This window comes from Chitinophaga filiformis, assembly GCF_021646545.1.
Lineage (GTDB): Bacteria > Bacteroidota > Bacteroidia > Chitinophagales > Chitinophagaceae > Chitinophaga > Chitinophaga filiformis_A.
Genome location: NZ_JAKIRP010000002.1, coordinates 173,015 through 288,357, shown reverse-complemented (window position 1 = coordinate 288,357; position 115,343 = coordinate 173,015). Strand labels below are relative to the sequence as shown.

80 protein-coding genes (2 of these 80 running past the window's edge) are annotated in these 115,343 nt (G+C 46.8%); 21 read left to right on the top strand and 59 right to left on the bottom strand.

What is annotated here, in order from left to right; genetic code table 11:
* The 3 genes in view from L3C95_RS07495 to L3C95_RS07485 are tightly spaced (at most 53 nt apart) and all read right to left on the bottom strand, a layout consistent with a single transcriptional unit that may run on beyond the window.
* Positions 1 to 1,368: the 5' portion of a DUF5458 family protein gene (locus L3C95_RS07495; protein WP_236386302.1), read on the bottom strand. 9 nt of this gene lie to the left of the window's left edge; only the first 1,368 of its 1,377 coding nucleotides appear in the window; its start codon is at positions 1,366 to 1,368; its stop codon lies off the left edge, out of view.
* A gap of 23 nt (positions 1,369 to 1,391) precedes the next feature.
* On the bottom strand, positions 1,392 to 1,838 hold the full coding sequence (locus L3C95_RS07490; RefSeq protein WP_236386300.1) for a hypothetical protein: 447 nt from the start codon (positions 1,836 to 1,838) through the stop codon (positions 1,392 to 1,394).
* Between the two features lie 53 nt (positions 1,839 to 1,891).
* Positions 1,892 to 4,345: an AAA family ATPase gene (locus L3C95_RS07485; protein WP_236386298.1), complete on the bottom strand. Its 2,454-nt coding sequence runs from the start codon at positions 4,343 to 4,345 to the stop codon at positions 1,892 to 1,894.
* A 1,101-nt stretch (positions 4,346 to 5,446) separates the two neighbouring features.
* On the opposite strand from L3C95_RS07485, the gene tssD reads away from it, so the two are divergent.
* The 7 genes from tssD (at position 5,447) to L3C95_RS07450 (ending at position 15,828) form a co-directional block, all read left to right on the top strand.
* Positions 5,447 to 5,839: a type VI secretion system tube protein TssD gene (gene tssD, locus L3C95_RS07480; protein WP_236386296.1), complete on the top strand. Its 393-nt coding sequence runs from the start codon at positions 5,447 to 5,449 to the stop codon at positions 5,837 to 5,839.
* A gap of 85 nt (positions 5,840 to 5,924) precedes the next feature.
* A complete protein-coding gene (locus tag L3C95_RS07475) occupies positions 5,925 to 6,422 on the top strand; it encodes a type VI secretion system amidase effector protein Tae4 (protein WP_236386293.1) in 498 nt (165 codons plus the stop codon).
* Positions 6,423 to 6,429: 7 nt separating this feature from the next.
* Positions 6,430 to 7,236, top strand: a complete 807-nt coding sequence (locus tag L3C95_RS07470; RefSeq protein ID WP_236386291.1) for a hypothetical protein — start codon at positions 6,430 to 6,432, stop codon at positions 7,234 to 7,236.
* 73 nt (positions 7,237 to 7,309) lie between these two features.
* Complete coding sequence (locus L3C95_RS07465; RefSeq protein ID WP_236386289.1) at positions 7,310 to 9,163, top strand: type VI secretion system Vgr family protein; 1,854 nt, start codon at positions 7,310 to 7,312, stop codon at positions 9,161 to 9,163.
* Positions 9,164 to 9,172: 9 nt separating this feature from the next.
* Positions 9,173 to 10,555, top strand: a complete 1,383-nt coding sequence (locus tag L3C95_RS07460) for a hypothetical protein (RefSeq protein WP_236386287.1) — start codon at positions 9,173 to 9,175, stop codon at positions 10,553 to 10,555.
* A gap of 5 nt (positions 10,556 to 10,560) precedes the next feature.
* Entirely contained in the window at positions 10,561 to 14,688 is a 4,128-nt protein-coding gene (locus L3C95_RS07455) for a DUF6531 domain-containing protein (RefSeq protein WP_236386285.1), read from the top strand.
* Between the two features lie 12 nt (positions 14,689 to 14,700).
* Entirely contained in the window at positions 14,701 to 15,828 is a 1,128-nt protein-coding gene (locus L3C95_RS07450) for a hypothetical protein (protein WP_236386283.1), read from the top strand.
* Between the two features lie 114 nt (positions 15,829 to 15,942).
* On the opposite strand, the gene L3C95_RS07445 is transcribed toward L3C95_RS07450, so the two are convergent.
* Complete coding sequence (locus tag L3C95_RS07445) at positions 15,943 to 16,800, bottom strand: DUF1266 domain-containing protein (protein ID WP_236386281.1); 858 nt, start codon at positions 16,798 to 16,800, stop codon at positions 15,943 to 15,945.
* Between the two features lie 346 nt (positions 16,801 to 17,146).
* On the opposite strand from L3C95_RS07445, the gene L3C95_RS07440 reads away from it, so the two are divergent.
* Both L3C95_RS07440 and L3C95_RS07435 read left to right on the top strand, forming a co-directional pair.
* The gene (locus tag L3C95_RS07440; protein ID WP_236386279.1) at positions 17,147 to 17,785 is read left to right on the top strand and encodes a redoxin domain-containing protein; all 639 of its coding nucleotides are present in this window, start codon (positions 17,147 to 17,149) and stop codon (positions 17,783 to 17,785) included.
* Between the two features lie 78 nt (positions 17,786 to 17,863).
* Positions 17,864 to 18,157, top strand: coding sequence for a hypothetical protein (locus L3C95_RS07435; RefSeq protein ID WP_236386277.1), 294 nt, complete (start codon positions 17,864 to 17,866; stop codon positions 18,155 to 18,157).
* Here the strand turns inward: L3C95_RS07435 and L3C95_RS07430 are convergent.
* From L3C95_RS07430 to dnaK, 3 genes are all read right to left on the bottom strand, one after another.
* Complete coding sequence (locus L3C95_RS07430) at positions 18,129 to 19,442, bottom strand: PmoA family protein (RefSeq protein ID WP_236386275.1); 1,314 nt, start codon at positions 19,440 to 19,442, stop codon at positions 18,129 to 18,131. The two genes, L3C95_RS07435 and L3C95_RS07430, sit on opposite strands and share 29 nt — an antisense overlap.
* 27 nt (positions 19,443 to 19,469) lie before the next feature.
* Positions 19,470 to 20,480: a mandelate racemase/muconate lactonizing enzyme family protein gene (locus L3C95_RS07425; RefSeq protein WP_236386273.1), complete on the bottom strand. Its 1,011-nt coding sequence runs from the start codon at positions 20,478 to 20,480 to the stop codon at positions 19,470 to 19,472.
* Positions 20,481 to 20,565: 85 nt separating this feature from the next.
* Positions 20,566 to 22,470: a molecular chaperone DnaK gene (gene dnaK / locus L3C95_RS07420; protein WP_236386271.1), complete on the bottom strand. Its 1,905-nt coding sequence runs from the start codon at positions 22,468 to 22,470 to the stop codon at positions 20,566 to 20,568.
* 276 nt (positions 22,471 to 22,746) lie between these two features.
* Here dnaK and L3C95_RS07415 point away from each other — a divergent pair, with 276 nt between their 5' ends.
* Together L3C95_RS07415 and L3C95_RS07410 are read left to right on the top strand one after the other, a co-directional pair.
* Positions 22,747 to 24,090 (top strand): OmpA family protein, encoded by a 1,344-nt coding sequence (locus tag L3C95_RS07415; protein WP_236386269.1) that lies wholly within the window; start codon positions 22,747 to 22,749, stop codon positions 24,088 to 24,090.
* Between the two features lie 143 nt (positions 24,091 to 24,233).
* On the top strand, positions 24,234 to 26,162 hold the full coding sequence (locus L3C95_RS07410) for an arginine--tRNA ligase (RefSeq protein ID WP_236386267.1): 1,929 nt from the start codon (positions 24,234 to 24,236) through the stop codon (positions 26,160 to 26,162).
* Positions 26,163 to 26,234: 72 nt separating this feature from the next.
* Here the strand turns inward: L3C95_RS07410 and L3C95_RS07405 are convergent, their stop codons facing one another.
* The 5 genes from L3C95_RS07405 to L3C95_RS07385 all read right to left on the bottom strand — a co-directional run bounded on the left by L3C95_RS07405 (position 26,235) and on the right by L3C95_RS07385 (position 30,804).
* Positions 26,235 to 26,867 carry a tetratricopeptide repeat protein gene (locus tag L3C95_RS07405; protein ID WP_236386265.1) on the bottom strand — a complete coding sequence of 211 codons (633 nt, stop codon included), beginning with the start codon at positions 26,865 to 26,867 and terminating at the stop codon, positions 26,235 to 26,237.
* Between the two features lie 93 nt (positions 26,868 to 26,960).
* A complete protein-coding gene (gene cdd / locus L3C95_RS07400) occupies positions 26,961 to 27,446 on the bottom strand; it encodes a cytidine deaminase (RefSeq protein ID WP_236386263.1) in 486 nt (161 codons plus the stop codon).
* Positions 27,447 to 27,568: 122 nt separating this feature from the next.
* Positions 27,569 to 28,747 carry a signal peptidase I gene (gene lepB, locus L3C95_RS07395; RefSeq protein ID WP_236386261.1) on the bottom strand — a complete coding sequence of 393 codons (1,179 nt, stop codon included), beginning with the start codon at positions 28,745 to 28,747 and terminating at the stop codon, positions 27,569 to 27,571.
* A gap of 156 nt (positions 28,748 to 28,903) precedes the next feature.
* A complete protein-coding gene (locus tag L3C95_RS07390; protein WP_236386258.1) occupies positions 28,904 to 29,560 on the bottom strand; it encodes an alpha/beta fold hydrolase in 657 nt (218 codons plus the stop codon).
* 59 nt (positions 29,561 to 29,619) lie between these two features.
* On the bottom strand, positions 29,620 to 30,804 hold the full coding sequence (locus L3C95_RS07385; protein WP_236386255.1) for a sigma-54-dependent transcriptional regulator: 1,185 nt from the start codon (positions 30,802 to 30,804) through the stop codon (positions 29,620 to 29,622).
* Between the two features lie 190 nt (positions 30,805 to 30,994).
* On the opposite strand from L3C95_RS07385, the gene L3C95_RS07380 reads away from it, so the two are divergent.
* A complete protein-coding gene (locus tag L3C95_RS07380; protein ID WP_236386253.1) occupies positions 30,995 to 31,810 on the top strand; it encodes a serine O-acetyltransferase in 816 nt (271 codons plus the stop codon).
* Positions 31,811 to 32,695: a cysteine synthase CysM gene (gene cysM / locus L3C95_RS07375; protein WP_236386251.1), complete on the top strand. Its 885-nt coding sequence runs from the start codon at positions 31,811 to 31,813 to the stop codon at positions 32,693 to 32,695.
* A gap of 176 nt (positions 32,696 to 32,871) precedes the next feature.
* Here the strand turns inward: cysM and L3C95_RS07370 are convergent, their stop codons facing one another.
* Positions 32,872 to 33,855, bottom strand: a complete 984-nt coding sequence (locus L3C95_RS07370; RefSeq protein ID WP_236386249.1) for a pyruvate dehydrogenase complex E1 component subunit beta — start codon at positions 33,853 to 33,855, stop codon at positions 32,872 to 32,874.
* Between the two features lie 185 nt (positions 33,856 to 34,040).
* Here L3C95_RS07370 and L3C95_RS07365 point away from each other — a divergent pair, with 185 nt between their 5' ends.
* Complete coding sequence (locus tag L3C95_RS07365) at positions 34,041 to 34,679, top strand: hypothetical protein (RefSeq protein WP_236386248.1); 639 nt, start codon at positions 34,041 to 34,043, stop codon at positions 34,677 to 34,679.
* A gap of 66 nt (positions 34,680 to 34,745) precedes the next feature.
* Here L3C95_RS07365 and L3C95_RS07360 read toward each other — a convergent pair whose 3' ends face one another.
* From L3C95_RS07360 to L3C95_RS07330, 7 genes are all read right to left on the bottom strand, one after another.
* The gene (locus L3C95_RS07360) at positions 34,746 to 35,921 is read right to left on the bottom strand and encodes an acetyl-CoA C-acyltransferase (RefSeq protein WP_236386246.1); all 1,176 of its coding nucleotides are present in this window, start codon (positions 35,919 to 35,921) and stop codon (positions 34,746 to 34,748) included.
* A 99-nt stretch (positions 35,922 to 36,020) separates the two neighbouring features.
* The gene (locus L3C95_RS07355) at positions 36,021 to 36,710 is read right to left on the bottom strand and encodes a DUF3575 domain-containing protein (RefSeq protein WP_236386244.1); all 690 of its coding nucleotides are present in this window, start codon (positions 36,708 to 36,710) and stop codon (positions 36,021 to 36,023) included.
* A complete protein-coding gene (locus L3C95_RS07350; RefSeq protein ID WP_236386242.1) occupies positions 36,710 to 37,906 on the bottom strand; it encodes a hypothetical protein in 1,197 nt (398 codons plus the stop codon). The genes L3C95_RS07355 and L3C95_RS07350 overlap by 1 nt, the downstream gene beginning before the upstream one ends.
* 193 nt (positions 37,907 to 38,099) lie before the next feature.
* The gene (locus tag L3C95_RS07345; protein ID WP_236386239.1) at positions 38,100 to 39,680 is read right to left on the bottom strand and encodes a RagB/SusD family nutrient uptake outer membrane protein; all 1,581 of its coding nucleotides are present in this window, start codon (positions 39,678 to 39,680) and stop codon (positions 38,100 to 38,102) included.
* A gap of 11 nt (positions 39,681 to 39,691) precedes the next feature.
* The gene (locus L3C95_RS07340) at positions 39,692 to 43,102 is read right to left on the bottom strand and encodes a SusC/RagA family TonB-linked outer membrane protein (protein WP_236386237.1); all 3,411 of its coding nucleotides are present in this window, start codon (positions 43,100 to 43,102) and stop codon (positions 39,692 to 39,694) included.
* Positions 43,103 to 43,183: 81 nt separating this feature from the next.
* Positions 43,184 to 44,170: a FecR family protein gene (locus tag L3C95_RS07335; RefSeq protein WP_236386235.1), complete on the bottom strand. Its 987-nt coding sequence runs from the start codon at positions 44,168 to 44,170 to the stop codon at positions 43,184 to 43,186.
* A 99-nt stretch (positions 44,171 to 44,269) separates the two neighbouring features.
* Positions 44,270 to 44,860, bottom strand: a complete 591-nt coding sequence (locus L3C95_RS07330; RefSeq protein ID WP_236386232.1) for an RNA polymerase sigma factor — start codon at positions 44,858 to 44,860, stop codon at positions 44,270 to 44,272.
* 403 nt (positions 44,861 to 45,263) lie between these two features.
* On the opposite strand from L3C95_RS07330, the gene dnaG reads away from it, so the two are divergent.
* On the top strand, positions 45,264 to 47,243 hold the full coding sequence (gene dnaG, locus L3C95_RS07325) for a DNA primase (protein WP_236386230.1): 1,980 nt from the start codon (positions 45,264 to 45,266) through the stop codon (positions 47,241 to 47,243).
* A gap of 169 nt (positions 47,244 to 47,412) precedes the next feature.
* On the opposite strand, the gene L3C95_RS07320 is transcribed toward dnaG, so the two are convergent.
* The 5 genes from L3C95_RS07320 to L3C95_RS07300 all read right to left on the bottom strand — a co-directional run bounded on the left by L3C95_RS07320 (position 47,413) and on the right by L3C95_RS07300 (position 55,963).
* Positions 47,413 to 52,179 carry a PKD domain-containing protein gene (locus L3C95_RS07320; protein ID WP_236386228.1) on the bottom strand — a complete coding sequence of 1,589 codons (4,767 nt, stop codon included), beginning with the start codon at positions 52,177 to 52,179 and terminating at the stop codon, positions 47,413 to 47,415.
* A gap of 146 nt (positions 52,180 to 52,325) precedes the next feature.
* Positions 52,326 to 53,243: a T9SS type A sorting domain-containing protein gene (locus tag L3C95_RS07315; protein ID WP_236386226.1), complete on the bottom strand. Its 918-nt coding sequence runs from the start codon at positions 53,241 to 53,243 to the stop codon at positions 52,326 to 52,328.
* A 106-nt stretch (positions 53,244 to 53,349) separates the two neighbouring features.
* A complete protein-coding gene (locus L3C95_RS07310; RefSeq protein WP_236386224.1) occupies positions 53,350 to 53,844 on the bottom strand; it encodes a dihydrofolate reductase in 495 nt (164 codons plus the stop codon).
* A 37-nt stretch (positions 53,845 to 53,881) separates the two neighbouring features.
* Positions 53,882 to 54,676 (bottom strand): thymidylate synthase, encoded by a 795-nt coding sequence (locus L3C95_RS07305; protein ID WP_236386222.1) that lies wholly within the window; start codon positions 54,674 to 54,676, stop codon positions 53,882 to 53,884.
* A gap of 108 nt (positions 54,677 to 54,784) precedes the next feature.
* Positions 54,785 to 55,963, bottom strand: coding sequence for a proline dehydrogenase family protein (locus tag L3C95_RS07300; protein WP_236386220.1), 1,179 nt, complete (start codon positions 55,961 to 55,963; stop codon positions 54,785 to 54,787).
* Between the two features lie 209 nt (positions 55,964 to 56,172).
* Here L3C95_RS07300 and L3C95_RS07295 point away from each other — a divergent pair, with 209 nt between their 5' ends.
* Positions 56,173 to 56,961, top strand: coding sequence for a FecR family protein (locus tag L3C95_RS07295; protein WP_236386218.1), 789 nt, complete (start codon positions 56,173 to 56,175; stop codon positions 56,959 to 56,961).
* A gap of 1 nt (position 56,962) precedes the next feature.
* On the opposite strand, the gene L3C95_RS07290 is transcribed toward L3C95_RS07295, so the two are convergent.
* The 12 genes from L3C95_RS07290 to L3C95_RS07235 all read right to left on the bottom strand — a co-directional run bounded on the left by L3C95_RS07290 (position 56,963) and on the right by L3C95_RS07235 (position 72,891).
* The gene (locus tag L3C95_RS07290; protein ID WP_236386216.1) at positions 56,963 to 58,168 is read right to left on the bottom strand and encodes an NAD(P)/FAD-dependent oxidoreductase; all 1,206 of its coding nucleotides are present in this window, start codon (positions 58,166 to 58,168) and stop codon (positions 56,963 to 56,965) included.
* A 159-nt stretch (positions 58,169 to 58,327) separates the two neighbouring features.
* The gene (locus L3C95_RS07285) at positions 58,328 to 59,359 is read right to left on the bottom strand and encodes a sugar phosphate isomerase/epimerase family protein (RefSeq protein ID WP_236386213.1); all 1,032 of its coding nucleotides are present in this window, start codon (positions 59,357 to 59,359) and stop codon (positions 58,328 to 58,330) included.
* Positions 59,360 to 59,569: 210 nt separating this feature from the next.
* Positions 59,570 to 60,619 (bottom strand): bile acid:sodium symporter family protein, encoded by a 1,050-nt coding sequence (locus tag L3C95_RS07280; RefSeq protein WP_236386211.1) that lies wholly within the window; start codon positions 60,617 to 60,619, stop codon positions 59,570 to 59,572.
* A 31-nt stretch (positions 60,620 to 60,650) separates the two neighbouring features.
* Entirely contained in the window at positions 60,651 to 61,565 is a 915-nt protein-coding gene (locus L3C95_RS07275) for an RraA family protein (protein ID WP_236386209.1), read from the bottom strand.
* Positions 61,566 to 61,614: 49 nt separating this feature from the next.
* A complete protein-coding gene (locus tag L3C95_RS07270; protein ID WP_236386207.1) occupies positions 61,615 to 62,850 on the bottom strand; it encodes an amidohydrolase/deacetylase family metallohydrolase in 1,236 nt (411 codons plus the stop codon).
* Positions 62,851 to 63,104: 254 nt separating this feature from the next.
* A complete protein-coding gene (locus L3C95_RS07265; protein WP_236386206.1) occupies positions 63,105 to 64,352 on the bottom strand; it encodes an aminotransferase class V-fold PLP-dependent enzyme in 1,248 nt (415 codons plus the stop codon).
* A gap of 122 nt (positions 64,353 to 64,474) precedes the next feature.
* Complete coding sequence (locus L3C95_RS07260) at positions 64,475 to 64,936, bottom strand: RidA family protein (protein WP_236386204.1); 462 nt, start codon at positions 64,934 to 64,936, stop codon at positions 64,475 to 64,477.
* A 29-nt stretch (positions 64,937 to 64,965) separates the two neighbouring features.
* Positions 64,966 to 66,498 carry a SusD/RagB family nutrient-binding outer membrane lipoprotein gene (locus tag L3C95_RS07255; RefSeq protein ID WP_236386203.1) on the bottom strand — a complete coding sequence of 511 codons (1,533 nt, stop codon included), beginning with the start codon at positions 66,496 to 66,498 and terminating at the stop codon, positions 64,966 to 64,968.
* An 18-nt stretch (positions 66,499 to 66,516) separates the two neighbouring features.
* Positions 66,517 to 69,960: a SusC/RagA family TonB-linked outer membrane protein gene (locus tag L3C95_RS07250; RefSeq protein WP_236386200.1), complete on the bottom strand. Its 3,444-nt coding sequence runs from the start codon at positions 69,958 to 69,960 to the stop codon at positions 66,517 to 66,519.
* Positions 69,961 to 70,019: 59 nt separating this feature from the next.
* Positions 70,020 to 71,072, bottom strand: a complete 1,053-nt coding sequence (locus L3C95_RS07245; RefSeq protein ID WP_236387241.1) for a FecR family protein — start codon at positions 71,070 to 71,072, stop codon at positions 70,020 to 70,022.
* Between the two features lie 45 nt (positions 71,073 to 71,117).
* The gene (locus tag L3C95_RS07240; RefSeq protein ID WP_236386198.1) at positions 71,118 to 71,738 is read right to left on the bottom strand and encodes an RNA polymerase sigma factor; all 621 of its coding nucleotides are present in this window, start codon (positions 71,736 to 71,738) and stop codon (positions 71,118 to 71,120) included.
* Positions 71,739 to 71,814: 76 nt separating this feature from the next.
* Positions 71,815 to 72,891, bottom strand: a complete 1,077-nt coding sequence (locus L3C95_RS07235) for an acyltransferase family protein (protein WP_236386197.1) — start codon at positions 72,889 to 72,891, stop codon at positions 71,815 to 71,817.
* 136 nt (positions 72,892 to 73,027) lie between these two features.
* Between L3C95_RS07235 and L3C95_RS07230 the strand changes: the two genes are divergently transcribed.
* Positions 73,028 to 77,092, top strand: coding sequence for a DUF6531 domain-containing protein (locus L3C95_RS07230; protein ID WP_236386195.1), 4,065 nt, complete (start codon positions 73,028 to 73,030; stop codon positions 77,090 to 77,092).
* 7 nt (positions 77,093 to 77,099) lie between these two features.
* Positions 77,100 to 77,561 carry a hypothetical protein gene (locus tag L3C95_RS07225; RefSeq protein ID WP_236386193.1) on the top strand — a complete coding sequence of 154 codons (462 nt, stop codon included), beginning with the start codon at positions 77,100 to 77,102 and terminating at the stop codon, positions 77,559 to 77,561.
* Here L3C95_RS07225 and nfi read toward each other — a convergent pair.
* A complete protein-coding gene (nfi, locus tag L3C95_RS07220; protein WP_236386191.1) occupies positions 77,542 to 78,237 on the bottom strand; it encodes a deoxyribonuclease V in 696 nt (231 codons plus the stop codon). The two genes, L3C95_RS07225 and nfi, sit on opposite strands and share 20 nt — an antisense overlap.
* Before the next feature lie 139 nt (positions 78,238 to 78,376).
* Here nfi and L3C95_RS07215 point away from each other — a divergent pair, with 139 nt between their 5' ends.
* Positions 78,377 to 78,688, top strand: a complete 312-nt coding sequence (locus L3C95_RS07215) for a hypothetical protein (protein WP_236386189.1) — start codon at positions 78,377 to 78,379, stop codon at positions 78,686 to 78,688.
* An 8-nt stretch (positions 78,689 to 78,696) separates the two neighbouring features.
* On the opposite strand, the gene L3C95_RS07210 is transcribed toward L3C95_RS07215, so the two are convergent.
* From L3C95_RS07210 to L3C95_RS07190, 5 genes are all read right to left on the bottom strand, one after another.
* Positions 78,697 to 79,152 carry an SMI1/KNR4 family protein gene (locus tag L3C95_RS07210; protein WP_236386186.1) on the bottom strand — a complete coding sequence of 152 codons (456 nt, stop codon included), beginning with the start codon at positions 79,150 to 79,152 and terminating at the stop codon, positions 78,697 to 78,699.
* A 139-nt stretch (positions 79,153 to 79,291) separates the two neighbouring features.
* Positions 79,292 to 79,750, bottom strand: a complete 459-nt coding sequence (locus tag L3C95_RS07205) for a hypothetical protein (RefSeq protein ID WP_236386185.1) — start codon at positions 79,748 to 79,750, stop codon at positions 79,292 to 79,294.
* Between the two features lie 7 nt (positions 79,751 to 79,757).
* Complete coding sequence (locus tag L3C95_RS07200; protein WP_236386183.1) at positions 79,758 to 83,501, bottom strand: Hint domain-containing protein; 3,744 nt, start codon at positions 83,499 to 83,501, stop codon at positions 79,758 to 79,760.
* A gap of 9 nt (positions 83,502 to 83,510) precedes the next feature.
* On the bottom strand, positions 83,511 to 85,811 hold the full coding sequence (locus L3C95_RS07195; RefSeq protein WP_236386181.1) for a fibronectin type III domain-containing protein: 2,301 nt from the start codon (positions 85,809 to 85,811) through the stop codon (positions 83,511 to 83,513).
* 94 nt (positions 85,812 to 85,905) lie between these two features.
* On the bottom strand, positions 85,906 to 86,127 hold the full coding sequence (locus L3C95_RS07190) for a hypothetical protein (protein ID WP_236386179.1): 222 nt from the start codon (positions 86,125 to 86,127) through the stop codon (positions 85,906 to 85,908).
* Between the two features lie 538 nt (positions 86,128 to 86,665).
* On the opposite strand from L3C95_RS07190, the gene L3C95_RS07185 reads away from it, so the two are divergent.
* Entirely contained in the window at positions 86,666 to 87,163 is a 498-nt protein-coding gene (locus tag L3C95_RS07185) for a hypothetical protein (RefSeq protein ID WP_236386177.1), read from the top strand.
* A gap of 86 nt (positions 87,164 to 87,249) precedes the next feature.
* On the opposite strand, the gene L3C95_RS07180 is transcribed toward L3C95_RS07185, so the two are convergent.
* The 7 genes from L3C95_RS07180 to L3C95_RS07150 all read right to left on the bottom strand — a co-directional run bounded on the left by L3C95_RS07180 (position 87,250) and on the right by L3C95_RS07150 (position 104,183).
* Entirely contained in the window at positions 87,250 to 88,974 is a 1,725-nt protein-coding gene (locus L3C95_RS07180; protein WP_236386175.1) for a hypothetical protein, read from the bottom strand.
* A complete protein-coding gene (locus tag L3C95_RS07175; protein ID WP_236386173.1) occupies positions 88,967 to 90,310 on the bottom strand; it encodes a PKD domain-containing protein in 1,344 nt (447 codons plus the stop codon). Before L3C95_RS07175 ends, L3C95_RS07180 begins: the two co-directional genes overlap by 8 nt.
* Before the next feature lie 98 nt (positions 90,311 to 90,408).
* Positions 90,409 to 94,752 carry a hypothetical protein gene (locus L3C95_RS07170; RefSeq protein ID WP_236386171.1) on the bottom strand — a complete coding sequence of 1,448 codons (4,344 nt, stop codon included), beginning with the start codon at positions 94,750 to 94,752 and terminating at the stop codon, positions 90,409 to 90,411.
* A gap of 245 nt (positions 94,753 to 94,997) precedes the next feature.
* A complete protein-coding gene (locus tag L3C95_RS07165) occupies positions 94,998 to 95,540 on the bottom strand; it encodes a hypothetical protein (protein WP_236386169.1) in 543 nt (180 codons plus the stop codon).
* A gap of 20 nt (positions 95,541 to 95,560) precedes the next feature.
* Positions 95,561 to 97,651 (bottom strand): fibronectin type III domain-containing protein, encoded by a 2,091-nt coding sequence (locus tag L3C95_RS07160; RefSeq protein WP_236386166.1) that lies wholly within the window; start codon positions 97,649 to 97,651, stop codon positions 95,561 to 95,563.
* A gap of 8 nt (positions 97,652 to 97,659) precedes the next feature.
* On the bottom strand, positions 97,660 to 102,327 hold the full coding sequence (locus L3C95_RS07155; protein WP_236386164.1) for a hypothetical protein: 4,668 nt from the start codon (positions 102,325 to 102,327) through the stop codon (positions 97,660 to 97,662).
* Positions 102,328 to 102,779: 452 nt separating this feature from the next.
* Positions 102,780 to 104,183: an alpha-L-fucosidase gene (locus tag L3C95_RS07150; RefSeq protein ID WP_236386163.1), complete on the bottom strand. Its 1,404-nt coding sequence runs from the start codon at positions 104,181 to 104,183 to the stop codon at positions 102,780 to 102,782.
* Between the two features lie 263 nt (positions 104,184 to 104,446).
* Between L3C95_RS07150 and L3C95_RS07145 the strand changes: the two genes are divergently transcribed.
* A complete protein-coding gene (locus L3C95_RS07145) occupies positions 104,447 to 105,304 on the top strand; it encodes a flagellar motor protein MotB (protein WP_236386161.1) in 858 nt (285 codons plus the stop codon).
* A 238-nt stretch (positions 105,305 to 105,542) separates the two neighbouring features.
* Here L3C95_RS07145 and L3C95_RS07140 read toward each other — a convergent pair whose 3' ends face one another.
* From L3C95_RS07140 to L3C95_RS07100, 9 genes are all read right to left on the bottom strand, one after another.
* Positions 105,543 to 106,271, bottom strand: coding sequence for a carbon-nitrogen hydrolase family protein (locus L3C95_RS07140; protein ID WP_236386159.1), 729 nt, complete (start codon positions 106,269 to 106,271; stop codon positions 105,543 to 105,545).
* Between the two features lie 130 nt (positions 106,272 to 106,401).
* Positions 106,402 to 107,385 (bottom strand): cyanophycinase, encoded by a 984-nt coding sequence (locus tag L3C95_RS07135; RefSeq protein ID WP_236386157.1) that lies wholly within the window; start codon positions 107,383 to 107,385, stop codon positions 106,402 to 106,404.
* An 89-nt stretch (positions 107,386 to 107,474) separates the two neighbouring features.
* Positions 107,475 to 108,821 (bottom strand): RagB/SusD family nutrient uptake outer membrane protein, encoded by a 1,347-nt coding sequence (locus tag L3C95_RS07130; RefSeq protein ID WP_236386156.1) that lies wholly within the window; start codon positions 108,819 to 108,821, stop codon positions 107,475 to 107,477.
* A 10-nt stretch (positions 108,822 to 108,831) separates the two neighbouring features.
* Positions 108,832 to 111,645 carry a SusC/RagA family TonB-linked outer membrane protein gene (locus tag L3C95_RS07125; protein WP_236386154.1) on the bottom strand — a complete coding sequence of 938 codons (2,814 nt, stop codon included), beginning with the start codon at positions 111,643 to 111,645 and terminating at the stop codon, positions 108,832 to 108,834.
* A 218-nt stretch (positions 111,646 to 111,863) separates the two neighbouring features.
* Entirely contained in the window at positions 111,864 to 112,358 is a 495-nt protein-coding gene (locus L3C95_RS07120) for a hypothetical protein (RefSeq protein ID WP_236386152.1), read from the bottom strand.
* A gap of 142 nt (positions 112,359 to 112,500) precedes the next feature.
* Positions 112,501 to 113,058, bottom strand: coding sequence for a hypothetical protein (locus tag L3C95_RS07115; protein ID WP_236386150.1), 558 nt, complete (start codon positions 113,056 to 113,058; stop codon positions 112,501 to 112,503).
* A 120-nt stretch (positions 113,059 to 113,178) separates the two neighbouring features.
* On the bottom strand, positions 113,179 to 113,604 hold the full coding sequence (locus L3C95_RS07110; RefSeq protein WP_236386148.1) for a LytR/AlgR family response regulator transcription factor: 426 nt from the start codon (positions 113,602 to 113,604) through the stop codon (positions 113,179 to 113,181).
* A gap of 956 nt (positions 113,605 to 114,560) precedes the next feature.
* Entirely contained in the window at positions 114,561 to 114,851 is a 291-nt protein-coding gene (locus L3C95_RS07105; protein ID WP_236386146.1) for a hypothetical protein, read from the bottom strand.
* A gap of 422 nt (positions 114,852 to 115,273) precedes the next feature.
* Positions 115,274 to 115,343, bottom strand: partial view of a TIGR03118 family protein gene (locus tag L3C95_RS07100; RefSeq protein WP_236386145.1) — the 3' end only. 959 nt of this gene lie beyond the right edge of the window; the window shows 70 of its 1,029 coding nt (coding positions 960–1,029); its start codon lies beyond the right edge, outside the window — the gene reads right to left on this strand; it ends in the stop codon at positions 115,274 to 115,276.

Genomic DNA, 115,343 nt, shown 5'->3' with positions numbered 1-115,343 from the left:
ATCCTGTTCATATTCAGTGTCCCATTCTGTTGCATCTTCCCCTTTATGACCTTCCATTTTGATCATGAAGTTCTTGGCAGGGAAGTATGGTTTCAGATGTATATTGAGGTGAATACGATCTTTCTGAATAGGGTCCTGCTCAAACTTACGGACGTTAAAGTCTTCGATCAGTTTTTCAGGTCCGGTAATGCTGTCGAGGAAACGAATGATCTGTTTCATCAGGTCTTTACGGGTATTCGCATTGAAGTTCTCGAAAGCCCGGCGGTTCAGGAAGTCCATCAGTACTTTGGTCACATAGTCAAATACACGCACTACTGAGTAGGTCTGCAAACCAATATTGTCACCATTGAACAATGTCTTGGCACTGAAGGCCATTACCTTGCCGTATTCCTTTACCATGGGTATCAGTCCCATTTTTTCCAGGCTGGCTATTTCACTCTTCTTCAGTTCAAACCTTACACCATCCACTTCGTTCATCCCGCCAAATTTCTTACCAGCGGTTACCTGCGACATCAGGGTTCTGTAAACCTTACCAGCCAGTGCGCCGGACGGAGGAACATAGAGGTTATCCTGTTCATTGATCTCATCAAACTTACCACGGCCTACCAGCCAGTTACAGGTCATCATGACGTTCGAGCGATGTATTTCACCACCAGTCAGGTTCGCAATTTCAAACATCTCCATCACATCATCAGGTGCATCAAGATGAGAGAAGTCCGTCACCAGCATCACCTTATTTTCATAAGCGATCTTTGCCCATTTCTCCAGCACCTTATTTGAACCGAGATATCCTGGAATTACCAGCAGGCTGTAGTTATCGCGTAGATCGAGACGATCGTAATTGCTTACCAGTTCCTGGTGAATGGCGTCAATAAAGCGGGTATTGTCCAGGTCTTTTAACTGGTCGAGTTCTACGTTGATGAAGGCAACGTTTTTCACTTTGTCCGATTCCGTATTCTTGAAGAACAAGGCAACGTTGCGGTAAGATTGTTCGAGTTCACGGGTTGCCTCAACCGCTTCAGCCAGGTTGTTGTTCAGTATCCTTTCCGCCTGTTCCGAGTGTTCGGTACAGTAGCTGACCATATCGGGCAGGTCATCTGCTTCGGTCAGTACTTTCTCCCAGAGCTCAAGGGTTTTCTTCAGTTTATCTCTTTCTCCTTTTTTGGAGCTTTCTGTTAAGAAGATATTACGGCGTGCCTTACGCTCGGGGCTGAGGTTCTGCACACCTTCAATGGTGCCTTCCAGCAGGTCAAAGCCACCGTATTTGGTGAGTATATCTAAATTTTCCTGCAGGGATGCGGGTTGCTGCCTGGCCGCTGCTGTTTGTGGCACTTCCTGCTGCTCCTGCTGTTTTTCTAATTCTGCCATAAGAACAAGTTGTCAGTTGTCAATTATTTTGTTTTCAAGTCTGCTACCAGAGCCCGGATAGTTTCCAGTAATGCCTGTCTCGCAGCCGGATCAGCCAAAGCTGCCTTCAACACTTTGTTTGTCTTCAGATGTTTCATGATTTTGAGGTACTGTTCCTTTTCAGTAGCGAGATTATCCAGGAAATCACTCTGGGCAGTAATACCCTTCACACCGAAGTCGCCCAGGTTGTGGAACTCCAGATTTTCAGGGATCGTACGGCCTTCCGCGTCATGGAACAGCATATTCACAGCAGGCTTGTAATGCTCGAATACCGCTTCTACATTAGTTAATCCCTGCACGATTTCCGGTTTAACAGGTGTTTGCTGGGTTAACTTTTCAGCAAACAGGGTCCGGTTATGAGAGATCTCAACAATGGCCTCATTGGCGTCGAGTTTCACCTCGTTACCGCCAATACCGTAATTGTCATTCATATCAATTGGTTTTTACAACAATAAATGTTCTATGGTCCTTCTTCTGATCCTGTCTAAACTTCCTGAGCGCTGGTATGCCATTGCAGCGTACCCTGAGCGTCTATATCCAGCTTAACAGTCATGTGGGGTTGCAGGCTACCTTCTATTATCATACGTGACAAGGGCTTGCGTAACCTGCTACGGATCACTTCTTTTAGTGGACGCGCGCCATACTGTGGCGAATATCCTTCTGCCGCCAGTTGTTCTCTTGCTGCAACAGATACTTCCAGTGTGATCTGTTGCTGCGCGAGTAACTGCAGCAGATGTTTAAGGTGAATATCAAATATTTTTACAACGTTCTCCTGCTGAATCGGGCCGAATGGTACGATCTCTGTCAACCTGCCAAGGAATTCGGGTCTGAAATTCCGTGACATGATCTCCATCAATTGCTGAGAAGCTGGTATTACTCCCTGTCTGAACGACTGGGCGATAACATCGCTTCCGATATTGGAGGTGAACAGGACCAGGGCATTTGAAAAATCGCCGGTCTTACCCAGGCGGTCGTGCAATTTGCCTTCATCCATTATCTGCAGGAAAATATCAAATACTGATGGATGCGCTTTTTCTATTTCATCAAACAGGACTACGGCATAGGGCTGCTGACGGATCTTGTTTACCAGCAATCCCCCCTCTTCATATCCAACATATCCCGGCGGAGCGCCATATAGTAATGCCGCCGAATGTTCTTCTTTAAATTCGGACATGTCAAACCTGATCATGCACCGCTCATCCTGGAACAAGAAGTCTGCCAAAGATTTCGCCAGCTCCGTTTTCCCGGTACCGGTAGGGCCAAGGAAAAAGAAGGACCCTATCGGCTGACCAGGCCTGCTGAGACCGGAGCGCGATTCCAGAATGGCATCTGCCACTGTTTTCAATGCATGGTCCTGCCCTACTACCCGTTTCCGCAGTTCGAGGTCCATATTCACCAGGCGTTCCCGTTCTCCCGACTGGATCTTACCCAGCGGGATACCCGTGCTTTCAGCGATCATAGTCGCCAGGTCGGTAGCGGTAACCGCTGTATGTTCCTTCTGCACCAATGGCTCAAGTTGCGAGACGATATTGTTCAATGTGGCCTTTAATGCAGGTACCTCATCGATCTTATATACATCATGTTCTATCTGTAACCGCGTGGTGAGTAATGCGCTGAAACGTTGCATACATTGCTGATACCACCACAGTAACTCTTCTTTATTATCACCCGCTGCCTCAAGTTTCTCCTTCAGGTCTTCCAGCGTTTGAAGACCGGTATCCTGCGTGGTACGTATGGCGGCCAGCGTACGGTCTAACAGGTTAACAGCACTGTCGGGTAAACTACGTTCCTTGAGATAACGGCGCGACAGTTTAATCGCTTCCGTGATCACATCTGGGGCCACCTTTAATGTATAATAACTTTCATATTCCGGCATGACGGCCTGTATCATACGTGCAGCCGTTGACTCGTCCGGCTCAGATAATTGTATGATCTCAAAGCAGTGGCGCAACAGTCCATCCGGCTCTATCAGCTTACGGTAACCTTCCGGTGTGCTGGTGGCAATAAGTATAATATCGCCTTTGTTCATAGCAGCCTTCAATACATTACCGATACCGCCGGCGGAACCCGGCTGTTTGTCCAGCAGGGTATGCAGATTATCGATGAATAACACATGCCTTCCGGCACCCTGCAGCTGTGCAATGATCTGTTGCAGGCGATCCTCCAGTTCATTCTTATAGGCTGCCCCTGCTATAAAGGCACCATAATCCAGTGCATAAATATCCGTCTGCTGTAATTGCTGCGGCGCCTGTTTATTGACAATAGCGCGGGCGACTGCATCAGCCAGTGCCGTTTTACCTACCCCTCCTTCACCTGTCACGAGAATGCTGGAACGACCTTTACGGGTCAGTATTTCAAACATGGAGCGCACTTCTGCGTCTCGTCCGGCGAGCGCATGTTTTGCCTGCAAACGCTGCGGATCTGTAAGACGATAGATATATTTATAAGCAGTTGCTTTACCCGTAACAACCGTTGTTTTAGGTGCAGTGCTATTATTATCTTTCTTATTAAAGTGAGTGAGCAGTTGTGCTCTCTGCAACGGGAACGTCTTTAGCTGTTCAAATGAAAACCCTACACCCGGCGTACTAAGCGCTACCAACACGCACCAGGCATCCGCACTATCAAGGTCATATTCAAGCCTTACAGCATCTGCTTCCTGCAACACATTTGCAGCGTAATCATCTGCCTCTGGCTCCTCCGGTGAACGACCTGCTTTGGGTATGCTGTCCAGCCTCACTTCTGCCCATTCCTCGAGATAGTAAGTATCAACGTCCATTGCCTGTAGCTGTGAAACAAGGCCGGTTTCTTTATGCAGACATGCCAGTAGCAGATGAGCGGGCGTATAGTTCACGTGGTGATGTTCTTTTGCCAGCGCCTGTGCAATGCGTATCGCAGCCTGCACCTCCGGAGCATATATGGTATACGTAGTCAGGGTCATTTGGGTCGTCCAAGGTTTTTCAGTTAACTGTTTAAGGGTTACAGAATATTACATAGATCTGTTACTCAAATGTAATATCGGGTTTTTATTAATTGAAGTAAAGATACTGCGAAAATGTATATGAAATATTTATTACGCACAGGAAAGAGGGATTAATATATTATAACATTTGTAAGTATCGTGTATACATTGTTTATACAGCTGTAACAGGGAATAATTATATAGAAAGAAAGGTAAACAGATGATAGAAACCATATATGTGTCAACTTTCTTTTAAAGCGCTCTTACCCTTACTTGAGATATAGTAGAGATTCGGTGATGACTATAGCCTATAGGCACTGTAGTCCTGCATTACACCTGATTTTGTATAGCCCGGGCTATAGAACAGTGGCTGTAATGCTATAGTATAGAGCCTGTAGGCTATAGCCTTCACCGGATGTTGAGCGGATATTAAGCGAATCGTAACGTATGATCGATTATTCACGCTAAGTAGCCCGGTTTCAGTATGGGATGGCGGTCGGCGCCTCTCTGGCAGCAGAGAGCTATTTAGCTTTGCCAATCGGATGGGCTTTGGAACGCTGATTTAGCTGCGTCAGTCATAGCCCAGAGAGCCGAAGGCCCGCCATTCCCATCTGAAACCGCTGCTACTTCCGCTCTCCCAACGATAATACATAGGGACCTGCTTATCAGGACGGTGACGGATATACTGTTATCATTATCCAATGGATGTCCCTTATGTACGCTTTATACCCGACGCATACCCGACGCATAGGTGGACTTGAGCATTTCGCGATTACCAATCAGCGAACAGGACAATAACTTCGTTGTTAATTCCTGATTTTTGATAAAATAATTTACAATATGTCTCAGAATAATTATTTTCGTGCTGACCATGTATCTTTAATTGAGTAGTTATATTCGTTAATCCGGCATTTGAGTTTAGTAACTATGGAAAAACCTGCCGCTGACAAAGCAGTTAATCCGAGCGGGACCTACTGAAAATGAATACACGTTGTCCCCAATTTCCATATACATGCTTCATTTGCTGTCATAAATAAATTTGTTAACAATACCATATTTATCAAGCTAAACCTCAAGGGTATGTCATTCAAAGCAGTATTGCGTTTAGATGGTGAAGAAATCAATGTGCTGGATTGCCAGTTTTCTTTCGCTCAGCATACAGACCACAACGGAAAACCAGCTGCCCGTCCTACGGGAGGAGCACTGACCGTGTTACTAGAATCAGATGGAAATACGAACCTGTTCGACTGGATGATCTCCAATACACAGACAAAGAGCGGGAGTATTGTCTTTTACCGTCGGGACGCCATGTCCAAAATGAAAGAACTGAAATTTACAGATGCCTATTGTGTAGAGTATGCTGAACATTTCAGGGCAGCCGGCGATGTTCCGATGCAGATAAGACTCGTCCTGTCTGCCAGGGAAGTGCAGCTGGGAAGTTCCACTTACCAGAATCCCTGGCCGCAGTCGTGATATAATTGTCACGCTCCCACAGCATTGTTTCCCTGCGCTGTATGCATCAATGTAAACATGTAATTTTTATTAAAAACATGTATCCATGGCCCTGAAAAAGTTCCCTGCTTTCAGCACATTATGGTCCAGTTATCCACACGATTCCGAGGCGCCTCCCGGTAGTGCACACGCTATGCCCTGTGATGAAAAGGACAGGAATGGTTATTATCATTACGAAAACCAGTGCGCCATCCGTATGTCGCACTGCCTCATCAAAGCTGGTATTTCCCTGGCCAATTATACCGATCCGAAATGTAAACATGGCTATGCACGCGGTGCAGAAAGCCTGGCTACCTGGATCTGGCGCAATTTTGGTAAGCCTCTGCAGGTGGATTGCGCCAACGCCGCACAAAAAAATGCCTTCATCACCAATCAGTATTGGTCAAAGAATGGCATTATTTTCTTTAAAGATTTTTATGGCAACAATAATACAGGCGATCATATTGATCTCCTGTATCATGTCAATACACAGATCAGAACAGCCACGGGCGATTATACCAATGACAGCCGGGTAAAACAGATCTGGTTCTGGGAAGTAAACTAAAGACTGTATGAAGATATTACACATCATTTGTATCTCACTGTTATGCGCTGCCACTACCGCCTGCGCTCAGACGCAAGCTAACAAAGTAGCCGTGCAGGATGCTGTGTGGATGCCTAAAGCCTACCTGGATGCCAGAAAAGTACATCCTCCGCAGGATACTTTCTGGAAGACGGTAGACTTTGCGAAATACCTCAGTCCTGTGAGCGCTTTACGCATCACCAACTCCAGCGGGCAGCAACAGGTCAGTGTGTATACTTATGGTGCAGAAAATTTCCCGATCGCCGTAACAGGTACAAAACATGCAGGCACCCGCAAGGAATGGCTGCTGGATAAACCCATTTTTACCGGTGGTCAGTCTGCTATTTATGACAACGTACATTTCAGCCTGATCAGCCATAATAACGACCGGACAGATCTCTGGGTAGGGTTGATTTACGAAGATGGCAAAAAGGACTCCATCCAACTGGCGCCCGTACCCAAACAGGACGGCAATGCGCCATTATGGATGCACGCCAATAATTATCTGGCTTATTACTTCAAGGGGAAGCAGTTTGACATCTACGATGACAAAGGTACCCTGTTGTACGACAATGTAAAGACAGATACCAACGGTGCAATCGAGGGATTGCCCGGGTACAAATCATGGAGTATTACGTCCAACAATATCTTCCAGATAATATCCGACAACCAGGCAGATCCCGGTATTTCCAGTTTTAATGTCGCCTTCAAGGGAGAAAATATCTCCCTGCAACCCGAACAGGCAACAGGCACATTGAATAAACCACTTGTACTGAAAGAAAAAACAAAATATTAAGCTTCAGGAATCAGGAACTTTTTAACACAGAAGAGGCTACACGCCCCATTAGTAATTCCTAACTTTTTTTCCAATGGCACTGAATACAAAGACCTCATTTTCCATAGCCGGACAACAATTCGAGACGTTCAACACCATCGAATTGAGACAATACATTAATGACCATCACGAGTTTGAAATATATGTAAGCTATGACTGGTTCGAAAAACTGGGAGGCGGCATGTCTGGCGCTGCCAACAAATTCCTGGGTGAAGAAGTGGAGATCACCGTGGCGCCCGCAGAACAATTGCCAGGTGTAAAAGATCTCATCTTCAAAGGACTGGTCACAAATATCACAACAGGTAAGGTGGGTGACGGCACACATGGTCATTGTATCATCCGCGGACACAGTCCCAGCATCCTGCTGGATGATGATCCACATATTGCCGCCTATGAGAACAAATCCCTGTCAGATATCATATCTGCTACTGTCAAGAGTTATCCGCCCAATGTGCTGAAAACAGCGATCAACCCCGAGACAAAAGAAACACAGAAATATGTGGTGCAGTATAATGAAAGCTCACAGGCTTTTATTACACGTCTGGCGGAACGTCACGGCGAATGGTTCTTTTATGACGGTCAACAGCAGATCTTTGGTAAATTCTCTCCGCAGAAGGTGACACTGACACACCAGGTAGATCTGCTTGATTTCAATATTGCATTATCTGTATTGCCTAACAATGCCAAATTGAACGGGTATGACTACCGCCAGGATAAAGTAGTGGAAGATACCACGCAATCCAAAGAAACAGGTAAGCTGAATGCCTACTCACAACATGCCAGCGATATCAGTAGTAAACTGTATAGCCGCGAGGGCCTGTATAAAATGAACTATGCGTTTAACAGCAGCGCCAAATCGCAGATGGATAGACTGGCTACCCTACAGAAAAAGGGTAAACTGGCCAAGATGGTAACCCTCAAAGGCAGCAGCACTAATCCATCTTTCCGTATTGGCGATACTGTGAGCATTAAAGAATCTGCATTTGGGCAGGAGCAGCATCATGGCGAGTTCATGATCACTAACATCCGCCACTACTGTGGCGCCAACGGCAGCTACCATAATATGTTTGAAGGCATCCCGGCTGATGCGGCTGCCCCTCATGTTGACCTGACCAACATTCCATATACAGAACCACAATCGGCGGTAGTACTCGACAATAATGATCCCAAAGGACTGGGCCGTATCCGCGTGCGCTTCCGCTGGATGCAACAAGGTCAAACCCCATGGATACGTGTTGTATCTGCTTCAGGCGGTGGTGATAAAGGTATGTTCATCATGCCGGAAGTTGGCGAGGAAGTGATCACAGAATTTGAAGGTGGTAATCCTGAACAGCCCTTTGTAATAGGCGCTACCTACAATGGCGGTGCTAAAAGCAGCTATGGCAATGCCGGCAATGACGTGAAGGCATTGAAGACCAGAAGTGGTAATACTATTCTGCTGAACGATGCTACCGGTAGTATTACGGTGACCGACAAAAATGGCAGTAGCATGGCCATGGACGGAGCAGGTAATATTACAGTGAGCTCCCAGACGCTGATCACAGTGAAGACAGAAGACCATATTGTGGTGGAAGCGCCTAATAAGATAGAGCTCAAATCTAAAGAGATCCATCTTATAGGCTCAGAGAAAGTATTCATTGGTGAACAGAATGCCAGCATACTGGTGGATAATGCTGCCAATAATATTGAAACCGGCGCCAAGACCATTTTATGTGCTGCAGAAGACGCGAACACTGTTTCCAGCAAATCCAACCTGTATGTCAATTCCAAGAACTTTTATGCTACCGGCGAACAGGTGGTGAAGATCGACAGCACGAAAGGAAATGTGAAGATAGATGGAAATAAAACTACCGATATAGTAGGTGGCATGCTCAATCTGAACTGTTAAATGCATCCTATGAACGAGCATAATCCTATAGCACAGTTAGTTAATCTCATCCAGAAACAATGGATGGAGAAAACTGCCAATAAACCATCACTCAGATTCGTACGGTTTATCATCAAACCGGAAGAAGCCCGTGTCTATGAAGGATTCTGTAAACTGGAATCATCAGAGCATGGCAGCCTGCCGGAAGTGTTTGTTACCCAGTTCACTTCCTTCGAAGATGAAGATACCTTCAGTGCAGCGCTGATCAAAGACTGGCTGGATACATACGAAAAAAGTACCGCGTTGCTGCAACAGGTGAATGAGCGATCGCTCTTTCTCTGGGATCCCCGCCCTTTTAAACAACTGCTGGAACGCAGTAATGGCACGCCCATGGACGACGTACTGTTGTCCTTACTGGGCAGCTTCCGGCAATCACTGCCCCAGCAAAACAAACAGCTGGTGCTTGCACTGATACCCCGCCAGGTGAGCAGTACAAAAGACATGAAGAACTGGATCTCCACCCTGCTGAAGAAAGGTATTCCTGCCGGTGTGAAACTGCTGGTCATTGATCATATCAATGCAGAGCATTTTGCCTTTCATGACCGTCAGTTCCCTGATATGATCTGCAGCATCCATGTGCCGATGGACCTGAATGCTGCTATACAGAAACTGGCTACTACCGGCAATCCCAATGACCCGGAGATCATGCTGCGAAAATGTGTGTTTGAAATGGGTGCGGCCCTGAAAGACAAGGACGTGAAGCGTCTTCACCGCTGGGGACAGCAGGCACTCGATGCTACACAGCGAAGTGGCAATAAAGGATTGTTTGCCACCGCCCACATCATGTACGCGGGGATGTTATTTCACTTCAAAAAAGACCCAAAAATACCTGAGCTGCTGGAACGCGGACAACGCATTGCCAAGCAGGGCACACAGATGGGAGACGCCGCATGTCTTCCGCTGCTGGTACAATTCTACGGCTATCATGGCGCTTACGCGCAAATACGCCGCCGCTTTACGGAAGCCATCAACTGGTTCATCCAACAGGCAGAACTGGCCGAACAACATAAATTTTCCCAGCAGGCACTGAATGCCTGGTACCAGGCTGCAGAGCTGTGCAGAAGAAAGGACAGCGGCAGGTACTATGACGTGCTGGAAAAAGGATATAAGGCTGGACTACACTTAACTGACGAAGAGATCAGTGCATCCATCTATATATACCTGCTGCGTGACTACTACGACTATGTACATGCCAATCGCAAACATGATATTGTAAAGGCGATAGATGAGAAAATGAGCAGAGTATTTGGCCATGACTGGAAAACTGACGTAGACACGGTCAGGAAGAACCGTGAACCCATGATTCTTCCACTTGAAATGGAACAACCCGAGTCGCTTCAGCCTCTAAAATAAAGCTTATGCTGGTCAGCAATAAACATTTCATTCCCGTTATAGGGCTCGACATACATATTGTTATCCTGCTGGGATTCCCCATTCCCCTGCCCCATCCTTACATTGGTTTTGTACTGGACCCCATGGATTATATTCCATTCATGGGCGCCAGCACCAAGGTTAACCACGTACCCAGAGGAGTAAGCGATACAAGCGGTATCATCATCATCCTCTTTCACTTCCCCATGGGAGGTCCCTGGCTGCTGGCGCCCATGATAGGCCATGATTCTGTCAACTTCTTCGGCAGTAAGACCGTGAAAGCCGAAGGCAGGTTGTTAAGCCCCACAGGTCATATGCTGATGACCTGTAACGATATTGGTATTCCGCTCTCGCTGCAACCGGGCAAGAAGCTGAAACCTATCCCCAGTATGTATCTGCCTACCTCATTCTCTATTCCGCTGTCATTTGGAAAGCCGGTGATGGTAGGTGGTCCCTATGTGCCTGACTGGGCCGGTGTATTGCTGAACCTTGTGATGTCTTTCGGATTTGGTGCATTGATGAAAGGCCTGGGTAAGATGGGGAGGAAAGGTTTAACCAAATTCAATCATGCACTGAAAGGCAAGATCGGCAGTAATAAACTGAGTAAAACACTCTGTAAAAAAGGCTTCGAGCCAGTGGACCTGGTACAGGGTATCATGATCTATGATGGTCTTGACTTTGAGCTGCCCGGTCCTATTCCGCTGAGGTGGGAACGATCATGGAACAGTGACAGCTCATTTGAGGGCGCGCTGGGTCATGGTACACATCTTTGCTATGATATGCGCATCGAAGAGTTTATCAGTGACGGCGCTGTAGTGGTATTACTGGGAGACGGACGTACTGCGGTGTTTGAGGCTTTGCCAGCCAGCGGTGACAGCGACTATAACCGGCATGAGAAAATGACGCTGAAACGGACCGATATGGATGAATACCAGTTGTACAACCATGACAATGGCTTGTTCTATACCTTCCGTAAAACATACAACGGGGCTACTCAGTATCATCTCTCCACTATTCATGATAAAGCGCAGTTCATGATCAGCTTCCACTATAACAGCCGTGGAGCGATCGTGCGTGTCATAGACAGTGTGGGCAGACACCTGCATATAAGCAGTGACAGTGCAGGGCGTATTACCGGCGTCACAGCACGTCACCGTGGCGAGGAAAGACCGCTGATCAGTTATACCTATAACGATCAGGGAGATCTTACCGGCATCACTGATGCACTGGAGCAAACCACATCAATGACATATCGAGATCACCTGATGATCAAAAAGACGGATCGGAATGGCCAGTCTTTTTACTGGGAATATGATAAACAGGGGCGCTGCGTGCATACCTGGGGTGATGGCGGATTACTGGAAGGTTATATCGCTTATCATCCGAAAGAAGGATATAACCTTGTTACCAATTCCCTGGGGCAAACCACTACGTATTATTACACACCGGACTTTGTTGTATACCAGATCAAAGATCCGCTGGGATATTCCACCTTCACGGAATACACGCCGGATTTTGAGATCTACAGGCAGATCGATGAAGATGGGAACATGACCGGTTATGTCTATGATGAAATGGGGAACTGCACATCAGTGGTATACCCGGATGGAAGCCAGCTAAATTACACTTATGATGAAACAGGTAATTTATTGGTGGCCAGTGATGCACAGGGCAACAATACTTCCTATGTCTATTATGAGAATGGGCTGCTGCATAGTCGTAGTGACGCCAATGGCACATTACAACTATTCTCCTATAATGAAAAAAACCTGCTGGGCAGTATAGCGGAATATCATGCAGGCGAGACTATTTTCAGCTATGATGACGACTATAATCTTGCTGCACTTAAACTTCCCGATGGAGGCATTGCCAGCTGGGAATATGACAACTGGGGACAATGCCTGAGTGCCACCAATCCTCAGCAGCAAAAACAAACCTTCCGTTATGATAAATTAGGGCGGGCAACAGAGGTGCATGTCCCGGATGGGAATGTTGTACAACTGCAATATAACGCCTATCTCGACGTAATACGGGCAAAGGATAAATACAATGATGTGAAGTTCCAGTACACACCATTGGGTAAGCTGAAACTACGGGAAGAAAATGGCGTGAAGATGCATTTGGTATACGATACAGAAGATCAGCTGAGTACAGTTGTTGACGAACATGGCAGCAGCTTCCGTTTCATTCGTAATGCACGGGGAGAGATCATCGAGGATAGAAGTTTTGATGGTATTATACGCCGCTACAGTATGGATGCTACCGGCAATCTGATCACCATGCACCGCCCGGGTGGCAGACAAACAGTCTTTGAATATAACAGCAGACACCAGATCACACGCGCCGAGTACAGTGACGGCAGCTGGGAAACTTATACCTACGATCGCAACGGGTTGCTGATTGAAGCCGTCAATGAATTTAATATTGTCACCTTTAAAAGAGACAATCTGGGGCGTGTGATAGAAGAGCAGCAAAACGGACATACTGTAACGAGCAACTATAACAAACATGGTCGCAGAGATAGTATTAAAAGTTCATTGGGAGCACTGATAGAAATCACGCACAACAAGATAGGTGCCGTAACAGGCATCAGGGCCAGCCATGAAGGCACAAAGGCACCGTGGGTGACAGAGATCATGTGCAATCACCTGGGATTGGAAGTAGCACGTTATCTTCCCGGCAATATCCAAAGTAAATGGACTTATGATAGTGGGGGAATGCCATCAGCACATACTGTACGGCATGGTGATGAGATCACCCGTAATTTACATTACCGCTGGGACCCGAATGACAGATTGCGGCAGATCGTGAATGCACTGGACGAAGGAGTGACTAAGTTCGGGCATGATGAATTTGGCAATCTCTCCTGGGCACAGTATGAGAACGGTCAATATGACTTCAGGCTGCCGGATAAACTTGGTAATCTGTTCCGCACAGAACAGCGGAACGATCGGAAATACAATGCCGGCGGACAATTAAAAGCATCTGCACAGGGAAGGTTCGAATATGATGAAGAAGGTAATCTCAGCAGGAAGATCACTGCTGACCTGAAGACCTGGCAGTATGAATGGTATGGCAACGGCATGTTGAAAAAGGTGATCCGTCCTGACAATACCGCCGTTTGTTTCGAATATGATGCTTTAGGTAGGAGGACCGCCAAAATATACAAGCAACAGATCACCCGCTGGATCTGGGATGAGCATGCTCCCCTGCATGAGTGGACATATGAAGCCAGTCAAAGACCTGTGACAGAAGTGGATGAAATGGGCAATGTGGTACAGCCACCTGAGCCAGTACCACCAGCATCACTCATCACCTGGGTGTTCGAAGGAGCTGGAGCCCCGTCAGCGAAGATCATTGACGGTAAAGCCTATTCTATCATTACTGATCATCTGGGCACCCCTTGTCAGGCATATGATGCAGAAGGTACGCTGGTATGGGCCTGCGAGCTGGATATCTATGGCAAACCGCGCAAGCGGAATGGCGACCTCACTTTCATACCTTTCCGGTATCAGGGTCAGTACCATGATATAGAGACGGAGTTATATTACAACCGGTTCAGGTATTATTTACCGGAAGAAGGCGTCTATATCAGCCAGGACCCCATACGACTTGCCAGCACCAATGCCACTTTTTATAGTTATGTAAGGGATACCAACACCCAGATAGACGTCCTTGGTCTGACCATAATAGATTCGGTATTGACGCTGAAAGGGCAGGCTCCGGAGCAATTAAAGACCATACGGGCATCCAGTGGCGCAAAAAAAGTAGAAGGCCGTTTAGAAGACGCTGAACAAAAGCTGATACGCCAGCTGCAGGAACGATTTAAGGACGATATGGAAAAATTGCATGGTGCTACATTGGAAATTGAATCGAAACCATCATTCATAAGGCTACCCTCAGGAAAAGGCTACCCGGTACCAGGAATAGCGCCATGTGAGTTTTGTAATCCTGCGATGCATAACTTTGCAGTAGACAATAAAATGACGATCACATATAAGTATACTAAAATTACGACCAAGAACAAGATCCAGACCAAGCATCTTGTTACTGTAAAATACCCGCTGGCCGGGTTGGAACATCAAAATATCAACGCGCCTCATCCTTGTCCTTAATAAAAACAAGTTATGTATCCAAACACAAAAGAACTTATACAGCAAATACAATGGAGCAGCTTTACCGGAGGCTATAGCACTTCAGTAGAAGAAGTACCTCCGATACTGGAAGCACTTTGTGATATAGAAGAGGAAGACGAGGTGCTTTCATTGCTGTTTGGAGAGATGCTCAGTCATGTAAAACAGGGATATAATGTATTTGAGATAATCGAGCCGGTTATACAGGTATTTGATAGTTTATGTAAGGAAGACTTTGCGTATCCTTCAACATTGACAGACTTCCTGGCATATGTGTATACAATGGATATCAGGTCGGCCGTACCGATACTAACCATGCCGGTACGGTATAGTTTTGGCTCGAAAGATGAGCAACCCGATGCAGGGTTTACAGCCTTCAAATCATTCTTCAGGGACCATTTCTATAGGACGGACAACGAAGAATTGGTGCCCACTGACATATATTTTACCGCCGTGTTGTTCCCGGCAAAAGAAGAGATCAGCAGGATCTTCGATATCATTCAACGCAATAATGAGAATACCGCCCTGGTCAAAAATGCACTGATCAGCGCGGCCCTGATCAACTATCTGACAGGAGAACGGACAAGCCTTCCGGTAGAAATTACGCAGTTGTTGACAGCTGATGAATCACTGGCGCCATATATACCGGTATACAATGGCATCAGCGGTTTTCCGGTGGAACAGGAACAGTTGCAGGAATTGCTGGATATGGAAGAAGACATTGAAGTACAATGGGCGCAGGCATTTATTATTGTAGCAGCAACAGATGCTTTACTGATAGGTAACCTGCAGGACGCTGAGCGGTTAAAGACTGCATTGGATGGGTTATTCCCGGTACTGGAAGAACAAAAGGCAAAATTTGAAGAGGAAGAACAGGAGATGGATTTCCCTTTGTACCCTTACATGGCTGAAGATCTGACAAGCATCGTGTTCAGGGATTTCCTGAACCGGGGCAGTGTACTTGATGTATCACAACTGAACGAGGTACAGCGGTATTGCCTGGAAAAATTGTATGCGCTGAAGATCCATACACATGCTATGCTGCACGCTGGCCTGCTGCCTGAAGGTATTACACCGGATAATCAGCCTACCCTGCTGCCCATATATAATTATTCCATTTGATACTGTGCCACCAACACATCCGCAGCAATAAAAATAATTTATGGCAAGCGAAATCGAAGAAAAGCGCCCGTCCCAGTAATTGAGACGGGCGCTTCATTTTATTATAACAGTAAATTATTTCACCGGCATATAAGTATAGATGCTGTACTTCCCTTCCAGCATACCTGCTACTTCTCTTTTGAAACGATCGTTGTCACTCTCTGCACCGCCCCAGAACTGACGCCCTAACAGAAAATCGTTGAAATAAGCTTTCCAGTCGCTATACTGCGATTGCACCACGTGCGGCGCCTTCTTCAACCACACCATGGCTTCTCCCCTGTTAAGATATCCTGCCTGGTAAGCCACGCAGATGTTGTTAATATAACGGGCGATATCCCATGCCTTGATACCGCCATTACTGAATTCTGTGTAATGGGTTTTGATAAACTCCATGCCCGGAATATCCGTCTTTGACAGTTTATATTTTGCGAGGTCGATAGCCGCGATGTCTGCCCCTGCCCCACCGTTTTCTTCTAATACCTTGCGATATTGCGCGTATTGCGCCTGATGCCCCTCTTCCAGCAACCAGGTCAGTGATTTTTCCAGTTCTGCGGTGTTGTGGATGTTCCAGTAGTCAGCCAGGGTTGCTTTTGCTTCTTTACCATCTTTATCATCCTGCGGTTTGAACGGGAAGACAAAATATCGGGTATAGGCATTCTGCAGGGATGTAGAGAAACTATCAGTGCCCGGTTCACCCTGTACTGCCGGTTTGATCAACCTGTCGAACGTGGATTCGGGACCGCCGTAACCATGTATAAAGTATACGCCCGCCAGCATAAAGGGATATAGTTCATCATTCCTGATTATAGTCGCATTATTGGTAGCAGCTACCTGCTCCTGTTTATCCTGTTTGCTAGTATTACTGTTACATCCTGCCATACTGATAGCCAGCAAACAGATGGCCGGGATGATATTTGACTGTATTCCTTTCATGTAGCTATTGTTTTGATGAACATAGAAGCATCAAATATAAAACTTTTCAAATTCTTTAAAGAATTGTATATGATTATCAATCACTTAATAAATACCCTACAAAACTTGTAGGGTATTAAGAAATTCTTCCTATATTTGCTTTGTCAATACAGGCAATCACATAAAACACAAGTTCACATGCCTCAGTTAAAAGTATTAACGCAGTTTAAAAACAGAAAGACCGCTGCTGTCTGTTGTTGTAGCTGATACCTCATTGCCACGGATCGCCCGCCGGCAACCGTTTCATAAAAATCATTACAACCATTTATTTAAACACTGTTTACCAACCATCCCTTAAATTTATTTTATGTCTAACAACTTCAACAGATACGCAGATCTTTTTCCTGAATTTGAGATTGAAAATGTGAAAAAAGCCTATAAGACCAGGACCCCGATCAGCCCTTTACATGCAGGAGATACATTACCTGCATTCCATATAAATAAGAAAAATATTATTGCTACTTCAGATATCTTGAAGTCTGTACAGGGCCCACAATCTATCACACAGGTAATAGACCGTCCGCTGGTACTCGCTTTCCACTCCATCCACTGGAATGGTTATGGAAACAGGCTGCTGAAAGAACTGAAGGATATTTACGCAGATATCCGTGTAATGGGCGGTCAGCTGCTGCTGGTAACTACTGACGAAAAGCAACATTTCGACGAGGCCACGTCAGCATTACAGCTGCCATTCGCCAGCATCTGGGATCAGCACAACCTGATTGCCGGCAAAGCGGGTCTTTATTCTGCTACCGACCCTATCTGGGACAGAATATCCGGTGTGAATGAAGATGTACCAACGCCGGGCATTTATGTACTGACGCCATCACTGAAGATCGTTTACAGTGCAGTAGACCTGTGGCTGGAAAAATCGCTGGAAAGAAGGGATCTGCTGTCTGCCGTGTATGAAGCAAGTCACCAGGGATCACATGGAATAGCTATATAAAATACATATCAGAAAAAGGCACAACACCCTGTGCGCCGTCGGCGTACAGGGTGTTGTGTTTTTATGTATCTTGTTGATATGCGTACTAACCCTGAACAACCCACTTCCAACGAAACGGAACCTGCCTCCTGGACAACAGTGATCTGGATGTCTGTAGTTGCACTGATCGGCTTTGGTTTTGCCGTTTACCGTTTTCTCCAGTTCTCGGAGGCTGGCAATCAGCTGCATAACGTTCGCCTGACGCGTATAGAGCTCTATATTTACCGCGCCACCGGTCATTGGGGTGTTATAGCCGTTTTTATAATTATGGGCATTTTCGGGCTCTATAATGCCATTATCAACATCAGAGACCTGCGCTCCAGGAAACAGTAACCTGCGGAGGCTTTGCATATGCTTCCCATGCTTCTTCCGCTTCCTCTTTTGAGAGATCGTTCGTGAATACAATCACCCTGTAACACAGACGGTAGGTTTGCCCGTATTTCAGTTGCCAGGGTTTCATTTTGGTAGGGCTGAAATTCATCATGATCTCCCCTCTTTCGTTATTCTCCGGCCATACACGTACGGGCTGAGGATAGTCATAATTGGAAGGGTGGCTCATGACAAGAATACCAGCTTCTCCTTTATCTGTGCGGCCGGTGATCTTGATCCAGCGGGCACGGGTACTGTCGGCGTCTTTGCGCGTCTTACCTTCTGATGTAAGCACTTTACTATTGGCAGCCTTCCACTCCGCCGTCGTACGGAGTCCAAAACCACCGCCGTAACGGTACTGCAGGAAGGTGATACCGGCAGTATCGGCACAGCTCATGGTATTGTCGATATCCCAGATCCGGCTGGTGTTGCCATCGCTGTTAAATGCCTTTACGTCCCACTCCTCATTGATAGCCACCGTTTCCTGTTTGCCGGAGAAGGCGATATGATCGTGCAACGCCTGGAAACCGCACCATACGGGTCCCTGCGTACGACTGATAAAGCCTTTGAAACGGACAGTACCCTCCTTCTTGTGAAGGTTCCAGAAATCAGTCTCTTTCCCTTTAAAAGACGTATGTGTCCAAGGATTCCAGATACCCACATGGTGCCAGTGGCCCTCCGGATGTATATTGGTAATGACCTGTCCATCGGGCGCCCATAAAGGATGTATGAAGCCACTGCGGCGGTACACGGTATCCACACCGGCAGGTGGTTCCACAATGTTGTAATTATACTGCAAAAGATGTTGCTTTCCTTCTTCCAGCACCAGGGCCCCGGCGCTGTCTTTTGCCTGCATACGGGCGATGGCCGGAACAGGACTGCCTTTCGACAGTTCGTATGTGCGGATCTTTCCCGGAGCTGTTTTCCCATCCATTATCCAGTAGAGATAGCCCCCGGAGACTTGAAGAGGCACAGGTGTGCGGCGTCCCTGCTGTATTTCGAAGAACTGTAATGAATCCTGTATGGCTATTACTACATCCTTCATTATAGTGGAAACGGGCACATTTACGCATTGGCGGGCGCCTGCTTTTACACTGATACGGGCCAGCAACTGGGCGCTGACCGGCAGGGCTGTTGTAGACAACAGCAGCAATAAGGCTATGCACAGCTTAAATCTGGCCGGCTTGCATCGCAAATCGTGTTGCTGAACCGGAAAGACGTGAAAGGACAATAATTGTCTGTTTTTCATAACGGGTAACATTTGAGGGTAATAGTTTTATTTTAATACGGCGCCGGTACCTGGCCTGTCGGCATAGATGATCCGTCCGTCAACGATCTTTACACCATCAGCGGTATCTTCGGCCAGTAACAGCGGGCCATCCATATCCACATAGTCCAGGTAAGGCAGCAGGTGGGCTACCGCTGAAGTACCGACGGTGCTTTCGTTCATACTGCCGGTCATCACCTGCATGCCCAGGCGTTTGGCATGATCAATCATCCTGCGCGCAGGTGTAATCCCCCCACACTTGGTCAGTTTGATATTGATACCATGAAAGAGCCCATTGCAGCGCGCTACGTCTGCTTCCGTAATACAGCTCTCGTCGGCAATGAGCGGCAGGGCTGACGATGCATATACTTTCTTCATGCCTTCCACATCTTCAGCCGGCATAGGCTGCTCGATGAATTCCACGCCCAGCGATTTGAAGGCAGCAGCATTACGTAAAGTCTCTTCCACTCCCCAGGCGCAATTGGCGTCCACGCGGAAGATAGCGTCAGTATGCCGGCGCAGTTCCTTTATGATAGCAATATCGTCCTGTGTGCCCAGTTTGATCTTATAGATTGGCCAGGGAAACTCTTTCAGTTTACTGACCATATTTTCTACCGTATCGATACCGATCGTATAGTCGGTCATCGGGTTGTGAGAAATGTCGAGCCCCCACACCTCATACAGTTTCTTATTTAGTTTTTTGGCATAAAGATCATGTGCGGCCAGGTCAATGGCACAAAGCGCAAAGAGATTGTCTTTGAACAGGGGGTACAACAATTCCCAGAAGGCTTCGGGAGTCGTTAAGGTGTGCCCTTCTATCAGTGCGCGGTGAGCATTGATGGCGTCCATCAGGCGAGGCACGGTCATATTGTAATATGAGTTATCAGCAGTTTCTCCCAGGCCACTGATTCCATCCTGTTGCAGCGCTACTACCAGCAGTGGCTGAACGTCTTTGGATTTACGCGAGATGGTAAAGGTATGTCTGAACTTTAATTCGAACGGGTGTAGTGTCAATTGCATAACACAAAATATAAAAATAGGCACAAAAAAGAGGGCTGATCTTTTGGACCAGCCCTCTTACCAAATATCCCTAAGTTGCTTATGACTATTTCACTTCTTCAAATTCAGCATCAGTTACACCTTCGTTGCCGGCAGCGCTTCCCTGTGGCTGTCCCTGACCTGTAGCACCACCGTTAGCCTGTGCTTCCTGTGTTGCTTTGTACAGTTCTTCAGAAGCTGCGGTCCATGCATTGTTCATTTCTGTAACAGCTGCATCTACCTGAGCGATATCGCCGCTCTTATGTGCTTCCTTCAATTTGTTCAGGGCAGTTTCAATGGTGCCTTTCTTATCTGCAGGGATCTTATCGCCATATTCTTTCAGCTGTTTTTCAGTCTGGAAGATCAGGCTGTCAGCCTGGTTGAGCTTTTCGATCTTTTCACGCTGTTCCTTATCGGATGATTCGTTCGCTTTTGCTTCTGCCTTCATCTTTTCGATCTCTTCTTTGCTCAGACCACTACCTGCTTCGATACGGATATTCTGTGTTTTACCGGTGCCTTTATCTTTCGCAGTTACATGCAGGATACCGTTGGCATCGATATCGAAGATCACTTCGATTTGCGGTACACCACGCGGAGCCGGTGGAATACCATCCAGGATAAAGCGGCCCAGTGTACGGTTCTGGCTAGCTAAAGGACGTTCACCCTGCAGTACATGAATTTCAACACTTGGCTGGTTATCAGCAGCAGTGGAGAAGGTTTCAGATTTCTTGCTCGGGATAGTAGTGTTGGATTCGATCAGTTTAGTGAATACACCACCCATGGTTTCGATACCCAGAGAAAGCGGGGTAACGTCCAGCAGCAGTACATCTTTCACTTCACCGGTCAGTACACCACCCTGGATCGCAGCACCAACAGCTACTACTTCATCCGGATTCACACCTCTGTTTGGCTTTTTACCGAAGAATTTCTCTACTACTTCCTGGATCTTTGGAATACGGGTAGAACCACCTACCAGTATCACTTCGTCGATCTCAGAAGTGTTCAGGCCTGCATCTTTCAGGGCTTTGCGGCAAGGCTCCAGTGTTCTTTCCACCAGGGCATCTGCCAGTTGCTCGAATTTAGCGCGGCTCAGTTTCTTTACCAGGTGTTTAGGTACACCGTCTACTGCAGTGATATAAGGCAGGTTGATCTCTGTTTCCTGAGAAGAAGACAGTTCAATTTTTGCCTTTTCAGCTGCTTCTTTCAGACGCTGCCATGCCATTGGATCTTTGTGCAGGTCAACCGCTTCGTCTTTCTTGAATTCATCGGCCAGCCAGTCCATGATCACCTTGTCAAAGTCGTCACCACCCAGGTGGGTATCACCGTTGGTAGATTTTACTTCGAATACGCCATCACCCAGTTCCAGGATGGAGATATCGAAGGTACCACCACCAAGGTCGAATACGGCGATCTTGCTATCAGCATGTTTTTTATCCAGTCCATAAGCCAGTGCAGCGGCAGTAGGCTCGTTAATGATACGACGTACAGTCAGACCTGCAATCTCACCTGCTTCTTTTGTAGCCTGACGCTGAGCGTCGTTGAAGTAAGCAGGAACAGTGATCACCGCTTCAGTTACTTCCTGACCCAGGTAGTCTTCAGCAGTTTTCTTCATTTTCTGCAGGATCATAGCAGAGATCTCCTGCGGAGTATATAGTCTGCCGTCGATATCGATACGGGTAGTGTTATTTTCACCACGCGCAACTTTATAGCTCCAATGAGGTATTTCATTTGATACCTCGTCAAAATGGCGTCCCATGAAACGTTTTACTGACATAATCGTGTTCACAGGGTTAGTGATAGCCTGGCGTTTTGCCGGGTCACCCACCTTTCTCTCACCATTCTTCAAGAAACCCACAACGGAGGGCGTAGTTCTGCGTCCTTCATCATTGGCAATTACTACCGGTTCGTTGCCTTCCATTACAGCAACGCATGAGTTGGTAGTTCCTAAGTCAATACCTATTATCTTTCCCATAATTGTTAATATTCTCGCTTGTAGTTGTAGATAGATTTTTGTCTCCGAGAAAGCAAATGTCAATGATTATGCCAACGGACGAAGCATGCAAATATGTCAGTTCCTTATGTCAGTCGACCGTCAGTTTCTCTTCCCACACGTTTAATACGATTTAATAATGAACAATTTACATGCAACGGGGTTTTTTATGGTAAGTATTAAACCGACGTGCGAAATACACTTATTTATTAATTCACCTGCTAAGTAATTTAAATAACCGAGTAACCCTGAATGATTATGAAAAACACCTCACTCATCCGGGCAGCGTGTGTGCTGGCCCTTTCTACTCCTCTATGCAGTATTGCCCAGACCACTGTAAACGGCCCCATTTTTACTAATGGCCCCGGTTACAAGCGATGGTCGGTCGGCGTAAATGGCGGATTGCTGGCTCCGGTCGCCCCCACAGGAGGCAGCAACGATTTTACAAAATGGAAAGCTAAAGTCGGCTATGGCGCTTATGTAAAATGGCAGATTTTACACTCCCTGGGCATCCGGGCAGACTTTATAGGTGGCAAGCTGGCAGGCAATAATGACCGCAAATTGGGGAACGAAAAGGAACCCAACCGGCGCTTAAACTCCTTTGAAACCAACCTGAAGTGGTCTACCAGCCTGAACGCAGTTATCAATCTGGCCACTATCAACTGGATGTACAGAAAGAATGCCCTTCAGATATATGTGTCAGGTGGCGCCGGACTGGCGGGTTATTCTCCCAAAGTAAGCAGACAAATGGAAGGAGGCCTGACGGAGTACAAACCTAATGGAAGTATCACCGAGTTTTATGTACCCATAGGCGCAGGATTGAAATTTAAACTCACTGAGGCCATCAACCTGGATCTGGGATATACCATGCATTATGTGGATGGAGATAACCTGGATGGCTTTTATCTCGGCCAGAATAAAGACAAATACTCCTATGGGTATGCAGGAGTGGAATTCCCACTGGGACCCAAAAATAAACCACAACTGAACTGGCAGAACCCCGCTAAAGTGATGTACGATGAACTACAGGCGCAAAAGGCTAACCTGCAGCGTGAGCTGGAAACCAGCCGGGCCGAAAATAATCGACTGACTGGTGAGGTGAATAAACTGACGGCCGATGCTGACGCTGACGGCGTATCCGATTATTTTGATAAATGCCCCGGTACGGCATCCGGTAACAAGGTAGATGGCAGTGGCTGTGAACTACCGAAAGCGACCGAGCCTAAAGTACCTACCCAGGTAGTGATTACAGATGAAGACCGCCGCATCGTTAGAAACGCTATTCAGGACCTGGAGTTTGAAACTGGTAAATCCAGCATTAAACCCGGCTCTTACGGCGCCCTGAACCAACTGGCAGAATTGCTCAGGAACAGGGGCTTCAGCCTTAAACTTGGCGGACATACGGACAATGTGGGTAATTCAACAAAAAATATGGCCCTCTCAAAAGACAGGGCAGAATCAGTGAAACAGTACCTGGTAGACCAGGGTGCTAATCCATCCAAGATCGAAGCCGTAGGTTATGGCTCTACCCAACCGGTAGCCAGCAATAAAACCAAGGCTGGAAGGCAGAAAAACAGAAGGGTGGAGTTCACTATCTATTAATACTCAGCATCCGATAAACCCTGGAAAGGGCCTGGCAGTTTTGTTGCCGGCCCTTTTTCTTTATTATATTATTCAGCGCCCCGGGCTGCCCAGCGGATTTTTTATACCTTTGACGTTACTTTTGGCATTAACCGTTTATCAGCATGAGTGTTGTACAATCCATCAGATCTGCTGCTGCTGCAGCAATTAAGGCGCTTTACGAACAGACAATTCCTGCAAAGGACATTGCGATCAATACTACCAAACCTGAATTTGAAGGTGAATATACCATCCTGGTATTCCCCTTCACAAAGTTCAGCCGCTTAAAACCGGAGGAAACTGCTGATCGATTGGGCAAATACCTTGTTGAACATAACCCCGACCTCGTGTCCGGCTATAATGTGATCAAGGGCTTCCTCAACCTGCAGATCTGTGAGCAGTACTGGGCGCAGTACCTGCAGCAACACTTCAATAACCGTAACATCGGTAAGAAGCCTTCCAACGGAAAAAAAGTAATGGTGGAATACTCTTCCCCCAATACAAATAAACCTTTGCACCTGGGTCACCTCCGTAATAACTTCCTTGGCTATTCCATCGCAGAGATCCTGAAAGCCAACGGTTATGATGTGATCAAGGCCAACCTGGTGAATGACCGGGGTATCCATATCTGTAAATCCATGCTGGCATGGCAGCTGTTTGCCCATGGAGATACACCCGAATCAACCGGTATCAAAGGAGACCACCTGGTTGGCGACTACTACGTGAAGTTTGAGACCATCCTGAAAGAACAGACAGAACCTATTATAGCCCGCGCGCTTGAAAACGATTTCAAAGATTTCCAGGGCGCAGACCTGGAACGTATAGAGAAACTGGTTACCCTCTTCCATAAGCCCGAAATAAAGGCTGATGCAGAGAAACACGCCAAACTCAATGATGAGATCAAAGAACTGTCCCGTAAGCAGACAGAGATCATGCAGCAGGCACAGATCATGCTGCAGCAGTGGGAAGCAGGCAATCATGAAGTACGGACCCTGTGGTCAACAATGAATAGCTGGGTGTACAAAGGTTTCGATGAAACCTACAAACGCCTGGGCATCGACTTCGACAAGATGTACTACGAAAGCGAGACCTACCTGCTGGGTAAAGACCTGGTAGAGGAAGGCCTGGCTAAAGGAGTGCTGTTCAAAAAGCCGGATAATTCTATCTGGATAGACCTGACTGCCGACGGACTGGATGAGAAACTGTTATTACGTGGCGATGGCACCTCTGTGTATATGACGCAGGACCTGGGTACTGCCCGTCTTAAATACGACGACTACCAGATGGAGCAAAGCATCTATGTAGTGGCCGATGAACAGAACTATCACTTCAAGGTGCTGCAACTGATCCTGAAGAAACTGCAGGAACCATGTGCTGATGGTATATTCCATCTTTCCTATGGCATGGTGGAATTACCACACGGCCGTATGAAGAGCCGTGAAGGTACCGTTGTGGATGCAGATGACCTGATAGATGAGACCATCGCAGCAGCTGCAGAACAGACAGCCAATTCCGGTAAGCTGAAAGACATGGCGGCAGAAGACCTGCAGACGCTTTACAACATGCTTGGCATAGGCGCTATGAAATTCTTCCTCCTGCGTGTAGATCCGAAGAAGAGAATGGTGTTCGATCCGAGAGAGTCTATTGACCTGCATGGGTTTACCAGTGTATTCGTTCAGTATGCGCATGCCCGTATCAAATCCATTCTGCGTGAGGTAGCGCCTGATGCAGATAAACTGGAAGGCTACTGTCATAAGGGCAGCTTACTGCCGCTGGAGAAAGAACTGATCCTGCTGAATGAGCAATATGAAAGCGTGCTGGAAGAAGCCATGAAAGAAATGAGCCCTTCCGTGATCGCTAACTATGTGTTCCAGCTCGCACAACAGTTCAACTCATTCTATGCAGAGAAAGTGGAAGGTAAATACACCTATTCTGTGCAGGACGCAGAAACGCCGGAGAAACAGAAGCTTCGTACACAGATCGTTATGCTCACCGCCAGAACAATTGCAAAGAGCATGAAACTGCTGGGTATTGATGTACCTGAAAGAATGTAATAACGCACTTCTTATAAAGCAAAAAGCTCCCATCCCGGGAGCTTTTTCTTTTTATCTTTTGTCTGGATAGTATTATTGCGTAACCGCCAGCGCCCTGTCACACAGCTCCTCCCCTTTTGCCACCTCTCCGTTGCCAATGTATGACTTACCCAGCATAAACATGGCAAAAGCATTCTCAGGCTGGATGCACAGTAATTTGTCCCAATAATTAATAGCAGCGCTATAATTGCCAGCCAGGTAATAGTGGTGAGCCAGCGCCTGCATAGGTCTGGGATCGTTGTTCCGTAAAGCAAGGCAGGAATGCAGATGTTTCACACCTTTCTCCACCTGGCGGATATGCAGATAGGCAGTACCCAGGTGCAGGTTAAAATCTGCATCGGCAGGATGCCCTTTTTGCTGTGCCTTTTCAAAAGCACCTGCTGCATTGTGAAAATCTTTGGTATTAAAGTATAATACGCCGACGGCATACCAGGAAGAAGCTTGTTCTCCATCCAGGCGGAGGAAATACTGGTAATAACGGATGCTTTCCTGATATTCCTCTTCCAATGCCAGGATCTCGGCCATTTGCAGGTATGCTACCGTGTAGCTGCTATCCTGATGTAAGATTTCATTGAAACATTTCTTTGCGGCCTGAAATCTGCCTTCATTGCGGCAGTTCACCCCTTCCCTGTAAAGACCCTTTAACTTATTTCCTGGAAAAGCCATAGCAACTTGCACGAATAAAACCGTCCATAGCAGCGGACATAAGACACGGACGTTTAACATAGAGTTTCATAGACTCCTGCAAAGATAATAAATTTATTGCATATCTTCTGCGGAGAATCCCAATGGTAACAGGTGTCTGATAGTCTGGATGATGAACACTTTCCCCGTCTGACCGCTCATGATCACACGAATGGACTGCTGCTGACGGCCTTCATATTCTGATAAGGTCTGCCGGCAGATGCCGCATGGAGAAATAGGGGTATCATTACTCCCCGAAGGATTGTGATAGCTGATGGCAATAGTGAGTATCGGTACTCCCGGATAGAGGGACGCTGCGGTAGATAAAGCCACTCTTTCCGCACAAATGCCGGCAGGGAAAGAAGCGTTCTCCTGGTTTGTTCCTCTTACCACAATACCGTTGGCCAGTAAAATGGCAGCTCCTACATAAAAATTGGAATAAGGGGCATAGGCCTGGGCAGTTACTTCCCGGGCTTCTTCCAGTAACCGGAGGTCTGCAATGGGTAAGGCTGCACTGTCCTGGAAGGAATGGTATTCAAAAGAATGTTTACGGATGTCCATATACTAAATTACGAATTACGGATGACGAATTACAAGTTAGTGTTTGTAATTGGATGTCATGCGTAATTCGTAACAGAATATTGTGAAACAGCGGGAAGAAGGTGTTACCTAAACCCGAGCTTTTATTTGATTGTTCTGAACAGCCTGTTCCAGCGGATGCTGCCATGGCCATAGCTCATCCAGATCAGCCATGCTTTACCTACGATATGATCTTCAGGCACAAAACCCCAGAAGCGGGAATCCAGTGAGTTGTCACGGTTATCACCCATCATCCAGTAATAGTTCATTTTGAAAGTGTAGGTATTGGCAGGTTTATTATTGATATAGAACTGTCCGTTCCTGGCTTCCAGTTTGTTGCCCTCATATACGCTGATAATACGGTCGTAGAAAGCGATGTTAGTACTATCCAGGTTCACCGTTGCGCCTTTCTTAGGAATATACAGCGGACCAAAGTTATGCTCTGTCCATCTGTAGTGTGCTGTATCATGCGGAAACACCTGTATATCCTGTCTGGGCGATTTTACATACGGTCTGATGTCCTGCACTGCCGGCCATGTTCTTAACAGGTTGGCCATACCTGGCGTCAGGTCATACCTGAAAGTACTGGAATCATCCACGCTGCGTGGAGAAGGATCTATGTTCAGTTCATCGAGACGGCTCGGGTTCAGCGGATCTCCGGTGGTTTTTACCCAGTATGTACGCTCGCTTTCCGGTGGGATCGGCGCCTGTGACCCATTCACGAAAACGATACCTTCTTTGATGCTCAGGGTATCGCCGGCAACAGCCATACAACGCTTAATATAGTTCTCACGTTTATCGACAGGACGGGAAGTAACATGGTTCTGTTCCCATACATTATCACGTCCATAAAATCTTACCAGCTGGTAGTAGCTTTGCTCCTGTTGCTCCAGGGCTACAGTATCTCCTTCGGGGAAGTTAAACACCACTACATCATAACGCTCCACATCTGAGAAACCTGGCATACGTCTGTATTTCCAATGTACCGCTTCGGAGTAAGCCTTGCTATACCTGGTGAATGGCAGCGTATGATGTGTAAAAGGAACAGCGAGTGGCGTCATGGGAATACGAGGCCCGTAACTGATCTTGCTGACAAACAGGAAGTCGTTTACCAGCAATGTCTTTTCCATAGATGGGGTTGGGATAGTGTACGCCTCAAAAATAAAGGTGCGTATCAAGGTAGCTGCGATGATGGCGAAAATAGCGGCATCAAACCACTCTCTAACGGCAGATTTCTTCTTTGGCTGACCCTCTTTATTTCTTCTCCAAAAAGCCAGGTTCATTAAGATTCGTTTAAGATATTTAAAAGATCAAATATAATATTCTGTATTCTGCAAGCTAATTAATACTAATCAAAAGTTTTGCTAAAATAAGGGGATTAGGTTGATTTAATAAACTTTTTTACATGTAATGCAATTGGTTTATAAGAGTTTTGCATTTCACGCCAGCTCCTTCCGCAGGATCTCATTGATTTCTCTGGCACGGTTATACACCATGAAGTGGCCACCAGTGGGTATTATATAATCAGCCTTGATAAGCCTTGACGGGAAGGTCCTGTCCTTGCCTCCATGGATGTGTACCAATGATGCCGGGACGAAATCGTTCTGCCAGTTCACCACTATCCGGATGCCCCAGCGAAGATAACCATAGGCCGTTTTGGTCATATAGTCGGCCAGCAATTCCTGTTCTTCCGCTGTTTCGGCGCTCAGGAACAGTTTCACCAGTCCTTTTCTGCGTGTAAAAATGATTGAATCCGGTAGCCGCAGTAATTGCAGCAAACCTGTTTTCCTCACCCAGGTCAGGTAAGGGGGCTTCTCTCCTGTACGCTTAATACTACTGATGAGGATAACCTTCTGTATGGGTCTTTGCCGGGCTATTTCCACTGATAACATGCCACCAAAAGATACGCCCAGCAATGTGGCATCTTCATGTTCAATCCTGGCCGCCATCCGGGCGGCATACGCAGGAAAAGTCTCCTGTGGGTCGGGGGTCAGCCAATCCAGGTAGTGTACGGTATATTCCTCGGGGAAACTAAGGTATCTGAAGATCCTTTCATCTGCTCCCATACCGCTGATCAGGTACAGATGTCTGGCCATGGTTCAATAATATGAAAAAGGCTGTCCCCGCCTATGGTGGGAACAGCCCCTGATATTTACTAAGCGTTTATTTTCTTTTTATCTCTGGAGGGCAGCACATAATCGTATACATCATCTGCCATGATCGTTTTGCCCGACAGGATCACAAGACGGGCCACCACGTTGCCCAGCTCACGGATATTGCCGGACCAGTTGTGCTGCTGTAATGCCTTCATGGCTTCCTTGTCGATGGTCTTTTTCGCCATACCGTACTCCTGGCAGGCGCTTTCCAGGAAGTGTTCCACCAGCAGCGGAATATCGTCCCGGCGATCGTTCAGGGAAGGTACATGTATCAGGATCACGCTGAGACGATGGTAAAGGTCGAGACGGAAGTTCTTTTCTTCCACCTCCTTCAGCAGGTCTTTATTGGTAGCGGCTACCACCCTTACATCCACGCTGATCTCTTTATCTCCGCCCACACGGGTGATCTTTCCTTCCTGCAGGGCTCTCAGCACTTTAGCCTGCGCACTGAGGCTCATATCCCCGATCTCGTCCAGGAACAAAGTGCCACCGTTCGCCTGTTCGAACTTACCGATACGTTGTTTTACTGCGGATGTGAAGGAGCCTTTCTCATGCCCAAACAACTCACTTTCAATCAGTTCGCTAGGGATAGCTGCGCAGTTCACCTCCACGATAGGTCCGGCAGCACGGTTACTGCGTTCATGTATCCAGCGGGCCACCAGCTCCTTTCCTACCCCATTCTCACCTGTTACCAGCACACGGGCATCGGTAGGCGCCACCTTCTCTATTGTTTCCTTTATCTTCAGGATAGGGCCAGAAGTGCCGATCATCTCCTGAGTTTTGTTCACTTTACGGCGCAGTGTCTTTGTCTCCGTCACCAGCGTGCTTTTATCCATCGCATTACGCAGGGTGATCAGCAACCTGTTGAGGTCCGGTGGTTTGGAGATATAGTCGTAAGCGCCCTTTTTTACTGCTTCTACGGCCGTATCGATATTTCCATGTCCTGACACCATCACAATAGGCACATCCGGATTGGTTTCTTTGGCTTTCTCCAGGAATTCCAAACCGTCCATCTTGGGCATCTTTATATCGCACAGGATGGCGTCGTACTGCTTTTCTTTGAACATTTTAAAGCCTTCCGCCCCATCAGCTGCCTCGTCTACCTTATATCCTTCATAGGTCAGTATTTCAGACAACGTTTTACGTATGCTTTTCTCGTCATCAATTATCAGAATGTTGGCCATATCATTATTTTAGTGAACAACGTACAAAATTAAGGGAAATTACTTGATACCCATCCAAGATAACAAAATGGAGGCAAGAACCAACGCGCCCATCTTCGATATCGGCCATTTGTCTACTAACTTTATGGACTCTCGACATTAATACGTAATTTCATTGATCGTTTCCCTCAATCCTGTAATTCACTTGGATATGCAACAACTTTTAGAAGAATTAAGGCGGAGGCACCAGCTGGCTGCAGCTACTGCTTATCCGACTACCAGTGCGGTGAACGACTTTGCCAACAATTTTATCAACTGGCTTTTTCCAGAATATACCGGGAAGGTGATGGCTGATATCGTGTTACTGGAGGAATACGCAAATGGACTGCAATCCGAGTTGCAGCAACTATTAGCGCCGATGCAACAGCAGTTGCCGGCGGCGGCAGAAGCGCTGAGCCGCCAGTTTATGGAGCAGGCGGAAGTCATTTATGATGCATTAAAAAAAGACGCAGAAGCTATTTATAAAGGAGACCCGGCGGCTACCTGCATGTACGAGGTGATACGCGCCTATCCCGGGTTTTATGCGATCGCCTTTTACCGTATTGCGCATGCGCTGCATCAGCTGAAGATACCACTGCTGCCCCGTATGATCACCGAACGGGCGCATAGCTGCACCGGTATCGACATTCACCCCGCGGCAGTGATAGCGCCCTATTTCTGCATTGACCACGGTACCGGTATCGTGATCGGTGAAACCACCATTATCGGCTCCAATGTAAAGCTCTACCAGGGCGTTACACTGGGCGCATTAAGCGTGGATAAGGATATGGCGCGCAGCAAGCGTCATCCGACAATTGAAGACAATGTCATTATATATGCCGGCGCCACCATCCTGGGCGGCGATACTGTGGTGGGCCACCATAGTATTATAGGCGGAAATGTATGGCTTATAAAAAGCACTGCCCCCTTCAGCCGGATCTATTACCGGGCGGATGGCAGTATTAGCGTAGTAGAAAACAGTTATTAGATGCATTCGATATTAGATCTTGTTGGTAACACTCCAATGGTAGCGCTCAAACACATCAGCGCCAATCCGGGGGTTACAATTTATGCGAAACTGGAAGGAAATAATCCGGGAGGCAGTGTAAAAGACAGAGCAGCTTACGGTATGATCAAAGGAGCATTGGACAGAGGCGAGATTAAACCGGGCATTAAACTGATTGAGGCCACCAGCGGCAATACAGGCATCGCATTAGCCATGATTGCCAGCCTGTTCGGCGTAGAAATAGAACTGGTGATGCCGGAAGATGCTACCCGCGAAAGAGTGCTGACCATGGAAGCCTTCGGCGCCAAAGTGACATTGACACCTAAGGAAGCATCTATGGAAGGCTCTATTGACTACGCCAATGCGCAGGTGGCCAAAGGTGGTTATCATATGCTGAACCAGTTCGGCAATCCGGATAACTACGGCATGCACTATAAAACCACCGGACCGGAAATATGGCGGGACACCAACCACGGTGTCACCCACTTCGTGAGCGCCATGGGCACTACCGGTACCATTATGGGGGTGTCTAAGTTCCTGAAAGAACAAAACAGCCAGGTACAGATCGTAGGATGTCAGCCCACTGAAGGCTCCAGGATACCCGGTATCCGTAAATGGCCGGAGGAATACCTGCCTAAGATCTTTGACAGATCGAGAGTAGACCGCATCATGGATATTTCGGAGGAAGAAGCGAAAGCGATGACCCGTCGCCTGGCCAAAGAAGAAGGCATTTTCTGCGGCATGAGCAGCGGCGGGGCCGTATCTGCAGCGGCAAGGATATCAAAAGAGCTGGACCACGGGGTGCTGGTATGTATTATCTGTGACCGTGGAGATAGGTATCTGTCGTCAGATCTGTTTGGGAGCTAAACCGAAACGGCCAATTGGTTCCCGGGAATATCCGTTGATCCATGGTTGAAACACACGGGTTCCACGCGTGGTTGACGGCCATTGGTTCCCCACAATTGGGGTTTTCCCCCGAACCGCCGGTAAAAGAGAAAGCCGGTCTTCATCAGACCGGCTTTCTTTTATTACAGTTTTACTGCTTACTTCTTCATGTACATTACTTCCTTCACCAGTTTCACGGTACGCTCAACATCAGGCAGGTACAGTTTCACCAGGTTCGGTGCGTAGTGCATTGGCGCATCAGCAGCTGTGATACGACGGATCGGAGCATCCAGGTAGTCGAAACCTTCTTTCTGGATACGGTAAGATATCTCAGAAGAAACGCTGGAGAACGGCCATTGTTCTTCTACTATCACCAGACGGTTGGTTTTCTTAACAGATTCCAGGATGGTGAACCAATCCAGCGGACGGATGGTACGCAGATCAATCACTTCAGCTTCGATACCTTCTTTTGCCAGCTCTTCAGCAGCACCCAGGGCAACTTTCATCATTTTGTTGAAAGATACGATGGTCACGTCTTTACCGGAACGTTTGATATCAGCTTTACCAATTTCGATAATGTATTCTTCTTCAGGCACTTCACCCATGTCGCCGTACATCACTTCGCTCTCCATGAAAACAACCGGATCGTTATCGCGGATAGCCGCTTTCAACAGACCTTTTGCATCATAAGGATTTGAAACTGATATTACTTTTAAACCCGGGATATTTGCATAATAGCTTTCGAAAGCAGTGGAGTGCTGTGCACCCAGCTGACCGGCAGAACCGTTAGGTCCACGGAAAACGATAGGACAACCTACCTGACCACCACTCATTGCCAGCATTTTAGAAGCTGTGTTCAGGATCTGGTCCAGCGCCAGTACAGCAAAGTTCCAGGTCATGAATTCCAGAACAGGACGAAGACCGTTCTGTGCAGCACCAACACCAATTGCAGTGAAGCCCAGCTCAGCGATCGGTGTGTCTATTACCCTCTTAGGGCCAAACTCATCCAGCATTCCCTGGCTAACTTTATAGGCTCCGTTGTATTCTGCTACTTCCTCTCCCATCAGGAAAACGCGGTCGTCACGGCGCATTTCTTCCTGCATGGCTTCTCGTAAGGCTTGTCTGAAAGCTATCTGACGCATGCTGTTACTCTTAAAGTTTGAAAGTTAATGCCTCATTTATCTTAAGGCAGGGGCAAAATTATTGTTTGTTGGCGAAAAAGCAAAGGAAAACTTATGAGTAAGCGAGCTGAGATTTTAAATACTATATATGAAATATTATATATATTAGCGGACAGACTGCCTGTTATAAGTTAATATCCTATCCTATGTTTACCATTACCGTGCTTTCTTTATGCTTTCTGGCGGCCATTTCCTGTAAGATCAAAAAGGTCAAAGCCCCGCTGATAACGGGTTTGATCTGGTATTTCCATCTCTCGATGTGCATATTCTCTGTTCTGTGCCTGATACTGCTTTTCAGCGGTTATGGGTTTAAAGGCACTTATACGGAGCGGGTGTTCTATACCCTTTATGCAGGATCTGGTATCATATTGTATGGCCTCACCCAGCAGGAAGTGTCAGGCAAGTGGGTATACCTGTGTGCCTTTTACGGCTTCCCTTTTGTGCTGCTCTTTGGACTGCTGCTGCCTCCTTTACGCACGCTGACCGTCATTGCGGGACTGGGATTATTGTCTGACGGGGAAATGAAACGCTATCCGATTGACGATGACTTTGCGCTGCAATCCACCTCGGTGGATATTATTTACCGCTATCCTACCTACAGCCTGGTACAGGATAAGTACTGGTTTTTTGAGAAGATATCAGGAGATGTGGTAAAACCTGCGGGGCAACTGCAGGCCTTAAAAATGGAGAAAAGCGGGCAGGATAGCATACATCTATATATGAACCTGATCAATGGACCAGGCAGGGCCTCACGCTTTGACACAACCATCAGCCTGATACAATAAATTTCAAGGATCAGGGATTTACGTGATGATCCTCCCGTAAATTCCTGATCCTTAACAACAATATTGCTAATTCGCTCTTTCGATAACGATCGCACTGGCGCCACCACCGCCATTACAAATGCCTGCCACACCGTAACGGGCATTGTTCTGACGCAGGATAGAGCTGAGCGTCACCACAATACGTGCACCGCTGCATCCGATAGGATGCCCCATAGAAACTGCACCTCCCCATACGTTCACTTTATCTCGTGATAGTCCCAGATCACGTTCATTGGCGATAGGCACACAGGAAAAGGCTTCATTGATCTCCACAAAATCCATATCTGCTGCGGTCAGCTTCGCTTTTTCCAGCGCTTTATTAATAGCTTTCACCGGAGTAGTGGTGAACCATTCAGGCGCCTGGGAAGCATCCGCAAAACTGATAACTTTTGCCAAAGGCTTCAGTCCCAATTCTTTCAGCTTCTCCCCGCTTACCAGTAACACTGCTGCCGCGCCGTCGTTGATATTAGAGGCATTGGCCGCCGTGATGGTACCATCTTTCTGGAAGGTAGGTTTCAGTGTAGGGATCTTCTCGAAGTTCACCTTTTTATAGTCTTCATCCTCTGTGACAGTAACCACCTGTTTTCCAGGCACTTCTACAGGAATGACCTCATTTTTATAATATCCCTTTTCGGTGGCCGCTGCCGCCCTTTTATAGCTTTCTACAGCATATGCATCCTGTTCCTCACGGGAGATCTTGTATTCTGTAGCACAGAGTTCCGCCGCATTTCCCATATGAAAGTCCTTATAAGGGTCCCACAGGCCATCCCTGATGATACCATCAGTGACAGCGCCACTACCTAATCTGTAGCCATTACGGGCTTTATCCAGGTAGTAAGGCACATTGCTCATACTCTCCATCCCGCCGGCCACTACTATGTCATTATCGCCTGAGAGGATGCTCTGCGCTCCCAACATGATCGCTTTCATACCGGAAGCACATACCTTATTGACAGTTGTGCAGGGCACATTCGTGGGAATGCCGGCATAGATACTGGCCTGGTTGGCAGGCGCCTGGCCCAGGTTAGCACTGATCACATTACCCATATATACTTCATTCACCGCAGCGGCAGGTACGCCCGCCTTTTCGAGCGCCGCTTTCATTACCAGGGCGCCCAGCTGGGTAGCAGACATTGCCGATAATGCGCCATTAAAGGAGCCAATGGGGGTACGCACTGCTGAAACTATAAATACTTCTTTCATCCGTAGAAATTTTCGTCACGCCCAAAGGCGCAACTGTTAAGATTGTTTGGTTTCCACCAAATATAACGGAATTTCAGGAACGATAGCTGGGCGCAGGTGTTAAAACCGGTAACCTAACTTAATCCCCATAGGTATATTAATATCCCATCCTGTTTTGGGTTCATCTACCAGATAGCTGCTGTTATCCTCCAGATAGCTGTCTGGCGAAGGAACTTCGTTTTTGAAGGCTACATCCCTGTATTTAACTCCCAGCCCAATGTAGAATTCTATCATGAATTTATGTGGCCTGTCAAAGAATAACTGACAACCTACTTTACCGGATGTACCGTAGATGTTCTTAACCTTATCATAGGCAGATATCTTCTCATAGTCCGGTTTCCAGCTGTTAGGATCCCATCTCACCGGCTGTATCCATTCTTCCCGGTAACTAACACGCTTATATGAAATTTCCTGTCCGAAGAATAATTTGTAAACATGTCCTCTCCCCGGCAGATAATAACGTATTTCAGGACGGATGCGGAAGCCCTTCGCCATTGGCGAATACCTGCCTCTTAAATTGTAATCCGCCTTTTCATCAATAAAGATCCAGGTACCTTCCAGCACCACACCCCAGTTTTTCTTATACCGGTATTCCAGTGCCAGGGAAACGCCCCCGTCAGGCTCTCTGAGCGTTACGAGATTGGTACTGATGCGCAGTCCCGTAAGAAAGGAATCAGGCGTATTTCTTTGTGCCCTGGAGGTAAGGGTAATTAATAAGAAAAGTATAAGAACAGTGTAGAGTTGTTTCATCAATAAGGTAGTTTAGAAATTAAGCCGGGAGATACAGGGGAAGCTGCTATGCTGTAACAAATTATTTCCCGTTTGCCAAGCACGAATAGAAGGTTGCCACTGTTCACAATATCTGAATAAGCTACATCCGTCACTTCACCTACCCTTTCAAGGGTTGCGCCGGCGATATTTATCGTCACCATGCCTTGCTCTGCCGCCAGATACATATAACTGCCTGCTATAACGAAAGCGTTGGTCTCGCCTACCTGCAAACGATTTAATTCAATACTGGCAGTCGTATCCTTTTTCAGCCTGGATTTTATCAGATAGAGCGAGGTAGCACCACAAAATCTTTTTCGACTGGAAATAGCATATGCGATATCGCCTGTTGCTGTCAGTTTTAAGCAGTCGGTCAAGTCCCTGTAATGAGAAGTGTACTCCAGGCTGGTGGTGTCGTGGCGGTTCAACCGGGTGCTATACAGCACAGCCAATTCATTATTCAGCAGAAAGACACTATCCACTTTTGTACCCAATAGCTGCCGGCTCTTCAGGATTACCGGCTGGCCGGGAGACGACAGGGAATAGGCAGCCAGCGACTCTGCATTCACGAGATAAAGTTTACCACGTGAGATAACCAATCCGGCATTATTGTGACCGACGGCGTCCGGATTATAAATATCCTGTTCACCTGACCTGCGACATTTAGGATTATTAATTTTAGCCTTATGCCAGCCAATCACAATTCCCTTCGAAGGATCAACGCATTCGAAATAATTTACGTCCGGTCCCGAAGGATAATCCAGTTGCCTCCACACGCCAGCCACCCTTCCTACGGTCATATTCGCAGAGAGTGCTTTTAGAGGAATAGCAACGAGATCATTGTAATTGTTTGCGTACAGGTAATCGCCATCAATGGCAGCCACCTGGAATCCGGGAATCCGCAGAAAGCCCGTTTTTACGGGACGAGCGGGGTCCTGGTATGAAATAACATGTAGTCCTGAATCAATTTCCTCCTGCAGCACATTCATACCTGCTGTAAATAACTTACCACCATTGACTGTCTTACGGGGTGGCTGAAAACTGATCTGTTTCAAAGAAGCATCGGTACTATAAATGGGGACATATCCTTCCACAACTCCACGTTCCCAGGGATCATCATAGCAAGCCGCCAGGAGACAACAGACGATAAACAGTACATAGGTTTGCAGACGATTCATACAATATAGGTTAGGCATTTGCAGTTAAGCGTGCAGAGGAAAGCAGAAGTTACATTGTGGGAGTTAAGAAAACGTTAAAGGCCATTCCTGCACATCAAGAAGACAATGGTATATAAAACAAGAAACCGTCTCAAAAAATTGAGACGGCTCTTTCTTCAAGCATAACCGGTCCTTACGATAACCGGAATGTATTTTACCAACCTCCGTTATTAGGAAGGACATTCGGATTGAGAGATGTTTCACTTTGTGGCACCGGCCAGAGATAATCACGTCCTGCATTGAAACTACGCTGTTCTACCAGTACGTGCTTACCATAATCCTGTCTTGTCTGATCAAAGTTGTTCAGGATACCATAAACAGGACCAGACATCACTGTTTCTGCTATCTTCCAGCGACGGATGTCAAACAGACGGTTATCTTCCATCGGGAACTCTACATGCCTTTCACGACGTACTGCATCACGCAGTGCCGTCTGACCAGGGAAATCTGCTGCAGTTATAACAGGCATCACGACACCAGGTCTTTGTCTTACCCGGTTGATAGCATCATACACCGAAGCATCGATCTGGTTAGCTTCTATTTTAGCTTCAGCATAGGTCAGCAGTACTTCTGCAAATCTCAGCAATACTACATCGTTATAAGAGTTGCTATCCCAGTTACCCTGAATATCAGCAGGCACATATTTTTTATAATAAAAACCAGTCAGCGAAGCATTATTCTTGCTTAATGCATCCAGGCTCTTAGTATTGCTTACATCAATCGTGATACCATTTACCACCACACCTGGCACCACGACTGTCATCTTGAGACGGGGGTCGCGGTTATCATAAGGATGTGCCGCATCATAGAGCCCTGACTTATCAATCGTCTTTCCATCAGTACATTCATAAGCATCCACCAGCGATTGTAACGGCACTACCTGCGACCAGCCACCGAGAGATGGTCCGCCCACCCATGTAGCCATGGCATTAGGCAGTGTGTTCTTCACGTAACGCGCAGAGAAGATGATCTCCTGACTGTTCTTGTTGGTACCGTTGAACAGGCTTACATAGTTATTGTCGATCGCATATGCATTCAGGTCCATTACTTCCTTAGCGGCAGCAGCAGCCTCTGTATAACGGCCCTCGTACAACAACACTCTTGCTTTTAAGGCCAGTGCTGCGCCCTTCGTAGCACGGCCTGCGTTGTTGGCATCATAGGTAACAGGAAGGTATTTCGCGATGGTATCCAGCTCTGCTACCAGGAACTGTGCTACTTCCGCACGTGGCGTACGTTTCGCTGCAAAGTCGCTTACCGGTGGGATAGTTGTTCTCAGCGGCACATCACCATACAGACCTATCAGCTGCTGATATGCATAGGCCCTGATAAAACGGGCTTCCCCTTTCAGACGTTTGTTGAGGGAATCTGATAATGCCTTATCCCTGTCGATATTATCCAGCACATCATTACAGGATGCGATCATCTTATAAAAGTTGCTCCAGAAGTTGGCGAACATACCCGTTCCGATAGAAGCACTTCCGTTACCAACAAGCCTTACATCACTTGGCCAGTCACTCCAGGAATAACTGTCATCTGTAGCGCAGCTCAGGAATATGCGGTTATCCACATCGCCCAGGCGGCGGTAACAGTTATTTACGGCATTAATGGCATCCGCTTCTGTAGTCCAGTAATCCTCCCGGCTTACAGCATTCTGCGGCTGTTCGTCCAGGTATTTTTTACAGGCCGTCATTGATACAAGTCCGGCCAAGGTGAATATAATTGCTAATTTCTTCATGACTACTTAGTTTAAAATTGCACGTTTAATCCAAAGTTGATGGTTCTCACCTGTGGGTAATACCTGCTATCGTTTGGTGCTTCCGGATCAATGTCATTCGGCAGGGATGAGAAGGTCAGGAGGTTCTGTCCGCTCACATAGATGCGGCATCTGTCAAAGCCCGCACGTTTCATGATGTGATCAGGCAAGGTATAACCCAGCTGCACGCTTTTCAGTCGCAGGTAAGCACCGCTCTTCACCCAGTAAGAAGAAGACTGATAGTTCTGTGTAGTATTCACCAATCTTGGGAAATCTGCACTTGTATTAGTACTTGTCCAGCTGTTCAGGTGTTCCTCCCTGAAGTTACCATCATTCGATGTCGGCGCTCTTTCTATCGGCAGTGTATGGATAGATACTTTACCTACACCCTGGAAGAAGGCAGACAGGTCGAAATGTTTGTAGTCAGCACCCAGGTTGAAACCATAAGTATATCTTGGAATATTGCTACCCAGGTACACCATATCGCCACCTTTGCTCACTGCGCCTTCTTTTACCTGTTTGTCATTGTTCTGATCTTTGTAGATTAAATCGCCGGGACCTGTAGTCGGGAATGGCTGCGTAGCATGTGCTGCTACCTGTGCAGCGTTCTGGAAGATGCCTTCTACCTGGTAACCGTAAAAACCTCCGATAGGTTGTCCTGTAATGAGACCTGTATAAATGAAGTTGTTATCTCTTGTGATCGCATCAGTATTTTTGATATCAATGATCTTGTTGCGAACATCAGAGAGATTACCACCTACATGATAATCAACCTGGCCGATCTTACCACGATAGTTCAGTGATACTTCCCATCCCGTGTTCTGTACCTTACCAGCATTCTGTGCAGAAGGATCCAGACCTACTGAAGGATTGATAGGAAGGAATAACAGGATATCTTTTGTATTTTTTTTATAGTAATCAAAAGTAAAATCCAGGTTCTTGAATAACGTTGCGTCCACACCCACGTCTGTCATTACAGTTGTTTCCCATGTCAGACCTGAGTTAGGATAGATCTGAATACCTGCTGTCGGATTCAGCACACCGCCGAAAGGATAACTGTTGTAGTAGTATACTGACTGGTAAGGATAGTTGGTAGATTGTTTATCTCTGTCGAGGATCACGTCGTTACCCAGCTTACCCCATGAACCACGTATCTTCATATTGTTGATGAAGGTCAGATCGCGCATGAATTCCTCTGAAGAGATACGCCAGCCGGCAGAGAATGACGGGAACAGTCCCCATTTCTGACCATCAGAGAAACGGGATGAACCGTCGCGGCGGAGGTTGGCTTCAAAGAGATATTTATCGTTGTAGGAATAGTTCAATCTACCAAAGAAAGATACCAGGGAATAGGCAACGCCATTACCTGTAGCAATCTGCCCGGTGGCAGCACCTGCATCGATCTGTTCTATCGTACCATTAGGCAGGTTCACCCTGTAACCGCTCAGGTCATCGGTAGTTTCAGACAAACGGGAAGCACCCGCCAGCAACGTGAAACTGTGCTTGCCAAAGCTGTGTGTATATTCTGCCAATCCCTGGTAGTTCCTGAACCAGTAACCCTGGTAGGCCTTCCTGATAGTATTCTGCCCCAGTGTCAATGTATTTTCGTTGGTAGGGAAATCGGTAAAATATGTCAGTGCCTTTTCGTGCATGCTGTTATAGTCGGACCTGTAGTTAACAGAAGTGAGGCCGGTCAGTTTCAGACCTTTTAGCAGGTTGTATGTGGCTTTGAAGTTGCCTGTAAAGAGATTGCTTTTATATTGGTATAGACCACCCTCTTCCTGAAGGCGGATAGGGTTTTGGCCACCTCTCACAAGTGCCCAGGTGCCATCTGAATATTTGTTTACAGAAAGAGGATTCACTACTGCAGCCTGTCCAAACTGGTACCATGCTGATCCTGAAGCCCCCTGTGGCTCCTGCCTGTCGCCCAGTCTGGCGGCAATGTCTGCACTGAAGGTCAGTTTCTTTGTGACATTAATATCTGTATTCAGACGAACAGTGAGACGGTTGAAATCCATGTTGGAGATCAGACCTTTCTGATCGAAGTAGTTAGTGGAGAAACGGTATTTAATATCTTCCGTACCGCCGGATATACCCAGGCTATGCTCCTGCTGAAAGCCGCTGCCGGTCAATACATCATCCAGCCAGTAGTTGTCCGGGTACTGATCTTTATTACGGTTGGGATCATCGTAAGCAGCAATCTGCGCATCGGTATAGGTAGGATTCGCACCGGAGTTGGTGGCAGTCTGGTTCACCAGTTTCATGAAGTCTTTCGCACCTACATATTTTGCCAGACGTGCGGGACGCTGCCATGCAAAATAGTTGGAGTAGCTCACCTTCGCTTTACCGGAGGCGCCTCTTTTGGTAGTGATCAGGATCACACCATTTGCCGCTCTTACACCATAGATAGCTGAAGATGCCGCATCTTTCAGCACAGAGTAGGATGCGATATCATTCATGTCCACATCATTCATATTCATCTGCACACCATCTACAAGCACTAATGGATCGGTACTGTTCAGCGTACCCACACCACGGATACGGATAGTGCCCTGGTCAGCACCGGGCTGTCCGCTGCCTGTGGTCACTGTGACACCAGGCGCCATCCCCTGCAACGCGGCAGATACCTGGCCAACAGGTTTCCAGCTCACGTCTTTACCATCTATGGCGCTGATAGCACCGGTAACGTTTACTTTCTTCTGCGTACCATAAGCGACTACCACCACTTCAGATATAGCAGTGACATCTTGCGTCAGCTTTATTGTAATAGTAGTACGGCCAGCAACGGCCACTTCCTGTTTCGTATAACCAATGAATGAAAATTCCAGTACCGCATTTTCATTTGGTACCTGTAATGACCAGGAACCATCAACACCTGTGGAAGTACCATTTGTAGTACCTTTCACCAGTACCGTTACACCTGGTATAGGCTGGCCATTTTCGTCGGTCACTACACCTTTTACAGGGATAGCGGCAGGAGCAGCAAGCGGGGGCATGTTCATTGCTGACTGTACGGGTGAAGGCGTATTTTCCCGGGACCCGGTTGGAGGAGGTGCTGCAGCAGGTTCATCATCCTGCAGATACACAATATAGAACCCCTCTCCCATCTTTTTATACCGGAGTTTATTAGCAGTAGTGATACTCTTCAATTCTTCTTCAAGAGAGGATGTTCTGTTATTTTCAATACGTGACAATTGCAATGTTGCGAGATTGCTCTTGTACATGAAGTGTACATTGTATTTTACTTCAAGCCCATCCAGCACACTTTTCAGCGACTTAGTCTGTGATCTTTCGAAGGGGCTGACAGGTTTACCCAGCGCTGCCAGGTCCTGCGCATTTGCCGGCATGCTGCAATAACATGCCATGCCCATAGCAGCCATAAAGGCACTAATGAACTTGTTCATACATTTAAATTTGAATGATTACCTGTGCTGTGGTCACTGCATTCCGTTGTACACCGGCCTGCAGTATTTACTGCATTGTTTTTAAATACTCTTTCTCTCGATTATAACAATATTATTGACATGGCTTACTTTCAGATGAAAAAGCTGTGAGAGTCCCTCCAGCAGCATATCCATTTGCTGGCTGGGGACTGTACCCGTAAATTCCTGGCGTAATAATGAAGTGTCCCTGATCTCGACAGTTACGCCATACGTATCTTCCAGTTGCTGCGCCAGTTCGGCGAAGCTGGCATTCTCAAACTGCAGGCTGTTTCTTTTCCAGGAAGAATAACGTTGCGTATTGGTGTGGTTCTTCACCTTTGTACGTACCTGTTCCTTGTATTCTACAAGGTCTCCAGGTTGCATGATGATTGTTTCTTCCGGTGTACTGTTGCTGTGCAGACGTACCTTTCCGGTGTTCAGCACCACCTGCATCCGTCCGTGACGGTCTACCAGATTAAAAGTGGTGCCCAATACTTCAACGTTCATCCTGCTTGCAGTATGTACAACGAAAGACCGGGGTACAGTTGATGGTTTTACTGAAAAGAATGCCTCACCTTCCACCCACACTTCACGGCTGGCGGACCGCTCCCAGTTATTGGCGTAACGCAGTGTAGTGTTACCATTCAGGGTAACTTCCGACTGATCGGGGAGGACTACCGTACGTATTTCCCCATAAGCTGTCTGGATAACGGTGTTACGGTGATGATGATAGACTTTCCATCCCCCATAAGCAAGTAATAAGGTTCCTGATACCACGGCGGCTGCTTTGAGACCTGTAAACCAACGGGACCGGCGATAACGTGGCTGGCGCTGACCAGTAGTATCAACGATACGCTGGTAGAGATCTGCAGATTGTGACGGCGACAGCATGATATCCGGCTTTGCCATATCAAGATCCCGCGTCATAACAATATCCAGGTATTCCCTTCCTTCCGGAGTGGTAAACCATTCCAGTACCCTTTCATATTCTTCAGGGGTACATTGGTTAAGCTGGTATCTATGCAGCAGACTTTGGTCGAATTGCTCCATAATGTGGACTTACGATGAAATATGACAAATGAAATTGTTACGTTCTGTATAATACTACACCTGGGGAAATGAAAAGTATTATAGGAGTTGAAAAAAAATTTAAGAAAAGGTAACAAAAAGAAAGGCAAGGCTCAGGAGTGCGCTCATCATGATCTTCAATGCGTGCTTCAATGCCTTACTGGCCTGGGCATACTGAAATTTGACAGTATTAATGGACAATCCCAGCTGTCGGGCTACTTCCTCGTTGCTCAATCCTTCGTAAGAGCGCAGGCGGAAGATCTTTTTCTTCTGGGCAGAGAGATTGTTAATAGCATGGTCCACTACTTTGCGGTAATCATTAAATATAACGGTCGATTCAGCGTCCCGGTGCTCACTGCTGGCGTTGTAGACAAGTTCGTATTGTTTGGAAAGACTGCGTTTATGATCGCGGATGAGGTTCAGTACGTGGAACTTGAGGCATTTAAAAAGGAAATTACGTACTCCCTGCGCGGGGTCCAGCTCTTCACGGTGCAACCATACCTTCACGAATACTTCGTGTACGGCATCTTCGGCAGCAGTGGTGCTTTTCAGATATTTACAGGCTGTACTATATAAGAGTTGATGATAGGCAGCATATAATTCTTCAAAAGCGTTGTGATCACTGTCGCGCAGGCGGGCAGCCAGTTGCTGATCATTATTGAGAATATACATGGACACTGTTCAGATCCCCCTCTCTGTGAATGCTGTTTGAGTTTTAAACGTGTTGTCTAAAATTAGGCCATGATACTATTTTAAATAAATGGTAAATTATCCAAGTAAGATATTTTTTTAACATCGTTTATCCTGAATAAAAAGATCCTGCCGATAATACTATCAGGCATGAGTGTGCATTGCAACATTGACGGTACTTTACATGCATTGTCTCCCAAAATAAGGATCAGGTGGTAGCTTGAGGGCAAGGCTGAAAGCCAGGCCCCTGCAATACTATTTTTTTCAGTAGTATTCTTCAAACTACCTGTTCCTGCCCTGCGGATGGGTTCGGACAACAATGTATGACCGCTGTCCCGCCAGGCGGTGAAAAATTATTTAAGTTTGCAGTCTGAATTAAGCGCCATTGATTTCACAAAATACCATACAACAGATACTCAGCCGGATTGACATTGTGGAGATAGTAGGCAATTTCGTGAAACTTAAAAAACGGGGTGCCAACTACTTAGGGTTATGTCCCTTCCACAACGAGAAGTCTCCCTCCTTCACCGTTACGCCGAGTAAGGAAATATTCAAATGCTTCGGTTGCGGCCAGAGTGGTAATGCCATTAAGTTCCTGATGGAACACGAGAAGTATTCCTACGTAGAAGCTTTACGCTGGCTGGCGCAGAAGTACGACGTGCCCATTGAGGAAACTGAGGTAAGTCCGGAAGCCAGGCAGCAGCAGCTGATGGCGGACAGCCTCTATATCATCAATAGCTTTGCCCGTGAATACTTTTCCAATACACTCTTTAATACGGAAGAAGGCCAGAACGTAGGTCTCAGTTACTTTGAAGAGCGTGGCTTTACCCAGGAGACCATCCGTAAGTTCCAGTTAGGTTACAGCCTGAACACCTGGGATGCCTTCACTAAAACGGCCCTGTCCAAAGGTTATAACCTGGAATACCTGCAAAAAACAGGATTGGTCACCGTCAGGAATGAGCAGCCCGGAGATAACTACCGCGGCCGTGTGATCTTCCCGATCCACAACCAGAGTGGTAAGGTACTGGGATTCGGTGCCCGTATCCTTGTCAAGAATGACCGTGCTCCCAAATACATCAACTCACCGGAAAATGAGATCTACGTCAAGAACAGGGTACTGTATGGTACCTACTTTGCCAGGCATGCGATCGACAAACTGAATGAATGTCTGCTGGTAGAGGGTTATACAGACGTGATCTCCCTCCATCAGGCAGGGATTGAGAATGTAGTGGCATCCAGTGGTACGTCCCTGACGCAACACCAGCTGCGGCTCATTAAAAAGTACACAAACAACCTGACCATCCTCTTCGACGGGGACAATGCCGGTATCAAGGCGGCCCTGAGAGGTCTGGATATGGCGATAGAGGAGGGATTGAACGTAAAACTGGTTTTAATCCCCGATAAGGAAGACCCGGACAGTTATGTGCAAAAGATTGGGGCAGATGCTTTCCGTGAATTTATAGCCAATAACAAGCAGGATTTTGTGCTGTTCAAGCTGCAGATCTCCATGCAGGACGCCGGCAATGACAGCAACCGCAAATCACAGCTCGTAAATGAGATTGCGGAGACCATCTCCAAGATCGATAAAACGGAAGATTTCACCCGGCAGCAGGATTACATCCGTCAATGCAGCCAGGTACTGAAGATCGATGAACAGGGACTCATCAACCTGGTGAATAAGTTCATCCGGGAGCGTTTCCAGAAAAAGGAGAACCAGCAGGCCAGGGATAATGCCGCTGCTGCGCCGCCTATGGACGACGACCTCTCACCAGAGGCGATTGCCGCCATGGAGGCGATGGAGAACGGCGGAGAACCGGCAGTCAACTTCTTCAATCCGGACGAAAAACAGGAAAGGGAACTGGTGAAAATACTCCTGCGCTTTGGCGACAAACCTTTCAGTGAGGAAGATAAAAGCACCGTGGCCGACTATATTTTCCATCTGCCCTACGATTTCGAATCGCTGGCCGACAATGAGCTGGTGAAAAGGATATTGAGGGAATACAAAGAGATGTACGACCAGGACAACCTGCCCGACAAAAAGTGGTTCCTGTACCACAATGACCAGGATGTTGCCGGTATGGTAGTCGGTATTATGGAAGATAAAGAAGCGGAACTAAGTACTGCCTGGAAGGAAAAATTTGAAATAGATACCGTATATGGTGATAATGCCTATCTGAAAGATACCATCTCCACCACCAATTATCTCATTTTGAGGAAGATCCGTAAAATGATCGTGGAAAATCAACAGGAAATGGAACGGTCTACCGTGTTTGAAGAGCAGATCAAGTGTATTGAGATGCATAAGCACCTGAAACAGCTGGAAACGGAATTGACCCAGGGTATCGGAACGGTTATATTCAGGTAGTTTTGCCAGAATGACAGCAAAAGCCTTGTGTTCCTATAAGGGACGAACTAGCGACCTTTTAGCGACGAACAAGCGACCTTGCGATTTATTACCTAAAACGCCTTCACTTTGTACATAAAAGGGGGCCTGACTGTCAGACAGTCAGGCCCCCTTTCTTTTATATCCTTTCTTATTGCAGGATCAGTGGTAATACTTTCTTCTCACCATAGCCTGTCAGTTCGATCAGGTAATAACCTTTCGGCAAACCAGACAGATCCAGTGGCTGCAGTTGCTGTGTTGTAGTACGGGTGTACATTACACGGCCATTGAGATTATATACATTCACCGTCACTGTTTTCAGCAATGGTTTTCCGAATTGCAGGGATACCTGTCCCTCTGATGGGTTCGGGAAGGCTTTCACCTTATTACCGCCCAGGGTCACCTCTCCCACCGCGGTGATAATCACGGATACCGGAGCTGATTTGCTGGTACAGCCATTTCCATTCAGTGATTCCACCATATAAACACCGTTCTTTCTTGCACGGTAATTAGCGGCAGTAGCGCCATCGATGGCCTTATTATCCAGATACCACTGCCAGTTATATTTACCGGAAGTGAACAGGCTGTCGCCACGCTGGGTGATCACTGGTTGAGGAGGCTGATTGGTAATAGTGAACAGCTGTGACCATGCAGTAGTATCTGCAGGAGAACTAGCCACTACTCTCACTGCGTAACTCGTAGCACAAGCCAGGCTATCCGGAAGGTCTACCTCCATAGTAATGTCCTTGCCTGTTCCGGGTCTGGAGCCCAGATTAATCACCTCATCAGGCTGTAAACCTGTCTGGCGGCCACCTGGATTCTTCAGTGTCAGCTGAACTGTAAAGACGTTGTCTGCATTAAAGTCCTGTCCGAAACCGGCAGTTACAGGAAGCGCGCTACCTCCTTCGATCGGACCATCGCCAATGGAGATGGTATCAGTTGGTGTCTCTGGTACACATGGTGTATTTACCGTCACGTAAATACTGTCGGCAGCCCGTTTATAACCGCAGGTATCGTATACGCTAACGGCATAATAACCGGATGCCGTAACCATGATGGCTTTCGTCTGCACGCCGTTATTCCAGGAATAAACAGCGGCTGTAGCACCATTGGAAGCTGTCAGCAATACACTGTCACCACATTGATTACGCTGTTGAGTGATATGCGTTATCCAGATACTGGTATCCACAGCCTGAATGGCCAATGGTTTAGTGATTGAATCGGTTCTGCCAGAAGCTCTTGTTACCTTCAATGTTACGCTGTATGCACCCGGTACTGCATAATAATGAGATGCATCCAGACCAGATACTTCACCACTGCCGTCACCGAAATTCCATTTGTATGTTGCGGAATCCACTGTGTCAGTAATGCCCTTGAAATGTATTACACGCGGCTCGCACGGTGCTGCCTTATAACTGAAATCGAGAACGGTATCAGTTGGCAGCTGTGGAACACATGGTACATTTACCGTCACATAAATACTGTCAGCAAATCGTTTATGACCGCAGGTATCGTAAACACTAACAGCATAATAACCAGATGCGGTAGCCAGGATAGTTTTCGCCTGCACGCCGGTATTCCAGGAATAAACAGCTGTTGCAGCGTTATTGAAAGCTGTCAGCAACACACTGTCACCGCATTGATTACGCTGTTGAGTAATGTGAGTTATCCAGATGCTTGTATCCACAGCCTGGATGGCCAATGGTTTAGTTTTTGAACCAGTTCTGCCGGAAGCTGTTGTTACTTCCAACGTCACATTGTATGCGCCGGCTACCGCATAATTGTGACTAGCATTCAAACCGTATACTTCCCCACTTCCATCTCCGAACTTCCATCTGTATGTTACAGAATCCTGCGTATCAGCAGTACCTATGAATTTTACCAATGTCGGATCACATCCTGTCATTTCGTAACTGAAATCTACAGGCAATACCGGCACATTCACTTTATAATGCACGGTATCTGTTGCGGCAGTACATCCTGCACCATTAGTAACAAATACCCGATAAACGCCAGGTGTTGGACGATTCAATATTGGAGATGAACCTGACATGAATGAGGTATCATTCCGGTACCATTTGTAGTAGTATACAGAATCATGCGGATAAGCGATCAGGGTGTCATTATTTGGATCAACAGAAAGATGTGCTTCCAGTCCTGGCTTAAACGGTTTCAATTCCACATAAACAGAATCTTCCGCCCTGATATTTCCATTAAGATCTCTTACTGTTACAGTGTATACACCTGGCGTAGTAACACGAATCACAGATCCCCCCTGACCATTACTCCAGGAAATAGAACCTGCGCCAGAAATCTGTGTACTGGCAACCACTATGGCGGTATCGCCACAGGCAGTCCATTTCAATATGTAAGCATCCGCATTCCATCCGGCATTAATTACACTTTGCAGTGTGTCTGCAGCGCGGACATTTCCACAGCTGTCCTTCAGCCATACTGAATAATAACCGGTGGTATGCACATGAATGGTATCATTTGTGCTACCGGTACTCCATATTACAGACGCATCAGCAGGATTTTTAACGGCTGTCAGAACATTTGTGCCTGGTAAACTCGTAGTATCACTGATGATATTCACGTTGTAAGGTACCTTCCAAACTGCTACCTGTTTTGACACGCTGTACGTGTGGCCCGCAGCTGTTGTCGCAATAAGGGTAACCGTATATGTACCAGCTGCCTCATAATAATGACTAACAGTATTGCTAGCCCCCGGATATGTTGCAGTCATACCGTCACCAAAATTCCATTTAACAGTTCTTACGGTATCCTGACTGTTAGAAGAAACAGCTGTACCAATGAATTTAATCTGTTGACTAATGCATTGGTCAGCACTATAAATGAAATTGACTGCAACGCTGTCTTTAGGAACACGAAAATACAGCGGTGGCGAAGTAACCGTGCAACCCTGTGTATTTTGTACCGTTACTTTGTATACTCCCGGAATAGGATTAAAGTAAAGACTAAAAAAATTATTTCCCCCGTTTGATAACAAAGTATCATTACGATAGAAGAAATACTGGTTGTTAGGACCGTAAGGCTCAGCGATCAATGTATCACGTCCATATCCCGAATGGGCACTCAACGTCGCGGCATCCAGTGGAGAGATAATAACATTGGCTGAATCCTTGCGTATGTTACCGGTACTGTCTTTAAGAGTAAACCCATACCATCCCTGTTTTGTCACCAGGATAGAGTCGGAGGTTGCACCAGTGTTCCACAATACCCAATAAGATCCTTTACGAGCGTTGGTATTTACCTTTAATGTAGCCATGCAATTGTTATAATTTACGGCCACATTTGCCGTCCATTCAATAGGGACCTGATTGTTGATCCTAAAGGTGTCAGCAGCTCTTTGGATAGTACAGGAGTCCATTAAATATGCTCTACATCCAACCGGTACTGTCGTCTGAATAGTATCGTTGATCGATTTGTATACAAGGTTACGCCCTACGGGATACCATAAGATCTTTTCGGGATTCGCCGTACTCACAGTTTTCGCACTTAGTATATGCATCCCCGGTACAGATACTGTGTCGTCCTGTATCTTGATATCCCAGGCAATTAACGGGTAAATGAGTACATCCTTCGCTGCAAAAGCATTGTAACCTGATTTATAGCAGGCTTCCATAACGACTTTATATATACCTGGCGCATCATAGGTATGTTCGTAGTAATACTTAGCTTTGGGATATACGTCTGACTTACCATCTCCGTAATGCCAGGTGATAGACAAAAGAGAATCGTAAACGGGTACAAGTATGCCGTTGTAAAATTTCATGCTTCCCATCTGACTACAACTGGGCATCATGAAAGTAAAATTGGCCTTAGGCATTATGTTAATCGTATCTGTTATTACATCCCCCGATTTGCTGATCTCAACCCAGTATTTGCCCGGCTCCCAGGTTGACAGGATCTGTGCACTGGAAGCAAAGTTTGGATCCATGCTTTTCCATTTGAAAGTAGCTCCGGTATTTGTAGCAGAAATAAGATATGTTTTATCCCCTCCTGTGTATAAAGTATCCATTCTATTCCACACATTATGTGTAACATATGGCGCGCGGACATTAACAGTATAGGTCCCTACGGAATCACAGACCAGATCTGCGGGATTATTCAATCTTACAGTAGCACGCACATTATAAGTACCCGGTACTGTATAGCTATGAGTAACACTATTGTACAGGCCCTGTGCCACGGAATTTTTACCATCCCCCCAGTCCCAGGACACCTGTCTGACCTGACCCGGCATATAAGGCGCCCCCATAATAGCAAAATCAAGTTTTGCTGTATCATTCGACCATACAACAGGCGTCAATACGCTCGGTGTGATCGCGCCATCTGCGATTGATATAGAACCGGAAAGTGTTGTATCACAGGCTGTATACTTCAGCTGATACAGCCCCACCTGACTTGTCTGCCAGTTGCGCGCTGTAGATACCACATTGCCATCCAGCAACCACTGATAAGTACCCAGGCTATCAAACCACTGGGGCGTAGCAAGGTTCCTTAATGTAACCGGTTGCGACGGATTACAAATGTACACTGTAGATGGCAGCTGCAAAGCAGCTCCTATCCTGATCAGCTGATCATCATGAGCGGAGTAGGTGCCCACCCTGCCAAGCTGGTCACGTACCGTCAGCTTTACACGAAAAAAGCCTTTTTGTAAAAATGTGTGCGTTACAATTGCGCCGGAAGAATCGACCGTACCATCTCCAAATTCCCATTTCCAGAAAACAAGTGGTGTGCGCGTCGGCGACCAGCTGGAATCTTTAAATGTAACGGTAAATGGTGCAGTACAGGATTGATAATGCGATTGTACGAACATTGCCCCCGGTCCATTTTGCCCGAAAGCGAAACGGCACAGGGTTAATAACACAAACAATAGTAGAGATCTCTTCATAAGTATTAAGGGAATATTACAAAATATAGTATTTGCAAATATATGTTAAAACATCCAGTTGGTTCTCCCGCCACCGCATGTACGAATTATATAGATAAAAAAAGGACTGACTATCAACCAGTCAGCCCTTTTTAAATTTTCTTTACTTATTGCAGGATCAGTGGCAATACTTTCTTCTCGCCCTCTCCTGTCAGTTCTATCAGGTAATAACCTTTCGGCAAAGCAGAGAGGTCCAGCGGCTGTAATTGCTGATATGTAGTACGGTTATACATCACACGACCGTTGAGATTGTAGACGATCACCGTTACTTTTTTCTGTATGGCTTTTTCAAATTGCAGCGATACCTGACCTGTGGAAGGATTCGGGAAGGCTTTCACCTTATTAGCGCCCAATGTTACCTCTTCACGTGCATTGATCGATGCAAATCGCGATGCTAAATCTCCATTGGGACTTATACTGGCCACCTGCGACGTGTCACTAGTGCGGGTAAACTGAACCGTATCAGAAACGCCACTGCAACCTGCCCTGTCACGAACATATACCTTATAAGTACCTGGCTGTGGATTAATTAACATAGGATAGTTTCCCACCTGTATTTCCCAGATACCACGGTACCACTTGTACAGATACTCTACAGACGTTGCTGGTTGTTGCGGAAAAGCCATCAGCGTATCATTATTCAGGATAGCTGAACGATGAATTTCAATCGTTGGGTTTAAGGCTTGTTGTGGTAAGACCTTTACTGTGTCTCTGTCAATTACTGTTCCTAACGGATTTTTTAAAACTGCCGTATAAGATGGAAGGATATTATTCAATGCAACGGACACATAAATCGAATCTCCTACGGCACCGTTATACCACACAACAGTATATTTTGGCGTTGGTCTGTTATACACACGCGCCACCAATACCACAGTATCCGAACACGGCTTCAGATAATGATACGACAGATCCATATACGTGACCGCTGTTCCGCTGGAATTGTCATGAGAAGTAACCGGTTTTTTGGCCATAGACATACGGCCCAGAGCGAGCAAAACAAACAATAATAGCATTCTTTTCATAAGTAATACGGGTTAAATTTACACTACAAATATAGACAAAAATCATCATTCAATAAGAAATCCCACCGGTAAACCGGTGGGATTCCCATTATAATATATTATGCTTTTATTTCTCTCTTTCCCAGACCTGGAATGTCAAGGCATGCGCATGTTTTTCATCCTTTTCATGACGCTCGTTTTTCACCAGTTTCCATCCTCTCGGATCAAATTCCGGGAAATAGGTATCGCCGGTAACTTCTGCGTGCACACGTGTAAGGTATAATCTATCTACAATTGGAAGTGCCATTTTGAAAATCTCACCGCCACCGGTAATGAAGATCTCCTCTGTCCCGAATGTTTTAGCTTTTTCAATGCCCGCTTCCAGGGAAGGTACCACGTAGAGCCCCTCAGCCGTATATCCCGATTGCCGGGTGATCATAATGTTGGGTCTTCCCGGCAGAACGCGGCCCAGTTCTTCGAAAGATTTACGGCCCATGACAATAGGCTTACCCATGGTCGTGTCCTTGAAGTATTTCATATCAACCGGTAAATGCCAGGGCAAATGATTGTTAATACCGATCACATTATTTTCAGATGCAGCTACTATTATAGAAAGTGTCAAGCAGTAAACATTTTAAATTCAGAAAAAGTATCATCCCTTATACAGCTACCGGAGCCTTGATATGAGGGTGATGCTGATAATTCAGCAGTTCAAAATCTTCAAATTTGAAGCCGAAAATATCTTTCACCGCCGGATTGATCTTCAGCGTTGGCAGTTCAAACGGCTGACGGCTGAGCTGCAGCTTAGCCTGTTCGAAATGATTACTGTAAAGGTGCACGTCTCCGAATGTATGGATAAACTCTCCCGGCTCCAGGTCGCATACCTGCGCCATCATCATGGTAAGAATGGCATATGAGGCAATGTTGAAGGGTACTCCCAGGAACACATCTGCACTACGCTGATATAGCTGGCAACTCAGGCGACCGTTCGCTACGTAGAACTGGAACAGGCAATGACAGGGACTTAACGCCATCTCAGGCAGGTCGCCCACGTTCCAGGCATTCACAATGATCCGCCGGGAATCCGGATTGTTCTTAATGGTCTTTACAGCTTCGCTGATCTGGTCAATAACACGGCCATCCTTGGTTTCCCAGCTACGCCATTGCTTGCCGTAAACGGGACCCAGATCGCCGTTTTCGTTCGCCCACTCGTCCCAGATGCTTACACCATGATCCTTAAGGTACTTAATATTAGTATCCCCATTCAGAAACCATAACAGCTCATAAATAATGGATTTCAGGTGCAGTTTTTTGGTGGTGACCAGCGGAAAACCTTTCTGCAGATCAAACCTTAATTGGGCGCCAAAGCAGCTCGTAGTACCTGTACCAGTCCGGTCAGTTTTCACAGCTCCCTGATCTATAATGTGTTGGAGTAGTTGAAGGTATTGTTCCATGGGCGCAAAGTAACGAATTTGTCCCTTAAACAAAAAGCGTTTCATAACAGTGAAGCTACCGCTATGAAACGCTATGTATATTTAAAAATATAAGGTGTCTGATAATTTCTATATCCCCCTACGCTTCCTTTCCCGGCGGATCAGTCCCAGCTCACGTCCCATTTGTCCGGAAATAGACGTATTCTCCTGGGCCCTGCGCAGCAGGTATGGCATTACATCTTCTACCGGGCCGTAAGGCAGGTATTTGGAAACATGATAACCGGCATGGGCGAGGTTAAAGGTGATATTATCGCTCATCCCCAATAACTGGGAGAAGCTTACATGTGAGTGGTTATGTGGTAATTGCTGCTGATGTAAAAGGCTGGCGGCCAGCATGCTACTCTGCTCGTTATGTGTGCCCACAAATACAGCCAGTTTATCTATGCGCTCCATACAGAACTTTACAGCAGCGTCGTAATCCCTGTCGGTCGCTTCCTTGTTGGGCTGGATCGGAGAAGGGTATCCCATCTCTTCTGCACGCTTGCGCTCTTTTTCCATGTAAGCGCCCCTTACCAGCTTAGCACCCAGCAGATAGCCCTGTTGCTGCGCCTTTTCGAAGGATTTCTTCAGGAAAGCCAGCCTGTCATGGCGATACATCTGGAAAGTATTATATACAATTACCTGCTGCCTGTTAAACTGCGCCATCAGCTCGTCTGCCAGGTCATCCACCGGTTGCTGGATCCAGGACTCTTCCGCATCTATCAGCAGTCCTATCTTATGTTTGGCTGCCGCTGTTGCAATGGACAGTATCCGGCTCCTGACACGGCCAAATTCTGCTGCTTCTTCCGGCGTCAGTGCTTCACGGCTGTGGATCTTTTCCAGCAGGCTGAAACGGGCAAAGCCGGTTACCTTAATAGCAATGAACGGAATATTGTGATTAGCTGCCGCATACTCTATGGCGCGGATAAATTCAGGTACAGCGTGATCATAGTTCTCCTCTCCTTCCATGGCTTCCACACCATAGTCCAGCACTACTCCCACATGAAATTTCCCCAGGTGATTGGCAGTCTGTGCTGCTTCCTGCAAACTTTCCCCGCCGCAAAACTGACTGAAGATGGTGTTACGGATCAATCCCTTTATAGGCAATTTCATTTTCAGCGCCAGCGGCGTCATTGTTGCCCCTAATTTCACCAACCAGGGCTTGCCAATGCTGCTAAACAGGAAGTCAGCCTTTTTTAATGCCTTATCTGTCTTTGATTCAAAAGCTATGGCGGTATTCTCGAATGATAATGATAGCTGCTTTTCCATGGGCCGCAAAGTTAGTATGCCGACAGATTTCCAACAAAATGATCTGACAACAATGACCGTCCGCCCGCAGCTGTTTTGAAAAACTCGAACAAAAGCCTTCTTTTATTAAACAGAACATCTGTAAGTTTCTTTTTATTTAAACCCAATAAAGCTTCCGTCCTATATTTTTTTCTTTAATTTTATATCTTCATCAAAGTCAATATTTCCCAGTGCCTACTAAGCAAGCAAATACCAGGTCACGTCGCAGATCGCCTTATATTATCGTAGTGCTACTATGTATCATTACCTTAGTCTCCGTATTCTTACTGCGGAAGCCGAAAGAAGTGCTGGCCTCCTTTCATGAAAAAGGACAGACCTACACCACCTACGAAGGCGTACTGGGAGAACGTAAAAAGATCTCACTACCAGACGGAACACCTGTTATCCTGAACAGCAATACCAAATTGCTCGTGCCTGGCAATTTCGCTCAAAGCCACACCCTCCTGCTGGATGGGGAAGCATATTTTGATTCCACCGCTTATCCGCTCACAGTCAAAACAAATATCCTGACCATGACGGCCACAAAACCTGCAGCTTTCAAAATGCGGTGTTTTGAGTCACAACAGGGTGCAACGGCCTACGTGCGGAGTGGAGAAGTGAAGGTGAGCAAATCCTATTATTCCAAAACTGATGATCAGCCGGAGATGTTAGGCCCGGGAAATATGGTACTGGCCAATAAAGAAATTGACCTGATGGAGAAAGAAACATATCACCCGGTAGAAATGGAAACCTGGCTGCAGGATAAACTGACTTTCCATGATGAACCATTTATGAATGCCGTTCGCAAACTGGAGGAATGGTACAGTACAGAGATCTATGTGGAAGGAGACGTATCTGCTGCGGGAGGCGTGAATGGAGAATTCAGCCAGGCATCTTTGACAAAAGTACTGGAAGAGATCCGGCAGACTGCCGGGTTTAATTACAAAGTCAGGAAGAATAAAGTAACTATTGATTTCTGACCTATCCTCTTCCAAAGGCAAACATCTGCGGTACAGCATTTTTCTTTCCGAGAATAATGGCGGTGATTATTTCAGCAGCTATCTGGGCAAACGTAATACCATTACCACCAAAACCCAGGGCAAAGTAAGTACGCGGCATAGCCGGATAATTACCAATGAGCGGAAGTCCGTCGTCAGTTGAAATAAATGTACCCGTCCACTGAAATTCAGATATGAAGCGAATATGCGGAAATTTCTTATTGAAGTCCTCCTGCAACATCTTCCCTTTTTTGCTGATCAGTTTATCGCGCCTCGACGGATTGTAATAGTACTCGTCCCTGCCACCTACCAATATGCGATTGTCTTTTGTCGGGCGCATATACAAATAAGGATCTTTGGTTTCCCATATCAGGCAGTTGTTATGCCAGCAACAACCATCCATCTGCAGGCTTTCACTCGCCGTAGCATATGTAGAGCGCAGTTTTAACAATGGCTCCCTGATATATTGTGAGGCTTCATAACCGGTTGCCATGATGAGGTATTTTGCTTTGATCCGGTGTCCCTCCTGCGTATGAACAATGACGCCATTCCTTTGATGGGAAATATCGGCAACAGTGGTCCTGTCATATACTTCCACTCCCTTTTTAATATTGTACTGATGCAGTAAATGGGTCAGCATGTAGGTATCTGTCTGTGCAGCCATGCGGGAATAAATAGCGCCCGGAGCATCGAACCCCATTTTGTCTTTTACCATCGCATCATCCCAATAGCTCACATCAAAACCCAGCAATTTACGTAAGGCATACTCTTTCCTGATCCATTCCTGATCTTTCTTGTACGACGCCAGAAAAAGGCTATCCCTGCGATCAAAAAAGGGTGCGCCGATCTTCTTACAGATCTTTTCCAACACCCCTATAGCCTCATAACATAACCGGTAAGCGGCAACCGCGTTCTTCTCCCCTATCCTGTTTGTTAAACGGGACAAGGAAACATCTATCTCATACTGTATCAACGAAGTACTGGCGCAGGTACTGCCTAATCCTATAGTACGGCTGTCTGCAACAATAGCCGGTATCCCTGCTGCTGTAAGATAATAGGCCGCTAATGCGCCTGAAATACCACCTCCCGCAATCAATACGTCGGTCTTTACATCATGGTCGAGACGGGGGTAATTGAATGGCAGCCCATATTTTACCAAAGAATAAGGATAACCAGCATGAAGATCCAAGGCGGCAATGTTTTAGTTAACAACAAACATCCAATTATTGTACCGGGAGAAATCAGTTTTACCACTGCAGGCAGGTCGGCTTTTTCGTATAATGGACTAAAAAAAGAACCCGGAACAATAGCGTTCCGGGTTCCCGATCTCTTACGTTGCTGTTTATTCTCAGCTCAGTTCTGCACCTACTCGCTTCAGCAGTTCCAGTGTCTTACGTACACCTTCCTCTTCAGAAAGTTTAGCGCCTTCATATTCGATACCGATATGACCTGTATAACCGGCGTCCTTTACTATTTTGAGCATTTTGCGGTAGTCTGTTTCCACGCAATTGCCTTCGGCGTCAAAATCATGTGTTTTGGCGCTTACACCTTTTGCAAAAGGCATTAATTCTGTAACTCCTTCATAGCGGTCATATTCTTCCAGGCATTTGGTAGCCGCCCATCCCTGTGGCGTATTATCTACAGGTTTGGTACGGTTCAGGCAAAAGTTACCAAAGTCGGGTAAAGTACCACAGTTAGGCATATTCACCTGTTTCATCACACCTGCCAGCCATTTACCATTGGACGAACTTCCGCCATGGTTTTCTACGATGACATTGATGTTATGTGTATTGGCGAATGTTGACAATTTAGCCAGCGATTCTGCTACTGCTTTTGCCACATCATCCGGTTTGCCTTCTCCTGCCGCATTTACACGGATAGCATGACAACCCAGGTATTCTGCCGCTTCCACCCACTTATAGTGATTCTCTACGGCTTTGTTCCTTTTCTTCTCAGCCATGTCTCCCATTTCCCCCTCACCATCAATCATAATCAGCACACTACGCACACCATTATCGCTGCAACGTTTCTTCAGATCTGCCAGGTAGGCTTTGTCCGTTGCTTTATCCTTAAAGAATTGGTTTACATATTCAACAGCTTCAATCCCGTAGTCATTCTTGGCTTTCAGCGGAAAGTCAAGATGCGACAGTTTTCCTCCGAATATAGCCTCATGGAAAGACCATTCCGCCAGAGATATCTTAAAGAATAATTCTTTAGCCGTTTTGTCAGCTGCTGTTTCTCCTACGTTGGTACTGTCTTTGCTTTCCTTTGTGGAAGAGCCGGTATTGCATGCTGCGAGCACCGAGGGCAAAAGACCCGCACCCATAGTGTACAATGCCATCTGCCTGAGAAATTCCCTGCGTTGTTTAGGATTATTCATATACGTGGTTTTATATAACAAAATACACTTTTATGGATCAAAGTAAATGCCTCATGAAAAAAACTGTAAAAAATTACCTTAAAAGAATAGTTTTTTCGCATTTTGTCATTATCTTGATAGCCACTTAACAGTAATTCCCCGTTTGTCTTTATTTATATATTCCACCTCGTTGATGTACAACGTCACTGTTGCTACATTATAAATGATAAACTAAAGCCGTTCCGTTTCCAGCTGAACGGCTTTTTCATTTGGTGCTTCTTTGGGCGGATGCCGGTGCCACCACGATGCCAGCAGAGAACCGGTTACGTTCATCAGCGGACCAAATACCGCCGGCGCCAGTCCCACTGTAGCGATCTTTCCCATATCCTTCGCAATGGCCGTTGCAAGTCCGCCGTTCTGCATGCCCACTTCAATCGCTATCGTACGGCAATCCTGCTCATTCATTCTGATAAGACGGCATAACCAATAACCCAGTGTATACCCCGAGAGGTTGTGTATAAGTGATGATAATATCAGCAATGCACCTACATCCAGCAGGCTTTCACGCCCCTTAGCTGTAATAATGACGATAATAAAAGCAATAGCCGACATCGATACTTTCGGCATGGCATTATCCAGCCATTTCAGTTTACCACTCAGGAAATGATTGAACAGCAGACCTGCCGCCACCGGCAGGATCACGATCTTACAGATGTCCCACATCATTGCGCTGACGCTGATATCTATATAACTGCCTGCCAGCCACTGCATCAGGAAAGGCGTTACAAAAGGCGCCATCATAGTGGAAACGGCCGTCAATGTAACCGACAGCGCCAGATTGGCTTTGGCGAGGTAAGAAATAACGTTGGATGCCATGCCACAGGGTACTGTTCCTATCAGCACCACACCGGCTGCTATTTCAGGCGGGAAGCTGAACAGGTGGGCAAGCCCCCAGCCTACAAAAGGCATAATGGTGAAATGACACACTACACCGGTAAAAACACCCATCGGCATTTTGATCACACCATAGAAGTCGCGTAAGCTCATAGCAGTTCCCATTCCAAACATGATGATCTGGATAAGCGGCGTAATCAGCTTTGAAAGGTCAAAACCTCCTATAGTCAGAAAGTATTGGGGATAATACATTGCTGTGGTAACAGCCGCAAAGATCATCAGCGTATACACAAAACCTCTCGTTTGCGGATGTCTTGAAAAAAGAATGGCCAGTATGACCCAGAATGCAATGATGAAAGGCCCGGCGGCGGGAAGTAATGCTGTCATAAAGTGGAAATAGTTTTAAAATTAAGAATGATCACCAGGTCCTTTTTTCCAGCATCTTATCCAGCTCCTGGCGGGTCATAGGCTTTTTGCCGGCTTGTTTGTGCTGCCATTCCAGAAACGCCTCGCGGATAGCATCTGTCCAGTTATTATCGATCTCGCCAGGCGTATATTTTCCGGCTTTCACCATTTCAAATCCGAACTGGTCTTTTACCTGTATGAACGCTGCAATACCGATCACTTTTTCTGCCAGGTGTGCAGGCACAAATACCACACCTTCACTGGAAGTCAGCACCAGATCGCCCGGCAGCACTACCGCACGGCCAATACGTATCGGTACATTCAACCCCGACAACATCACATTTTTCAGGAAAGAGGGATCCCAGTCACGCACCAGCGCATTAAACCCGTTGATCTCTTTCAGCCCTTCCAGGTCGCGTGCAGCTGCGTTAAACACTACGCCATTGCCTGAGCGGGCATAAATAGCGTTGCCCAGCGTAGAACCGATCAGCGTACCATCCGCTATTTTACCAAAGCCATCCGCAACATATACGTCCCCTTTCGATAACTGCTGGATAGGCCAGGAATTGCTGTTTCCCTTAAAGCCCCGCTGCTGTCCCCTCTCCTTCATATGCAACTCCACATCAGGACGGGAGGGTATGAACATCGCTGTTATAGCACGACCAACAATCGGCTTGTCGTCATGGATCATTTTCCAGCCGCCATCAAACTGGCAATGGTAGCCTTCTCCCTCAAGAATCGTCCATACATCATCCAGGCTTACCGTACGCGCCTGCTCAACAACTGCGTCTGGTATTTTCGGCCTTCCGTCAGGAAAGCGCTCTCCCTTCCACTCGGCAGTAAGAAAGATCAGTTCCTCCCTGGGAATGGTCTGTGCATACAAGCAGCATGACAGTAACAATAAAGGGAGGAAATAAAACAATTTCATGTATCAGTTTTTGAATGAAGAATATACTAAAAATACCCAATGCTTCGGGTTATTTAGGCATTGAAATACCGTTAAGATCATATACCACCTTTCCCGCACGCAGTGTTGCTTCACATACCAGTCTGCTGTCGCCTTCCACACGTGTGTGCGCATCAGTAAAGCCGAACCTCCCTTTTTCCACACGCAGGATAGCAATATCTGCCACACTTTTCTCCGACAGGTTGCCCAATTCCTCATGATGTATCGCGCTGGCTGCAGCCGAAGTGCCTGCCTTCACCAATTCCGGCAGGGACATTCCCATGTTCAGGAATTTGGACATGACGTTCAGCATGTCCTTCATGTCTCCGTTCATACTACCGCTATGAATATCTGTACTGATCGTATTAGGATAAAACCCCGCCTTCAATGCAGGAATGGCCTGTGAATAACTAAAGCTGGTACCTCCATGCCCGACGTCAAACAGAATACCTTTCTTACGGGCATCCTGCACAAACGGACGCAGCTTACCACTATCGTCAACAATAGACATACGGCCTTTCACTTTCGCATAGGCATGTGTAAAGATATCGCCGGGACGCAGGTGCTGCATGAATAGTTCCTCGAGCGACAAAGGCGGATTACTACCACCAAAGTCAATCATGACAGGCGTTCCCGTGAGGCGTCCCGCTTCTACCGCACGGTCTACCGGCGCCCATTCTGCCCCTTCATAATGCGCCACTTTTGTTCCCACTATCCATTGTTTGTAACGGCGGATGGTCAGCGCTGTCATTTTCGCATCCATATCCCTGAGGTCCTGTTCATAAGGTCCGCCACGCATACCGCCGCCAACAATATTGATAAAAGCAAGCACTCTTGTTTTTGAGTGCCGGATAGTCTGATCAAGAAAAAGCTCAAAGTTCTCCCAGCCGGAGCTACCCGCGTCCACAACGGTAGTCACGCCACAGCGGAAAGTAAAACCATCCGGCGCCACGGCCTCATAACTGTTGTTCAGGTAACGGTTGGGAGTAGTACCCATGAAGTTGTGTGTATGAATGTCTATCAGCCCCGGTGTGACATACAAGCCGCTTGCATCAATGGTTTTCTGCGCTGCAGCCGGGTCTATGTGCGCTGCTACTTTTGCAATAGTATCGTTTGTCAATGCAATGTCCATGACTGCATTGATATTATTTTTCGGATCTATAACGTGCCCGCCTTTGATCAGCAGGCTGTATTGCTGGGCGCGGGCACCGGTGAAAATAACATTCACCGATACCAGCAGTACCAGGTATTGAATGATGCTCCTCATGACCTTACTTTTTAATACTGAGACCTGTGCATGAATGAAAGAACCGGGTAGGCGGCGCCCCTGCGACAGTATACAAAGAGCTGCGCGACAGTATCGAAACGTGCAGTCCTGTTTACTGGCAGGAGCGCCCTTTACCGGCTTATGTAAATCCGAAATCGTTTAAAGAGAAAACAGGGCAGAGTTGGCAATTCCGTGCACTTTACCAACCCTGTAGTTCCCTGTAGGTGATTAAACACACCACTGTTTATCAACCATCAACCATGCGCTTCAGACAGTGCCTTTTCTGTCAATACTTTTTTCAGTTGTGTTGCGACTATTTTTTCCTGGCCGGGCACCAGCATCCAGGTGGTAACATTAAAGGTGTGCTGATTAGCGCCATCGGCGACTTCTATAGAAGGATTGCCGCTACGGAGCTTTTCCCTGATCTCTGCTGCTGTAGCAGGGATCTTCGCTGGATCCCAGGAGATATGCAAGGTGGGAATATGATTGGCCACTGGTGGTACCACCACCTTGGTTTCCACACCAGATACCGTTTTTACCGCGTCGCTGATCAGCTTAATCTGCGCTTCCCACATCTTCCATTCTTTCGCATGGTCAGTGGCCAGGTAAGTTTCCAGCGCCACCAGCATGCCCAGTATCTCTTCCTTGTTTACCTTCAATCCTCTGCCAATCGTATTACCACGGGGAGCCGTGCTCAGTCTTGCAGCTTCAATATACTTCTTCCTACCCAGCAGCAGTCCCGCACTCTGCGGACCGCGAATGCCTTTACCTCCCGAGAAGCAAACGAGATCATACCCCATTTCAGTGTACCTGAACAGATTCTCTACCGGAGGCACATCTGCCGCACAGTCTATCATGGTAGGGATACCATGTGCCTGCGCTATTTTCAGGAACTCTTCCACCTGTACCTTGCCGTCGAAGTTGTTGGCGTTGAGAAAATACATGAGAGCAGTCTTATCACTGATGGCCTTTTCCAGTGCTTCGCGGCCACCTTCAACATATACGATCTTCAGCCCTGTATTTTTCAAAGCATGCACATAGGGAATATCGTGCTCTTTCTGCAGGATCACTTCTGTTTTCATGCCTGTACCTTCCAGGAAGGGCAGCTGTACCACCTTCTTTTCGTCCATGCCGGTCAGTACGCCTGCAGCCCCCAATGTCATGGCAGCGGCAGCTCCTGATGTAACAGTAGCGTATTCACAACGCAGCAGTTTAGCGATACGTTGCCCTACTTTATCCTGCAGCTCATCCAGCAATACATATTCTTTTGAAGCATAATTGATGGCGCCCATCACTTCCGGGCGCATCAGGGAGCCTGTCATAAAAGTATAGGTACCGGCAGCATTGATAAAAGTGCGGATGCCCAGCTCCTTGAAATAGTCCTTTCCACCTGCAGCCGCATCTACCGTTTCATCAGGTAAGGGCAATAGTTTAGTACTGCCTGCAAGAGCACCGAATACCGGGATTGCAGACATATTCTTCAATAAGTCTCTGCGTTTCATCCGTTAATTTTTTATTTTTTACTGGTCGGATGGAACCTCGCATGAACCTGCCCCCGTGTGAACGAGGTCCATCATGCTCGGTTTCATAAGTAAAAAAAGAAAGAGTAAAGAAAAGCGCTTCCTCAGAGGGTAGCGATGCAATCCATCTCTACGAGAGAATCGCCGGGCACACCTCCATATACTGCTACCGTGGTACGGACAGGCGGATTTTTACCGAACCGTCCTCTGAACACCTCATTCATCGCTTTGTAATCATTCAGATCATGCAGGAACACACTTACTTTCAGCACCTTTTCCATTGATGACCCTGCCTTGGTCAGTACTTTCTCCATTTCTTTTAATACATGGTCCGTATGTGCTTTGATATCTCCTTCAAAGTGGGCGCCTATTCCCGCGATATAGACCGTGTTGCCATGGATCTTAAAACTTGAGAACAATGGCACTTCCTGGTCGTAGATCACCTCTCCCTGCGGAGTGCCTCCCGGCAAAGCAGGAGCTGCGGCTTTGGCAATTGCGTTGACACCTGTGATTCCAGCCAATGTAGCTGCTATCTTCTTTAATACGGATCTTCTTTGGTTTTGCATGATTTCAGTTAATTTGAGATACGGGTATGTTATTGTTTATCCCACCATACGCGGGTTGTCATCAGGTTTGGTCCCTGACGGGTAATTGCTTCCGCCAGGCTGCCGCTGTTCACGCTTTCTTCAGAAGGCGGATATAACAGACGGCGGGGAATAGTGCCACCGGTCGTATTACCAGGAACATTTACCGGTGTCAATGCAGGATATCCGGTACGGCGCCAGTTAGCATGTATCTCCTGCTCATCGAGGAATAAAGACACCCATTTCTCCTGCCCGATCATCGCTTTCATAGCCTCTGCACCTCCTGTCAGCGGATGAGCAGCCTGATAGGCAGCGATCTTTTCCCGGGCAATCACACCACCACTGCCAAACAATGCCCAGTTACGCATAGAAGCCCCAATGGCGTCAGCAAATGCGCCAGCAGCGCTTCCTTCCCACCAGCCATTCACGCCCGCTTCTGCCAGCAACAAGTTCACTTCGGCGGCACTCATCAGGATGAAAGGGGCATTGTATTGAAGGATAGTAGCCGGATTCGGCTCTGAATAGGTGGTAAAATCAGCCGGCTTATTCAGCAGACCATTTGGCATACCCTTCTGGAGTGCGGTGCTGGTATCTGCTTTACCATTATTCCATACTATAGCAATAACATTCAAACGGGGGTCATTGTTTGCCCTAAGCACATCAATAAATGTCTTGGCCAGCTTACCGCCCTCTGTATTGTTATTGCCATTTGCTACTGCATAATCGTTAGACAACATACTGGCTGCTGCAGGATTACGGTTGATAGCCTGTGAACCATCCACATACTTCATCGTAGCAATATCTCCATCCGCGGTGATGACACCTCCGGCAATAGCCTTCTTTACCCAGGTCTCTGCCACATCAGGCGCCTTTCTTGACAGCCGCATGCCCAGACGCAGCATCAGGGAATACGCGAACTTCTTCCACTTGTTCACATCACCGGAATAAACAAAGTCGCCAGGACCAAAAGTTGCTACTGCCGGATCCAGTTTCGCAGCTGATTCGTCCAGCTCTTTCAGCATGTCGGCATAGATATCTTCCTGTGCGTCATATTTCGGTGTGAAGTTATTTTCTGTATATCCTTTCGCTGAAGCTGAATATGGAATGTCGCCGTACAGGTCTGTCAGGCGGTGCATGATGTACACCCTGAAAATGCGGGCGATAGCCAGCTTATTCCCGTCAGCAGGATTATCTGCATCCAGTGCATTGATAGTAGTGGCTATTTCATTGACAGCAGTTGTATATCCTGTTGTGAAATAATCGTAGGGATAGGTACCCTGCTGGAAATAATATTTATCACCGATACCAGGTACATCCTTGTAAGTAGCGAAATGTTGCATAGAACCGCCACAGGCCAGTACATCAGTAGAGAAATAGCTGTTTCCAAAAGCATCCAGCAAAGCTTTACTGAACATATATTCAGGCTGTACGGTCGGTGATGCATCCGGATTCACATTCATTTCTTCGAATCCTTTATCACAGGACTGGAAAGCCAGCGTTGCTGCAATGGCTGTATATAGTAAGTAGTTAAAGCGCATTTTCATCCGTAGTAGTTTTAGAGATTAGAATTTCACCATCAGGTTAGCACCGAAGCTTCTTGTACGTGGAATACCAAACGCCTCAAAGCCTTGTGCATTACCATTTGTATAGCTGGATTCCGGATCGAAGTTGTCAGTCTTTTTGTACAGGATGGCCAGGTTACGAGCTACAAAAGAGATGGAAGCACTCTGCACAAACTTCATCTTCTGTACAGGGATCTGATAACTGAAGATCACCTGGCGCAGTTTTACAAAGCTGCCGTCAAACAGGAACTGATCTGTGTAGTTCTTGGTGTTGTCGTAATAGAGACGCAGATTCGCTACCGGGATCGTGTTGTGGTATTCATTACCATTCTGGTCAACACCATTCAGTTCCAGACCTGTTTCCCTTCCTGCCAGTGTTTTCTTGTGCAGACCGAAACGGGTGGCGTATACATCTGTACCGGAGAATACTTTGTTACCAAACTTACCGTCCAGCAATATATCGAGCGAGAGACGTTTGTAATTGAAAGTGTTGCTCAGCCCCATTGTTAAAGGTGGCACCCCATTGCCGAGAGCTACCAGGTCACTCTTCTGCTCATAACCTGTTGTGCTGTTATATACAGTTTGTCCTTTTGCATTCTTTACAGTAGTATATCCTTTAATAATACCATAAGGCTGTCCTACTGTATTGTGGATAAATGCCCAGCTACCTACGCTCGTTGCCATCTGTAAAGTGGTCAAACCCGCAGCCAGCTGCTCTACCCTGCTGGTATTATGCGCCATATTGTAGCTCACATTCCACGAGAAGTTCTTTGATTTAACAGGTGTACCGGTCAACAGTAACTCGATCCCTTTGTTAGACAACTTACCTACGTTCAGCAAAGCGTTGTTATAACCGGAAGCGGTAGATACAGCTGTGCTTACGATATCGTCAGTAGTCTGCTTCTTATAATAAGTGAGGTCAATACCCAGTCTGTTATCGAAGAACTGTACTTCGCCGCCCACTTCAAAAGTAGTAGAGGTCAGCGGTTTCAGGTTGGAGTTGGTAACCAGGTTCACGAGATTGGATTGTGTGATCTGCTGTACCGGACGGCCCAGGTGACCACCCTGTACCATAGAGTAAGTCTGGTTCAGGATGTAAGGATCGGGCGTAGCACCACCCACCTGTGCCCATGAACTGCGCAGTTTTGCAAAGCTGATCGCTTTAGGCAGTTTTACCGCATCTGACAATATAACACTTCCACCTACAGACGGGTAGAAGATATTGTTGCTCTTTGGACTGAGTGTGGAGAACCAGTCCTGGCGTCCTGTGAAGTTCAGGAAGATGACAGATTTATAATCCAGGTCCACAGAACCGAACACTGAGTTGGTGGCTACTTTATTCCTTGTAGGCGTAGTAGTAGAAGTGGTCAGATTGGTAGAACTGTAGAAGAACGGAATGATAAACTGTGTACCGGTGATAGCGGTCTGGTTGGAATTGAAGCGACGGGCATTCACACCAGCCAGTGCATTCACACCAATAGTACCGGCAATCTTGGTATTGTAGTTGGCAGTCACCATAGAGTTGGTCTCAGCAACTGCATTTCTCAGTTCACTGTACTCACCTGCAGCACCGGTCGTATATACTGTACCGGTAGGAATGATACCTACGTAGTTGTAGTTAAAGAAGTCGCGGCTCACAGTACCTTTTACATAGAGGTTCTTCAGCAGATCGTACTTCACGCTCGCCTGACCGATAAAACGGTTTTTGGTATCGTTGTTCTTAAACCTGTTGATAACGAAGTAAGGGTTAGATGCGTACGCGGTTTCGTTCCACTGGATCTCACGGCCTGTTTCATCATAACCGGGATCGAGTGAGCGGATATCCACCGTGTTTGCGATCATATACACGCCCCAGTTGGGGTTACCGGTGGCATCCCCGGAACTGGAGCGGTTGGTTGCATTCTCAACATTATATTGCGCTACAGCTTCTATGCTCAGTTTTTTACCCAGGAAAGCATTCAGGTTCAGGTTCGCGATCTTCTTGTCGAACTTGGAGTTGGGAACGATGCTTTTACTGTTGGTATTAGAGAGCGAGAAGCGGAAATTTATGTTCTCACTGCCACCGTTGAATGCTACAGTATTGGTAAAGGTAGATCCGGTACGGTAGAAGTTTTTGATATTATCCCTCTGAGGAGAATAGGTATGCATTTTACCATCGAAGGCGATGTATTGCGTACCATCCATTTTAGTACCCCATGAACGGCGGCCGTAGGTAATAGCTTCTGCCTGTGAAGTTGGCTTCAGGCCTTTATCACCCTGACCATATTCATACTGCCAGTCAGGCATTACGGAAGGCGTTTCCAGGGTCATAGTAGTATTGTAGTCTACACCAATACCTTTACGGGCGCGGCCTTTTTTGGTAGTGATGAGGATAACGCCATTTGCAGCACGGGAGCCGTACAATGCAGCAGCAGAACCACCTTTCAATACGCTGATGGTCTCGATGTCGTCCGGATTGATACCGCCGATACCATCACCTCTGTCCACGTTCTGGCCACCACCGCCGGTAGTAGGTGCACCACCTGGTGTGGTATTGTCTATCGGCATACCATTCACTACATATAAAGGCTGGTTCTCACTACCCAGTGAACTGTTACCACGGATGATCACACGGCTGGAACCACCGGGGCCGCTTGCCAGGCTCGTAGCGTTCACACCGGCGATCTTTCCGCTCAAAGCATTGGCGATGTTCACTTCGCGTGCCTGTGTAAATTCACTTCCTTTTACTTCTGTTACGGCATATACCAGCGCCTTTTTCTCTTTTCTGATACCGAGGGCTGTTACTACCACTTCAGACAATGATTCATTCGCTTCTGCAAGGCTTACGGTTAAAGGAGCGGCCGCATCGGTCACGTTCACTTCCTGTTTGCTGAAGCCCATAGAGCTTACAATCAGCACGAAGGGAGGAGTAGCGCCCTTCAGGTTCAGTTCAAAACTGCCATCAGCAGCAGCCATCGTAGCGACTGATGTGTTTCCCTTGAGCACAATGCTGGCGCCGGGAATGGGTGCGCCATCAGGACCCGTTACCTTACCCTTCAGCTTATCAGCCATCAGACTGTTGACGTTCAGTATGGTAGCGGCTGTTGGTACATATATGGAATACTGTGTTTTATTGACGCGCATATAGGCTAATGAGAAATCAGAAAGCAGCAGCTTCAGGGCAGCTTCTGCCTCCATACGCTCTGCTTTTTCCAGTAACTCAGCAGATACTACTTTCCCGTCCAGTAGCCCCTCCTTGTAAGCAATACGGATATTCTGGAACTTCTTCAGCTTTATTAAAGCTTCTTTCAGGGACACAGTAGCTGATACATGTTTTACAGGGATCTTATCAGATTGCCTCGCGGCATACATCGAGGGCGTCTGTGCACTGGCAGATATGGCAATACCTGGCAGCAGGGCACAAGAGAGCAGCCCCAAAACGAGATTTTGGTTCAAAATGTTCATAATTTTTTTTTACGTGTCCTAGTTTCTTCCGCAGCGTTTACGCGCGTGTTTTCCCGCTGTTATTTTCCTGAAGTAATGACAAGCTCCTTCTCAGAAGGCTGTTCTATTTTGACGTTCAGCGTCGTGGTAATTACAGTCAATAGTTCTTCTACGTTGGCTACGTTAATATCTCCCTCGATCTTTAGCTTTTTGATTGATTGTTCACTGACCTTTACAGTGTAACCATAGTTGTCCTGCAATGTTTCTATTATCTCACTTAATGTGGCATCTGTAAACGTTAGTGGTACCTGTGTCCAACGTTTAATTGATTCCGGCTTGTCTATCTTTTTAGTTAGTAATAAATGACTATCTGCGTATTCAATATAATCGCCCGGCAACATCACCACTGCTTTCGGTGCGGCAGGGCCGTTGAATCCTACCTGGATCTTTCCTGTTACCAGTCCCACCTTCGTTTTTCCATGGCGGCTTCTTACATTAAAGGACGTTCCCAATACTTCTATCGTAAGGCCATTGCTATGTACCAGGAAGCGTTGTCCGGGCCGGATATTAAGTGTATCCCTGTTCAGGTGTTTCACATCGAAGAAAGCCTCTCCTTCTATCCATACTTCCCTGGCAGCGGTGGTATCCCATTTCTCGTTGAATGTAATGGAGGAAGAAGCATTCAGCGTTACTACTGAATGGTCGGGCAGCGTGATCGTTCTCTTTTCACCATAGCCTGTTGCTATCACTTCCTGTGCTGGTTTACCCAGTTTTGTATAGAGCAGGTAACCACCCACAGTCGCGATCAGGACAATGGCCGCAGCGCGTACCCAGGTGCTCATGCGACGGATCAGTGCAGGACGGCGGTTGTTATTTGCTTCTATGGTAGCGGTGATCCTCTCCAGCACATGTGCCTTATTATCCTTGTTCTCCCACACTTCCTGCGAACGATAGGTACGGATCACGCTGACGGCAAACTCATAGTTAGCGGCAGCGGATGGGTACTCCAAAGGGAATTCGCTCCAGAACTGTGCTACAAGTGCATCCTGTTCTTTGCCTGACACCCACTTTATAAAGGCATCATCGTCCAGGAAGTCTTCCAATCTATATGTTGCATATTTCTCATTGTTCATCACGATATCCCCGATTTACTACTATTAGACATGACATGGTGGAAATTATCCCTCTGGAATCAAACTTTTTTTCGAAAAACTTTTAGACAGGAAAAACAGTACGCTTAAAATTGTCAGGAAACGCTTATCTGACACCTTTTGCAGGTTATCGAGGGCCTTATATAATAACTTGTAGGTTGAGCTCATATTAATGTCCATAATGACGGCGATTTCCTCATAGGACATTCCTTCATAAAAGCGGAGAAAGATGATCTCCTGCTGGCGTGCGGGCAATGTATTGACCAGGGCAATCACCTGGTTCCTGAGTTCCTGTTCTTCCTGGCGGAAAGAGGCATCGGGAATGAAGTTCACCGCAAAGCCGCCCTGTCCGGAAGCATTATCCAGTTCAACAAATTTGGACAGGGATTGTAGTTTACGGAACAATGCAGAGCGTAACGCTTTGTACAGGTAGTTCTTCACGGAGGCAGGGTTGCCCAGCCGTGTACGGGTGGTCCATAATCTTACGAAAAGATCATGTACTACATCCTGGATCAGGTCCGCGTCCTGCGTAAACTTGCGGCCATAATTGTTCAACAGTTCATAAAATTCGCCGTAGAGCGCAGTAAAGGCATCCCAATCCCCCTGTTTAAACGCATTCCACCATAACACGTGACTCTCCGATTGCATTGGCAGTAAGTTTAGGAAGACGATTGCCTAATAATACAAAAAAATTACCGGCCGGTGGTAACATTTTCGTTTCACATCAGATTTTTACGATGATATTTCTTTTATACATGATCCATACTGGTATGAATAGCAGCAACACGAGAGTGATGGCTGCGGCAAGGGATGCATTGAAAGGTGAAAATAGCCCGGAGTAACCGCTGAACATCCCTCCCGACATCCCTTTAAAGATCATAGGAATGGCTCCGGATAAAACGTAGGCAGTAATGGCATTTCTGCCGAAGGCTACAAAAGGCGGTGTCAAACGCCGGTATTGCTGCACGTCAATGAACCAATACGATAATGCCAGGCCCATCGCCGCTAGTCCGCCGGTATACAGTACGAATGAACTTGTCCAGAGGGACTTGTTGATCGGGAATACCCCGTCCCATACCAGTCCCGCCAGCACAGCCAGAAAACCTGCTGAAAACAGCCACGACACCTTTTCCGCATCCTCCTTATCCTTCCGCCGCAGCCAGTCGCCCGTCATAATACCCAGCAGGCCTGTCGAAATAGCCGGCAGGGTGCTTAAAATCCCTTCAGGGTCCCAGGTGCGGGCCTGCTTCCACAGATGCCGCTCTCCCATTATAGTACGGTCCAGCCAGGCAGCCAGATTAGTACCAGGCTCCAGGTTCGCCGGGCCTGTACCCGGTACCGGAACTACTGTCATCAGCAGCCAGTATATCACCAGAAACGAAAAACAAAGCCATATACGGGCTTTTGTGCCCGTTTTGAGGTACAATAGGGAGATGACAAGAAAAACGATCGCAATGCGCTGTAAAACGCCCAGGATCCTCAGATTATAGAAGTCAAAGGAAGGGATCAGGCGGAAGGCCAGTCCGATGCCAAATAGGATCGCCGCCCGGCGGAAAATATGCAGGATCAACTTTTCATGTTCTTCGGTATCTGCCCTGCGGCTGCTCAGCGCAAAGGTGACAGATACGCCTACCATAAAGAGGAAAAAGGGAAATACGAGGTCGGTGGGTGTACAGCCATTCCATTTTGAATGTTCCAGTGGCGGATAAACGTAGGACCAGCTTCCCGGGTTATTGACCAGGATCATAGCTGCCACGGTCAAACCCCTGAAAAAGTCGAGCGACAGGAGCCTTTGTTTCATTTAAATTGCGATTTTATTCTGGTTGAGTATTGCCTTGGCAGTTAAGATAATAGAATAATTTCTATATTGCACTATAACTGTATCTGGAAAATATTTCCATTTTAACCCTGGTTTAGCCCGTAGAAAAACCTTAAGCATGTTAGTAAGTAATAAGCATTTTGTACCCGTAATTGGCCTTGATATCCATATCGTACTGCTCTTTGGATTTCCCATTCCGCTACCGCATCCATATATCGGCTTTGTAGTAGACCCTATGGATTATATTCCCTTCATTGGCGCTACTACCAAAGTAAATCACGTACCCCGTGGTGTAAGCGATACCAGTGGTATCATTATCATATTCATACATTTTCCCATGGGCGGCCCCTGGCTGCTGGCGCCACTGATCGGGCATGATTCTGTCAATTTTTATGGCAGCAAAAAGGTGAAAGCAGAGGGCCGGCTCATGAGCCCTACCGGACATATGCTCATGACCTGTAACGATATCGGTATCCCGTTGTCACTGCAACCGGGCAAAAAACTGAAGCCTTTGCCCAGCATGTATTTGCCTACTTCCTTTTCCATTCCGCTCTCTTTCGGCAAACCTGTTATGGTAGGCGGTCCTTACGTGCCCGACTGGGCCGGCGTGGTCATCAACCTGATAGCATCTTTCGGTTTTGGCGCACTCCTGAAAGGCCTGAAAACGGTGGTAACGAAATTCAACCATGCACTGCAGAAAACCATCGGCAGTAATAAACTCAGCGACTTCCTCTGTAAACTGGGACTCGAACCTGTTGACCTTGTGCAGGGTATCGTTATATATGATGGTGTGGATTTTGAACTGCCCGGACCTATTCCGCTTACCTGGGCACGCTCATGGAACAGTGACAGTCCGCACAAAGGCGTCTTGGGACACGCCACGCATTTCTCTTACGACATGCGTGTGCAGGAATTTGTGCAGGAAGGCGTCACGCTCGTACTGTTGAAAAACGGACGCAGCGCTGTATTTGGTTATACGCCCTCCGGAATGCCGGGCGAGTATAACCGTCATGAACAACTTACACTCACGCGGACAGACGTCAACAGCTACCTGCTCTATGATCAGAAGGAAAAACTCTTTTATACATTCCATAAACTACATCCTGCCGACCAGCAATACCGTCTTGTATCTATTCATGACAAGGCAGGGTTCATCATCACCTGCCATTATAATTCAAAAGGTCACCTCCTGCGTATTATCGACACTGCCGGCAGACAACTGCATATAGAGAATGATAAAAGCGGCAGGATCACCCGGGTAACGGCGCATCACCGCGGACAGGAACGTCTCATGGTAAGCTATGAATACAATGAAGCCGGTGATCTTTCCGCCATCATTGATGCCAACAACAAAGCCATACAAATGATCTACGAAGATCACCTGATGGTACAAAGAACTGACAGGAACGGACAATCATTCTACTGGGAATATGACCGCCAGCGCCGTTGTATTCATGCCTGGGGTGAAAAAGGTGTACTCGATGGATATATTGCATACCATCCGGAGAAAGGATACAATGTGCTCACAGATTCCCTGGGAAATGAAACGACCTACTATTACACACCTGACTTTGTGGTACACCAGATCAAAGATCCAATGGGTTATTCCACATTTACAGAATACACAGAAGATTTTGAGATCTACAGGTATATAGACGAAGATGGAAATGCTACCGGCTTCTCCTACGATGAATGGGGAAACTGCGTTGCCTTTACAAAAGCGGATGGCACCACCCGCTCATTCACTTATGATGAAGCAGGCAACCTGCTGCTTGTCAAAGACGCACAGGGCAACACCCGCAGTTATGTATACAATGAAGAGAATGGTCAGATACATACCATTACAGAAGCCGATGGCAGCCTCGTGATGTTTGAATATGATCAGCAGCAACTGCTGCGTAAAGTGGAAAGACTGCATGCGGGCAGGACCTTACTGGAATATGATGAAGACCTCAACCTGACGTCTGTCATGTTACCGGATAAGGCCACTTACAGCTGGCAATACGATGTATGGGGACAATGTATCCGAATCAATAATCCGCAGCAGGAGGCGCAGCACTTCCAATACGATGCACTGGGCAGGGTGACAGATATCAGAACACCCGATGGCAATCATATCCGCTTAGGATATAATGCGTATGACGAGGTCATTCATGCCAAAGACAAACACCATGATATCCGCTTCACTTATACACAGTTAGGCAGCCTGCAATCCAGGGAAGAGAACGGCGCCAAGATACACTTCCTGCTCGACACGGAAGAACGGCTTGTAGCGGTTGTCAATGAACATGGTGCCAGCTATCGCTTTAAGCGGAACCAATGCGGACAGGTCATTGAAGAGACAGGCTTTGATAATGTGTCCCGCTATCTGAAAAGAGACGCCAGGGGCAATGTGATAAGAATAGATCGTCCCGGTAAAAGATCCACCGTTTATGAATACGATTATAACCATCGCCCAACAAGAGCCGAGCACAGTGACGGCAGCTGGGAAACATTCAGTTACAATCGTAATGGCCAGCTGATCGAAGCCATCAATGAAAACAGCACGGTCAGATTTGAAAGAGATGTGCTGGGCAATATTGTGAAAGAATGGCAGAACGGACACGAGATCAACACTGCATTTGATAAGTATGGCAAACGGCTCCATGTGAGCAGCAGCCTCGGTGCAGACATCCGCTATGAACGCAACCACAATGGCCTGGTAACTGGCATCACTGCCACAGATGGTAGTATCGATGATGCATGGACAGCACAGATCATCAGAAACTTGCGTGGACTTGAAACAGAAAGGATGTTGCCGGGCGGTATTGTAAGCAGACGTGTTTATGATGAAGCCGGCCTGCCGGTACACCATAGTGTAAGTCACCGTGCACGCAGCTTACGCAGCAGGTATTATCGTTGGGACGCCAACCAGCAACTACGCCAGATCGTTAATGCGCTTGATAAAGGCGTCAGCACCTTCAGTCATGATAGCTTTGGTTACCTGGCCAGGGCGCAATATGAAGACGGACAGTATGATTACCGCCTGCCTGATAAAATGGGCAACCTGTATAGAACTACTGAACGCAAAGACAGGAAATACACTGCCGGCGGAGAATTAAAAGAAAGTACAGAAGCCCGTTTTGCATACGACGAAGAAGGTAATCTCATACAAAAGATCACCAGAGACGGAAAAGTATGGCAATATGAGTGGTATGGCAATGGTATGCTTAAACAGGTGATCAGACCAGATAAACAGGCTGTTTCATTTGAATATGACGCCCTTGGAAGAAGGACTGCAAAGATCTATAAACAGCAGATCACCCGCTGGCTCTGGGATGGTAATGCGCCACTCCATGAATGGCATTATCCTGTAAAACAACGCCCTGTCACCACTATAGATGAAGACGGGAATATATTAACACCACCAGAGCCTGTACCAGCCGAAGCATTGATCACCTGGACCTTTGAAGCAGATGCAGCTATTCCCGCTGCGCGGATCAGTGGTGGTAAGAAATACTCTGTTATCACTGATTATCTCGGTACACCTTGCGAAGCATACGACGATGAAGGCAACAGTGTATGGTCGTGCGAATTGGATATTTATGGAAACGTCCGTAAGTTAGCAGGCGACCGCCACTTTGTACCCTTCCGTTACCAGGGACAGTATGAAGATGCGGAGACAGGTCTTTATTACAACAGGTTCAGGTATTACAGTCCGGAGGAAGGTAATTATATCAGCCATGATCCTACAGGATTATTTGGCGGTATCCATCTCTACGCATATGTGAAAAAGCCGGATGCCTATGTAGACATCTACGGGTTGAATCCTATCGAGTGGGTAGATCCGAAATCACTGAACTTCTCTCAGGGATATGTCGGACATCAGGTGGAAGAATACGCGCAGCTGATGAGGGAAGGTAATTGGGAATGGGAAAGAAGCCCGCTGGAAGTAGCAGAGATAGACGGTCACCGTGTGAGTCTTGACAACAGACGTTTGATGGCAGCACAAATGGCAGACGTAAAAAAGGTGCCGATACGTATAGTCAACCTGGACGATCCACGTCCTGATGGCGGTACTTATCGCAGCAACCTGGAAAAGAAACTGAATTCGAAACCGAAGAAAAGACCTGATCTTCAAAAAGCCGATCTGCGGCCGCATGGTTCACCAAAACAGCCTAAGATCGTATATCCGAATAAATAACATACACATGACGAACATCATCCAGGAGCATTGGAATAATAACGAACTGCCGGGTATAGACGCCATTCTTTTTGCAGATGGTACAGTGATCATTCTTGAGTTTTATGCTGTATCAACTGAAGGCGGCGGGAAGTTACATTATGTGCATCCCCTCTGTGAAAGCAATCTGCAAAGTGTTGAAAAATATAATGACGACGTTTGGTCAGAGATAGAACGACATCCCGCTACCCTTACACTTCCTGATGGAAAGAAAGTTTATTTCGGAGAAGGAGCGATGGGAGAAGAAGGTTTTATAGCGCTTACAGAAAATGATGATCAGCTGATCTGGGCCTTATACAGTACGGCTTCCAATCCATTCACAAAGGCTGAATTCGTGAACGGTAAGATCCGCGCCTATTCGACTTACAACCTCTATTATAACATTGACATCCTCACACCTGAGAAGATCGTTATTGAAGCGGCGGAGTAGTGCCGCTCTTGTAGGCCAGGAATGCCTCCCGCGCGTAATGATCTGCTTTGCGGGTCGTTTCCGGCAGGCGGTATTCCGTGCACATTTTTAATACGAGGCTTGTAGCAGTATCCAGCGAGATCTTATGCCCCACAGACACAAATACCGGGTTAATGCCTGTTTGTGTCCGCAATGCATTCCCGATATGCTCCCCGTCATCTTCCGCCAGTAAGGGACTGATAGCACCCCGGTCAGGAGCGGGTGGATCATATGTGCCAAATAACCTTGTTTTACCGCATCCCAGGGTGGGTTTGTCCAACAGCACACCCATATGGCATGCCAGGCCAAAACGCCGCGGATGTGCCCTCCCCTGCCCATCGCAGATGATGATATCAGGATGCTGTTTCAGCTTCTTCCAGGCCTCCAGCAGGACAGGCATTTCACGGAAAGAAAACAAGCCGGGGATGTATGGGAAGGTCACCTCCATACAATGTGTGGCCACTTCCACCACTTCCAGCGTATGATAGTCCAGCAATACAAAAGCGCCGGCAATAACATCGCTGCTCTTATCATATTCCACATCCACACCTGCAATCAGCTTTATTTCAGCTGGCAAGTGGTCAGACGTTATGACCTGTCCCCTTAACCGCTGCTGAATATCGATGGCTTTGTGTTCCGCGAGATTTGAATTTATCATGTTATGCTTCCTGCTTATAAGATAAATATATGGAAAACATCATGTCATTCGCTATGCGGTCTGCAGCAGTTTGTAACTTTTTCTGCCGCTGCCCGTTATACGGTCATCTATACCCTAGTTATCAACCAGACTAATTGAAATGAAACAGATCTTTATTTTTTTATGCCTTATCTCTATGCTGTCCTGCTCGAAGGAAAATGGCAGGTCTTTTAAGGGAGTGGTAACAACAGCTGACAATTGCTGCTCATCTACAGAAGGCGGCAGACTATACAAGGTTAACATTCTTGGGACAGACAGTACTGTTACAACCGTATTACCGGCAGAGATCAACCTGGGCGACACCATTGCATTTAATATGCATGCTACAGATACCCCACCGGCAGTACTTTGCCTGGCTATCTGCGTGATGCCTGAAATGGTACGGTTGTCGGATGTGAGTAAGGTACAATAAGTGGGATGCTATTTTTTAATAACCCCATCGAATTTTAATACTTTATTCAGTTCTTCCCTGATCAGTTGTGAAAATGAAGGCTTAAATACTTCCGCCTTACCTGCATCCAGGACATATACCGGGGGATCGTCTTCCTGCTGCTCACAATCAAAGAAATAAGAAGAAAGTCCCTGCCACTCGCCGAAGAAGAAATGGCTGTCTTTGATAGCAAAAGAACCGTTTCCCATACTCGCCAATGCTTTCACAGCATCTTTCCTGTTCTGTGCCAGGTAGGATACTTCGCTGGAATAATTCCTGAGAATGCGGCCCTTTTTCTTACCGAAAATGGAGATGAATTCTACGTAGGCTAAAGGTAGCTTCACATTAAATTGCTGTTCGATCGCTTTGATCTCTGCTTCACTAACTCCCTGAGGATCACCCAGGTGTTTCGCATATTGTTGTAAAAAGTCCAGATATTTTGCCATCTGTTGATTCTGATATAGGGGATAATATTAATAATATTTTTTATAACATTAACGGATATTTATGAAAATCAGTGTATAGGGATTAGAAAAGGCTGTCCGTTGGTGACGAACAGCCTTTCAAACGGTGAAGCGGCAGATGTTATTCAGCCGCTTCAATAGTGATCTTCTCAGGTGTAAGGATATCGATGTTAAAATAGAGATCATAGGTGGAGTAAACACGGATCCTACCATTCACAAACTCCCCACTGACAAATGGATTGGAGTTTGTACAGAACAATGCCCAGATCAGCTGGTCATTATTCTCAGTAAGCGCTACGAATCCCTCCTGCCCCATCGTTCCTTCTCCGAAATAAACTTTCTTCCCATCAGGAAGCACGAAAGATGCCGGATGTCTTTGTATGTGTCTCCACACATCGTCATCATACTTTTCAACACTTTTCAGGGTGGTTTCACACATCGGGCTGGCGTAATATCGTCTCCCCGTCTTCGCTATCGAGGCATAAATATTGAGAATAATCATAGTGCCATCGGAAAATAGAATGGCGTCTAGTCCTGGTAACTCACTTTCATTCCAATGCTGCTGGATACTCTTGTTCATACGTTTATTATTCTTTCAATTCATTTGGCTCGATCTTGGGCCGGTTAGGTGACCCGTAAGGTCGCAAATCAATTTTTGGAAGATCTTTTCTTTTCGATGGTCTGGAAAACAGCTTATTATCAAGATTACTTCGGTAGGTGCCGCCTCCGGGACGGGGGGCATCCAGTGTGACCACTCGTATAGACACTTCTTTCACATCAGCCATCTGTGCTGCCAGTAAACGCCTGTTGTCGAGACTTACAAGGTAACCATCTATCTCAGCCACTTCTAAGGGACTCTTTGTCCAATCCCATTTATTCGCCTTCATTATTTCTACGTATTCGTATACCTCTTCTCCTACATATCCCTGAGAGAAACGCAGTGATTTGGGATCCACCCATTCTATACGACTTAATCCGGATGCACCTGCTTCTTTGAGCCGGGCTACATATTTCTCCAGTTGAGCCGCCAGGGCAGTCTCATTTTTGTACTTGGCCCAATATAAAAATTCTTCAAACCGGGACCTTAAGATATTACGATCAATTTGATTCAACGCATTAAATTCCTTTTCGCCTGCCACAATCTCCCTCAACAAAGCAGTACAATTAGGAGTGGTACATACACCCAGCAGATCCCGAAACTTGACAAGTTCGTCAGCGTTTGCGCGAAGGGAAGGAAAGTCATGCAAAATCACCCATATATCGGTAGAAATTTTTCCTTCATTGAACTTCTTTAGCAGTTTCTCTTCATCTGAACCTTTGGCTGCATTTTTAAAATCATCAACAAAATCGTCATAATGCTCCTTTGGAATACGGCTTTCAAGTTTTCGAATGATCTCACACGAATTATGTACGACGATGCCTTCGCTGCCAATACAATAATTGTGTGTAATACTGGTTTCAAAATTGTAAACCGTTACGCTGGTATCTATCGGCAGTACTGCGGTCAGTGTAGCAAAGGCATATCCTGCCAGCCTAAGCCGCCATCCCGCTTTTAAGTCAGCAGCGCTTTTCCAGCCATTTTCTGTAAGGTAGGGATGCTCTGGTGTGGAGAAGATCGTATCACGCCCCGTAATGATACGCACCAGTTTCGAAGCATGTTTTGTGAAGACATGTGCGACCTTTTGCCAGGTAGTATCGCCATTTGCTACCTTCACACCAAGCACGGTATCATTCTCTTTGACCTGCTCAATAGGAGTAAGACCCGCTTTCGTACGCACGGGTGTTCCTGCTATAAAACAAGCGCCTCTTATACACTCCACGCTCTTATTGGCTCGTTGCACAAACATCAGGTCTTCCACAATTTCCTTCGCATTCTCCGCCGTACGAATAGAAACGCCATCCATTGCCTCCAGCACACGAGCATCTTCTGCAATTGTCACTGCTGTTTTATCGACCACCAGGGTTCCGTCGGCCATCGTATGCATAACCTGTTGACCTGCTCCATCCTTGAATCTGAGCAGGTTACCACTTCCCTCAGCCGTAAGAAACTTGAACTTGTCCTTCATTTTGGCAACAGTACTTGAAATACCGCCATATACCTCGTCTCTGATCGCCTTGAACCAGTTCTGACCATATCCGGCTACAACACCCGCCTCTTCCAGTTCTTTCTTGAACCGGAGCACCAGTTTTACTTCATCAGGATCCTTCATAAGATATAGCAACCCTTCTTTCTCCGCCCCGTAATACAACTTAAGGAATTTCGTAGCTTCTGCCTTCGATAGCCTGGCAATGACACCGTTCGTTGCAGCAAAACCGAGATTACCTAACTGTAGCAGGGCGGTCACCTGATAACATTCATTGATAAACTCAGCTAACTTACTGTCCGGGGGTATAGCTCCCGTTTCTACGCCCAGATGACCCAGGGCTGTCATTTTAGCCCCATATTCAACACCCTTGTAAACATAATTAGCTACTTTGCCCAGATATGCTAATTCTCCTACCGGTGTCACCAATGTAATCACATCAAAAGCCATTACAACACCTTTACCTATAGCCTGGTTCAATTTCTTATCAGCAGCGTATTTCAGTACGATGGCCGGCATGAACTGCGCTTTATGCTCTTTCTGGTCCGGCGATTCTCCTACAGCTGTTGCCAGTAATCCTATGTCGGACTTATTAGTAAATGACACCAGCTGCCACGCCCCTAAGGTAAATGCAGGTTCCTCCTTCCACTTGGGTTCGGGAGGAAATTTTTCTGCATAGTAACCGGCAAAATCCATGTTATCCATAGCAGCGCCGATATCTTTTAAGATATTTTCGATAAAGGTGTTATTGCCTTTGACATACTCACGCATCACATCCCGAAGCTTCAGATATCCTTGGTTTGGATCATATTCTAACTGAGACTTCTTAACGGTAACCTTATCCAACTTATCATCTAGCGCAACCTCATATTTATTAATACCAGCAGGAGGTGCAGAAAACAATTCAAGCGCATAGCTCTTGTCCCACACTATTGTCCGGTCCAGTTTTTTCGGATCTCTATAAAACTCCAGCGCCTCGGTAACAGCAGTTGGCGAAAATCTCGCTATGTTAATGAAGGCCTGCATCAGCTTTGTATAAGATTTGTCTCCGATCAGATGGTCTGATATACCATCTACCAGTAAATGCAGAAGGCTCAACTCCCTGTAATTAACCGTTCTCATAGTAGCCTCAGCTTCTTCTGCTTCATATGCTTTCGGAATAAGGTCATTAACTTTGTCAAGATCTTCTTTAAGCTTTCCGGCATCTTCTTCAAAGTTTGCAGTTGCCAGGAGATCCGCTATCATTTCTCCTGCGGTACTACCCATCAGCTCTTCTGAGGCAAGCACTTTAACAGCCCGAATACGCTCTTCATAAGTAAACTGATCGTATGCATTAGCACTAATCGTTGATAGCACCTCTTGCATCTGCGAACGAGTATAGGCATTGAATATCTTACTCTTTACAGACGGTAACAACGTAAAGTCTGTGTTATTCTCAATAGTGGCGTCTATAAATTTCTCTATCAGGCTATAACCAGTCTCCCCCTTGACTGACTGCAGGTGCTTCGATATTAATAAATTATAAGATTCGAGCTCTGATCCTAACAGATTAGAATACCAGGAAAATAATTGTAGTTTCTTGTACCTCCGTTTTTTATCATAGATCCTGTAGTTCACCATCCCGAAACAAGCTGTATTAAATGCCGGCTTTGTACCGTCTTCTGGTGGTGCAGCCACCAGTTCTAATGAGATTCCCTGTATGATGGCCGCCGCATCATTTTTTGCGTTCTCTGCCATGTCTCCTTCCTTTGTTCCACCGGCTCCTCCTCTATAGTAGGTCATGAGAGTTTCCAGATCAAGTCCCGGAGCATCGAAGATCATTGGAATAAAATCAACGGTGACCAGATACGCCCGTACTTTTGTATTAGGGTCTGTGTTAAACTTTTCCAGCTTCGCTTCCAGTTCATCGAGATCTTCACCGGCAGGTACGAGGAAATCTCCAGCCGTCTCATCACCTGTTACATATCCTGCGCCATAGGTTATTTTCCGCTGTTTGATATATTCCTTATCAAGTTTGTCTATCTGTCCATCTATCAGGTCTGCTGTATTGATATGCAATACATAGTGATTTTGGGATGACAGACCTTTTTCATCATTCAGCTTGTTCTGCCGCACCAGCTCTTTAAAAGCCATCCTGCCTCTCTCAATTACCTTCGTCATAAGACTGTCCCGGTCCGGAGCTGCAATTCCTACACCAGCCTGCAACAACAGACCGAGCAAGAGTATATACTTATGTAACATTTTCATATTACCAGCTTATTTATTCAACAAATCAGTTATTAATTGTTCCAGTTCGACTTTCAGATTGTCGACGATAACATCATCCTCTACTTCGTCATTTCTTTCAGTAACAATGTAGTCAACGAGGTTCTTACCGTTTATTCTGAGCACCTGGGTGATGAATGCATAGTATTCCTTACTGGATATATGCTGGTCAAACATGTCTGCCACTGCCACTTTGTTCTTCTGCAGTTCCGCCTCTTTAAATGCGACACTCAGTTTTGAAAATTCATCTTCTACAGGCGCTGAAACATCCACACTATCTATGGCAATGACAACTACGTTCTTACCCTGGTTGGCATTGTCAGGCATTATTTTTCCATTTAAAAGTGCTTTCTTAGTTCTGCTGATCAGATCATTCAATGCGGTTCGGCTGGCATCGAAATCCTCATTGATCTTAGTACGTCTGCTGTCATCATAATCAGACTTCAGTTTTTTAACTGCTTTTACCAACATGTCAGTAACCGACTTCACCAGCTCCTCTTTTTCCTTATTCACTGCATCTACTTCTTTTTTTGCTTCTTCAAATGCAGCTGCTGCCTTGTCTTTCTTATCCTTTGCTGCGGCCTTCTCTTCCGGTGTTTTCGCATTGTCATACTCGGCCTTTGCATTGTCGTAGTCTTTCTTAGCCTGTTCCAGGTTGTCTGCAGCTTTAGTAATACGCTCTTTCAGGTCTTCCGGCAATTCATTCTCGGCCATTTTCCTGATCTCATCAGCCAGATCTTTCACCAGGAGATAGTCACTATCTATCGACAGATGCGCCAGGTCATTTATCACGCTAGCCAGATCTTTGATGGCCTGTACCACCTTGTCCACCCCTACTACCTGTGTTGCCAGGCTATCAAAAGTGGTTTGTATCACACCGCTCAGCAACTGCCGGCTGGTATTGACAGTAATATTGTTAAACTTCACTTTTACTTTTGTATCGCCCAGGAATGGGATCATTATATAACCTGCCCCCTGGAATGTACCAGCACCAGATACGGTCGTAAGACGTACCGGGAAATCGCCCGCCATGATCTGATCACCATTCTTCAGTTCCTTAATAGGCTCCTGGTTAGCCAGTTTGATATCAGGTAATAATCCACAGTTCTTATTATCAGCAGTATCTCTTGCCGGCATATCAAAACCATGCAGGTCGCCCATTGTTTTTATTGCTGACACACAATACCCACCCACACGGTACTCATAACTTCTGCCCGGCACCGCATCATTGATCGCCGCTCGGGTTTCTGTTGTTTTCATACTGAACCATTCTGCACCGGTTTTATTTGCTTCGCGATATTCTACTATGTATTCCGACATTTGGGGCTGCGGTAACCAGTTGACAGTAACGACGTTCTCCTCTATCGTTGCCAATACCTGCTGTGGTGGCTGACAGTTCTCCTGCAATACGAACCAATAGATCTCACTGTAACCATTGTTCAGGAACACTTCAAATTCATCAGCGCCTAATTTCGCTTTTGCCTTTACACGCCATGCATATCGCTTACCCGGCAAGAGCGGGGGCTCTGCAGGCCCATACAATAATGTTGTAGTAGCTGTAGTGGTTTGATACAACGGAGGTGAATTCAGAAATGCCGCTTCCGGTGCAATCACCGTATCCCATAACTCTGTCAGTGTAAACTCATACTCTGTCTGAAAAGCTGCATTGGCACTGCTCATATGGCGTGGTGTCCAGTTGAAGATAATATTCAGGGGATCCCTGAATGCCACGCCTCCACCTTTGACGGGCAGGTTCAATAAAGGCGGCTGACTAACACTGATCCATGCAGGCGGGGAACACCCCTGCGTACTATTGCTGACCTGCTGACCGCTATTCACTTCTACCGCCTCCACACAGAAAGTATAATATCCGTCCGGCAGGTGGATATTCGGCATCAGTTGCGAAGGAGGAATGCCCGAAGCATCGAGATTGGCCAACTGGAAATAAGGGGCCAGATCATCCACGCTTAGTCGCAATGGAATACCTGCATCCAGTTGAATAGCCTGATAATAAACATAGTCTTTACTACGCAACACCGCATTACCACCCTTGATGATAAAGCGTAAACGGACGGATAACGTAGGACTTTGCAGGTCAGTGTTCAGCAGGGTGACAATCATTCTGGCCTGCGTACCGGTATAGAGGTCAGCCAGCTGCGGTGATACAGGTTGCAATAACTGCACCTGCACCTTTACAGGATACTTCTGCGCGGCCGATCTGAAATAACCAGCGCACAGCAGCATGCCTGCCAGCAGCGCTATACGGAATGTGTTATATATACTGTGTTTCATTTTTCTGATTGCTACATGTGTGTGTTTATGACAATTTTTACCACTGCAATGCCCATGGAAGTTCCCGGCAACAGGTAGGTACCTGCCGTTACATTCAGCTTGTAAAAGAGGTTGAACTATGTGGACCGACTATAGTCAATTGCCTGTTAAGCGGATAAGTTGCACCGGTAGTGCTATGTATAAAATTGATATTGTGCTGATGGTGGATGCTGTCTTTTGCAGTGTAAATAAAATCAGTAGCAACGGGTATTACTACTTCTTTAAAACAGGATGTCAACAGCAGGCGTAACCCCAAGTCGTAGGTTATCGTATTCATAGGTAGGGTGTGGTGTGCTTAGTACAAACAAGGACGAATATATTAAAATAATATTAAGATAGATACATTTTTTTATATATCTGTGATTATAAGCAGGCTAGCGTAGTACACACAGGTGTATAGTCCCACTAAAGAGAAAGAAATGAGGGAAAAGTTACTGTCCGGGGATTTTGTCGGTTAATGGCTGATGGATGAAAGGCCCTATGCATTCATTAAAAGTTGAGACGTATATGCTATACTGGTTCCAAATAAAGTGCCAGAATGTAGTACATTTTACACACAACCTCGCTGCAGTATTGCCTGAGTACGGTGTGAATCCATTGATATCATTACATTTTTTGGGATATCCTACAGCAGTAAAAAATTATCGTTTTCTGTTAAAACCGTTAACCGTAGCTATTCCGGGTGTCTGCATATTTCATATATAGAGGCTGCCTACAGGTTGAGCATGCTACTCCGGCGGATAGTTGCTGGTACGAAAGTGGTATGACATTAATCTGAATGTCTTCGAACAAATGTTTCATTTAAAATTCATGGCATGAGAAACGGTACAACGACCACTACAGGCATTCCAAAGACCAGAAGCGCAACAGGAATATTAAAGCAGCCTGTAAATCATAACAGGGCCAGGGATATCGCTGTTATTGCCGGCGTAAGCGCTATTGCCGGCTCACGTACAACGTTAGCCCCCGCCCTGATCTTTCCTGAAAGCAAGGTACTAACCCTGATGGCTGCCGGAGAAACTTATGTGGACAAACTTCCCGGCATAGGCGACAGAATTGAGCCTGTTGGACTAATTACCAGAAGTATCTCAGGCGCTGTTACCGGGGCCATCGTTAGCAGAAGAAAACATAAAAGTATGTGGTTGGGTGCTTTGATCGGTGCTGCTGCAGCCTGTGCAGGCGCTTATATAACCTTTTATGCCAGAAAGAAATTCGGAAAGATCACCGGCACACCCGATCCTGTTGCAGGACTTGTGGAAGATGTGGCGATGATATGCCTGGGTAGTATTTTACTGAATGACGACCGGATATAGACTATGTATAAACCTGGAGGCCGTCCGCGTGGGGCGGACGGCTTCATGTTTGCCTGCAGGTATCTGTTGATAATAAAGCCGCTACTTCAAAAACTATAACTATATCCCACCGTTGCCGTTACATTACTCGCCGTGCCCTTGGTACTCCAACGTGTCTGATGCACCGCATTCATATTCAGATTATGTTTTTTCATGAACAGGTATGCCGCATTCGCGCGAAAATTCAACACCTGTCCCTGTTGCTGTCCATTATTGGTGCTGCTATTGTACGAGCTGTTAAAGCCAGCGGTTACCTTCTTATCAAACAACCGTGTGTTCACGCCAAAGGTAGGCCCCAACGTTAGGAACTCATCTCTCCCAATAGTATTATAACTTAGGTTAAAAGCGCCGGTAATGCTCATCTGCCGTGGTATCAGCAACAAGGTATATGCAGTACTGGAGTTATAGAACCGCGAACCGTTGCCTTTCCAAAGCACGTCGTTCTGAATATCTGCCGCGTCCTGCACATTCAGGTTGAGGTTGATATTGTGGCTTTTGGTCTTATTGGCTTTTATCATATAGGTAAGCGTTAGCCCGGCACTCTGCGATATCTGTTTGAAGTTCAGCGTATCCATATTCTCATAAGGATTCGTCTGGTTGATATAATCAAACTGCGGTTTTATGTGTGTGAACGTCTGAAAATTGGAATAAGTGAAGTTCGCATTCCACTTTTCATTCGGCATGTAACTGGCATTTATCGCGCTAACCATACGGAACGTAGCACCAGCCTTGGTATTGTTCAGGTCATCACGCTGATAGCCCACATTGCCGGATATAGTAGCCTTATCATGCAGCAGTGGTTGTGACAGATTCACGGTGATGTTCTCCATGTCGTTGTTCATATAGTAGGTACCCAGCGTCTGGTAGCCGGGGTCTATACGCTCGTAGCCTAAGCCTATCACGCTTTTATGGAATGTGTAGTTCATACCTGCTCTGATGGCCTTAAAGAATTGGGTATTCTTGATATCATACATAAATACGTTTTCCAGCAAATTGCCGCGATCTGAGCTGGAGGGATGAAAGTCCCGCTTATCCAGTTTCATCGCGCTGTTGGCGTATTCAACGGTCAGCTCCAATCCTTTTGCAGGGCGCAACATACCCGCAAGGCTCACGGCAAGGTTTGCTCTGGGGAAGATGTGCAGGGTATCCGGGATGTATTGCATAGGATCCCTGAAATCCTGGGCCCGCAGGAAGTTCAGTGATAACGAATAGTTTTGCTGCTGTAAGGCAAGTTTAGCACCATAAGCCATCCGTTTGTACGTAGGCAGTATGTTTCTGTTTGTACTGTCGTAATCTACTGCGCGCAACAACCGTCCGTACATCACACTAATGCTCCAGGTTTGTTGCGGTGCTATATCCAGTCCGACCCCGGTGAACTGGTGCCCATTTAATGTATAGGGAGAGAACGACATGGCTACATCTCCTATATGAGCTGTCACTCCTTTATAAGTCGGATGCAGGCTCAGGCGATTGGGCATGGTAGGATACGAGTAACCGGCACCGGCGTTAGTCAGGTTAAACGAAAATGGCAGGTTGATCCGCCCTAGTATGTTCATATTCACGCTACCGTTCAGGTACCAGTTAAACGGCTGCCGGCCACTACCACTGCCGCTGTTGAATACGGTACTGGCGTTTACTCCGCCGTTCACTTTAAGGGGCTTACCCTTGCCAAACAGATCCCGGATATGTTCCAGGTCTACCTGCTGCGCAGATGATAGCAGTGGCAGCAGTAAGGCAACAGTACACAGGTATAGGATACGGGATCTATTCATATTTCTGTACTTTAATGTCCGCCATGATATAGGCTGTGCTGCCCTCCAGCACATAGTCTTTTATCTTAATGGCGCCTTTACGGCCATCTGCCGTCTGGAATAATATAATACGGGGTAATACTGTCTGGTCAAACTGCAGGCCGCCACTAACGCCGGCAGGCACCTGGATGGCTTGCAGGGGCGCATCTGTCTGCATGTTGTCAAAATCGCTTACGCTGAATGAAACGCCGCAATTGCATTGCTCCTGTTTATTGATAAACCGCGTCACCGTAGCACCGGGTATGGCGGGGAAGGTATAGCTGGCGGCAGAATCCGGCGATACAAATTTGTTATAGGTAAAAGTGCGACCCAGCCCAAAGAATACCAGGTCAATCTCTTTCCCGACTTTTGTCAGGTCATCGTTTTTACGATATACTTTCCGCAGGCGGGTAGAATAAAAACAACCAATATCTGCGTGCGCGGTGCTGATACCCAGTTTAACATCCGTGATAGTGCGCAGATGCGAATTAGGTTTTACCGTGATGGTCTTATTTACCGTTTCAGATCCCTTCCCATTTGTATTCGTCAGTGTAATAGTGTAGGTGCCCGGATTGGCAAAGTAGATAGTGTTAGCGGAAGCCGTATCGCTATCCAGCACACCACCTGTAGACTGCCACTGCTGCGTAAGATAACTCACGCTTTTGCCACCGAGTACCGCTGTCAGGGGTGCTTCGTAGTCGTCGTCGAATGGGCCCGGAGCTACCGTAAAATCGGTATGTAAGGGTGACTTTACTGTAATGGTTTTGCTGGCGGTGAACTGTTGTCCGCCATTACTCACCTGTAAAGTTATAACATGCGGCCCGGGTGTGGTAAAGGTTACCAGCGGCGGTACGGCGGTGTTGGCACTGGCCGGCTCGCCGTCCTGGAAGGTCCAGTTATAACTGCTGGCGCCTACAGTACGGTTAGTGAGCTTTACCTGCACGGGTGAAAAATCGTTCACCTGTATCTCGGCATCGAAAGACACCTGTACGGCACTGTCCAGCTGCAGGATGATGGTCTTGCTACTCCGGGTATCGTCATTCCACGCTTCCAGCGTGATCTTATGCGGACCGGCCTGTTTGAAGCTGATGGCCCCCGGGTTCTCATAATCAGAAGTAGCAGGTTCGCCGCCTTCAAAGGTCCACTTAAACCCCGTAGCGCCTGCGCTGCGGTTGGCCATGTTTACAGATATTGGCACGGTATGCGAACTGTCTGCCAGCACGTAGGCAAAATCCACCGTAAGTGGCCGGTTTACCTCTTTGTAGCATGCAGCCAGCAGCAGTATAAATAGTGTATAGGATATTAGTTTCGTCTTCATATTATTAAAAGCTTCGCACCAGCCCTTCTTCTTTATAAAATCGGTAAAGAAGATACTGTATACCGCGTTTCAGCTGCCAACAGTATCTTCTTTAGTGATTATTGTGTGATGATGATCTTCCTTATCAGATTGCCCAACGGCGTTTCCAGCAGGAGCACGTAGGTACCTGCCGTTATATTCAGCTGGTAGCCTATGTTAAATTGCTCGGCAGCGCTTTCTTTTCGATCATTCACCAGCTGATTGCTGATGATGTTGAACAGGCGCAGGCGTATCTCTGCTGCTTTGTCTAAAGTCACACGTACGGTGAATTGCCCGTTGTTAGGATTAGGCGACACCTCAAACGATGTGATGAACGGCTGCTGTGCACCTCCGGGAGCCGGTATGGATTGTGATTCCAATACGGCAATATCTTTTGTATATACCTTTTCACAATTGCCAATATAAGAGTGCAGGGTGATGCGATACACACCTGTATCTGCAAAGCGCAGACTGGCCAGCAGCGGCGTGTTCTGCAACACAGTAATGTTCTTGCTGGCTGGTATTTCCCATACGGTACGTTCCGGCATCGGCGTGCTGATATTGATCAGCGATACTTCCTCATTACGGAATACCTGTGTGGATACCACAAATTCTGCTGAGATATCTGCCTGCCGTTGTTGTATGCCGATGGTATCACGACCTATACAACCTTTACCGTCCATTACACTTACCCAGTACTGGCCACTCTGATTAAGCGTCACCGCCGGTGTAGTGGCCTGGAAGGCTGGCTCACCGCCCCATGTATAAGTAGCAGCAGGATCCGCTATAGCAGCATTTACCGTATAACTCTGGTCATTACAAAGGGTTATATCGCCTCCCAGTAGCACCTGCAAAGGTGGCGGGTCTGGCAGGTTGAAAGTCTGCACACGTTTACAATTATTCGCGTCCTGTACAGTAAGCGTGTATTTGCCTGCATGCAGCTGGCTTATACTGTTGGTGGTTGCTCCGTTACTCCATTCATACCGGTAAGGTTTAATGCCGCCGCTGATCTGCGTGTTAATGGCGCCATCGCTATTGCCCGCACAAACCGGCGATATGATGTCTGCATTCACTACGATGCCATTAGGTATGAATACATCTGCATTATTCTGTGCTTCACAACCACGGGAATCTGTTACAAACACGAGGTAAGATCCCTCTATTAAGTTGCTGATATCGCTGGTGGTTGCACCATTCGTCCATTCATAACTGAAAGGGCCTGTACCGCCGGTAACGGTGGTATTTACAGCACCATCCTGTCCGCTGGCGCAGGTAACCGGTTTGGTGGTCAGCTGCACTTCCAGCAGGTTCGGCTCAACGAGGCGGAAGGTGTCGGATATTTTATCAATATTATTCGCGTCTGTGATGATCACTCTATATGTACCGGTTGTTAATCCGCTCGCTGATGGCGTCGATTGACCGATGGCAGTATAACCGCCACTCCCCTTCTTATACCATGCAAAGCGGTATGGCAGCGGACCATTGATGCGTACCCCACCATCTGCAGTAGCTTTCAGCACGCCATCTGCGGCTCCTTTACATGATACGTAACGCTGCTCTGCAACGGTTACTACAAGCGGAGGTGGTTCTTTCAATGGGAACTCTGCCACCAACGTACAACCCTCCATATTGGGATACGGACCGGTATATTGAGCGTCTGTGATAATAGCCTTGTAATCGCCTTTAGGTATACCCGATAACACACTTTCATAACCACCCGCCACTACCTGACCGACGCCATTGCCCAACGGTGTACCGTCTGCCTTTTGCCAACTAACATTGTAGCTACCATCAGCTTTAGCAGTACCACCCCGCACCAGTATTTTAATGCTACCATCTGAGTAGCCATAAGCAAGGGGTTGGGTCAATACTTGCTGCGCTATCTCTATTGGGGCAGCAGGTTGTTCAACTGTGGAGTCGCCTGATAGAGGACATCCATGGTAGTCTGTTATGTTCACTGTATACGCGCCGGCATGCAGACCCGTATTATAAGCCTGCTGACTGCCGTTGCTCCAGTTGTATTGGTATGGTGTTGTACCACCGCTTACGAGTGCTTCCAGCGCTCCATTGCTGCCATCGTAACAGGTGGCTGGCGTGGTGTTGAATTGTACCTGTAAAGGAGCCGGATCTATCAGGTCTGTAGTATCGGATAATATGCTGATGCCATTGGCGTCTTTTGCTTCTACCAGGTACTGACCGGCAGGCAGGTCAACTGCGATGCTATCTGTTTGTCCGATAGACACAGCCATGCCGTTCACGATGTGATACCATTCGTAGGTATAACGGGGCTGAGTTTTATATGGTACACCGCCATTTATAATTGCAGTAAGCGTACCATCGAACTTGCCGGTACAGCTAACGCTGTCGGTAATCTGTATATTGGCGACTAATGGTGGCGGTTGTCTTAGCGGAAAGGTATTGATGACCGTACAGCCTGTCCTGCTGTCTGTAGCAGCCGCATTATAGTTGCCATCTTCAACTGTCAGGGTGTAATCGCCATCTGGCTGGTTGCTGATAGTGGTGGTATAGATGCCATTGCCATCTACAGTATTTACGGGTGTTAACAAGGTGCCATCTGCCTTTCTCCACACAACATCATAAGAGCCGTCTGCTTTTGGCGTACCACCTTTCAGATGGACGGTAATGCTGCCATCCGAATATCCGAATGCTTTAGGATCGGTGATGGAATAGGCATCCACCGCAAGCGGCGCGTCAGGTTGTTTAACACTGAAGCCTATCTCCTCGTCTCCGGCAGCTGTCTTGCCGGTACATCCGTTCTGGTCTTTTACCTTTATCAGGTAGTCTCCTTTGGCGAGGCCGGTTATGGTGTTCAGAGTGAACGGCTGCGTGAGATAATCATTATCCGCCACCCCTTTATACGAGGCTACATAGCCGCCTGCACCTCCATTAATATTTAGGTTAACGCCACCATCGCTGCCTCCAAAACATTTTGCATCAATAGGAACCGGCGTAGAGAAGGTGACAGGTGTAGGTTCGTCCAGCTGGAAGTCGAACGTACTTCCGTCGCTGTAACTGTTGGTGCCATTAATATTCCCGGTTACTTTTACCTGGAAAGTGCTGGCGAAAAGTGTATTTGAAGGCCAGGTATAAGTCCTATCTGGCTGCATTGTTACACCGATCTGATTAGGTAGGGTGCCACCAATAACGTTTTTCAAGTCCTTGACTTCTACGTTTATAGTCTCACCAGTATACGCCTGACGGTCAAAGGTAACTATGAAGCCACCGTCACTGGCGCCGTTACAGGATATCTTTTTGGGAATGATGTTCGTAATGCGCGGTGCTTCCAGCCGGTAATCCAGCGTAAAAGTATTGGATTCGCGGTCCTGTGCACAAGCCGGTACCATTCTAACCCGTACATTTTTCGTGAGGTATTTTTCCCAGTCACTTCCCAACAGGCTTTTGCCGGAGACCTGAAGAACATTCGATCCCTGCTTGTTATCAGGAGCTTTCGTCCAGGGGCCGTTATCAGCCGAGTATTGCCAGATGTATTGCTGGTTTGGTATCCCTGGAGTACCAATGAGCCTGATCTCAGTGTCTGTCGGTAATATATTAGAGCCTGTTCCGCTGTATACCACGTCATTCATGACTCTTCTATAGGTCACATGGATTTTACTGCTCGGGTCCATCGCCGAGACAAAAGGGTTATCAATATTCCCGTCAAATTCCTGCCCTGTATGACTGACATTGAAAGTCTCCGACCGCTTTACATCGTTAAAAGGGAAGCTTCGATCCCATGTACTGTTAACTTCTATGGATGCTATTTTTTTTGCGGTGCTGTGTATGGCGCTGCCTGTCCTGTTGATGACCTCCCATGCGGAGGGAAGCGCAGTCGATATAAATGCTAATATCTCGTCCTGTGTGCCATCTGTATAATGAGCAATCATGTTATAGTTTAGCGCCAGACTGCTGGGATATACTTCCGTTGTCTGGATCTGTAATTCATACACATTGGACACAGGTTTAACGTCTATAAACAGAGTAGACTCAGAATGATAGCCAGCAAATAAACCACCAACCCTGGTACTAAAACAGGTACGATCGCCCGCAGGGAACATGTAATCTAGTTCCTTTGACTCTGCAGTGTTACTGCAGCTGGTTTTCCGCTTACCATATACTGCAATCCCTTTTACCATATTGTCCGACGAAAAGGTAATCGTCTTGGCGGGAAAATACCATGGCTGGCCATCTCCGATACCGTCCAGGGATCCGGATGAGATAAGCCTTGAGTCGCCATGGTCAAAAAGGGCATATACTTCGTAGAGACTGCCGCAGGCTGCTGTGCCGAAGCCCATGATGTCGCATTTTATGGTCAGCTCGTACACCGCCGTCGGGTTTTGCGCGGCTAGCCTGCCGGTAAACACCAACAGGGGGAGAAATAACAGGAATAGGGCTCTTTTTATCATTGGTCGCATAGGTAAAAAGTATGCAGGGATTTAACTTATTTTAACTTTTTTGAGCGGGCCTGCTCAAACTGTTTTTGTTTACAGCGCGTACGCCATACTCATAAACAGTATCGATCGTCAGCAATTCGTCTATAGTCATTTTCACGTTTTCCGAAAGTATTTTCCAGCAACTCAGCGGCCGTTCACCAGCCGCTGAGTATAACTGCATTCGTTTATTCCGGCATCATTATTTTTCCGGGCATAATTCAACGTAGTGTTTTGGAAGAATTATGCGGGGTGCTGCTTGTCCTGTTGATGACATCCCCGTTGGAGGGAATCGCAGTTGTTATGGACGCAGGCTTAATGGTTATATGCATATTAGACTGAACGTTATAGCCAGTGAACAAGTCGCCAACGTTAACATCAAACCAGCTAATATTGCCCGCAGGAAGGACGTAATCTCTTTGGCCAGCAGCCAGGGTATTGCAGCGGCTGTTTTTCCGCTTGCTCCATACGGCAATCCGTGTTACCGGGTTGTCCGAAGTAAAGGTGATAGTCTGTGGGGGAAAAGGCCATACCTCGCCATCGTTCAGACCATCCAGTGACCCGGAGGTGATAAGGTTTGTACTGCCGTTCTGCATAATGGCATATATTTCATAGCCGCTGCCGCAGCTCGCTGTGGTGCCGAAGCCCATGATAGTGTAATCGACGGTCAGCTCGTACGTTGCGTTCTGCGCGGACAGTCTGCTGGTAAACGCCAACAGCGGAAGGAATAACAACAATAAGGCTCTTTGTGTCATGGTTCTCATAAATAAAAGGTATGTAGGTGTTAATAATTTGTTTTAACTTTTTTAAGCGGACCGCTCTGACCGTTTTTGTCTACAGCGCGTACGCCATACTCATAAGCCGTATTGATCTTCAGCGATTCATCCACGACCATTTTTACATTTGCCGGAACTACCTTCCACAGGCTAAGCGGCTGGCCGCCTGCACCTTTATATAACTGATATTCGTTTACGCCCACATTACTATCTTTCCAGGATAGTTCAATGTAACGCTGCTCCCGGTTCACATACGCATTCACTGTTTTTACGCTGATGGCGTTCGGGTCTGAAGGTACTGTTACGGTAATAGGCTGGGTAGGCGGCGATTCAAGCCCGCTGCTGTCTTTCGCCATCAGGATATAGGTATAGGTTTGGCCACCTTCAATCAGCTGATCTGCGTAATAGTGGGTCTTATCACGGAATGTCTGCAGTAATAACCATTTATGACTGGTATCTGCGCGGTCCTTCCGGTACAGCAGATGAGCAGCAACATCCTCATCTCCACTGTTCACCCAGGATAATTGTACCTGGCCATCGGTTACCTTATACGCAGTGAACACCGGGGAGGTAGGCGGTATCACATCCGGTCGCTTCAGCTCAAGGATAGCGGAATAATCGGATTGATTATAGCGTTTATCCAATGCAGCTACCGCATAGTATACTTTACGGTTAAGGAATTTTATGGGAACAGTGTCTTTGTAAACAGTCGTCATATGGATAGAGTCCACTAGTGGAGACAATTCTTCATTCAGCCGGCCGGCACGGAATACTTTGTACCCCAGCATATCCTTTTCCGCATTTGCTTTCCAGGTTAGCGTTACCACACCATTGCTGTCAACAGTGCCTGCAAGTCCTACAGGTGGCACAGGCGGAATAGAATCCACCGGCTGCACCAGCACAGGGAACGAGGTGGTCGATTCACCTTCTTTGGCAACAGCTGTAATGGTGAAATAGTTGGAAGGCAATAGCTGCTCGTATTGCAGGCTACGCTGATCCGGCGCGATATTAGCCAGTACTGTTTTGTAAGGCCCATTTTCAGTTGCGGCCTGGTTCAAGGCAAAACCTTTGATGAAAGGATTGCCTGCTGCTTCAAAGTCCCAGGTAAGCGTCATTTTACCCTGTGCAGAGATCTTGTTACTGCGAATGTTAGGTACATATATCAACACGTGCCTGCCTTTACCGGTAGTTGCAGCAGAAGGCGGGCCCTTTTCGCCGAATGCGGAAATACCTCTTACTCTGAACTGGTACACCGTATTGTTATCCTCCAGCGAGTCAATAAAATACATGCGCGTGGAAGGTCTGCCCTCTTTTTCATTCAGGTTGGTCACCGGCAGCGAACGGGCCGGCTCAAAGGTTTTACCGCCATCTTTAGAGCGTTCTACGATCCACGAAGTATAGTAGTGTTTTAAAATGCTGTAATCCCAGCTAAGTGCCACCTGTTTATCGCCAAACACAGCTCCTACATCTCCGGGTACCGGCAGCGGTGCATAGTCCTGTATACCTATGAATACGCTACCTGAATCTACAGTCACCCGATCGGGTGGCGCCAGCGATTTCACCCGGTACAGGTATTTCTCGTTGGGACGCGCGTCTTTGTCTTCCCAGCCCCAGCCTGCCATTACAGCCGCTTCAAAGCTATTGTCGGCAGCGTACAGGGAGAGCGAGAAACGCTGTTCCTGCTCGGCCGATTGTGCCATGATACTTGCAATACCCTTATCACCGCCACCGCCACCACTTACTTCAAAGTCCTTACCATACAATGCCTGTGCAATGATGGCAGCATATTGGTCCTGCTGCACTATTTTCTCCCATTCGTTTAATGGTTTAGGCCGCAGCGGTTGCGTATTCAATACTTTCACCTCCGGTGTTGGCAATAGCTTCCCATCCCGGGTAACGGTATAACGGGTAAGCTGAAAACCATATTGATTACCGAGCTTCCAGGCGCGGGAAGTGCTCATGCCCCATCGCAACAATATGCTGTGCTGCCGGGCCCTGGCGGTAACCGCTACCCTGGCGCTGTCTTTATGCTGCGCGCGCAGTGGCAGCACAGCGGTAAAGCATATAAATATAAGCAGTATAGAAAATAGCCTGCGCATTGTATACATTAGAAGCCGGTTGTTTTAAATGGATTATGATAATTGAATACAGCGCTGCTCGTTTTAGTCCCGTCAGGCAGCACGTATTGGTATTTTACTTTGTAAGCGCCGTACCGTATGAAAGGGAAATGCCCGTTTATCAGGTAGGCATATTTCGGTGCATCTTCTGTGCCCATGAACCTGTTCACTACTTTGTTTTGTAGCTCGACGAAGTCCAGGTTGTATACGTCCGGAAGATTGTAGAGATACGGCAGCCTTGTCTTTATCCAGCTGGTCACTTTGCCGGTAGATGCTTCTGCCAGGTAAGTAGGCATCAATATAAACGCCTTGCTTGGCGCTACTCCGAATTCGTCCGTGTTACGTTTCTTAATAAATATTTCGTTATTGATAGGATAGTTGGCATACAACAACGGATTGATGTCACTTGTAAAATACGCATCATCCATCACCGCTTCCACATTCACCATCGGTTTGTAACCGGTATAGTTGTTACCTGTCATTTCCACTACTTCAAAGCCTTCATAGTCGCCTACGTCGGCCAGCAGGCGTACTACATCTGTCGATACTGTTTCGCCAATACCGTCTTTCAAACGCAGCGACTGCATCTTCTCTGCAAACGTGTTGAATTTGCTGGTACGGAATCCATAATGCAGCAATGATTTCGCCACATCGCCCCTGGAAACTGTCTGTGCCTGGTTGTTGGCAACAGTATAGCTACCGTCTTCGCCCACATCCTGTTGTTGCTGGTAAGCGACAACTTCATCGGTGCTTTGTGCACCCGGAGGAATGGCTATTACGTCAAACTGGTAAGCTGTATTCGCCTTCAGCCCCGTCGGAGTAAAATGAATCGTCTGTGAAGGGGCGTCATAGGTCATATCCAATTTAGTTGTCTGACCGGCGGCATCTTTGAAGTTGATCGCATACTGCCATTTAGCGTCGAACAGGTAAGCCTGTCCCATACTCAGGTTAATGAGACCTTTATCAGATTCATCTTTATAGTAGTATTGCTGGTTCACCACCGGGTACGAATAAGCGATATTCTGCATCGGGATATAGTCCGGTGCAGTACCGGTCGTGAAGGTCACCGTTTCAATCTCTTCGCCCGGTTTGCCATCCACATAGGCCGTTTGCCAGGTTACGCCCACCCGCTCTTCAAAGGTTACCTTCACCGTAGCAGTCAGCTGTTTTTGAGAAGGCAGTACCTCTTTGGAATAGAAGGAAACACCATCATTGTTGGCATTCCATTCCAGGCGACCAGCTATCGGCTGACCATTATCCATCACCGTAAAGGATGCCAGTCTTGCGCGGTAGGTCTTTGTTCCGTTGTCGTCGTCTACATCAAACTGCTGCCCCATACGCATATTAAAGGCAGCTTGCGGCGCAGTGAATACATCTACTGCATCGGCATTAGCAGACGGTTTTACATCGGATATGATCTTCACATCTACGGGGCTGTTACCGTTCATTACGATCTCACACTCCTGACCGATCACCACCTTCATACGCATATTACCTTTTACCAGGCCACCCAGCACGCTGAATTTAACAGCCATATATCCTCTCACCCATGTAGGATTAGGCAATTTAGCCTGCATCAGCATGGCTGCTGCGCCAGATATAAGCGGTACCCTGGCTTTGATGAATTTCAGGTTTACTTTCACGCCTAATTCACCCTGCAGGTACACATAAGCCTGACCATTGGCGTACCAACCATCTATACCGATCTTCTCAGTACTACCCACGCAATGCGCATCCCCATAATCTTTCAGCATGATATCGAAGCCCAGGCCGGCTTTAAAGTTGGCGTACAGTATCAGGAATGTGATATCGCCCGTTTCCACGGTAAGGCTGGCGCCAAAAGCAAAACCGCGGCCTTCGCCCAGTGCATTGGCATCGCGCATATAATCGAGTTCCTCTATATCCACGCCCAGGATATCTGCTACCTCCTGCGGCGGTGGCGGAGAACCGGGTATCTTATCGCCCACCATCAGGTAAGCGCCGGATTTAATATTGAGACCACCTATCGACAACTTGGTACCTAACCGGTTGGTAGGCGTACCCATATGCAGGTACCACTCGCTCGGCGAAATATGGATCACGGCCCAGCCGGCGCGGTTGCCACTGGCGTTGCCCGTCATCATACCGTTTGCCACGTTCATATACATATCGAAGTTGCCGTGCAGCGTAGATGTCGTGAAATCATATTGTATACCCACATAGGCAGTGACACCCACTTCAGCGGATAGATTTTCATCGCCCGACAAAAGGGCGGCTGCGCTGGAGGGATCGGAGACTTTCAATTCTTCCAGTTTCTGCCCTGCGGAGCCCAGTTTGGCAATGGCTTTCTGCTCCTGTGCCTGGAATTTGGCAAATTGTTCAGTCACTTTCTTTGAGATATTGCCCAAAGGCACTGTGGCCAGTATTTTCGCATAACCATAGAGGCCCATGAAGTTGATACCACCGCTACGGTTAAACGCTACTTCAAACGATACTTCGCCGTGTACTACCTTGTCTTCCACCATATCGAACAAGACAGCGGCCTTGAGGCCCAGTCCTGCGGTGGAATCCGGCAGATATTTTACGCCCGTCGGAGAAGCAATGGTATCTATGCCTTCTTTTTTCATCCGGTAATAGGCGCCGCCGCCGAAGCCAGAGATTTTCATGGGCGGGGCTATTGCAATGCCCGGCTTAAATTCAGCTTTGCCATCTACGTACCAATAGCGGAATGTCTTAGCACCAAACATAGCGCGGGTCCTTACCTTTATTTTCCCCTTCATGAAACTGGCATTCACCTCTCCACTGATCGCATCTCCATACACAGCGTCATCGTCATATATTTTCAGCAGGCCGGATATCGACATTGCCTCGCTCAGCTCCGCACGCAGCGAAATAGAGTCCAGCTTTACTTTCTCAAATTTCCAGGTCTGTAACCCTTTATTGTTATCAAATTTCCCTACCAGGGCCAGCCGGGTATCACCGCCAAATTTCCCTTCCATCAGGTTAAAGCGGAGCTCAATATTGAGATTGGCCGTAGTACTGTCCTTGGTTTCCAGGGAGATTTCTTTAATGGCCACCGGGAAATTGCAAACGGTATTCTCATCCTTATATCCAAAGTAATCGGCAGTGAGATAAGGGGCTTTCGTCTGCAGGTGCAGGTTCTGGAACACAATGCCTTTAAATTTAGCGACAGGCTTGCCGTTATCGCCCGCCTTCAGGGACGAGGACAGGATCAGGCTACCATTTAGCATCGCTTCCGGCTCAAAGTGTCCCTTAGACAATTTTAATTGTACCCATGAGTTTGGGTTCAACTGGGCTTTTGCACGCCATACACTAAAGTCCAGTGTATCAATGGTGTTCAGTTTCAGGATATATTCATTATCTGCGGTAATGACGGCAGAATAACCCAGTGGCACCTTAGCCATCGGCAGGCCCAACATGCCATTAAACGCTGCGCCCGTAAGGTGGTTGGCCTCTACGTCTATCTCCAGACGGTCCACGGTAAAATGCCAGCCGGCAGCGCTGCCATCGTTCAATATATTATTGCCAAAGAAGTTGCCGGAGATACCGTTATTGTCAATGAGCATGCTCTTGCCGCCAAACGAAACACGTTTGCCGGCCTGATTAGCCCGTTCAAATTGTTTCGGCAAGGTTATTTCCAGGCTCGATACATATACTCCCCGCCATAAGTTTGGATCATCTGCGGGTAGGTAGCGCTGATAATTTGCGGGATATACAACGTCGGGCGAGTTACGCAGGTCACTGCCATCATATACAGCTTTGCCTATACGGAACCCAACGCCTTTGAGGGGTGTTATTTCAAATGCAGGCAGGTCTACACTCACGAGTATGTCGTTCCAGTCGCGCACCACGGTATTGAATGATGCCTTTACCTGCGAGCTGTCTGTAGTCCGTTCGCCGTTCGAATTTAAGGGTACCAGCATGCTGCGTGGGAACGCCAGATCGGCGCTAAGCCCCAGTTCCTTAAAGCCGTTACAATCTATGGTTACATAAGTCAGGTCGAGCCCCTGACCAGTCTGCATATCCATACCACCCTTCAGTACCAGGGCTGCGGTGCCACCACCCAGGCGTATAGGCACATCACCCAGCAATACCAGTTTGGCATCGCCTAATATGCCGCCTTTGTACGATAGTTTAAGGCCTTTCAGACCAAAAAAGATCTCACGCGGCTCCTGTGGTATCTGCACTTTGGCATATACGGTAAGCTCGGCATAGGTAGGATGGAAAATAGCGTTGCTGACCGCGATGGTCACGGTAGTATTGCCAACGGTCTTAAAAAGCCCCATAGGCAGCTCATTTAAGTCGTCTGGCGAGATTGAGGATGTATAACGGTTACTCTTCTCTATTTTCTCAAATTCAGCCCTGGCGATGTCACGAAATGCGTGGGTATTGCTGTCCACATCAAACATACGCTGCAAGCCGGCATCGGTAAACAGACCGGTTTCGGGTGCTATCAGGGCTTCCGCCACCAGCTGCTTGTCAATATCCGGAAAACTGCGGCTTTCCATCATACTGGTGGCCAGGACAGTGGCGGCCGGTAAAGGGGCCTTAACATGATCGCTGTCCTCCGCATGCACGGTAACAGTTTGACTAATAATAAATAGCGTCAGGAGGCTAATGAAACGGTAACAGCAGTTTCTCAGGTAAGGTTTTACCATAGGGCCGATAATAATAGGTATAGGTTTGACGGTGAGAGGTCAGTTAACAACGATCAATTACAACAGTAAACAACAGGTATTTCGTGCTGACAAACTTTCCCGGATACGAAATTTGGTGTAAATATTAGTGTTTTTTCAACATTAACAAAATATTTTATTTGAAAAAGCGTTGCAGAGGCATTCTGCTACGTTACAATAGTTGAGCCTGTATTCTCGGGTAGCCGGAATTTTTAATAAAGGAGTGGGATCAGGGAGATTATACCATTCCTGGACGAAAAGAAAGGACCCCCAAAACGAATGAAAGTCCTGATGTGTCTTAAACAAAAGCCGTCTTCATAAGGTTGGCCGAATACAAAAGGTTATAGCATTTAAATGAAAATGCCTCCAAAAGTGCTTGACCTTTGGAGGCATTTTTACTAAACGATATAACCTCTTTATACTATTCTACACCACTATCTTCTTTCGTTATACACCCCAAATTCTGCAATAGCAGGAGGCGCACTGAACTCGTCGATCACGATACGCACACGTCCACCCCATACGCTGTCGAAGCGGTGTATTTTTACGCGGCCTTCTGCTTCACCTTTGGCTAAAGGTTTCCAGGTACCGTTATCTTCATATTCAAGATGGTATTTTTTGATATTGCTGCCATCTTCCACAATACTGATCATATTAAAGCGCTGTGCTTTATCAAAATCTATTTCATACCATGGTTGTTTCACCGTAGCGTTAGACTGCCAGCTGCTGGTAAAACGGTCGTCGTTCGCGAAGTCCATGATGTTCATGTCGTCACTCCAGCTGGAATTACTGCGCTGGAACTTAGCGATATTAGAAGAGATAATTGGCGCAATAGCAGGTGGCAGCGCAGGCATAGCACCTGTATTCTTCCAGCGTTTACCCACTTCTTCCAGTGCCTTCACAGCGTTAGGATCGATCAGTCCCTCACGGTTAGGCGCTACGTTAAGGATAAAGTTACACCAGGCTTTATTCAGCGGTACCAGGATATCGTCCACGAGTTTCACCGGATCTTTCACAGGTGTGGTAGGGAAATTTGATTTCCAGAACCAGGCGCTGTTGATCGGCAGACAGGATAACGCAGGCAATCTGTTCGCCTCTTTGGAGATATGCTGTCCTGCTCCCTGTTCGTAAGACTTGATATCCGTATAAAATAAAGCCTCTGTCGGATATTTTGCCGCGTTGAGGTCCATCACCAGGCAATTAGGCTGCAGGCTCTTAATGAGGCGGTAAATCTCTTCAAAAGGGATTTCATCATAAGAGATCCTGGACCACGGTGCATCCCATCCGTCGATGATCAGCGCAGTGATATCTCCATAGTTGGTCAGCAGTTCTGTAAGCTGTGCTTTCACCATCTCCACATGCTTACGTGTAATATCGTGTGGACGCAGTTTATGATGCGTATCCAGTATAGAGTAGTACAACATTACCTTCAGCCCTTTGGCGCGGAAGGCGTTTACGTATTCTCTTACCACATCTTTTTTATAAGGACTGTTCATCACGTTATAGTCAGTGGTCTTTGTATCCCAGATACAGAAACCGCTGTGATGTTTGGTAGTAAGACAGCCGTAGCTCATATTGGCTGCTTTGGCGGTAGCGGCCCACTGGGTACAGTCCAGTTTTGTCGGATTGAAAAGTGATACCGGCGCTTCGGGATCAGGCCAATCCTGGTTAGCGAAAGTAGGGATGTTAAAATGGATAAACATACCGAAACGCAGATCAACGAATTGCTGTTGCAAGGTAGCGAGCGGCGTAGCGGCAGATTTCACCTGCGCTTGTAACATGACAGGCATTAATAGTTGGATGCCCAGTAAGAGACGTAAACAGAATGTCTTCTTCATAGTGAACTTTGATGCGATTTTGGATTTTGAGAACCTGATGTTCGTGGATAATCTATTTCTACTGCTACTAAAATATAACAATCATCCTATGCATTCCCTGTATGGTAATACAATATAACGAATTGCGAATTTCTCATTAGTTGATACATTTTAACAATTTAACAGGAATAAGCATGAGTACGTATCAAAATGTGGCATGGTGTTGGATTTATGCGGGTTACAAGGAACAACAGTTAGAGTCATTAAAAACAAATACAATTTGTATGAAACGAAGAGTCATATTCTTATTAGCATTATCATGTCCTGTCTTATTATTCTCCTGCGTCAGTACGAAAAAGTTCAAGGCTTCTGAAGCCAAATATGCCGATCTGGCTGGCAAATATGCAAGCCTGCAAAGCAAACTGGATGATTGCCAGCGTAGCCTGCGCGATACTGCTTCTGCGTTTGAGCGTAGCAGAAACCTGAATGAAGAAAGATTAGAAGGCTTAAAACAGAATAATAACACGTTACTGAACCAGCTGAAAGATCTGTCTGTTATCAGCAATTCACAGGCAGAAAGCATCAAAAAATCACTCGATAATATAGGCGCTAAAGATGCTTATATACAGGACCTGCAATCCGCCATTGCGCGTAAAGACTCTCTGAACATGGCACTTGTAATGAACCTGAAAGGCGCTATTGGCAACCTGGATGATAAAGACATTAACATCAAAGTAGAAAAAGGTGTAGTGTATATCGATATATCCGACAAACTGCTGTTTGAAAGCGGTAGTTACGATATCACTGCAAGGGCGAAAGAAGTACTCGGAAAAGTAGCGAAAGTATTACTGAATCAGCCCGATATTGAGTTTATGGTGGAAGGTCACACAGATACCAATCCATTCAAGAGAGGTGTATTACTTGACAACTGGGATCTGAGTGTGAAGAGAGCTACCGCCGTGACAAGGGTGTTACAGAATGACTATGGTATTCCTCCTGCCCATATCACCGCCGCGGGTAGAGGTGAATATCTTCCTGTTGCTACCAACGATACTCCTGAAGGAAGGGCTGCTAACCGCCGTACACGTATCGTGATACTGCCGCAGCTTGACCAGTTCTTCAAACTGCTGGAAAAGAAATAAGATCATCATCCATTTCATTATAGCAAGTAAGGGCGTCTCTGTGTTCAGGGGCGCTCTTTTTGTTTTGATGACATTGGGTTTTGTTCTTACAGGGTGACTGCAATAACGCTGCGTATGTTAATTTAAGTGTTCTTTACGCTTATTTCCGGGTAACTGCATATGTCAGTTCAAAGTATTCTTTATGCTCATTTCCGAATAACAGAGCACGTCTTTACAATTCCTGGTACACTTATGTTTATTACAAAGTAGCTGCAACGACACTACGCGTCTTCGTATCAAACACCAGAATACCTTCGCTGCTGGCATCTAACTGTTCGATAAGCGTACCAGTATTATCCCATATACCTGACTTACCGGCACATTCAAATCCATCGGACTCTCCTATTGCATTCGACAACAATACCGTCATCTCATACTGCTCTCCTATTTCTGATAATCTCGCGATAGCTTTATCAATCCCTCCTGTCGATTTCACCGCACTAACTAAATACACTGCTGCTCCGCTTTTATACGCGTCTTCTACATGTGCCGGCACCGAGAGCTCATAACAGATAGCTAAAGCCACATCGCTTTCTTCTCCTAACAGGCTAATGGTACTTTGTCCGCTAACGAAGTAAGGATCTTCATCTGCATGCAGGTACTTCTTCGCATAGACATGCCTGTCTTTATCTGGCTGAAACAACACCATACTTATCGTGATACCTGTATCCGCTTTCAGAGGAGCGCCGATCCCGATGGTTACCTGCCTGGCATCGCTGATGTGTTGGAAATCGTTCAGGCTTTCATCATCGATACAGATTGCCAGATCTTTGGCCAGTGTAGGCTCATAACCTGTTATGGACAATTCCGGGAAGATGATAGTGTCTGCACCGTGGGAAATAGCCAGATCAATGATCTTTTTGTGGTTGTCTATATTGCTCCGGATGTCGCCTTTTACCGCTTTTGCCTGTGCTACGCAGAGTTTCATAGTCTAGTTTTTTGTGGATGCTTGCCGGGTTAGGATGACGTAATATTATTGCTATATTTTAACAAAAAAAAACCGTTCCAGATATTTTTCAGGAACGGCTTTTTTATTTATCTGTAGCGCAACAGGGAATCTAATGATCGTTGCTCAGCCTGGGGGCATTGACGGCCGCAGAACGGTTAGCAGTAGTGATCACTTTCCGTTGCTGGAGATCGAATCGCTGTCCCCTGCCCAGGAAATAAAAAGGCCCATCGGTGCTGTATTCGCCTGTAGGACTTTTCTGTTTTTCGTTGATGTGGGCTATGTCGTAAATAGCCACATAGGAGTTTCCGACCACTTCAAATGTATCTTTCTGCACCACGATAGCCGTACTTTCATCAATACCGATACCTAGCAGGTCGGGATGCGCCTTTATAACACCTACCAGGTCAAACTGCCGGTTACGACGAAGGATGTGCTGGTCGATAGCTGTATGATGTATCAGATCAAGCCCCTGTACATGATCGCCTTCCAGGATGCCGTTCCCTTTAGTATCGCCTCTCAGCAGGAATGAACCCTGGATGGTAGCTCCCGCAGAAGTACCGCCTATTACTCCTCCGCGGGTGAGTACGGCTTTGATCTCCTTCTCTGCCAGTGTATGCAGGTAAGCGTCTGCAATCTTCCACTGACGGCCGCCGGGAAACCAGATGCCCGTCGCTTTTTTTAATGGCGCTACAAAACTTTCCGTGTTGGCTACTTTCAGGTCGCGTGTGTGCAGCACTGTTACCTGGGCTACACCGAGGTCCTGCAGCAGTTCCTTTTCAAATGATTTGCCGGTGGCAAGCGCTGAGTCTTCACCAGCAGTAGGGATCACTACAATATTGGCATTAGGTCCGCCGGCCAGCTCAATAAAGCGTGCCCATATTTCCGGCCCCACTTTGCCGCCGCCAACGATGATCAGGGCTCCTTTCTGAGGGCCAATAACGGCGTCAGCCTGCACCGTATTCGAGGATTGTGTTACGCCGGCACTGGCTACGTTGGATGATTGTGCAGTAGCAGCTGTTTTTTGCTGTGCGGCAGCGCCGGCAGCTAAGAACAGGCAGCCGGCGGAGAAAAAAGGCATGATCAGCCGTTTCATCGGATCGTATTTAAGGGGTTTATAATCGTGTTTTTTCTGTTGATAGTCTCTTGGGGCCATCACTCATGTTATCATTGCATATATGGTTCCTAATAGCCAGGATTAGGGTCCAGATCTTCATCCGCCAGCAGTTCATCTGCCGGTATCGGGAACACATAACGGTTTTTGTCAGTTACACCCAATACTGCCGCTACCCTACCTGTACGCACCAGGTCAAACCAACGGTCGCCTTCGAAAGCAAATTCCAGCCTTCTTTCATGCTCTATCGCCAGCATGATCGCCTCTTTTGTATCGGCTGTACCGGGAGCAATACCGGCACGGTCGCGGATGGCATTCAGGTCCAGCAGGGCTTCTGTCAGCTGCCCGTTTTTCGCCCGTGCTTCTGCCCGTATCAGGTACAGTTCTGCTATCCTTATCAGGTAGGCAGGATCGGTACCGGTGGGCGTGCGATAGTACAGTTTACCATACCAGAGATTTCCCGGGGGAGCGGTCTGGCCTATCAGGGCACTTCTGTTACCACCCACGGCGGGGTCATTCAGCAGCGCCACCAGCTGCGCATTGGGCGCCCACTCTCTTCTGCCGCCCAGAGCAGGTGGCAGCCACCAGTTATAATGCCCGTTTTTGAAAGATACGCTATAACCAATCTCCAGCACCGATTCTGCGGTCGCTACCGCATTGTTCGCAAAGAAGGCATTATAAGGTTTTAACAGCCGGTAATTAGCTGCATCGTCAATAACCCTGGTGGCATACACATCGGCAGAATCCCATTGCTGCTGATAAAGGAAATACCGGGCTTTCAGCGCCCATGCTGTTTTACGGGTAGCCCTGTTCCTGTTGGTGGTCAATGGCAGCAGCGCTGCCGCTTTATTCAGGTCACTGAGCACCTGCTGATATGTCTCATCCAGGCTGCTTCTTTTAATGCCGGCATGATCGCCCGGCAGACGCGTAGGTGTCAGTATGAGCTGTACGCCTCCCCAGCCCCTGGCCAGATCGAAATAAGATAATGCCCTGATAAAATACGCCTCTCCTGTCAGCTGATCTTTCTTTACCTGTGTAAACAGCGGATCAGAGAGTTTTGGAATAACATCAATAATGTAGTTCGCAGAAAGGATCGTCCGGTAAATCGCTGCCCAGGAAGAGGCCACGTTGCCATTATCGGCCGTTATCTGACGGTTGGCTATCTGTGCCGGCGCGGATTGCGAACCTGTCCACTGGATATCCCCACCCGACAGGTAAGATAATGCCTGAAAATTGGAGCCGTAATAACTATCATTCCCCAAGAGGTTATAAAGACCATTTACTGCAGTTTCTGCGCTTGCCAGGTTGGTAATAGCCGCTGCATCGTCCACCTGCTGCTCGGGCTGCACATCGAGGAACTTTTTGCAGGAGGTACTCAGCAGGGAGATACCGGCTAAAAGATATATACTTAATCTCATGTTCATCATTTTAAAGTGTGAGGTTCAGGCCAAATTGCACGGTACGCGGTTGTGGCGGTGTTCCGAGATCATAGCCCTGTACATTGGGATCGGAAGTAACATTCACTTCGGGATCTGGTCCTTTGTATTTTTTCAGCAACCAGAGATTTGTACCGCTCAGGTAAAAACGGATATTACTGGCATGGATACGGTTAGCCAGCAGTGCAGGTATTGTATATCCGAGTGTAAGTGAACTTAATCGCAGGAAGGAACCGTCTTCCAGGAAGCGGCTGATAGGATTGAGAGTATAGTTATTACCGATAGTAGTGATCCTTGGTACATCGGTCACATCACCTGGTTTCTGCCAGCGGTTCAGCTGATTTTTGTTGATAGCCCTGCGGTCATCGCGTGTACCGCCGGATTCATGGAAGAAACGGTTGCTGTTGTATACTTTATTACCCCATTGGAAGTTGAAGAACAGCGCGAGATCAAATCCTTTATAGCTTACATTGTTATTCAACCCTCCAAAAAATTTCGGCGTTGCCTGTCCTGTCATCTGCCGATCAGCTGCTGTAAGTTTACCATCTTTATTCACATCTTCATACACCGCATCTCCGGTTTTTGCATCGACGTATAACTGGCGATATACAAAGAAGGAATGCATGGGATATCCCTGCGCCATCCTTTCCACGCTATACGACGCATCTATCGGGATATTCAGTTTTTCAATCCTGTTAATGTTACGGGAAATATTGAACCCTGTCTGCCATATAAAATTCTTACTGCGGATGTTTGTGGTGTTGATACCCAGCTCAAAACCTTTGTTACTGATCTCGCCGGAATTGCTGGCAATGGTACGGAAGCCGCTGCTGACAGGCAATGGCAGGTTCAGTAACAGGTCAGAAGTATATTTATCATACCAGTTAAATTCTATGCTGATACGATCGTCGATCAATCCGAGGTCGAGGCCGAAGTTCCATTGCCGGGTAGTTTCCCAGCCCAGCTCCGGGTTAGCCAGTTGCTGCGGAACAGTACCCGGATTGTCCAGGTAATTGGAGCCACCACCCCAGAGGCCACGGGACGCAAAATTGCCTATACCGTTCTGATTGCCTGTCAGACCATAGTTCGCCCTTATTTTCAGATCGCTGATCGCATCTACCGCCTGCAGGAAGCGCTCTTCCTTCGCACGCCATGCCACGCCAAGAGACGGGAAATAGCCCCATTGATTGTCTGCGCCGAATTTAGAGGAAGCGTCTGCCCGGAAATTCACTTCCGCCAGGTATTTCCCTTCGTAGTTATATTCCACACGGGAGAAGAAAGATACCTGTCTGTTCTCTGCACGATTAGAGGAGGCGGTAGTAGTAGCGGCGGAAGCGATCTGTTTAAAAGCGTCGCTGGGGAAGTTGGTACCCTGTGCAAATGTTTGCTGCGCAATATTGCCCTGGACTGAGTTCCCTACAAGTATTCCCAGTGTGTGCCGTTGTCCCGGGCTGGTGCGATAAGACAATGTCTGTTCATTCACCCAAACAATATTCTTACTGACGCTGGAAGTAGCCAGGCCTTTACTGGCACTTCCCCTGTTCGTATAACTGTTCCAGTATTCGTACTCGTCATAGTCGTTATAGTCCAGGCTCCAGCTGGTACGAAACTTCAGCTTACGCAGGATGTCAGCTTCTGCGTATAAGTTGCCGATATAGCGGGTGCTGGTGGAATGCATATCTGTATATTTGATAAGTACATCCAGGTTATCAAAACCGGCCCATTTAGCATAGGTGCCGTCATCATTGAATTTCGGCAGATACGTTGGTGTATGCAGGGCTGCCTGTAAAATGCCTCCCTGCGGACCGTCGCCTACACGTGCATTGGTACGGCGGGAACGTGATAAAGAGTTGCTGGTACCTACGCGTACCCTGTCATTGATCTGCTGATCGAGGTTTACTTTCAGACTGGCACGTTGGTAGTCGTTCGTTTTGATATTAGCCAGTTGTTTGTTAAAGCCACCGCTCAGATAATATCTTGTTTTCTCGTTACCGCCCGACAGCGAAAGGTCATAGTTCTGTATAGCTCCTGTACGAAAGATATCATGCAGCCGATCATATGTAGGCTGCTCTTCCGGCAGGCCGCGGCCGCCTTCCGACTTTGGCCGGAAAGGTCTGGTGGAAACGGGTTTACCATCATTGCCCCAGGCTTCATTGATAATGGTTGCATGTTCAGGCCCTGTTACCAGTTCCCACAATTCAGGCGCCCATGCTACACCTGCATAAGTATTGAATGCCACTTTCGGGCGACTGTTGTAAGTACCTCTTTTAGTGGTGATGAGTACAACGCCGTTGGCAGCGCGTGCGCCATAGATGGCAGTAGCTGTAGCGTCTTTGAGAATGGAGATAGACTCGATGTCCGCCGGATTAATATCCGCCAGCGGATTATTTGCCTGTCCCTGTGTTGTTACTTTCTGTAATGACTGGTTGTTGATGAATACACCATCTACAACATATAAAGGATCGTTTCCCGCATTAATAGAAGTTGTTCCACGGATACGAAAAAAGATCCCGTCTCCCGGAACGCCTGTATTGGCGCTGACCTGCACACCTGGCGCGCGGCCTTCTAACTGCTGATCAAAACTGGCTACCGGCCGGTCTTTGATACCTGCCGCCTTAATACTGGTCACGGCCCCAACGACCGCTTTTTTACTTTGCGCGCCGTAACCCACAACGATCACTTCGCTCAGCGCACGGTTCATAGAAGAGGCAATGGTGGTGTCGGGAGGTGCTACCGTTTGTGCATGAATGAATAAGGGCCCCCCCAGTAAGCATAGCATGATAAGGACGTGTAAACTTTTTTTCACATCGAACAATTTTGGTAATGGAAATACTCATCGGCAGCTGCTGCCGAGGGAATGGAAGGTTGCTAAAGTATTGATAGGTAATAGCCGTTTTGTGTTGGTGGGATACAAACGGGCTTTAGTCTACTAATTATGTAGACAAAATTAGTTTAAAAAATCAGTTATCAAAATAATTGGAGATTTTTCTTTATTACTGTTTTTTTAATGAGTGGGCTGTTATGCTAAAATGCGATTCCGAACTGGAAACCGATACCTATTGTAGAAGGATGGTCATTGCCGAAACGGGCGGGCACGGGTATTGCCACGAAATAACTACAGTCCTTGTTCTTTTTGATCACTTTATTCAGTACAGGTGTTACTCCATATCTACCTGACGTTTCAAACGCAGCACGGCCTGCGAAGGTGAATCCATGGCCGAGGGAAACGAGTACTCCGGGATGGAAGAGGAAGTTGTTCATTTTACTGGTTCCATTCGCAGCCCGGATGAAGGGAACGAACTCACAGGAGAATCCAATCTTCTGGCTTTTCCAGATGTTAATACCTGTGGGTAATCCGCCGACATAGGCGCCGTCGAAATTCCAATGTGCGCCACCGTCACCGAAATGTACAATAGGATGTAATATTCCTACGTAGCCGGCAATACGGGGGTAGGTGGTCTGTGCGGTTAATTTTGATGAAAAAGTAAAGAGCAAAATAATAGTGATAGCCGTTCGCATTAGTCGTTTTTAATGCAATGCTATTTTAATCCAGTTGCGGAAAATAGAACGGAAATGACTGTTTGTATGTTCTTTACCTTTTTTGGGGATTATAGAAAGCGTCCCGGTTGTTAAGCCGGGACGCTTTTTGTTTAAATGATCGTCAGATCACTTCTTCTACTTCGGTAACATTACCTGGCAGGTCTGTTGCCGTAATCAGGATACGTGTACCCGGTAAGGCAGCATTTGCTGCACTGGTTGTATACTTCCAGTAGTTGCCGATATCCGGAACTGCGTCTCCCTGCTCCAGCTCCGCTCCTGCCGCAGACAGGATTGTTACATTTACAGATTCGACACGGACGACATCCTTCACCCGGAATGAGATCTCATTTCCTGCGACGCCCTTGTACTTCCTTGTATCAATATCCAAAATACGCGGCGGTCTGACTGCATCCTGGAAGGCAGCATTAAAAGCAGTTTGTCCAGGTTTTGCGGCTGCCGCGTACATTGCCTTCGTGGCTGGATTACCGATTGCCTTCTGGGCATATGCTGAATAACGTTCGAAATTCAGCTGTACCGCCAATTGCTCCTCGGTCGGTGGTTTTGTGTTAGGACCACGTCTGGGACCGGAAACTGTCTTATTTTTTCTTACACTGAAGGTTACGTTTCCAATAGTACCGGACGTTCCTTCCATCATTTTATTTTGTTTTATGTGTGCCATAACTTTCTAAATTTTAAGATTAAAAAAAGGTTTACTACAATCACAACCGTCGGGTGTAACAGGAGGCACCTCTCTCCTGTTGCGGGTGCAGCCCCTTTTGCTGTGATTGATGACACAATGTTAGGAAGGATTTTGACGCGGTTTTGGAGAAAGTGCACGAGGAGGCGAAATTCGATCACGAGGAGGCGAAATCCCGTCATGAGACCCCTCATTTTCCACACTTCCAATCACTGTAAAACGGTTAAAAAAAGACTTTCTTATTTCTTGTGTAAGCAAAATCTCTTCACCCCCCGTTACGATGATCGTGTCCACTCCGACACTTTTGATGTATCTCAGGGAAACAATATAATTTCTGTGGGTACGGAAGAAAATATTGGGGGGAAGTTGCTTCTCGATTTGCTTCAGGCTGTATTTAGCAGGTAGGGAACGACCGTCTGTAAGTTTTAAAAGGATATAATGCTTCTGTACTGTGATATAGATGATCTCCTCATAAAAGACCACTTCGTGAATACCGTTTTTTGTATAGATCAGAATACCTTCTTTCATTAATATCAGGAATCGTGAACAATTTGGGTTTAGGACAGAGAGGGAGGGAGCTGTGAAAGCTACGTAGGGAATATAGTAGTAGGGATAGTAGTAGCAATAGGTTAGACTGACCAGTAATTGGGTTACGGAACTGGGAATTGCTTGTTGCGGGATTAGCCAAAATGGTCTTCATAATTCAAAACTTTAATATTATAAAAATAACAGTTGTGGGATTGAACAATAATCATGTAATTTACTGAAAAATAGATATTTAGAGATCAAAATGAGATTTAAATTTTTCAAATTATTATTGTTATAATTTGGGTGGAATTCCAGTAGACATATAGTTGAGATTCGCTTATCCTCCCTTAATCCTCCCTTTTTAAGGGAGGATAAGCGAATCTCAACTATATCTCAAGCGAATCTCCAACGGGTTTTAATGCCAGATGTACCATTTACGTGAGACAATTTCATTTCATGTTCCTTGTCAGCAAACGCACAAGCGCAGTGATCGACCGCAGATCACTCGTATACATGACAAAAATTTCAACCAGCATCTGACATACTGTATATTCGCAATATGAAAAAAGAGTTTGATGCCTTGTAACACCAAAGTGCTTACAAGTGAAATACAAAAAAGTATTGAAGGAGACGACTGATAACAAAACCTACAAATGGGCTCATAAGCGTTTGTACGGTCGCTGTTGGATCTGTCCTTATCACGGAACATTCTGGAGCCGATGCTCAGATATCCGTTGGAAACACTACTATTACTTCGACGATGGAACCCTTGACCTTCACGCCAGGCGGTTCCACAATCCGCCAAATTGGAAACTGGTCTCTAAGAACAAGAAGCAGTGGATGAAGATCTAATCCACTTTGAAATTGGGTAGGAGTAAAAAAGGAAAGCCGCTTCCAATGAAGCGGCTTTCTTCATAAAGAAGTTATCAGCATCCCGGTCGATCTGTCGAATACGTCTAATGACTTTCAAGATAGTCTTTAACTGCAGAATGATATACGCTCATTCCACGCCGGATTTTATAGGCAGCTTTCTTTACCGGATCATTGATAATGCTTCTTGCATATTCTATTGCAGTGGTAAAATTACTGTTAGATTTTAACTGCAACTTCGAAGGGACGACATTACTCATGTCGGGACATTTGCTGATAAATACCTTCCCTTTACGGGTTTTCAGCACAAAGCCCGGAGCTATTTTACCGTGGCCCAGTTTTACGCCGGTTAATAATGGATTTTTAGTTCTTGCCATAGTTTTTTGAGTTAAAACTAGGGAAAATGGGATTGCGGGTTTTACGCAATTAAAAAGTGACAACATAGGTACATTTCTTTTTATACGATTTAGGCAACAGAAAAACTTTTTCTAATTTCATAGGTCAAATTGGGCGGGTAGCATATCTATTTTGCAATTGGGTGAGAATAAAAAGGAAGCCGCTTCTAAACGAAATAGCCTCCTTCTTTCAATAGTTTTTTCATTTAAAACAAATGAAATTCTTATTGCGGTTCTTACTCAATTAAAAGTGGCAACACATGTATACTTTTTTGCAACGGGTTATTTCAAGAATTCCAACAACTCTGGATTAGAGCATACTAGAATAAATCAGTCCTGAGTAAAACCCCGCCCGTTTCTTTGCTTTAATAGTTTCCCGAATAACGTTATTGAGCAATGCAGTGCTAATACGCCCTCATCACATACCCAAACACCCCATGCGTCTCATTACCCGGACCCGCTACATAAAACAAC

What these genes read in the sequence shown, in the direction of transcription:
- L3C95_RS07265 (WP_236386206.1), bottom strand. Translation starts at nt 64,352, where the DNA reads ATGAAACGCAGAGACTTATTGAAGAATATGTCTGCAATCCCGGTATTC.
- L3C95_RS07160 (WP_236386166.1), bottom strand. Translation starts at nt 97,651, where the DNA reads ATGCGCAGGCTATTTTCTATACTGCTTATATTTATATGCTTTACCGCT.
- L3C95_RS07185 (WP_236386177.1), top strand. Translation starts at nt 86,666, where the DNA reads ATGAGAAACGGTACAACGACCACTACAGGCATTCCAAAGACCAGAAGC.
- L3C95_RS07205 (WP_236386185.1), bottom strand. Translation starts at nt 79,750, where the DNA reads ATGAACAAGAGTATCCAGCAGCATTGGAATGAAAGTGAGTTACCAGGA.
- L3C95_RS07330 (WP_236386232.1), bottom strand. Translation starts at nt 44,860, where the DNA reads ATGTATATTCTCAATAATGATCAGCAACTGGCTGCCCGCCTGCGCGAC.
- L3C95_RS07430 (WP_236386275.1), bottom strand. Translation starts at nt 19,442, where the DNA reads ATGAAAAACAGACAATTATTGTCCTTTCACGTCTTTCCGGTTCAGCAA.
- L3C95_RS07405 (WP_236386265.1), bottom strand. Translation starts at nt 26,867, where the DNA reads ATGGCTTTTCCAGGAAATAAGTTAAAGGGTCTTTACAGGGAAGGGGTG.
- L3C95_RS07175 (WP_236386173.1), bottom strand. Translation starts at nt 90,310, where the DNA reads ATGAAGACGAAACTAATATCCTATACACTATTTATACTGCTGCTGGCT.
- L3C95_RS07485 (WP_236386298.1), bottom strand. Translation starts at nt 4,345, where the DNA reads ATGACCCTGACTACGTATACCATATATGCTCCGGAGGTGCAGGCTGCG.
- L3C95_RS07435 (WP_236386277.1), top strand. Translation starts at nt 17,864, where the DNA reads ATGCGTACTAACCCTGAACAACCCACTTCCAACGAAACGGAACCTGCC.
- L3C95_RS07450 (WP_236386283.1), top strand. Translation starts at nt 14,701, where the DNA reads ATGTATCCAAACACAAAAGAACTTATACAGCAAATACAATGGAGCAGC.
- L3C95_RS07130 (WP_236386156.1), bottom strand. Translation starts at nt 108,821, where the DNA reads ATGAGATTAAGTATATATCTTTTAGCCGGTATCTCCCTGCTGAGTACC.
- L3C95_RS07465 (WP_236386289.1), top strand. Translation starts at nt 7,310, where the DNA reads ATGGCACTGAATACAAAGACCTCATTTTCCATAGCCGGACAACAATTC.
- L3C95_RS07135 (WP_236386157.1), bottom strand. Translation starts at nt 107,385, where the DNA reads ATGAAACGGCTGATCATGCCTTTTTTCTCCGCCGGCTGCCTGTTCTTA.
- L3C95_RS07165 (WP_236386169.1), bottom strand. Translation starts at nt 95,540, where the DNA reads ATGAGAACCATGACACAAAGAGCCTTATTGTTGTTATTCCTTCCGCTG.
- L3C95_RS07115 (WP_236386150.1), bottom strand. Translation starts at nt 113,058, where the DNA reads ATGGCACACATAAAACAAAATAAAATGATGGAAGGAACGTCCGGTACT.
- cysM (WP_236386251.1), top strand. Translation starts at nt 31,811, where the DNA reads ATGCATTCGATATTAGATCTTGTTGGTAACACTCCAATGGTAGCGCTC.
- L3C95_RS07475 (WP_236386293.1), top strand. Translation starts at nt 5,925, where the DNA reads ATGGCCCTGAAAAAGTTCCCTGCTTTCAGCACATTATGGTCCAGTTAT.
- L3C95_RS07345 (WP_236386239.1), bottom strand. Translation starts at nt 39,680, where the DNA reads ATGAAGAAATTAGCAATTATATTCACCTTGGCCGGACTTGTATCAATG.
- L3C95_RS07355 (WP_236386244.1), bottom strand. Translation starts at nt 36,710, where the DNA reads ATGAAACAACTCTACACTGTTCTTATACTTTTCTTATTAATTACCCTT.
- L3C95_RS07455 (WP_236386285.1), top strand. Translation starts at nt 10,561, where the DNA reads ATGCTGGTCAGCAATAAACATTTCATTCCCGTTATAGGGCTCGACATA.
- L3C95_RS07255 (WP_236386203.1), bottom strand. Translation starts at nt 66,498, where the DNA reads ATGAAAATGCGCTTTAACTACTTACTATATACAGCCATTGCAGCAACG.
- nfi (WP_236386191.1), bottom strand. Translation starts at nt 78,237, where the DNA reads ATGATAAATTCAAATCTCGCGGAACACAAAGCCATCGATATTCAGCAG.
- L3C95_RS07410 (WP_236386267.1), top strand. Translation starts at nt 24,234, where the DNA reads ATGAGTGTTGTACAATCCATCAGATCTGCTGCTGCTGCAGCAATTAAG.
- L3C95_RS07200 (WP_236386183.1), bottom strand. Translation starts at nt 83,501, where the DNA reads ATGAAAATGTTACATAAGTATATACTCTTGCTCGGTCTGTTGTTGCAG.
- L3C95_RS07320 (WP_236386228.1), bottom strand. Translation starts at nt 52,179, where the DNA reads ATGAAGAGATCTCTACTATTGTTTGTGTTATTAACCCTGTGCCGTTTC.
- L3C95_RS07490 (WP_236386300.1), bottom strand. Translation starts at nt 1,838, where the DNA reads ATGAATGACAATTACGGTATTGGCGGTAACGAGGTGAAACTCGACGCC.
- L3C95_RS07425 (WP_236386273.1), bottom strand. Translation starts at nt 20,480, where the DNA reads ATGCAATTGACACTACACCCGTTCGAATTAAAGTTCAGACATACCTTT.
- L3C95_RS07145 (WP_236386161.1), top strand. Translation starts at nt 104,447, where the DNA reads ATGAAACGAAGAGTCATATTCTTATTAGCATTATCATGTCCTGTCTTA.
- L3C95_RS07150 (WP_236386163.1), bottom strand. Translation starts at nt 104,183, where the DNA reads ATGAAGAAGACATTCTGTTTACGTCTCTTACTGGGCATCCAACTATTA.
- tssD (WP_236386296.1), top strand. Translation starts at nt 5,447, where the DNA reads ATGTCATTCAAAGCAGTATTGCGTTTAGATGGTGAAGAAATCAATGTG.
- L3C95_RS07460 (WP_236386287.1), top strand. Translation starts at nt 9,173, where the DNA reads ATGAACGAGCATAATCCTATAGCACAGTTAGTTAATCTCATCCAGAAA.
- dnaK (WP_236386271.1), bottom strand. Translation starts at nt 22,470, where the DNA reads ATGGGAAAGATAATAGGTATTGACTTAGGAACTACCAACTCATGCGTT.
- L3C95_RS07195 (WP_236386181.1), bottom strand. Translation starts at nt 85,811, where the DNA reads ATGAAACACAGTATATATAACACATTCCGTATAGCGCTGCTGGCAGGC.
- L3C95_RS07210 (WP_236386186.1), bottom strand. Translation starts at nt 79,152, where the DNA reads ATGGCAAAATATCTGGACTTTTTACAACAATATGCGAAACACCTGGGT.
- L3C95_RS07285 (WP_236386213.1), bottom strand. Translation starts at nt 59,359, where the DNA reads ATGAATAATCCTAAACAACGCAGGGAATTTCTCAGGCAGATGGCATTG.
- L3C95_RS07245 (WP_236387241.1), bottom strand. Translation starts at nt 71,072, where the DNA reads ATGAACAATGAGAAATATGCAACATATAGATTGGAAGACTTCCTGGAC.
- L3C95_RS07445 (WP_236386281.1), bottom strand. Translation starts at nt 16,800, where the DNA reads ATGAAAGGAATACAGTCAAATATCATCCCGGCCATCTGTTTGCTGGCT.
- L3C95_RS07415 (WP_236386269.1), top strand. Translation starts at nt 22,747, where the DNA reads ATGAAAAACACCTCACTCATCCGGGCAGCGTGTGTGCTGGCCCTTTCT.
- L3C95_RS07315 (WP_236386226.1), bottom strand. Translation starts at nt 53,243, where the DNA reads ATGAAAAGAATGCTATTATTGTTTGTTTTGCTCGCTCTGGGCCGTATG.
- L3C95_RS07470 (WP_236386291.1), top strand. Translation starts at nt 6,430, where the DNA reads ATGAAGATATTACACATCATTTGTATCTCACTGTTATGCGCTGCCACT.
- L3C95_RS07275 (WP_236386209.1), bottom strand. Translation starts at nt 61,565, where the DNA reads ATGAAATTGTTTTATTTCCTCCCTTTATTGTTACTGTCATGCTGCTTG.
- L3C95_RS07235 (WP_236386197.1), bottom strand. Translation starts at nt 72,891, where the DNA reads ATGAAACAAAGGCTCCTGTCGCTCGACTTTTTCAGGGGTTTGACCGTG.
- L3C95_RS07340 (WP_236386237.1), bottom strand. Translation starts at nt 43,102, where the DNA reads ATGAACAAGTTCATTAGTGCCTTTATGGCTGCTATGGGCATGGCATGT.
- L3C95_RS07215 (WP_236386189.1), top strand. Translation starts at nt 78,377, where the DNA reads ATGAAACAGATCTTTATTTTTTTATGCCTTATCTCTATGCTGTCCTGC.
- lepB (WP_236386261.1), bottom strand. Translation starts at nt 28,747, where the DNA reads ATGAACCTGGCTTTTTGGAGAAGAAATAAAGAGGGTCAGCCAAAGAAG.
- L3C95_RS07335 (WP_236386235.1), bottom strand. Translation starts at nt 44,170, where the DNA reads ATGGAGCAATTCGACCAAAGTCTGCTGCATAGATACCAGCTTAACCAA.
- L3C95_RS07180 (WP_236386175.1), bottom strand. Translation starts at nt 88,974, where the DNA reads ATGAATAGATCCCGTATCCTATACCTGTGTACTGTTGCCTTACTGCTG.
- L3C95_RS07260 (WP_236386204.1), bottom strand. Translation starts at nt 64,936, where the DNA reads ATGCAAAACCAAAGAAGATCCGTATTAAAGAAGATAGCAGCTACATTG.
- L3C95_RS07250 (WP_236386200.1), bottom strand. Translation starts at nt 69,960, where the DNA reads ATGAACATTTTGAACCAAAATCTCGTTTTGGGGCTGCTCTCTTGTGCC.
- L3C95_RS07140 (WP_236386159.1), bottom strand. Translation starts at nt 106,271, where the DNA reads ATGAAACTCTGCGTAGCACAGGCAAAAGCGGTAAAAGGCGACATCCGG.
- L3C95_RS07120 (WP_236386152.1), bottom strand. Translation starts at nt 112,358, where the DNA reads ATGCGAACGGCTATCACTATTATTTTGCTCTTTACTTTTTCATCAAAA.
- L3C95_RS07155 (WP_236386164.1), bottom strand. Translation starts at nt 102,327, where the DNA reads ATGGTAAAACCTTACCTGAGAAACTGCTGTTACCGTTTCATTAGCCTC.
- L3C95_RS07225 (WP_236386193.1), top strand. Translation starts at nt 77,100, where the DNA reads ATGACGAACATCATCCAGGAGCATTGGAATAATAACGAACTGCCGGGT.
- L3C95_RS07240 (WP_236386198.1), bottom strand. Translation starts at nt 71,738, where the DNA reads ATGCAATCGGAGAGTCACGTGTTATGGTGGAATGCGTTTAAACAGGGG.
- L3C95_RS07365 (WP_236386248.1), top strand. Translation starts at nt 34,041, where the DNA reads ATGTTTACCATTACCGTGCTTTCTTTATGCTTTCTGGCGGCCATTTCC.
- L3C95_RS07385 (WP_236386255.1), bottom strand. Translation starts at nt 30,804, where the DNA reads ATGGCCAACATTCTGATAATTGATGACGAGAAAAGCATACGTAAAACG.
- L3C95_RS07370 (WP_236386249.1), bottom strand. Translation starts at nt 33,855, where the DNA reads ATGCGTCAGATAGCTTTCAGACAAGCCTTACGAGAAGCCATGCAGGAA.
- L3C95_RS07280 (WP_236386211.1), bottom strand. Translation starts at nt 60,619, where the DNA reads ATGACAGCATTACTTCCCGCCGCCGGGCCTTTCATCATTGCATTCTGG.
- L3C95_RS07230 (WP_236386195.1), top strand. Translation starts at nt 73,028, where the DNA reads ATGTTAGTAAGTAATAAGCATTTTGTACCCGTAATTGGCCTTGATATC.
- L3C95_RS07110 (WP_236386148.1), bottom strand. Translation starts at nt 113,604, where the DNA reads ATGAAAGAAGGTATTCTGATCTATACAAAAAACGGTATTCACGAAGTG.
- L3C95_RS07270 (WP_236386207.1), bottom strand. Translation starts at nt 62,850, where the DNA reads ATGAGGAGCATCATTCAATACCTGGTACTGCTGGTATCGGTGAATGTT.
- cdd (WP_236386263.1), bottom strand. Translation starts at nt 27,446, where the DNA reads ATGGACATCCGTAAACATTCTTTTGAATACCATTCCTTCCAGGACAGT.
- L3C95_RS07300 (WP_236386220.1), bottom strand. Translation starts at nt 55,963, where the DNA reads ATGGAAAAGCAGCTATCATTATCATTCGAGAATACCGCCATAGCTTTT.
- L3C95_RS07440 (WP_236386279.1), top strand. Translation starts at nt 17,147, where the DNA reads ATGTCTAACAACTTCAACAGATACGCAGATCTTTTTCCTGAATTTGAG.
- L3C95_RS07105 (WP_236386146.1), bottom strand. Translation starts at nt 114,851, where the DNA reads ATGGCAAGAACTAAAAATCCATTATTAACCGGCGTAAAACTGGGCCAC.
- L3C95_RS07170 (WP_236386171.1), bottom strand. Translation starts at nt 94,752, where the DNA reads ATGATAAAAAGAGCCCTATTCCTGTTATTTCTCCCCCTGTTGGTGTTT.
- L3C95_RS07305 (WP_236386222.1), bottom strand. Translation starts at nt 54,676, where the DNA reads ATGGAACAATACCTTCAACTACTCCAACACATTATAGATCAGGGAGCT.
- L3C95_RS07190 (WP_236386179.1), bottom strand. Translation starts at nt 86,127, where the DNA reads ATGAATACGATAACCTACGACTTGGGGTTACGCCTGCTGTTGACATCC.
- L3C95_RS07380 (WP_236386253.1), top strand. Translation starts at nt 30,995, where the DNA reads ATGCAACAACTTTTAGAAGAATTAAGGCGGAGGCACCAGCTGGCTGCA.
- L3C95_RS07350 (WP_236386242.1), bottom strand. Translation starts at nt 37,906, where the DNA reads ATGAATCGTCTGCAAACCTATGTACTGTTTATCGTCTGTTGTCTCCTG.
- L3C95_RS07360 (WP_236386246.1), bottom strand. Translation starts at nt 35,921, where the DNA reads ATGAAAGAAGTATTTATAGTTTCAGCAGTGCGTACCCCCATTGGCTCC.
- L3C95_RS07390 (WP_236386258.1), bottom strand. Translation starts at nt 29,560, where the DNA reads ATGGCCAGACATCTGTACCTGATCAGCGGTATGGGAGCAGATGAAAGG.